General features: G+C 45.4%; 101 protein-coding genes, 1 tRNA gene, 1 pseudogene and 4 riboswitches (2 of these 107 cut by a window edge). Of the genes and pseudogenes, 74 read left to right on the forward strand and 29 right to left on the reverse strand.

What is annotated here, in order from left to right; all coding sequences use genetic code 11:
- From NYE72_RS02315 to NYE72_RS02350, 8 genes are all read left to right on the forward strand, one after another.
- A protein-coding gene (locus tag NYE72_RS02315; protein WP_339211232.1) for a cellobiose phosphorylase crosses the window boundary here: on the forward strand, positions 1 to 1642 show its 3' portion. Its footprint begins 1586 nt before the window's first position; 1642 of the gene's 3228 nt are visible here — the last part of the coding sequence; the start codon falls outside the window, past its left edge; its stop codon occupies positions 1640 to 1642.
- 209 nt (positions 1643 to 1851) lie between these two features.
- Entirely contained in the window at positions 1852 to 2805 is a 954-nt protein-coding gene (locus tag NYE72_RS02320; protein WP_051491255.1) for an ABC transporter permease subunit, read from the forward strand.
- A 17-nt stretch (positions 2806 to 2822) separates the two neighbouring features.
- Positions 2823 to 3713 carry a carbohydrate ABC transporter permease gene (locus tag NYE72_RS02325; protein ID WP_036682603.1) on the forward strand — a complete coding sequence of 297 codons (891 nt, stop codon included), beginning with the start codon at positions 2823 to 2825 and terminating at the stop codon, positions 3711 to 3713.
- Between the two features lie 92 nt (positions 3714 to 3805).
- Positions 3806 to 5500: an extracellular solute-binding protein gene (locus tag NYE72_RS02330; RefSeq protein WP_036682600.1), complete on the forward strand. Its 1695-nt coding sequence runs from the start codon at positions 3806 to 3808 to the stop codon at positions 5498 to 5500.
- Positions 5501 to 5618: 118 nt separating this feature from the next.
- Positions 5619 to 7529: a sensor histidine kinase gene (locus NYE72_RS02335; RefSeq protein WP_081384018.1), complete on the forward strand. Its 1911-nt coding sequence runs from the start codon at positions 5619 to 5621 to the stop codon at positions 7527 to 7529.
- Positions 7526 to 9085 carry a response regulator gene (locus NYE72_RS02340; RefSeq protein ID WP_339211234.1) on the forward strand — a complete coding sequence of 520 codons (1560 nt, stop codon included), beginning with the start codon at positions 7526 to 7528 and terminating at the stop codon, positions 9083 to 9085. The genes NYE72_RS02335 and NYE72_RS02340 overlap by 4 nt, the downstream gene beginning before the upstream one ends.
- A 73-nt stretch (positions 9086 to 9158) precedes the next feature.
- Positions 9159 to 9962 (forward strand): AAC(3) family N-acetyltransferase, encoded by an 804-nt coding sequence (locus NYE72_RS02345; protein ID WP_036682594.1) that lies wholly within the window; start codon positions 9159 to 9161, stop codon positions 9960 to 9962.
- A gap of 37 nt (positions 9963 to 9999) precedes the next feature.
- Positions 10000 to 10638: a histidine phosphatase family protein gene (locus tag NYE72_RS02350; protein ID WP_076103855.1), complete on the forward strand. Its 639-nt coding sequence runs from the start codon at positions 10000 to 10002 to the stop codon at positions 10636 to 10638.
- 104 nt (positions 10639 to 10742) lie between these two features.
- On the opposite strand, the gene NYE72_RS02355 is transcribed toward NYE72_RS02350, so the two are convergent.
- Both NYE72_RS02355 and serS read right to left on the reverse strand, forming a co-directional pair.
- Positions 10743 to 17033 carry a 5'-nucleotidase C-terminal domain-containing protein gene (locus NYE72_RS02355; RefSeq protein ID WP_339211237.1) on the reverse strand — a complete coding sequence of 2097 codons (6291 nt, stop codon included), beginning with the start codon at positions 17031 to 17033 and terminating at the stop codon, positions 10743 to 10745.
- 418 nt (positions 17034 to 17451) lie between these two features.
- Complete coding sequence (gene serS, locus NYE72_RS02360) at positions 17452 to 18738, reverse strand: serine--tRNA ligase (RefSeq protein ID WP_036682588.1); 1287 nt, start codon at positions 18736 to 18738, stop codon at positions 17452 to 17454.
- A 401-nt stretch (positions 18739 to 19139) separates the two neighbouring features.
- Here serS and ssuE point away from each other — a divergent pair, with 401 nt between their 5' ends.
- Entirely contained in the window at positions 19140 to 19688 is a 549-nt protein-coding gene (gene ssuE / locus NYE72_RS02365; RefSeq protein WP_036682586.1) for an NADPH-dependent FMN reductase, read from the forward strand.
- Between the two features lie 179 nt (positions 19689 to 19867).
- Here the strand turns inward: ssuE and NYE72_RS02370 are convergent, their stop codons facing one another.
- The 4 genes from NYE72_RS02370 to NYE72_RS02385 all read right to left on the reverse strand — a co-directional run bounded on the left by NYE72_RS02370 (position 19868) and on the right by NYE72_RS02385 (position 26071).
- The gene (locus NYE72_RS02370) at positions 19868 to 20899 is read right to left on the reverse strand and encodes a ribonucleotide-diphosphate reductase subunit beta (protein WP_036682584.1); all 1032 of its coding nucleotides are present in this window, start codon (positions 20897 to 20899) and stop codon (positions 19868 to 19870) included.
- A gap of 285 nt (positions 20900 to 21184) precedes the next feature.
- Positions 21185 to 23518 carry a ribonucleoside-diphosphate reductase subunit alpha gene (locus NYE72_RS02375; RefSeq protein ID WP_036682582.1) on the reverse strand — a complete coding sequence of 778 codons (2334 nt, stop codon included), beginning with the start codon at positions 23516 to 23518 and terminating at the stop codon, positions 21185 to 21187.
- Positions 23519 to 23573: 55 nt separating this feature from the next.
- On the reverse strand, positions 23574 to 24089 hold the full coding sequence (gene nrdG, locus NYE72_RS02380; RefSeq protein WP_036682580.1) for an anaerobic ribonucleoside-triphosphate reductase activating protein: 516 nt from the start codon (positions 24087 to 24089) through the stop codon (positions 23574 to 23576).
- Positions 24086 to 26071, reverse strand: coding sequence for an anaerobic ribonucleoside triphosphate reductase (locus tag NYE72_RS02385; RefSeq protein WP_036682578.1), 1986 nt, complete (start codon positions 26069 to 26071; stop codon positions 24086 to 24088). The genes nrdG and NYE72_RS02385 overlap by 4 nt, the downstream gene beginning before the upstream one ends.
- A gap of 241 nt (positions 26072 to 26312) precedes the next feature.
- Positions 26313 to 26548: riboswitch (cobalamin riboswitch) on the reverse strand.
- A gap of 378 nt (positions 26549 to 26926) precedes the next feature.
- On the opposite strand from NYE72_RS02385, the gene NYE72_RS02390 reads away from it, so the two are divergent.
- From NYE72_RS02390 to NYE72_RS02400, 3 genes are all read left to right on the forward strand, one after another.
- Positions 26927 to 27235: an MTH1187 family thiamine-binding protein gene (locus NYE72_RS02390; RefSeq protein WP_036682575.1), complete on the forward strand. Its 309-nt coding sequence runs from the start codon at positions 26927 to 26929 to the stop codon at positions 27233 to 27235.
- Between the two features lie 94 nt (positions 27236 to 27329).
- Positions 27330 to 27401, forward strand: a tRNA-Thr gene (locus NYE72_RS02395).
- Positions 27402 to 28124: 723 nt separating this feature from the next.
- The gene (locus NYE72_RS02400) at positions 28125 to 28928 is read left to right on the forward strand and encodes an undecaprenyl-diphosphate phosphatase (RefSeq protein WP_038568497.1); all 804 of its coding nucleotides are present in this window, start codon (positions 28125 to 28127) and stop codon (positions 28926 to 28928) included.
- A 277-nt stretch (positions 28929 to 29205) separates the two neighbouring features.
- Here NYE72_RS02400 and NYE72_RS02405 read toward each other — a convergent pair whose 3' ends face one another.
- The 4 genes from NYE72_RS02405 to NYE72_RS02420 form a co-directional block, all read right to left on the reverse strand.
- The gene (locus NYE72_RS02405) at positions 29206 to 29421 is read right to left on the reverse strand and encodes a hypothetical protein (protein WP_036682571.1); all 216 of its coding nucleotides are present in this window, start codon (positions 29419 to 29421) and stop codon (positions 29206 to 29208) included.
- A gap of 316 nt (positions 29422 to 29737) precedes the next feature.
- Positions 29738 to 30082 (reverse strand): DUF3221 domain-containing protein, encoded by a 345-nt coding sequence (locus NYE72_RS02410; RefSeq protein WP_076147388.1) that lies wholly within the window; start codon positions 30080 to 30082, stop codon positions 29738 to 29740.
- Between the two features lie 191 nt (positions 30083 to 30273).
- The gene (locus NYE72_RS02415) at positions 30274 to 31095 is read right to left on the reverse strand and encodes an SDR family oxidoreductase (RefSeq protein WP_036682566.1); all 822 of its coding nucleotides are present in this window, start codon (positions 31093 to 31095) and stop codon (positions 30274 to 30276) included.
- A gap of 13 nt (positions 31096 to 31108) precedes the next feature.
- On the reverse strand, positions 31109 to 31522 hold the full coding sequence (locus NYE72_RS02420) for a MarR family transcriptional regulator (RefSeq protein WP_036682564.1): 414 nt from the start codon (positions 31520 to 31522) through the stop codon (positions 31109 to 31111).
- A 327-nt stretch (positions 31523 to 31849) separates the two neighbouring features.
- Here NYE72_RS02420 and NYE72_RS02425 point away from each other — a divergent pair, with 327 nt between their 5' ends.
- Positions 31850 to 32263: an ASCH domain-containing protein gene (locus NYE72_RS02425; protein WP_076101343.1), complete on the forward strand. Its 414-nt coding sequence runs from the start codon at positions 31850 to 31852 to the stop codon at positions 32261 to 32263.
- Between the two features lie 197 nt (positions 32264 to 32460).
- Here NYE72_RS02425 and NYE72_RS02430 read toward each other — a convergent pair whose 3' ends face one another.
- Positions 32461 to 32853 carry a hypothetical protein gene (locus tag NYE72_RS02430; RefSeq protein ID WP_051491249.1) on the reverse strand — a complete coding sequence of 131 codons (393 nt, stop codon included), beginning with the start codon at positions 32851 to 32853 and terminating at the stop codon, positions 32461 to 32463.
- 495 nt (positions 32854 to 33348) lie between these two features.
- A riboswitch (cyclic di-GMP riboswitch) is annotated at positions 33349 to 33439 on the forward strand.
- A 108-nt stretch (positions 33440 to 33547) separates the two neighbouring features.
- Here NYE72_RS02430 and NYE72_RS02435 point away from each other — a divergent pair.
- The 10 genes from NYE72_RS02435 (at position 33548) to NYE72_RS02480 (ending at position 45469) form a co-directional block, all read left to right on the forward strand.
- The gene (locus NYE72_RS02435; protein ID WP_339211240.1) at positions 33548 to 35797 is read left to right on the forward strand and encodes a choice-of-anchor A family protein; all 2250 of its coding nucleotides are present in this window, start codon (positions 33548 to 33550) and stop codon (positions 35795 to 35797) included.
- A 149-nt stretch (positions 35798 to 35946) separates the two neighbouring features.
- On the forward strand, positions 35947 to 36882 hold the full coding sequence (locus NYE72_RS02440; protein ID WP_339211242.1) for an alpha/beta hydrolase: 936 nt from the start codon (positions 35947 to 35949) through the stop codon (positions 36880 to 36882).
- 819 nt (positions 36883 to 37701) lie between these two features.
- On the forward strand, positions 37702 to 38091 hold the full coding sequence (locus NYE72_RS02445; protein WP_036681022.1) for a NusG domain II-containing protein: 390 nt from the start codon (positions 37702 to 37704) through the stop codon (positions 38089 to 38091).
- Positions 38075 to 38632 carry a Gx transporter family protein gene (locus tag NYE72_RS02450; protein ID WP_036681020.1) on the forward strand — a complete coding sequence of 186 codons (558 nt, stop codon included), beginning with the start codon at positions 38075 to 38077 and terminating at the stop codon, positions 38630 to 38632. The genes NYE72_RS02445 and NYE72_RS02450 overlap by 17 nt, the downstream gene beginning before the upstream one ends.
- Before the next feature lie 29 nt (positions 38633 to 38661).
- Positions 38662 to 39516: an ATP-binding cassette domain-containing protein gene (locus tag NYE72_RS02455; protein WP_051491165.1), complete on the forward strand. Its 855-nt coding sequence runs from the start codon at positions 38662 to 38664 to the stop codon at positions 39514 to 39516.
- Positions 39507 to 40409: an ATP-binding cassette domain-containing protein gene (locus NYE72_RS02460; RefSeq protein ID WP_076215095.1), complete on the forward strand. Its 903-nt coding sequence runs from the start codon at positions 39507 to 39509 to the stop codon at positions 40407 to 40409. The genes NYE72_RS02455 and NYE72_RS02460 overlap by 10 nt, the downstream gene beginning before the upstream one ends.
- Positions 40402 to 41193 carry an energy-coupling factor transporter transmembrane component T gene (locus NYE72_RS02465; protein ID WP_036681014.1) on the forward strand — a complete coding sequence of 264 codons (792 nt, stop codon included), beginning with the start codon at positions 40402 to 40404 and terminating at the stop codon, positions 41191 to 41193. The genes NYE72_RS02460 and NYE72_RS02465 overlap by 8 nt, the downstream gene beginning before the upstream one ends.
- A gap of 43 nt (positions 41194 to 41236) precedes the next feature.
- Positions 41237 to 43162 (forward strand): U32 family peptidase, encoded by a 1926-nt coding sequence (locus NYE72_RS02470; RefSeq protein ID WP_038568508.1) that lies wholly within the window; start codon positions 41237 to 41239, stop codon positions 43160 to 43162.
- 97 nt (positions 43163 to 43259) lie between these two features.
- A complete protein-coding gene (locus NYE72_RS02475; RefSeq protein ID WP_076101346.1) occupies positions 43260 to 44546 on the forward strand; it encodes an aspartate aminotransferase family protein in 1287 nt (428 codons plus the stop codon).
- 38 nt (positions 44547 to 44584) lie between these two features.
- Entirely contained in the window at positions 44585 to 45469 is an 885-nt protein-coding gene (locus tag NYE72_RS02480; protein WP_036681005.1) for a UbiA-like polyprenyltransferase, read from the forward strand.
- Positions 45470 to 46031: 562 nt separating this feature from the next.
- Here NYE72_RS02480 and NYE72_RS02485 read toward each other — a convergent pair.
- The 4 genes from NYE72_RS02485 to NYE72_RS02500 form a co-directional block, all read right to left on the reverse strand.
- A complete protein-coding gene (locus NYE72_RS02485; protein ID WP_036682537.1) occupies positions 46032 to 47012 on the reverse strand; it encodes a polyprenyl synthetase family protein in 981 nt (326 codons plus the stop codon).
- A 16-nt stretch (positions 47013 to 47028) separates the two neighbouring features.
- The gene (locus NYE72_RS02490; protein ID WP_339211244.1) at positions 47029 to 47547 is read right to left on the reverse strand and encodes a hypothetical protein; all 519 of its coding nucleotides are present in this window, start codon (positions 47545 to 47547) and stop codon (positions 47029 to 47031) included.
- Positions 47548 to 47722: 175 nt separating this feature from the next.
- Complete coding sequence (locus NYE72_RS02495; RefSeq protein WP_036682533.1) at positions 47723 to 49603, reverse strand: FAD-dependent oxidoreductase; 1881 nt, start codon at positions 49601 to 49603, stop codon at positions 47723 to 47725.
- A 48-nt stretch (positions 49604 to 49651) separates the two neighbouring features.
- The gene (locus tag NYE72_RS02500; protein WP_036682532.1) at positions 49652 to 50545 is read right to left on the reverse strand and encodes a hypothetical protein; all 894 of its coding nucleotides are present in this window, start codon (positions 50543 to 50545) and stop codon (positions 49652 to 49654) included.
- A 460-nt stretch (positions 50546 to 51005) separates the two neighbouring features.
- On the opposite strand from NYE72_RS02500, the gene NYE72_RS02505 reads away from it, so the two are divergent.
- From NYE72_RS02505 to NYE72_RS02525, 5 genes are all read left to right on the forward strand, one after another.
- Entirely contained in the window at positions 51006 to 51209 is a 204-nt protein-coding gene (locus NYE72_RS02505) for a CsbD family protein (RefSeq protein ID WP_036682530.1), read from the forward strand.
- 167 nt (positions 51210 to 51376) lie between these two features.
- Complete coding sequence (locus tag NYE72_RS02510) at positions 51377 to 52789, forward strand: ATP-binding protein (protein WP_038568513.1); 1413 nt, start codon at positions 51377 to 51379, stop codon at positions 52787 to 52789.
- 104 nt (positions 52790 to 52893) lie between these two features.
- Positions 52894 to 54159, forward strand: a complete 1266-nt coding sequence (locus NYE72_RS02515; protein ID WP_036682545.1) for an MFS transporter — start codon at positions 52894 to 52896, stop codon at positions 54157 to 54159.
- A gap of 19 nt (positions 54160 to 54178) precedes the next feature.
- Positions 54179 to 54844, forward strand: coding sequence for an oxidoreductase (locus tag NYE72_RS02520; RefSeq protein WP_038568515.1), 666 nt, complete (start codon positions 54179 to 54181; stop codon positions 54842 to 54844).
- Between the two features lie 93 nt (positions 54845 to 54937).
- The gene (locus NYE72_RS02525) at positions 54938 to 55318 is read left to right on the forward strand and encodes a RidA family protein (protein WP_036682524.1); all 381 of its coding nucleotides are present in this window, start codon (positions 54938 to 54940) and stop codon (positions 55316 to 55318) included.
- A gap of 93 nt (positions 55319 to 55411) precedes the next feature.
- Here NYE72_RS02525 and NYE72_RS02530 read toward each other — a convergent pair whose 3' ends face one another.
- The gene (locus tag NYE72_RS02530) at positions 55412 to 56176 is read right to left on the reverse strand and encodes a TspO/MBR family protein (protein WP_076146867.1); all 765 of its coding nucleotides are present in this window, start codon (positions 56174 to 56176) and stop codon (positions 55412 to 55414) included.
- Positions 56177 to 56639: 463 nt separating this feature from the next.
- Here NYE72_RS02530 and NYE72_RS02535 point away from each other — a divergent pair, with 463 nt between their 5' ends.
- The 3 genes from NYE72_RS02535 to NYE72_RS02545 all read left to right on the forward strand — a co-directional run bounded on the left by NYE72_RS02535 (position 56640) and on the right by NYE72_RS02545 (position 61841).
- Complete coding sequence (locus tag NYE72_RS02535; RefSeq protein ID WP_036682521.1) at positions 56640 to 59726, forward strand: DEAD/DEAH box helicase; 3087 nt, start codon at positions 56640 to 56642, stop codon at positions 59724 to 59726.
- Between the two features lie 33 nt (positions 59727 to 59759).
- Positions 59760 to 60551 (forward strand): hypothetical protein, encoded by a 792-nt coding sequence (locus tag NYE72_RS02540; RefSeq protein ID WP_076101349.1) that lies wholly within the window; start codon positions 59760 to 59762, stop codon positions 60549 to 60551.
- 138 nt (positions 60552 to 60689) lie between these two features.
- Positions 60690 to 61841: a YCF48-related protein gene (locus tag NYE72_RS02545; RefSeq protein ID WP_076141851.1), complete on the forward strand. Its 1152-nt coding sequence runs from the start codon at positions 60690 to 60692 to the stop codon at positions 61839 to 61841.
- Positions 61842 to 62203: 362 nt separating this feature from the next.
- On the opposite strand, the gene NYE72_RS02550 is transcribed toward NYE72_RS02545, so the two are convergent.
- A complete protein-coding gene (locus tag NYE72_RS02550) occupies positions 62204 to 62932 on the reverse strand; it encodes a GTP pyrophosphokinase family protein (RefSeq protein ID WP_076218890.1) in 729 nt (242 codons plus the stop codon).
- A 204-nt stretch (positions 62933 to 63136) separates the two neighbouring features.
- On the opposite strand from NYE72_RS02550, the gene NYE72_RS02555 reads away from it, so the two are divergent.
- From NYE72_RS02555 to NYE72_RS02570, 4 genes are read left to right on the forward strand one after another with little or no spacing between them, the layout of a single operon-like run.
- On the forward strand, positions 63137 to 63928 hold the full coding sequence (locus tag NYE72_RS02555; RefSeq protein WP_036682517.1) for a zinc ribbon domain-containing protein: 792 nt from the start codon (positions 63137 to 63139) through the stop codon (positions 63926 to 63928).
- A 40-nt stretch (positions 63929 to 63968) separates the two neighbouring features.
- Positions 63969 to 64787: a TrmB family transcriptional regulator gene (locus NYE72_RS02560; RefSeq protein WP_036682516.1), complete on the forward strand. Its 819-nt coding sequence runs from the start codon at positions 63969 to 63971 to the stop codon at positions 64785 to 64787.
- 25 nt (positions 64788 to 64812) lie between these two features.
- Positions 64813 to 65115 carry a hypothetical protein gene (locus NYE72_RS02565; RefSeq protein ID WP_038568522.1) on the forward strand — a complete coding sequence of 101 codons (303 nt, stop codon included), beginning with the start codon at positions 64813 to 64815 and terminating at the stop codon, positions 65113 to 65115.
- A 42-nt stretch (positions 65116 to 65157) separates the two neighbouring features.
- Positions 65158 to 65751: a xanthine phosphoribosyltransferase gene (locus NYE72_RS02570; RefSeq protein ID WP_076101352.1), complete on the forward strand. Its 594-nt coding sequence runs from the start codon at positions 65158 to 65160 to the stop codon at positions 65749 to 65751.
- Between the two features lie 113 nt (positions 65752 to 65864).
- On the opposite strand, the gene NYE72_RS02575 is transcribed toward NYE72_RS02570, so the two are convergent.
- From NYE72_RS02575 to NYE72_RS02585, 3 genes are all read right to left on the reverse strand, one after another.
- Positions 65865 to 66821, reverse strand: a complete 957-nt coding sequence (locus tag NYE72_RS02575) for a diacylglycerol kinase family protein (protein WP_052096739.1) — start codon at positions 66819 to 66821, stop codon at positions 65865 to 65867.
- A gap of 113 nt (positions 66822 to 66934) precedes the next feature.
- Positions 66935 to 67273 carry a membrane protein gene (locus NYE72_RS02580; RefSeq protein WP_036682511.1) on the reverse strand — a complete coding sequence of 113 codons (339 nt, stop codon included), beginning with the start codon at positions 67271 to 67273 and terminating at the stop codon, positions 66935 to 66937.
- 93 nt (positions 67274 to 67366) lie between these two features.
- On the reverse strand, positions 67367 to 68356 hold the full coding sequence (locus tag NYE72_RS02585; RefSeq protein WP_076101354.1) for a serine hydrolase: 990 nt from the start codon (positions 68354 to 68356) through the stop codon (positions 67367 to 67369).
- A gap of 470 nt (positions 68357 to 68826) precedes the next feature.
- On the opposite strand from NYE72_RS02585, the gene NYE72_RS02590 reads away from it, so the two are divergent.
- The 7 genes from NYE72_RS02590 (at position 68827) to NYE72_RS02620 (ending at position 74891) form a co-directional block, all read left to right on the forward strand.
- The gene (locus NYE72_RS02590; RefSeq protein WP_019913840.1) at positions 68827 to 69015 is read left to right on the forward strand and encodes a hypothetical protein; all 189 of its coding nucleotides are present in this window, start codon (positions 68827 to 68829) and stop codon (positions 69013 to 69015) included.
- Between the two features lie 403 nt (positions 69016 to 69418).
- Positions 69419 to 70465 (forward strand): cytochrome c oxidase subunit II, encoded by a 1047-nt coding sequence (gene coxB / locus NYE72_RS02595; RefSeq protein WP_076101356.1) that lies wholly within the window; start codon positions 69419 to 69421, stop codon positions 70463 to 70465.
- Positions 70466 to 70591: 126 nt separating this feature from the next.
- Entirely contained in the window at positions 70592 to 72439 is a 1848-nt protein-coding gene (ctaD, locus tag NYE72_RS02600) for a cytochrome c oxidase subunit I (RefSeq protein ID WP_051491246.1), read from the forward strand.
- Positions 72436 to 73062, forward strand: coding sequence for a cytochrome (ubi)quinol oxidase subunit III (locus NYE72_RS02605; protein WP_076101357.1), 627 nt, complete (start codon positions 72436 to 72438; stop codon positions 73060 to 73062). Before ctaD ends, NYE72_RS02605 begins: the two co-directional genes overlap by 4 nt.
- Positions 73063 to 73067: 5 nt before the next feature.
- Positions 73068 to 73394: a cytochrome C oxidase subunit IV family protein gene (locus tag NYE72_RS02610; protein WP_036682505.1), complete on the forward strand. Its 327-nt coding sequence runs from the start codon at positions 73068 to 73070 to the stop codon at positions 73392 to 73394.
- A gap of 85 nt (positions 73395 to 73479) precedes the next feature.
- Complete coding sequence (gene ctaG / locus NYE72_RS02615; RefSeq protein WP_076101359.1) at positions 73480 to 74400, forward strand: cytochrome c oxidase assembly factor CtaG; 921 nt, start codon at positions 73480 to 73482, stop codon at positions 74398 to 74400.
- Between the two features lie 26 nt (positions 74401 to 74426).
- Positions 74427 to 74891: a DUF420 domain-containing protein gene (locus NYE72_RS02620; RefSeq protein ID WP_036682502.1), complete on the forward strand. Its 465-nt coding sequence runs from the start codon at positions 74427 to 74429 to the stop codon at positions 74889 to 74891.
- A 434-nt stretch (positions 74892 to 75325) separates the two neighbouring features.
- Here the strand turns inward: NYE72_RS02620 and NYE72_RS02625 are convergent, their stop codons facing one another.
- The gene (locus tag NYE72_RS02625) at positions 75326 to 75502 is read right to left on the reverse strand and encodes a hypothetical protein (protein ID WP_218642183.1); all 177 of its coding nucleotides are present in this window, start codon (positions 75500 to 75502) and stop codon (positions 75326 to 75328) included.
- Positions 75503 to 75967: 465 nt separating this feature from the next.
- On the opposite strand from NYE72_RS02625, the gene NYE72_RS02630 reads away from it, so the two are divergent.
- The 6 genes from NYE72_RS02630 (at position 75968) to NYE72_RS02655 (ending at position 80523) form a co-directional block, all read left to right on the forward strand.
- Positions 75968 to 76696 (forward strand): hypothetical protein, encoded by a 729-nt coding sequence (locus NYE72_RS02630; RefSeq protein ID WP_051490929.1) that lies wholly within the window; start codon positions 75968 to 75970, stop codon positions 76694 to 76696.
- A 61-nt stretch (positions 76697 to 76757) separates the two neighbouring features.
- Complete coding sequence (locus NYE72_RS02635) at positions 76758 to 77153, forward strand: GntR family transcriptional regulator (protein WP_036676688.1); 396 nt, start codon at positions 76758 to 76760, stop codon at positions 77151 to 77153.
- A gap of 19 nt (positions 77154 to 77172) precedes the next feature.
- A complete protein-coding gene (locus NYE72_RS02640; protein WP_036676691.1) occupies positions 77173 to 78102 on the forward strand; it encodes an ABC transporter ATP-binding protein in 930 nt (309 codons plus the stop codon).
- A gap of 4 nt (positions 78103 to 78106) precedes the next feature.
- Positions 78107 to 79009, forward strand: a complete 903-nt coding sequence (locus NYE72_RS02645; protein ID WP_036676693.1) for an ATP-binding cassette domain-containing protein — start codon at positions 78107 to 78109, stop codon at positions 79007 to 79009.
- The gene (locus NYE72_RS02650; RefSeq protein WP_076101360.1) at positions 79002 to 80282 is read left to right on the forward strand and encodes an ABC transporter permease; all 1281 of its coding nucleotides are present in this window, start codon (positions 79002 to 79004) and stop codon (positions 80280 to 80282) included. The genes NYE72_RS02645 and NYE72_RS02650 overlap by 8 nt, the downstream gene beginning before the upstream one ends.
- Before the next feature lie 31 nt (positions 80283 to 80313).
- Complete coding sequence (locus NYE72_RS02655) at positions 80314 to 80523, forward strand: hypothetical protein (protein WP_143758699.1); 210 nt, start codon at positions 80314 to 80316, stop codon at positions 80521 to 80523.
- A 462-nt stretch (positions 80524 to 80985) separates the two neighbouring features.
- Here NYE72_RS02655 and NYE72_RS02660 read toward each other — a convergent pair whose 3' ends face one another.
- The 3 genes from NYE72_RS02660 to NYE72_RS02670 are packed head-to-tail and all read right to left on the reverse strand — an operon-like array spanning position 80986 to position 82569.
- Positions 80986 to 81438, reverse strand: coding sequence for a hypothetical protein (locus tag NYE72_RS02660; RefSeq protein WP_038568543.1), 453 nt, complete (start codon positions 81436 to 81438; stop codon positions 80986 to 80988).
- Positions 81439 to 81478: 40 nt separating this feature from the next.
- Positions 81479 to 82000, reverse strand: a complete 522-nt coding sequence (locus tag NYE72_RS02665; RefSeq protein ID WP_052096743.1) for a hypothetical protein — start codon at positions 81998 to 82000, stop codon at positions 81479 to 81481.
- A gap of 14 nt (positions 82001 to 82014) precedes the next feature.
- Positions 82015 to 82569, reverse strand: coding sequence for a hypothetical protein (locus NYE72_RS02670; RefSeq protein ID WP_036676704.1), 555 nt, complete (start codon positions 82567 to 82569; stop codon positions 82015 to 82017).
- Between the two features lie 68 nt (positions 82570 to 82637).
- Positions 82638 to 82802: riboswitch (cyclic di-AMP (ydaO/yuaA leader) on the reverse strand.
- A gap of 418 nt (positions 82803 to 83220) precedes the next feature.
- A riboswitch (cyclic di-AMP (ydaO/yuaA leader) is annotated at positions 83221 to 83410 on the forward strand.
- A 252-nt stretch (positions 83411 to 83662) separates the two neighbouring features.
- Here NYE72_RS02670 and NYE72_RS02675 point away from each other — a divergent pair.
- From NYE72_RS02675 to NYE72_RS02695, 5 genes and pseudogenes are all read left to right on the forward strand, one after another.
- The gene (locus NYE72_RS02675; protein ID WP_036676842.1) at positions 83663 to 84079 is read left to right on the forward strand and encodes a hypothetical protein; all 417 of its coding nucleotides are present in this window, start codon (positions 83663 to 83665) and stop codon (positions 84077 to 84079) included.
- Positions 84080 to 84295: 216 nt separating this feature from the next.
- Positions 84296 to 85971: pseudogene (kdpA, locus tag NYE72_RS02680) on the forward strand (potassium-transporting ATPase subunit KdpA).
- A 16-nt stretch (positions 85972 to 85987) separates the two neighbouring features.
- On the forward strand, positions 85988 to 88021 hold the full coding sequence (gene kdpB, locus NYE72_RS02685; RefSeq protein WP_076101365.1) for a potassium-transporting ATPase subunit KdpB: 2034 nt from the start codon (positions 85988 to 85990) through the stop codon (positions 88019 to 88021).
- 55 nt (positions 88022 to 88076) lie between these two features.
- On the forward strand, positions 88077 to 88685 hold the full coding sequence (kdpC, locus tag NYE72_RS02690; protein ID WP_339212045.1) for a potassium-transporting ATPase subunit KdpC: 609 nt from the start codon (positions 88077 to 88079) through the stop codon (positions 88683 to 88685).
- A gap of 103 nt (positions 88686 to 88788) precedes the next feature.
- A complete protein-coding gene (locus NYE72_RS02695; RefSeq protein ID WP_038568549.1) occupies positions 88789 to 91113 on the forward strand; it encodes a histidine kinase in 2325 nt (774 codons plus the stop codon).
- Between the two features lie 100 nt (positions 91114 to 91213).
- Here the strand turns inward: NYE72_RS02695 and NYE72_RS02700 are convergent, their stop codons facing one another.
- Positions 91214 to 91453 (reverse strand): glutaredoxin family protein, encoded by a 240-nt coding sequence (locus NYE72_RS02700; protein WP_036676715.1) that lies wholly within the window; start codon positions 91451 to 91453, stop codon positions 91214 to 91216.
- Positions 91450 to 91776, reverse strand: a complete 327-nt coding sequence (gene ytxJ, locus NYE72_RS02705; protein WP_038568551.1) for a bacillithiol system redox-active protein YtxJ — start codon at positions 91774 to 91776, stop codon at positions 91450 to 91452. The genes NYE72_RS02700 and ytxJ overlap by 4 nt, the downstream gene beginning before the upstream one ends.
- Before the next feature lie 228 nt (positions 91777 to 92004).
- Here ytxJ and NYE72_RS02710 point away from each other — a divergent pair, with 228 nt between their 5' ends.
- The 7 genes from NYE72_RS02710 (at position 92005) to NYE72_RS02740 (ending at position 98498) form a co-directional block, all read left to right on the forward strand.
- Positions 92005 to 92727, forward strand: a complete 723-nt coding sequence (locus NYE72_RS02710) for an SDR family NAD(P)-dependent oxidoreductase (RefSeq protein ID WP_036676722.1) — start codon at positions 92005 to 92007, stop codon at positions 92725 to 92727.
- A gap of 49 nt (positions 92728 to 92776) precedes the next feature.
- Positions 92777 to 93412, forward strand: a complete 636-nt coding sequence (locus NYE72_RS02715; protein WP_038568553.1) for a ThuA domain-containing protein — start codon at positions 92777 to 92779, stop codon at positions 93410 to 93412.
- A gap of 144 nt (positions 93413 to 93556) precedes the next feature.
- Positions 93557 to 93949: a MerR family transcriptional regulator gene (locus NYE72_RS02720; RefSeq protein WP_036676727.1), complete on the forward strand. Its 393-nt coding sequence runs from the start codon at positions 93557 to 93559 to the stop codon at positions 93947 to 93949.
- 38 nt (positions 93950 to 93987) lie between these two features.
- A complete protein-coding gene (locus NYE72_RS02725) occupies positions 93988 to 94314 on the forward strand; it encodes a thioredoxin domain-containing protein (protein ID WP_038568555.1) in 327 nt (108 codons plus the stop codon).
- A gap of 111 nt (positions 94315 to 94425) precedes the next feature.
- Positions 94426 to 96171, forward strand: coding sequence for a spore germination protein (locus NYE72_RS02730; RefSeq protein ID WP_076103897.1), 1746 nt, complete (start codon positions 94426 to 94428; stop codon positions 96169 to 96171).
- 27 nt (positions 96172 to 96198) lie between these two features.
- Positions 96199 to 97290, forward strand: a complete 1092-nt coding sequence (locus NYE72_RS02735) for a GerAB/ArcD/ProY family transporter (RefSeq protein ID WP_038568559.1) — start codon at positions 96199 to 96201, stop codon at positions 97288 to 97290.
- Entirely contained in the window at positions 97287 to 98498 is a 1212-nt protein-coding gene (locus tag NYE72_RS02740; protein WP_036676729.1) for a Ger(x)C family spore germination protein, read from the forward strand. The genes NYE72_RS02735 and NYE72_RS02740 overlap by 4 nt, the downstream gene beginning before the upstream one ends.
- A 28-nt stretch (positions 98499 to 98526) precedes the next feature.
- Here the strand turns inward: NYE72_RS02740 and NYE72_RS02745 are convergent, their stop codons facing one another.
- Positions 98527 to 99414, reverse strand: coding sequence for a CHAD domain-containing protein (locus tag NYE72_RS02745; protein WP_036676731.1), 888 nt, complete (start codon positions 99412 to 99414; stop codon positions 98527 to 98529).
- Between the two features lie 239 nt (positions 99415 to 99653).
- Here NYE72_RS02745 and NYE72_RS02750 point away from each other — a divergent pair, with 239 nt between their 5' ends.
- Positions 99654 to 100547 (forward strand): hypothetical protein, encoded by an 894-nt coding sequence (locus NYE72_RS02750; protein WP_051490931.1) that lies wholly within the window; start codon positions 99654 to 99656, stop codon positions 100545 to 100547.
- Positions 100548 to 100647: 100 nt separating this feature from the next.
- Here the strand turns inward: NYE72_RS02750 and NYE72_RS02755 are convergent, their stop codons facing one another.
- On the reverse strand, positions 100648 to 101433 hold the full coding sequence (locus tag NYE72_RS02755) for a carbon-nitrogen family hydrolase (RefSeq protein WP_036676852.1): 786 nt from the start codon (positions 101431 to 101433) through the stop codon (positions 100648 to 100650).
- Positions 101434 to 101591: 158 nt separating this feature from the next.
- Between NYE72_RS02755 and NYE72_RS02760 the strand changes: the two genes are divergently transcribed.
- The 8 genes from NYE72_RS02760 (at position 101592) to NYE72_RS02795 (ending at position 108347) form a co-directional block, all read left to right on the forward strand.
- Positions 101592 to 102020, forward strand: coding sequence for a MarR family winged helix-turn-helix transcriptional regulator (locus NYE72_RS02760; RefSeq protein WP_036676732.1), 429 nt, complete (start codon positions 101592 to 101594; stop codon positions 102018 to 102020).
- Positions 102021 to 102055: 35 nt separating this feature from the next.
- Positions 102056 to 102691: a nitroreductase family protein gene (locus NYE72_RS02765; RefSeq protein WP_038568561.1), complete on the forward strand. Its 636-nt coding sequence runs from the start codon at positions 102056 to 102058 to the stop codon at positions 102689 to 102691.
- Between the two features lie 58 nt (positions 102692 to 102749).
- A complete protein-coding gene (locus NYE72_RS02770; protein ID WP_036676736.1) occupies positions 102750 to 103043 on the forward strand; it encodes a putative quinol monooxygenase in 294 nt (97 codons plus the stop codon).
- Positions 103044 to 103217: 174 nt separating this feature from the next.
- Complete coding sequence (locus NYE72_RS02775) at positions 103218 to 104786, forward strand: phosphatidylserine/phosphatidylglycerophosphate/cardiolipin synthase family protein (protein WP_076316507.1); 1569 nt, start codon at positions 103218 to 103220, stop codon at positions 104784 to 104786.
- 62 nt (positions 104787 to 104848) lie between these two features.
- Positions 104849 to 105226, forward strand: coding sequence for a hypothetical protein (locus NYE72_RS02780; protein WP_036676739.1), 378 nt, complete (start codon positions 104849 to 104851; stop codon positions 105224 to 105226).
- A 74-nt stretch (positions 105227 to 105300) separates the two neighbouring features.
- Complete coding sequence (locus NYE72_RS02785; RefSeq protein ID WP_076316506.1) at positions 105301 to 105642, forward strand: metalloregulator ArsR/SmtB family transcription factor; 342 nt, start codon at positions 105301 to 105303, stop codon at positions 105640 to 105642.
- Positions 105643 to 105733: 91 nt separating this feature from the next.
- Positions 105734 to 107497: a SulP family inorganic anion transporter gene (locus NYE72_RS02790; protein ID WP_076185164.1), complete on the forward strand. Its 1764-nt coding sequence runs from the start codon at positions 105734 to 105736 to the stop codon at positions 107495 to 107497.
- A 154-nt stretch (positions 107498 to 107651) separates the two neighbouring features.
- Positions 107652 to 108347, forward strand: coding sequence for a DUF1361 domain-containing protein (locus NYE72_RS02795; protein WP_036676745.1), 696 nt, complete (start codon positions 107652 to 107654; stop codon positions 108345 to 108347).
- Here the strand turns inward: NYE72_RS02795 and NYE72_RS02800 are convergent.
- Positions 108344 to 108661, reverse strand: coding sequence for an MGMT family protein (locus tag NYE72_RS02800; RefSeq protein ID WP_036676747.1), 318 nt, complete (start codon positions 108659 to 108661; stop codon positions 108344 to 108346). The genes NYE72_RS02795 and NYE72_RS02800 overlap by 4 nt on opposite strands.
- A gap of 217 nt (positions 108662 to 108878) precedes the next feature.
- Here NYE72_RS02800 and NYE72_RS02805 point away from each other — a divergent pair, with 217 nt between their 5' ends.
- The 5 genes from NYE72_RS02805 to NYE72_RS02825 form a co-directional block, all read left to right on the forward strand.
- Positions 108879 to 109931, forward strand: a complete 1053-nt coding sequence (locus NYE72_RS02805; RefSeq protein WP_038568571.1) for a LacI family DNA-binding transcriptional regulator — start codon at positions 108879 to 108881, stop codon at positions 109929 to 109931.
- A gap of 67 nt (positions 109932 to 109998) precedes the next feature.
- Positions 109999 to 112410 (forward strand): hypothetical protein, encoded by a 2412-nt coding sequence (locus NYE72_RS02810; RefSeq protein ID WP_038568573.1) that lies wholly within the window; start codon positions 109999 to 110001, stop codon positions 112408 to 112410.
- A 92-nt stretch (positions 112411 to 112502) separates the two neighbouring features.
- A complete protein-coding gene (locus NYE72_RS02815) occupies positions 112503 to 113903 on the forward strand; it encodes an extracellular solute-binding protein (protein WP_076138269.1) in 1401 nt (466 codons plus the stop codon).
- 34 nt (positions 113904 to 113937) lie between these two features.
- Complete coding sequence (locus NYE72_RS02820) at positions 113938 to 114915, forward strand: sugar ABC transporter permease (protein ID WP_051490934.1); 978 nt, start codon at positions 113938 to 113940, stop codon at positions 114913 to 114915.
- Positions 114915 to 115343 carry the 5' end (the start) of a carbohydrate ABC transporter permease gene (locus NYE72_RS02825; protein ID WP_081382617.1) on the forward strand. It continues 450 nt past the right edge of the window, so 429 of the gene's 879 nt are visible here — the first part of the coding sequence; its start codon is at positions 114915 to 114917; its stop codon lies off the right edge, out of view. Before NYE72_RS02820 ends, NYE72_RS02825 begins: the two co-directional genes overlap by 1 nt.

Consider the following 115343-nt stretch of genomic DNA (forward strand, 5'->3'; position numbering starts at 1 on the left):
CTGGACATATAATTTGGATCTCGTAGTAGGTTATTTGGACATCTTCCCTGACAAGAAGCAGGAGCTTTTATTTGGGGATAACACTTATGCGTTCTATGACAGCCCAGCATATGTGCTGCCACGTAGTGAGAAGTATGTAATTAGTGACGGAAAAGCCCGGCAATATGGCGCCCTCCTGGAGGATGAGGAGAAGCTGCATAAGCTGAAATGGAAAGCAGGAGATACCCATTGGCTGCGTGCCGAAGGTGGGCAAGGTGCTATTTACCACACCAATCTGTTCGTGAAGATGTTGTCTCTTGCTTTGAATAAATTTGCTACGCTTGACCCTTACGGCATGGGTGTGGAGATGGAAGGCAACAAGCCGGGCTGGAACGATGCCATGAACGGTCTGCCAGGATTGTTTGGCTCCGGAATGAGTGAGACTTTTGAGCTGAAGCGTACTGTAGTCTTTTTGCTGGATGTGCTGAACGGTGCTGAGAATGTACAGGGAGCTGTAAAGCTGCCAGAAGAAATCGCGGAGCTGCTTGAAGTGGTATATCACGCGGTAACTGCTGTCCTAGCAGGAGAAGTGGAACAATTCAACTATTGGGATACAGTAGCTTCAGCCCGTGAAGCTTATAGAGCAAGTATCCGGTTTGGCATTACTGGTGTTGAGTCCGCAGTAACGCTGGAGCACATCCGCGAAGCCCTTTCCAAGTTCCTAGTTAAAATTGATGAGGGGATCAACAAGGCGGTAGAAATGGGCAATGGACTTACCCCCACCTATTTCCGTTTTGAAGCGGAGAAATTCCATCAGGTAACAGATGCTGAGGGTCAGCCAGTAATTAGCGGATACGGACTGCCAAAAGCTGTGGTAGAGGAGTTTAAGGCTTATGCCTTGCCTTATTTCCTGGAAGGACCTACCCGCTGGTTGAAGACGATGAAGAACCCGGTGCAGGCAAAAGAAATCTATAATCTGATTAAGCAAACAGAGCTGTATGATCGGGCAACATCTATGTATCAGACCTCTGTTAGTCTAGAAGGTGAATCGCATGAAATCGGACGAATGAGAGCCTTTACACCAGGCTGGCTAGAACGGGAGTCTAACTTCCTGCACATGTCCTATAAGTATCTGCTTGAGCTGCTGAAGGGCGGGCTGTACGAGGAATTCTACGGTGAGCTGAAGACGTCGCTGGTGCCATTCCTTGATCCTGCTGTTTATGGACGCAGTACACTGGAGAATTCATCTTTTATCGCAACTGGAGGCAATCCTGATCCAAATAACCACGGTAGAGGGTTCGTAGCGAGACTTAGTGGATCGACCGCGGAATTCTTAAGCATGTGGAGAACAATGATGGCTGGAAGCCATGTTTTCAGATTGGAGGATGGAGCGCTTACGCTGTCTCTTGATCCGGTATTGCCAGGATGGCTATTTGATGAAGAGGGCAATCTGTCCTTCACTTTCCTTGGGAATACGGAGGTAATCTATTCTAACCCAAAACGTGAAAATACCTTTGGCGAGAAGAAGGTTAGCATTCAATCTTTGATGCTTGTATACCGTAATGGAACTATGACTAAAATATCTGGAGCGTTCGTGCGCGGTGAAGAGGCAGAGGCTCTGCGGCGTGGAGAAATCGCGCAAATTCAAGCAGTATTAGCATAAAAATAGAGGGGCGAGCTGCGGCTCGCCCTTAAATTTTCAATGAATCCGAAAAATGGAACCTATAATCCGAAATTCAAAGCCTTACGGAGACAGGCAAAAGCAAATACAATGGATACATAAACATTGTAAGCGCTTTAGATTAAATACAGATATAGAGCCTGGAGGTCCAAAGGATGGAGAACAAAAAAAGCATGGAAGTAAGCTCAGCGATGAAGCCGTTAATTCCTGGCAATTTCGAAACCGGTAAAGTAAATCGCAGTCCGCTTTGGAAGAGGTTCATTGCCCAGCGTCATTTGCAGACAATGGCTCTACTCGGCATTGCATGGATGATAATCTTTAACTACATTCCCATGTATGGAATTATCATTGCTTTCAAAGATTACAACATCGTTAAAACGATTGCAGAAGCCCCATGGGTGGGACTTACACATTTCAAAGAGTTCATGGATGATGACAATCTCTCGAATGTAATTAAAAATACACTCGGCATTAGCTTGTTTAAGCTAATTATCGGATTTCCCTTGCCGATAATCTTCGCTCTATTTCTGAACGAAGTTCGTTCAATGAAATTCAAGAAGACTATACAGACGATTTCGTATTTGCCCCACTTTCTCTCATGGGTGGTACTCGGAGGGATTTTGGCTACATGGCTTGCTGATGTAGGAATTATCAATAACATTTTGCTAGCGCTTCATCTTATTGATCAGCCAATTACATACTTGGCTGAGCCGGGTTACTTCTGGACAATTATTATCTCCTCTGATATCTGGAAAGAACTTGGATGGTCAGCGATTATCTATTTAGCAGCAATTTCCGGTGTATCTCCTGAAATGTACGAGGCGGCGACAATCGACGGCGCGGGCAGATTTCAGAAGATGTGGTATGTTACCTTGCCGGCGATTAAATCGACAATCAGCATTCTCTTCATTCTCGCGGTCAGCGGAGTGCTGAACTCCAACTTTGATCAGATTCTGGTCCTGCGCAACTCACTGAATGATAGTGCAAGTAATGTAATTGATTACTATGTGTACTATACAGGGATTCTCTCAGGCCGCTTCTCTTACTCAACTGCAGTTGGATTGTTAAAATCGGTTATCGCTCTAATCTTGCTGCTGATTGCCAACCAAGTATCTAAAAAAATCAACGATACATCGTTGTTCTAGGATAAGGAGGACCATATATGTTTGCACTTAAGCGTAAAACGAAGGGCGAGGCCCTGTTCGATATCATCAATAACCTCATCATGTTATGTATCTGCTTCATAACGCTTTACCCGATCTGGTACGTATTGGTTAACGCCTTCAATAACGGTAATGACGCCATGCGGGGAGGAATCTACTGGTGGCCGCGGATGTTCAGCTTTGAGAATTTCGAGGCCGTGTTTGCCAGCCCCGGCATCATGCAGGCGATGTGGGTTACTGTCGCCAAAACACTTTTGGGTACTGTACTGCATGTATTTTTCACAGCGATGGTAGCTTATGCATTCTCCAGAAAAAACCTCATTGGCGGTAAGTTCTACATGCTTATGGGTACAGTGACTCTCTTTTTTGGCGGGGGACTCATTCCTACCTTCCTGCTGATGAAGGACCTTCACCTATTGGAGAATTTCCTAGTCTATATTATTCCGGTTATGTTTAGCTTCTTTGATCTTATTATCTTCATGACCTTTTTCCGGGAGATTCCCGATGGGCTGGAAGAAGCGGCACGGATTGACGGTGCTAATGATTGGTCCATCTTTTTAAGAATCGTACTTCCAGTATCCATGCCTGTAATTGCTACCATTGCGCTGTTCCATGGCGTGTATCAGTGGAATGATTACTTCACGGGTATGATCTATATCAATAATACTGATCTGCAGCCGATTCAGACGTATTTGTTCCGGGTCGTCGCACAATCGAGCTCTAGTCAAATGATGGTCGCTGTACAAGGCAGCAGCGTTACGAGAAGCGTAACGTCACAGTCCATTAAGCTGGCGACGATGGTAGTGACCACCCTGCCGATAGTATTCGTGTATCCGTTCCTGCAGCGTTATTTCGTTAAAGGGATGATGATCGGCTCCATTAAGGGCTGATGTCTAGCAGTGATAACTCCTCCGGTTGCCTACAGCTGTAGGCACTGGGGTTGAGCTTATAATTAACATTCATAGAAAAGGGGTAAACAAGCATGGGCATGAAACGTAAGCCAAAAGCAATGGGAGTTCTGCTTCTCGCAATAATGATGTCATTGTCAGCCGCAGGCTGCTCCAGCGGAAATAATGCTGGCAAGAATGCCGAAGGTAATGCTAACAGCGCTAAAGCTACTAATACGGAGGCAAGTGCTGAACCGACTGCTGCTGCATTATCAGCAGATGAACCGGGATGGAAGATTGATACTTCACCCATTACATTTGACTGGTACCTGAACTTCTCATGGTTCCCTAATAAATGGGGCGTGGACCCAACCTCCCAATATGTAACTAAGAAGACCGGAGTTGATATTAATTTTATCGTTCCGGCTGGTAACGAGAATGAGAAGCTTAATACGCTGATTGCATCCGGTAAATTGCCTGATTTCATCACTTTGGGTTTCTGGGAAGATGCGATTAAGAAAATGGTCGAAGGTGAACTTGTTCTTCCATTGAACAAACTTGCTGATGAATATGATCCGTACTTCTTTAAAGTATCCGATGCTGATAAGCTGGGCTGGTATACACAAGAAGACGGCAATGTGTATGGCTATCCTAACTCTTCTTCCTCTCCTGCCGACTATGAGAAGTATGGAGAAAATTACGTATCCAACCAAGTATTCGCTGTCCGCAAGGATATGTATGAAGCTATTGGAAGTCCAGATATGCGCACACCAGAAGGTTTCTTGAATGCGCTTAAATTAGCGAAAGAGAAATTCCCTGACGTAAATGGACAGCCGCTTATTCCACTTGGTTTGCATGAATTTACCGAGAACGGTAACGATTCTTTGGAAGGTTACCTGCAGAACTTCTTGGCAATCCCAAGAGAAAAAGATGGCAAGGTATATGCTCGTGAAACCGATCCTGAATATATCCGCTGGATGAAGGCACTTCGTCAAGCGAATCAAGACGGTCTGCTGGCTAAAGATATCTTTATCGACAAACGCCCACAAATGGAAGAAAAAATTGCCCAAGGCCGTTATTTCGCAATGCTGTATCAACGTACAGACTTTGCAGCACAGCTAGGAACGATTTACCAACAGGATCCAACCAAAACGTATATTGCTGTTGACGGACCTTCCAATACGAACTTGGATAAACCAACCCTTGATGGCCCTGGTATCTCCGGTTGGACGGTAACGCTGATCTCCAAAGATGTTAAGGATAAAGCACGTGCTATCCGCTTCCTCAGCTACTTGAACAGTGAAGAAGGCAACAAAGACTTGTTCTTAGGCGAAAAAGGTGTCAGCTACGATACGATTGATGGAAAAGATCAATTTAAACCAGAAGTGTTTGATTTGATGAATAAAGACCGTTCGACGTTTGATAAGCAAATTGGATCTTCCTTTACATTCTGGATGCTGCAAAATACGAACATCACAGACCAATGGGCTCCTAAATCGGTAGAACCATTTAAGCAATTGGAAGATTGGACTAGAGGTAAATCCATAGGCTCCTCTGAGTTCCAACAAATCGAACCAACAGGAAACTCTCCTGAAGGCATCATCGCTTCGAAGCTGAAACAGTTGCGCGGTAAAACTATGCCGAAATTGCTCATGGCTTCTTCCGATGCGGAATTCGATAAGATTTGGAATGAGTATTTAGAGAAGAGAAAGAAGGAAGGCGAAGATGTATTTGATGCCTACCAACAAAAGAAATATGAAGAGAATAAAGTGAAGCTGTCCATAAAATAAAAAGCATGACCCAAAATGCCCGCTAACTGCGGGCTTTTGGGTTATTTTCGAATTATAATAAGGAATAGTTATTAAGTATTTGAATATTCACTATTTTAGCGAGGTGGACAGGACAGAAGTGTATAAAGTGAATAGGCGAGATCGAATCAGAGCATTATGGCATTCTTTTAGTTATTGGTGGGGGCGGAGATCTCTTCAGAGCCGTTTAATTGCAGCTTATGTTTTTATTGTTTTAGGCCCGTGTATGCTGGTTTCTGTCTATTCCTATAAAGCCATTAATAATACCTATCTCCGCGATGCCGTCGAGAAAAATGATTATTTGTCGCAAATGGAGAAGCTGCACATTCATAATCAGATTGAGGCGATGGAACGGGCGGCACAAATGGCTTATTCTGATGCTGAAGTAGAAAAATTCTTAGCGAATGAAACCGAGCCGCAGCTAGTAGATTTGGTTGATTTTAATACAAATGCCTATGTGAATATGACTCGTATTCAATTTAATAATCCGAATATTGAGCATTTACGGCTGTATTCGAGAAGCAATAAGGTGCATGAAATTTGGCCGATTATCTTTCGCGAAGAGCGAGTTTCTTCCACCCCATGGTTTCAGAAAGCGCTTCAATTGAAAGGGCAGGAATACTGGTCTTTTCAGAAAAGTGATCCGGATTTGATGCAGAGATACTTGGGAGCACCGACGGAGAGTCTGCCAAAGGTTTCTTTGCTGCGTGAGAAGAGTCGGCCAGCAGACAATCATATCGGCATGGTGCAGGTGGATATGCTGCTGAGTCGGTTTACACCCAAGACGTATACAGATGTACGGGATAATCAGACCCAGATGTTCCTTGTGGATAGTGAGCTGCAGCTTTTCACCAGGCCGGACAACTCTTTTTTGCAGGATAATCTAGAGATGGCTGATATGATTGCAGAACGGTATAAGCAGTTCCGGGAAACTGGCGAATGGGACAGTAATTACTCGGAGAATGGTAAATCGTTTTTGTTAATTAACACTCCGCTAGAACGAATTGATGCTTATTTGCTAAATGTAGTGTCAATGGAGGGAGTGATGAAGGATATCTCCCGCACGCGCAACTTAATCATTGGAGCCAATGTTGGTTTTATTACTTTACTAACGCTGATCGCTTATGTGACAAATGCCTTTATTCTAAAAAATCTACGTAGATTGACCGAAACGATGAAAAAAGTGCGCAGAGGTGAAGCGTACACTGGAATAATGATTCGTGGTGGAGGGGAAGTCGGGGAGCTTGCCCATCATTTCTCCAAGCTGATGAACACCATCAATACGTTGGTGGCTCAGGCAGTGAGCAAGCAGGCGTTGTCTAAAGAGGCAGAGCTGCGTACGCTGCATAACCAGATTGACGCACATTTTTTATATAATACGCTGGAAAATATAAAAATGCTGGCTGAAATTGAGAACCAGCGAACGATCTCGGACGCACTGACTTCGCTGGGTGGGATGATGCGCTATAATTTTAAATGGTCCGGAGAGTATGTGAAGCTGCGGGATGAAGTCCGCCATATCGAAAATTACATTGAAGTGATGAATATTCGTTTTGAATATCCGGTTAAGTTAGTGCTTCATATTGAACCTCGATATTTGGAGCTGGAGGTGCTGAAAATGTCACTGCAGCCTATTGTAGAGAACAGTGTTAAGCATGCTTGGTGCGACGGGAAAGAGAATTTACAGGACCCGAACATTCATATTCATATTTCGGAAACGGAAGGTGATATTTGCATAGAGCTTCGTGATAATGGCATCGGCTTAACTCCAGAGCGTTTGGTTGCTTTGAACGAGGCGATTTATGCGAAAGATGAGCGCTGTGAGAGTGCTTCAGAACAGAGGGATGTTGACCGCCGAACAGGTGGTATTGGACTGAGGAATGTACATCAGCGACTGCAAATCTTTTATGGTGATGAATATGGGCTTGTAGTACAGAGTGAAGCAGGGAGTTGGACGATGGTACGTCTGACCTTGCCGAAAGTTCTTTTGACAGGAGAAAAACAACTATGAAGAAGCTACTGATCATTGATGATGAAAAGAATATCCGTTACGGTCTCAAGACTATGATAGAAAGAGAATTTCCGTCCGTGTATACCATCACAATGGCGAGTAATGGCGCAGAGGGTTTCGATATATTTAAGATCGAAGGTGCAGATATTATTATTACAGATATACGTATGCCAGTGATGGATGGAATTACGCTGTTGGAGCAGATATCTAAGGTAACAAGTGGTGAGAAAAGCCCAGCAGTGCTGATCTTAAGCGGGTATGATGATTTCGAATATGCCAAAAGCGCGATTCGTTATCGCGTAAAGGATTACTTGCTGAAGCCGATTCGCCGAGATGAGTTGTTCGCAATTTTGAAGAATATCGATAAGGAACAGGAAGAACAGGATCTCAGCGCAAGGCAGCTGGAACAGGAAACGGAACACTTCCGCAGGGAACTGCGGTCTAGTCGTTTACGGGGACTGCTTATGCAGCAGGAGGTTCAGCTGGAGCGTGAGCAGCAAGAGTGGCTAAGTGATCTGCAAGCACCTTTTACAGTTGGTGTGTTGAATTACTATTACAATGACGGAACAAGAATGAAGTCGGGGGATGTTCAGGGACTGGCGGAACGATTGATCGGACCGCTTGAAAAGTTTTTCTCGGAAATCACAACGGATTGGGATGGCAAATTAGTCTTGATCGGGAGTAGAAAACAGGATTTTATGGAGCTGTCCAGACAAGCTGAAGCTAAGGAAATAAAGGGATTATCGATTGGGATTAGCAGCGAAGGAGGAAGTCTTGAGGACCTCCGTTCCTGTTATAAGGAAGCATGCCGGGCACTGCAATATACTTTTTTATATCCGCAAGTGAGTTTATTGGATTATGGGGATGTTGGCCAGGGACGGTCTAACTTTCCGTTACCTAAGGAGGAGCTTCGCAAGCTGCTCAATATGCTGGGAACAGAACGCGAGAAGGAGATGAAGCATCTTCTATCTGTGATTTTTCAAACTGAGCATTTGAAGGAACTGGACCTAGCTTATCTGGAGTCCGTGGGACAGAATGTAAACGAGCTGGTGTTGGATGAAGTGTTTCGGGTGCATGGCGAAGCCTCGGTAGAGGTATTGAAGCTGTATCGTACGGTAGGCAATATGTACAACTATCGTCATTTCCACGAATATTATCGTGCGCTGGAGAACTTACTCTTGAGTGTGAATGAATACATTGTAGGCGTAAGGTCCGCGCATACCGAGCATGCGGATATGGAAGAGGCACTGAGCTATATTGAAGCCAACTACGCCCGTCCACTGAATATGGCTATGGTCAGCAATCATGTATCCTTGAATTATTCTTATTTTAGCGAAGCCTTTAAGGCATATACCGGTGAGAATTTTGTTATCTATTTAAAAAAGGTCCGCATCCGTCATGCTAAAGAGCTATTGGCAAAAGGCTGCGGTAAGCTCGCAACAGTCTCAGAAGAGGTAGGCTTCGAGAACAGTAAACAATTTGCCCGTGTTTTTAAAGAGCTGGAGGGGATTTCCCCAGGTGATTATAGAGCGAAAATAGTATCCGAAGAGTGTTGAGGCTTTTGAAGATGCATTTAGAAGCGGCCCTCCTATATAATGGATTTGAGAAGATTCATTGGAGGAATGAAGGGTGGAAGAAATACAAGGCAATTTGATTACGGTTCAGACATTAGCAGCGGATTTTCGTCGACTGGGCGTTAAGGCGGGCATGACGATTTTATTGCATTCTTCTTTTAAATCGTTAGGCCAATGGGTAGCCGGGGGCCCGGTCGCTGTTATTTTGGCATTGGAGGAGGTCCTCGGAGAATCTGGCACGCTAGTAATGCCCACACATTCCAGTGACCTGACTGATCCCGCAGGCTGGAGCAACCCACCGGTGCCGGAGGCGTGGTGGCAGAGTATCCGCGAGCAGATGCCGGCTTATGATCCAGATCTGACCCAGCTTAGAGGAATGGGGGTTATTCCGGACTGCTTCCGTAAACAAAAAGGAGTAAAACGTAGTGACCATCCGATACATTCGTTTGCCGCTTGGGGCAAGCATAGAGATGAAATTATGTATGGTCATTCGCTTGAAATGGGCCTGGGGGAAGATTCTCCGCTGGCTCGTATTTACGATCTGGGCGGACATGTACTGTTGCTGGGTGTAGGCAATCTTAATAATACTTCCCTGCATCTTGCCGAATGCCGCGCATCTTATGCTGGCAAGAAGGAAACCCTTGGCGGGGCGCCCATTATGGTGGATGGAGTTAGACAGTGGGTTGAATTTAAGGAGCTGGATTGGGATTCTGACGATTTCGTTCAGCTGGCAGATCAGTTTGGACAAGAGACGGGACTTATTACATATGGACAGGTTGCTTCGGCAACCGCTCAATTGATTCCGCAACGGGAAATCGTTGATTATGCAGTGAACTGGATGGAACAGAACAGGAAGTAAAACTCATTGGATAGGGGAAACGGAAGGAGAAGCTGGCATGAGTACAACAACGATATTTTTAACCCGGCATGGTCAAACGGAATGGAACGTGCAGCATCGGATGCAGGGACATATGGATTCTGAACTGACGGCTCTTGGTGTGCAACAGGCAGAATGGCTGAGCCGGGGAATGCGCACTGAACAGCTGGATGTCATCTATGCAAGCCCCAGCCCAAGGGCGCTGCGCACAGCTGAGATTATTCGTGGAGAGCGGAGTACTCCGCTTAAGACCTCTGAGGCGTTCAAAGAGATTGGCATGGGTGTGTGGGAAGGCCGTGATTCTACTGAGCTGGAGAGCGAGTATTCGGAGCAGCATCGCAATTTCTGGCAAGACCCTGAGCAGTTTAAAGTGGAGGGCAGTGAGACCTTCGCAGAGGTGCAGGCACGGGCGCTGGGTAAGCTTCAGGAAATTCTCGTTAACCATCAAGGTGAGACCATTCTTATTGTCACACATACAGTAGTGATTAAGCTGTTAATGGCCTATTTTGAGGGCAGAGCGCTGCCTAAGCTCTGGGATCTGCCTTACATTTATCCGACCTGCTTATGCAGGGTTGATTTTACGGATGGTGTGCCGGAAATCCTGCTGCATGGGGATACGAGCCATTACGAAGAGAGTGAAGCTGGGATGGAATCATAACACTTCCTACAGATCAGGTTGGTTTATTAAAAAGGCGGTTCCTCGGGTGCATTACGCACTCGGGAAACCGCCTTTTTGTCTTCAGAGCTGGAGATCAGCTTTTGCTAGTTGATAAACTGGAGAGATTTCAATGTCTTCTCCAGCATCGTAACCGCTTCGGCACGAGTTGCCAGCTTCTGTGGAGCAAAGGAACCGTCTGTTGCTCCTTGGATAATTCCCTCAGCAGCGATTTCTGCTACTGCTGCTTGAGACCAAGCAGGAATGCTTGCTGCGTCACTGAATTTAGCCAGTGCCGCAGGATCGGCATTTAAGGTTTTACCTGTGTACTTGATGGCTTTCGCTAATACCGAGGCCATTTCCTGGCGAGTGATTGGGCTACCCGGCTTAAAGCTGCCATCGGTATAACCGGAAATCAAACCGGCTTCTGCTGCGGTGCGTATAGCATCAGCATACCAAGCACTTGAGTTTACATCTTTAAATGTGGTCTCACCATTACCTGTCGCAAGTCCCAGAGAACGCGTAATTAATGTGGCGAACTCAGCACGTGTGATCGACTGTGAAGGAGAGAACGTATCGTTGCTTGTTCCGCTGACAATTAGTTTGGTAGCTAATAGATCAATGGATGATTTAGCCCAGTGTCCGTTAATATCTGCGAACGTTTTGGAAGACTTAACAACGGTGTAGTAGCTGTTGCTGTTCCGTTTAATCGTAACGTCCGTTGTTCCATCTGTTTTAGGAACAAAGATAGCAGGCACGAAGGAGATCTTACCTGAAGCAGGATCGAAGACCACTGCCGTTGCGTTATTTGAATTTAAAGAAGTAGGTACATTGATCGTCCGATTAACATAAGTACTGCCGAAATTGTTCAGCGGCACACTCTTACTTCCGGCTTGCGCTGAAACGCTGAATTCGATTACTGGAGCAGCTAAAGTAGCATTACCTAGCTGTGATGCGATAGCTTGGTTTGTGCTGCTTAGTGTTCCCGAATTCGCTAGTAGAATAGATACCGTAATTGTAAAGTCGCTGGTGCCTAATTGAGCGGCAAGTGCTGCGCTGTTTACAACACGGAGTGGCAAGGAATAAGAAGCGCCATCAGTAGTAAAGGTGAGAACTGTGTTAGGCTGTGCTGCTGCTTGTTTTACAAGCACACTGCCTGGAAGTACTACTTGAGCGCCGCCTGTAGTAGCTTTAACCGGAATAACCAGCTCTTGACTACCCGCTGGCAGTTCAGCAAGTTGTTTGGTTAGATCAGCAGCATCAATTGTTGTTACTTGTGCTGAAGCAATTGGTGCTGCAGTTGGAGCAACAGTTGGTGATGGTGTAGCTGTAGCGGTAGGTACTGTTGGAGCCGATGTTGGTACTGATGTAGGCACTGAAGTTGGATCTGGTGTTGGTACTGGTGTTGGGTCTGGTGTCGGAGTTGGATTTGTCTCCGGCAGCGGTGCACCTTTTAGATCAACAATCCGGCCCTCAACGGCGGAAGTGTTCGCAGTGACCGTTCCAACCTTCTGCAGATACTTCGTAAATACATCAAAGTCCGGTAGGTACAGCAGATTCACGCGACCTTCTTTATAGGCCTTTTCAAGTGAAGTATAGAAATCTCCACCCTTAGCTGTGAAAGCATTCGTAGCTACTTCGTAGGATGCGTTCAGATCCAGAGGGACGTATTTATCCCCGTTTTTCACTTCAATACGCAGTACACGTTCGTTCACAGGTTTCGTAGAGTCGTAATAGAATTTCAACCCTGCAACGTGTGGGAAACGTCCGTCTGCTGCCGGCGTTTTGGAAACCCCGTTCTCCATGGCATCCTTAATTTCTTGTCCAGTCAAAGTGATCGTAACCAGATCGTTGTTGAATGGAAGTACGCCGAGTACTTCGCCTTGTGTGATCGGTCCTTCGTTGATGGATTCGCGAATACCGCCACCGTTTTGCAGGGCGATTACGGCATTAGTGCCCGCTTTTTGAGCTGCATAAAGCATGCCATCGGCAATCAGGTTACCAAGATTAGTTTCCTTTGTGCGCACATTATCGCGAACGCCGTTTAGAACAACCTCTGAATTTCCTACTACCTCATTGGTTAGTTCTTGAATACCCGGCTTATACTCCGTATCCAGGATCTTTTTGGCTTCTGGGTCCTCGGCGATAACGTAGTTAGTGCCGTTTTTAGCATCGATGGAGATTAATTGATCTTTCCAATCGGTCAGTACGCCATCTTGGTTAAATTTAACTTCAAGTTGTCCAAGGAAAAGACCTTTTTCACCGGTCTGTACAATAAGCTTCGGTGCGTTAGGATCGCTGTTATCAACAACGGCTTGATTCAGTTGCGTGTGGCTGTGCCCCCCAACGATAATATCAATGCCGTTAACAGCTTTGGCTAACTTGAGATCTTCTTCGTAGCCAAGGTGTGAGAGAACAATGATCTTGTTAACATTCTCTTTTTCAAGCATAGCGACCGTTGCTTCCGCTTTAGCGAAGGCATTCTCAAAGGTCACTTTACCTGGTGAAGCAATGTTCGCCGTGTCTTCTGTCGTCAGACCCATGATGCCGACCTGTTGGCCGTCTACTTCTTTGATCAGCGCAGGGTAGATGGTTCCAGCATTACCTGACCGGCCGATTTCATTGGTGAACATTTTGCTAAGAATATCATCCGCTGAGAAGTTCACGTTGGAGGAGACGAATGGGAACTTAGCGTTGCCGATGAATTTGGACAGTACATCTGAATCTTTATCAAACTCATGATTACCGAAAGTCATAGCATCATATTTGACCAGATTCATAAAGGCCAGATCTGCTTGACCCAGATACTTATTGAAGTAAAGCGTTCCGGAGAACACATCACCTGCGTCTACAAGAATAGGATTCTCTGTAGTCGCCTTGGCATCTTGGATTGCTGTTACACGGCGTAAGATGTTGTTTGGCGAGCTGACAGTATCTAATCCTGCATGTGTATCATTGGTGTGCAGAATGGTTAGTGGGAAGTCTTCAGCAGTATTAAAATCAATCTGTGCCAAAACCGCATCATGATCGGATACCCGGCCATTCGATGGTGAGAAGTCGGCATTTAGATGAACGACATCTACTTTAGAAGAAGCCGTTAGATTTTTACTGACAAGAATATGATCTAGCACTTGAGAGTTTCCGTCATAGGTGTACGTATACTGCTCATTTAAAGGCAATGTATCGATCAAATTGTCTAGTTCTGTACCTTTTAAGAGGGTTGCAGTTTTAGTGAATTGGAAGTCATTCAAATCACCAAGAGCTACGATGTTGGCTTTAGGATTTGCAGTCAGAACCTCTTTGACAAATCCGTTTACGACCGCCGCGATTTTATGGCGTTGTGTTTCACTGGACAATACAGGGGGCTGAACGTTTCCGAAAGGACCGGTATCGCCGCCTTTTGAATTGAAATGGTTAGCGATCACAATTACTGTTTCGCCACCGAATACGAACTGTGCAGCAAGGGGTTTACGTGAACTTGCAAAGGCAGAGTTTGTTGGATCAATTCGGCCCGGATTGTAGGTCAATTGATCTGCCGCTGCATTATATCCAACGGGTTGTGTAGCTGTACCTTTTTGTCCGCTCACACTGTCTGCAAGCTGTACTCTTGCTGGATTGTACAGGAATCCTACGCGAATGTTTCCGCCTGGGGCACCGCCATCCATATTGTTCTCCGGAGCGATGTCTGTGTATTTATATACGGGACCGCCAGCGGTTTCAATGGCTTTAATCAGTTCGGCTGCACTTGCTTCAGTGATTCCATTATTGGTTTCACCATTGCTGTCCTGCATTTCGACAACGCCGATAATGTCAGGTTTTTTCATATTGTTTGTGATGGAGTCGGCTAGTTTCTGGATTTTTGTTGCTCCGACACCGGGGTAGAAGTTTTCAATGTTATACGATGCAATCAACAACTTACTATCATTGACTTCAAGAGTAGTTGTTTCTTGCTTAAAGGTACTTGGAGTGATGGCTGGAAGCTTACCGTTTTCCGGAATCACTTTGAAGTTACCGTTGTTGTATCCGATGACACCAGTAACATCTCCAGCGAACTTATCTCCGGTGATGACTTCTTGCCCCGGATTTCCGTAAGCGATGATGAGGCGCTGAGGATTGTATTGGTTGTATTCTTTGAGAACTAATCCACCAGCTGGTGTGATGACATCAGGTGTATCATTTTCTACTCTTGTAGGGATGTTATAGAGCATAGAATTTCCGCTACCACTTGTCCAATAAGGACTGATAATCGTAGGGGTAGGGAGCTTGACTAGCATACCTTCTAACGATTCGTAGAAATCAATTGCATCTTCATTAGGCTCAAAATTAGCCATGCCGTCATTGTCAATTATGGTAGACGGAATTGCTCTCCCGCCTTTACCAAGTACAACAGGCACCGGCACAGTATAACTTGAAGAGGAGTCCACTTTTATTGAAGTCATAGTAATTTGAGTAGAGGTTAAATTACTTGCGTTACCTTCGTTGTATTCGGAAATAGCTCCACTAACTTGGACTAAATCTCCAATTTGAGGTTTAAGGGATGAATTAGTGCTGTATACAAAAATACCTTCCGAAGTGTTTACATTATCGTCTGGCTGAGGATCTTGCATAAAGAAACCTCTATAAGCGCCAGTTGCAAAGGTGTACCCGTATTGGGTAACGATGCCTTCTACATCAGAAACGTTCTGACCTGTATACTCAGAAGCATGAGATTCTCCTTGAATATCATGTATACGAGGGAGTTCAGACGCTTTATAAGCAAAGGTATAAACCTTACTTGTCTTGCCATCTGCTACGACAATTGCATTGACGGTAAGATCTTGATTAACTGTAATCGGATCTGAATAAAGTTTACTTGCTGTTGTTGGTTCAGTTCCGTTGGTCGTGTAGTAAATCTGTGCTCCAAGAGTAGGGCTGGAAAGGGTCACAGAACTTCCTTTGATGATGCGACCTGCGCCAGGGCTGGCCATAACGGAAAAAGTTTCTTCCACCAAAGCATTTTCGTTAAGTGGAATGAATTGATAAGTCGTATTATATTGCTCGATAACCCCAGTGATATTGTCAAAGGTTTTACCCTTAACTAGTTTAGGCAGGGTTGAAAAAATTGTGAATTGTTGTCCACCTTGGCTAGCAGTCACCGTGCTGCCATTTACATTGTCTATGGTCACATTATTCATAGTTACCAGCTGAGCTTCGTGGCTTTCGCCGTTCGCGGCAGACAAGTCAGTTGCGGCGATCAATTTTGGTGCAGGCACCCCAACATTTTGTGCAGCTACATTGTATTGAAGTCCACTTTGGAATTTGATTTCTTGCAGATTGCTGTAGATATCCATTGTGCCGCTTACTTCAACACGATCTCCAACGTTTGCGAACTCTGGAAATCCATAAAGTACGATCCCGCCAGATTCATCCTGAATATACATTTTTGCTGCATTAATGTGAGTTACGATACCTTCTGTTAAAATATTCTGACCTTTACTAGCAAGGCGTGCTGTTGCAACATCTGTTTTGGCCAGAATGGTGTAATCAAAAGTCGATACAGGGCTGTCTGGCATATTTGGTTCTGAAGCATACGCTTTAATCGTAGTGTCCTCAGTTAAGGTAATAGGCCCTGTGTAAGGTTGAAAATTAGTTGAACCACCTGATCCATAAACAGCTGCATAGACGGATGCTCCAACCGTTGGAGAATTTAAAGATATTTCTGTGCCTACCGGCCAGGCATTAGAGGCTGGTGAAGCTAATACGGAACTAGCAGTCTCCGGTAATTCAGGTAATGTACCGTAGCTGCTGTTTCGTGGACTTGGTGCTTGGACAACAAAATCCGTAGAGTTGTTATCCGTATCTAGACCGCGGCTGTCTACCGGTGCATCAGCCGCAGCTTTACGGATAGCGGCTGTCGTATTGGAGAGAGCAGCGGTCGCAATTCCCTCGACATTTGTGGCTGTTCCGTAGCCAACTAAATCAATCGTTGTACCTGATTTATCAACGAGGTCGACTTTGCCATTTGTACCACTCATAGCAAGGATTCCCTTGCTAACATCAGGAGCAGGCAAGTCGCTAGTTCCTCCAGCTCCAGCGGCCTCCTCAATAAGGAAGTATCCATTTGCCGGGATAGTTCCATTTAAGTCTGTTCCACTACTAAAGGTTCCGGCCGCTGAGGTATACCGAACTTTCCATCCAGTCAAATCTACTGGATGATTCGTAGGATTGTATAATTCAATAAAATCATTTTTAAACTCCGCTCCGCCGTTTCCACCACCACCATAGACCTGCGAGATAACAATGTTGCTATTATCCGGTGCTGCCTCGGCAGTCTGGACAGCTGGTAACACACTGCCGGCAACCATTAACATTGCCAGTCCAGTAGCGAACCATTTTCTTACTCTTGAAGAAATAATCATTTGGATAAGTCATTCTCCCCTCGAATCTTTTATTTACAACCTATTAAATCTTAGCATTCAAATGTAAAATGAAAGGTTGTCTTACATGAATATAAATTAAAGTTTGCATCAATTAAATCTAAAAATTGAAATGTTGTGATTTTAGTATAAAAACAGTGCTTAAATACAATATTAATAATAAATCTAGTATTTTTATGGTTAATAGAGCACCAACATGTTAATTGCATGTTATGTATATTGTTGAATTCAGTATGGATTACGACAAATTTATTCTAGAGTTTTGTTAATTTTTACATAGGGAAAACAATAGAGATTAAAATTATATTGAATGTATCGGAACAAAAATAATGCCCCTCCAGCTTCTTATCGAGAAGTGGAAGGGCATTATTAATTTAAAATCTATTTGGACAACACAGTATTACTGGTGCGGAAGCTCAAGCCGTTCAATTCCATCCATATATTTACGCAGTGCCTGCGGAATGTAAATGGATCCATCCTCCAGTTGATGATTCTCCAGCAGCGGAATTAGGATCCTTGGTGTAGCCACTGCGGTGTTATTTAAGGTGTGGCAGTATTGCAGCTTACCGTCTGTATCCCGGTAACGAATGCCCGAGCGACGAGCCTGGAAATCGAGCAGGTTGGAAGCCGAGTGTGTCTCTCCGTAGGCATCTCTGCTTGGCATCCAAGTCTCGATGTCATACTGCTTATGTGTCTTCAGGGACATATCTCCTGTGCAGACAGCCATGATCCGATAGGGGAGTTCCAAGAGCTGTAGAATATGCTCTGCATTCGCAAGAATTTCCTGCAGCATGCCCTCCGATACGCCCTCATCATTCCGACATACGATAACTTGTTCAATTTTTGAGAATTGATGAACACGGTACAGGCCACGCACGTCCCGTCCCGCCGATCCTACCTCACGGCGGAAGCAGGCCGACATTCCGGCGAGCCGCATTGGCGAATCCAGTTCGACAATCTCATCGCTATACAGCGAAACAAGCGACACCTCCGATGTGCCTACCAGCCAGCGATTGTCTCCATTTAGCTCATAGGTCTGATCCATCCCGCCGGGGAAGAAGCCCGTACGTTCCAGCGCTTCCGGACGGACAATCACGGGAACATCCATCACCGTGAAGCCGCGGGCAGTCAGTACATCAATGGCCAGCCGCTGTACAGCGAGATGTAACAACAAGCCTGCACCCTTCAGCACATAGCTGCGTGGGCCGCCTGCTTTGACACCACGGGGGATATCGATGATATCGTGGAGCTCGCCTAGCTCCACATGATCACGCGGTGTAAAGCCGAATTCCGGCAACGTTCCGGTTCGTCGTAGTTCTACATTATCTTTATCATCATGACCGATCGGTGTATCCTGCGATACAGGGTTTGGTGCGAGCAGCATGAGTTCTCCACAGCGCCGGTCTGCTTCAGTTAGATCTGCCTCATAGAGATTCAGGCGGTTGTTCAGTTCTCTTACTTGTTCTTTAACTGCTTCTCCTGCCACGCTGTCACCCTGTCGTAAAAGTCGTTCAACCTCTTTGGTCAGGCCGTTACGCTGGGCTCTCAACTGTTCCGTATCTTGGCGCAATTCGCGCCGTTTCTCATCCCATTCCAGCAGTTCATCCAGTGGGAAGTCGACTCTTTTCCAAGCCGTAATGTTTCTTACAAGTTCCTGATTGTCTTTGATCCAGTTCATATCCAGCATACCGTTTCGCTCCTTTTTGGTTAAAAAAACGCAAAAAACGCCCTCATCCATGGGACGAGGAGCGTCAGCTCGCGGTGCCACCCAGGTTGATCGAATCTCCTTAACTGCAGGAACAATCCGACCCTCTTTGGTCTTCGCGGTAACGGGCGAAACCCGGTGAACTTAGGGAGTTGTTGTAGACTCCGGTCGCAGACGCCTCACGGTTGGATGCCGATCATTGGCCTGATTGTTGGATTTAATATTGTTGCTTAGTATAACTTAAGAGCGGGAGGAGCGCAAGTGGTTATGGTTTGACAAAAATATCAATTCTACGTTAGGATTAGTATTAATTTAAAGTAATTTTGTCGGGATAATAAATAAAGCAGTGTGAGCTGCTTAAGTGGGATGGAAGAGGTGGAAAAGTGGCTAAAATTGTTGTGATTAACGGAACGCCTTCCCTGGTATCGCGTATCAATGCAGCTATAGAATATGCGGAGGCCAGCTTAACCAATCAGGGCTTCGAGGTTGAGCGTATTAACGTAGCAGAACTACCCGCGGAGGATTTGATTCACACTAAGTTTGAAAGTGAGTCTATCGTCAAAGCCAATGGCCTTGTAGCGGAAGCTGATGCGGTAATCGTGGTTAGCCCGGTTTATAAAGCTTCTTATACAGGTGTGCTGAAGACCTTTTTAGATCTGGTTCCACAAAAGGGATTGGCCGGAAAAGTTGTACTCCCGCTGTTCATGGGCGGCAGTCTTGCACATCTGCTCACAATTGATTACGCATTGAAACCTGTGTTGTCCGTACTGGGCGCACGTTACATTCTTGGCGGCGTTTATGCCGTGGATTCTCAAGTGGTTCGTAATGATCACGGAGTGGTAGAGCTTGCTGAGGAGCTGAAGCTGCGCCTGAACGATGCATTAGATGAGCTTGCTGAAGAAACTACACATCGTGTGGAACGCAAGGCATAAGACTAAGTAGCAAGCCTTCTGTGCTTAGTGCTAATAACAAATGTATAAGCGTCTCTTTCATACCTGATACCAGGGGAGAGGGGCGCTTTTTGCATTATATAAGCTATAGCAAAAAGGCCATCTCACTAAGAAAGTAGAGAATGGCCTCTTTTTTATATAGGGATTGTATATATCCGGTCTTACAAATCGTCGAATCCGTTATCGTCGCCAACCTTACCATAGTTGCGGGACTTGGCTTCGAAGAAGTCAGTTTTGGTAGCATTAAGCGCATCATCGGAGAATGGTTTGATCCAAGGCATACAGTTAACGTCAACACCTTGGTAAGCTTTTTCCATACCCATCAAAGTCAGACGTTTGTTCGCTGTATATTTGATGTAGTCGCTAAGCTCGTTAAGATCAATGCCACGCACGTTAGTAAGTGTGTAGTAAGCCCAGTTGGTTTCGAGCTCTACCGCGCGGTCGATGGTACGGTATACGTAATCCATGTTTTCTTTGGTGTTTAGCTCAGGGAAGTCTACGAGCAGCTGCTTAAATACTTCTGCGAAGAAGTAGCAGTGCTGATTCTCGTCACGTTGAATATAAGAGATCATTTGGCTGGTCGCCATCATCTTCTGGTCACGGGCCAGATTGTAGAAGAAGGCGAAAGTGCTGTAGAAGAAAATCCCTTCCAAGATGAGATCTGCTACCAGCGCATGGAAAAAGGTCTGTCTCGTAGGGTTATCACGGAACTCTTGATAAATATCAGAGATAAACTGATTGCGTTCCAGCAGGACAGGGTCTTTTTTCCAATATTCAAAAATTTCCTTCTGCTCACTCTCCGACACGATAGAGGATAGAACATAGGAATAGGATTGGTTATGCACCACTTCTTGCTGCCCGATAATAGCGGAGATAGCTTCCAAAGAGGAATCGGTGAAATAACGCTTCACGTCGCTCACGAACATCGTCTGCATCGAATCCAGCACAGCGAGTAAGGAGATATTAATCTTAAATACGCGTTGTTCCTCGGCATCCAGCATCGGGAATTGTTGCGCATCCTTGGACATTGGAATTTCATCCGCGATCCAGTGGTTAAGAAGCAACACCTTATACAGCTTGTACATATGAGGCATGCGAATATCGTTCCAGTTCAGAATACCTGAGCATTCACCGTCGATAATGCGTGTGGATTGGTTAGGTGCTTCAGTATTAAAAATCTTTTGTAGTTGCATTTATTTTCCCTCCATTTTTTGCGCGGGTAATCTTTCTTTGGTGTCTTGTTCATAGAAAGACGGTGATGGAGTAACGGAGAGGAAGTTTGGAGCTGTAGGAGCGTCAGCGTTCGCCCGAAAGCTTTCCGTAGGAAAGCTCGCATCGAAAGCATATGCTGTCATCGGATGTCATCCGCTAATAGCGGTAAAGATCAAGACATCTGATGACAACAGCGGCCGGAAGCCCAAACATTCCTCGCAGTTACGAAATTCATCATCGTTTTTCTATTCAGGGCACTAAGATAATTAGCTAGCGCAAGATTCACACTCTTCTATAGTCAAAGCACGGCTACGCACATAATAAGTTGATTTCAAGCCGCCCTTCCAGGCATTCAGATGCAGTTCCAGGAACTCGGTAGCCTTGATGTCAGGACGAACATACAGGTTAAAGCTTTGGCCTTGATCGACGTGACGCTGGCGAGCAGAAGCCATGCGGATCGACCAGTTTTGGTCAATTGTAAATGCTGTCTTATAGTACCAGATCGTTTTGTCGGACAGATCCGGTGCTGGGTTAGCGATCTTATAAGTTGTTTTCTCTTCATAGGATAGCAGTTCATACAGCGGATCAATGCTGGCGGTGGAGCCGGCAATAATCGATGTAGATCCATTTGGCGCAATGGCGAACATCCAAGCGTTACGCACGCCGTCCTTAGCTACTTCTTCTTGCAGCTCGCGCCATTGCTCAGTCGTTACATATTTACCTTCTTGCTCACCGCTAACATACCCGCGGGAAGTGAAGTATGCGCCAGTCTCCCAATCGGAGCCAGCAAATTTCGGATAACGGCCTTTTTCACGGGCGAGCTCCATGCTCGAACGAACCAACAGGTAGTTGATATGTTCATATAAATGATTGTTATATTCTACGGCTTCATCGGATTCCCAACGAATGCCCTTGAGTGCCAATAGATGATGCAGGCCGAATGTGCCAAGACCTACTGCGCGGTACTGGCTGTTCGTGTATTGTGCCTGCAGAACTTCAATATTATTAATGTCGATTACGTTATCAAGCATACGGACTTGGATCGGAACAAGTCTTTCTAATACGCCAGCTGGAATCGCCCGTGCCAAGTGAATCGAATTCAGGTTACAGACTACGAAGTCGCCAGGGATTTTGGAAATAACGATCCGGGTCTGGCCATCTTTAGTTACTAATTCTTCTTGTTCAATTACTGTTGCAGACTGATTCTGCATAATTTCTGTGCACAGGTTGGAGGAGAAAACCATACCTTGATGACGGTTTGGGTTGGTCCGGTTCACGGTATCACGGTAGAACATGTACGGTGTACCCGTCTCTAGCTGTGATTTCATAATCCGTTTCATGATGTCGATCGCAGGAACAGTGATCCGGGATAATTCCAGGTTCGCTGTAGCTTCAGCATATTTTTCACGGAAAGTACCTTTGCCAAGCTCTTCATCGTAGAAATCTTCCAATCCTAGTGGACGGCCATTTTTATCAGTCCAGCCCATGACCTTTTTCACTTCATGAGGGCAGAAGAGGTTCCAGTGGCTGCGCGATTCTACAGCTTCCATGAACAGGTCAGGCAGGGAGACCCCGTGGAACACGTCATGTGCACGCATACGCTCGTCACCGTTGTTCAGCTTAAGATCAAGGAAAGCGAGAATATCTTTATGGAATACATCAAGATAAACAGCTACAGCACCCTTACGTGTGCCCAGCTGGTCTACGCTGACTGCTGTATTGTTCAACTGGCGAATCCAAGGGATTACGCCGGAGCTTGTGTTCTTGTGGCCACGGATATCCGAACCACGTGCCCGTACTTTTCCAAGGTAAACGCCGATGCCGCCACCCATTTTGCTTAGACGTGCTACGTCTGTATTGGAGTCAAAGATACCCTCTAGGGAATCGTCTACAGTATCAATAAAGCAGCTGGATAGCTGTCCAGCGACCTTTTTGCCGGCATTAGACATTGTAGGTGTAGCAGCAGTCATGTAGATGTTGCTCATAGCCCAATAAGCTTCTTTTACAAGCTCAAGACGTTTCTCAGCTGGCTCACGGTGCATCAGGTACATGGCAATAATCATATAACGTTCTTGTGGAAGCTCCATCACACGGCCGTCAAAATCATGCGCCAAATAACGGTCGGATAGCGTAAGCAGACCGATATAGTCAAACAAAAGGTCGCGTGTATAATCGATACACCCACCTAGTTCGATAATTTGTTCTTTGGTGTAATGACTTAGAAGTTCTTCGCGATAGATTCCTTTTTTCACGAGATCCGTAATTAGTGGATACAATTCACCGTAAGGCTCTTCTGGATAAGCTTTGTAGCGGCGATGAACAGCAGCTTTTTTATAAAGGGTTGTCAGAAGGGCGCGGGCAGCTGCGAACTTCCAGGTAGGCTCTTCTTTTGTTACAAGCTCTAGAGCGCTCATGGTGAAGGCGTTGCTGATTTCTTCTCCGCTTACCGAGTCACGACGCAGTTTGGAATTCACTCCACGCAGCAAAGTTTCTTTATTTAGTTGATCGAGACCTTCCAGAATACGGTCAGCGTAGACGGAAAGACGGTTCTCATCAAAAGCCAGTTGGCGATTATCCGGTTTTACTACGAATTGCGGCATGGTTAGTTCATCCCTTCTTATTTCAAATTAATTTTCAATATCAAAAATTGATATATTATAGCGCAGCAGGCTGCCACAGAAAGACCTCCGAGCCGTTCATGCTGGCCGGAATGTCGATAATGCGTTGGTTGGAGCTTCCCCGGTAGAGAAGCGTAGTATCTTTCAGTTCTTCTACAAATCTTCCATCTATTAACACCTGACACTGCTTAAGTAGATCCCATTCCGGCGTACCGGGAAGGGCTGTAAGTTCTTCGTACGTATAACCACTGTAAATCCAGATTGAGAAGCCTGGCAGTACAGCGCGAAGCTCATGAATGAACCCCAGCAACTCTTCTGCTGAGAAAAAAGGATCGCCGCCTGCCAGTGTCAGACCATCCAGCAAAGGGTTAGCGGCGATTTCTGCAATAATTTCATGTTGTCGTTCTAAGGTGAAGACTTCTCCATATTTAAAGTTCCATGTCTCGGGATTAAAACATCCCGGGCAACGATGGCGGCAGCCGCTGAGAAAGAGGACGGCCCGCATGCCCTCTCCCTCGTTAATCGACTCCGGATAGTAACCGCAAATATTCATAGATGCTTAACGCGATCCCGTACTTCAGCTTGTTTGGCGGCATTAAAGCGGGTCTGATAGTCGCCGGTTAAATAACCTGTAACTCTGCGCAAACGGCGGATGTGCACGTCATTCTCATGTGCGTTGCAGGAAGGACAGTTTGTCCCAATTACGCCTTCGTATCCACAGCTGGAGCAGCGGTCAATCGGATGGTTAATGCTGAAATAGCTGACCTGTTGTTCGAGCGCATATTTAATGATTTTGATAAAAGCCGATGGGTTGTTGCGGGCATTGCCGTTTAATTCGACATAAGAAATAGCCCCGGCATTGCAATATTCATGGAAAGGAGCTTCCAAGCTGATCTTCTGAGCAGCACCCAGATCGAAGTATACAGGGATGTGAAAAGAGTTCGTATAATATTCACGGTCGGTTACGCCCGGAATGGAACCCAGTACCTTGCGATCAACTTTTGTGAATTTACCGGACAAACCTTCTGCTGGAGTTGCGAACAGAGTGATGTTGAGATCCAGTTCCTCACTTTTCCGATCGCAATAGTCCCGCATATGACGCACAATAGCCAGCGCCTTGGCATGAACTTCCATATCCTCGCCATGGTGTTTGCCGTACATAGCTTTCATACATTCCGCCATACCGATGAAGCCAAGAGACAGACTGCCATGCTTTAGCAGATCGCCTACAGTGTCATCAGGTGCAAGATGCTCGCCGCCTTCCCAGACGCCTTCTCGCATCATGAAATCGGAAGCTTTAGCTTTTTGTGCGGTTTGAATGTGGAACCGATGAAGAAGTCCTTCCAGCGCAATATCCATATAATGATTTAGATCTTCATAGAAGCCAGCTTCGTCTGCGATGGTACGTCTGCCTGTTACTGTGCCGTGTGCCAGACCTAGCCGAACCAGATTCAGTGTATTAAAGGAAAGGTTGCCCTTTCCAGAGCAATGATTACGACCAAAACGGTCACCGAGCACTCGGGTTCGGCAGCCCATTGTAGCGAACTCCGTATCAGGATCACTTGGATCATAATACTGCAAGTTGAGCGGAGCGTCCAGATTAGCGAAGTTTGGATATAGTCTGCGCGCAGAACATTCAGCCGCTTTTAGGAACAGTTCATAGTTAGGATCGCCTTGTTGTTGATTGATTCCTTGCTTGCATTTGAAGATTTGAATCGGGAACACTGGTGTTTCTCCGCTGCCAAGTCCGTTCATAGTTGCTGTTAGCAGAGAACTGATCACAAGCTGACCTTCTGGTGAAGTACAAGTACCGTAGTTGATGCTGGTAAACGGTATTTGTCCACCGGATCGGCTGGACATGGTATTCAGATTATGTACCATACTTTCAGCCGCTTGCAGGGTTTCGATTTCGGTTTCCTTTAGTGCAAAACGGAACGCTCTTGGATATAACTCCGCCAGATCGGTCCGGCTCATCGTAATCTCGCCCAAAGATTCATCAGCTTGTCCTTCTTCAAAATAATCCAGACCCTTGCGGAACAGCTTGGCGAAGGATTTGGTTACATAAGGTGCCAGATCATAGTCGAGTTTATTGGCGGATACACCACCATATTGAGCATTTTGCTGGGATTGGAAAATAATCGCTACCAGAGACATAGCAGTCATTATTGAGTTCGGAGGACGAACGCTGCCGTTGCCGGTATTGAAACCTTCACGGAGAAGTTTATCAAACGGGATAAAAATACAGTTCGTCGTTCCAATCGCGTATTGATCCAGATCATGCACATAGACGACATTGTCATCAATAGCCTGCACTAGCTGCGGCGGCATCGTAAAATTGCGGGCGTACCATTTTGAATATTCACTGCCGAACTTGCTCATTTTACCGGAGAAACTCTCTCCATTCAAATTGGCATTCTCGCGCAATAGGTCCATATCCCGACTGTCGATAATATCCCGGCCTAAATCAATGAGCTCTTCTAAAAGAACTTCCCGTGCATTTTCTACTCCATTAAATTGTCTCTCCAACAACGTCATTGTACAGCTCTCCTCTCAGTATAAAAGAAAAACATCTATCATCAAATCCATATATCCATAGGAAGTTGGACTGCCATAAGCAGTCGTATATTTGTTCTGATTACATAAAAAAAGCATCCCCTACCCGAGGATGGCAGAAAATGCCCGATGCGTTATGTAAATATCCACACGGATATTTGCAGAGGTCTCTACGTAGATGACCGCATGCGGACACCATCCCTGTTCCTCGCAGGCATCAATAGTTGGTGTCGTCGAAACAGGTAGGTCTCCTGGCTTCCGTGGGATCTCTCGGCGCCTTCCCAAGGGTGTTCCTAACCCTCAGTGGCATCTGCCGGGAGATGTGGATTCTCAAGCTTCCCAGAAGCTTAAGAAGGCCATCCGGTTACAGTGGCGGGACCGCAGCGGATTCTCACCGCGCTTCCCTATTAAGCTCTAAATCCGGTTAAGGATCAAAGCGCCTGTCTCCACTATATTTTGTTGTCGTTAGATAAAAATAACCCAAGATGTTGTGTTTGTAAACAGTTTTTTAGAAAACCCGCGCGGGGAGCGGGTTCTTTAAAAGTACTCCACAAATGATCCACAGGCTGTCCATAAGTAATCCACAATTGATCCACAGGGAGATGCGAAATGATTCATAAATTGTCCGAAAAGATGCCACAAAGAGTCCATAAATATAGTGCAGATGACCCTAGAATTTGCGCATGAGAAAATACTCTTAGCCCAAAGTCATATTTTGGAGTAATCAGAAGAAATAGAAGAGATAAGGGAGGATAATCTTGCTTAGTTTGTGACAGAGCGGTGGAATTGTTACAATGGAAGAAGATAGGTACTATAAAATTTCGAGGAGGTATTCTCATGCCTATTGCTGAAGTTACAGTTATTCCAATTGGAACAGGCAGTACCAGTCTTAGCAGCTATGTTGCGGATATGCAGCGGGTGCTGAAGACAGTAGAAGGGATTACATATGAACTTACGTCCATGGGGACGATCATCGAAGGGCCTCTGCAACGCATTTTTGCCGCGGTAGAAGCTTTGCATGAGTCTCCTTTTGCCGCAGGTGCAGAACGTGTCTCTACCTCACTTAAAATAGACGACCGCCGCGATAAACCCTCCACTAGCCGTGGAAAGTTAGAGTCTGTGGAGCGTAAGCTACAGGTGGATTAGCAGTTTAGGAGGGCGGAAAACAGGGAGAAATAGGCTTGCGTTTCTGGCTGAAAGTTGTATAATATTTTTTGTTTGACAGAAAAATCAGCTTTAAGCTGGTGTAGCTCAGGGGTAGAGCAACGCACTCGTAATGCGTAGGCCGGGGGTTCAATTCCCTTCACCAGCATCCCAAAAAACCATACGTGGCGCGGATTTCCGAGGTTTCGGGACCGCGTCATTTTTCATTAAATCCCCTGGCTTCTAACATTCTTCTAAAAGATAAGACATGGCGAAATCGCTAATGAAAACGGTATGACTAGTGGTCACTGTCGAGCAGATGGAAGGCGTGTCGCAAGCTGACAGCAGTCAGAATGAAGGATGGTGGAGGAGGAGCAGCATAAGCTGCTTTTCTCTTGCGGGGGCAGATTGGTTAGATGGTAATTACTATAAAAATAAAAAAAGACACCACAAGGTGTCTTAGTACAGATACTTTTCGCTCGAATTTCACGAGCTCGTCAGTGAACTGAGTTCATAAGCAAGACTGGCTACGGCTAACAGATGAAGAGATAAAGTAATATCAATGTTAAAATGTGCGGTAATATTAATTTTCATAGATAACCACGCTCCTAAAGTATAAATACACATAAAGAAAACTTTATAAAGCGCTTGGCCTGCCATCATCAGTGCCAGGTAGCCATCCTGTACAGACGCCTTAGCGTTTCGACAGTAACATTATACTTAATATTTTGTGTTTTGCAAACCAAAGCCCCCTTAAGACTGAAATAATGAGCAATGTGACAATTATGTCATTCTGAATTGAATATTGTTAGGTTAATCGATGGGGAAGTTTACGTGTCTCCCTTATACTGGAAATTAAATGATTTTATTTCCGAAAGGGGACAATCCACTGATGACTGACGTAATTAAAGCAATAATACTTGGCATAATAGAGGGCTTAACTGAATTTTTACCAGTATCATCTACTGGACACCTTATTTTAGCAGGCGATTTGCTTAGCTTTGAGGGAGATGCTGCAATAACTTTTAAAATTGTTATTCAGTTGGGTGCAGTGATGGCAGTTCTAATTCTTTATTGGAAAAGGTATTTGGAAATTGGGGTTAATATGATTAGAATGGATTTTTCCAAAAGCAAAGGATTAAATGTCATTCATATGATTTTGGCTATGTTACCAGCATTAATCCTATATCTTCTCTTCAAGGACACAATAAAAAGCCAATTATTTGGTCCAACCCCTGTTTTGATCGGTCTAGTTGTTGGTGGGGTGTTGATGATCATTGCAGCGCGGAATAGGCGGACTGAAACCGCTGATACTATCGATGGGATTAATTATAAACAGGCTTTCGGAATTGGTCTGTTCCAATGCTTGGCGTTATGGCCGGGATTTTCGAGATCAGGTTCGACAATTTCAGGTGGCCTGTTGCTTGGCACTAGCCAAAAAGCCGCCGCAGATTTTACATTCCTTATTTCCGTGCCAGTTATGTTTGGTGCAAGCTTGTTGGATTTGTACGATAGTCGTGATTTGCTGAGTTCTGACGATTTACTTCTAATGTTAATTGGCTTTGCGACATCCTTTCTTGTGGCAATGATTGCAGTAGTGACGTTCATCAAACTGATTAAGCGACTTCGATTGGAGTGGTTTGCTCTATACCGGTTTGTTTTAGCAGCTCTCTTCTATTTAATTGTCATACAGTAATTGGATTAGTCAATATGAACATCATGGGAAAGAAGCTTTTAAAAAGGGCTATACATCATATCCTGCACAGATTAAACTAGAGGTTCAAAACAAGGGGAAATCACCAAACAAGACAAAGCTCAAGTAGTCTATGAACTAAGGAATGAATTTTCGGTGAAAGCACTTCTACAGCTAGCCATTATCCCTCGTTTGTTTCTTCTACCATTAATATCACAAAGTGATTTTACAAGTGTTTGGGAATATGAAAAACCCCACCAGTTTAAGGTGGGGCTTTTGCTTACCAAGTATTATAGTTCGACTGATACTTAACTTGTTTATTCTCATAGCTCTCATTGGGGTAATCACGTCTGACAGACTGCAAGTAGCCTGAAATTGCAAATGCTGCAATAAGCCCTCCTATAATTCCTGTGATTAAGCTGAATGTTGAAAATCCGAATGTGGCAACTACTCCAATGGAAGACAATGCTACAAGCAATAGACTGAATATTTTCATCTTTATACACACCTCCATTTTGTATATGTAGTAATTTGAAAATTAAGATTGATACGTTACTATATTTGATCGGTTTCGATAAAAATAATAATATTTCAGCAAATCTTTAGACGGGCTTCATACTTATTTAAGCTAAGAGGATTATAGTAATCACATAACCCCCTTATAAAATAGATCTAGACCCTGCCGAAAGTGGTGGGGTCACTTTTTTGCACAGAGTGCATTTATAAATATGGATTTCTCCTTAAATCTACACAAAGAAGCGCCGCCCCTTTTGGAGACGCCGCTTCTTTATAGTAGATTCTATTCTTTTTGCTCAATTCTTGATTTTGGTGATTTTTTTGGCGGTAACTTGTGCAGGGAATGAATCATCACTTACTTCAAAAAATACTTTAATCTCATCGCTTTTTTTATATTTAGAAGGTGCAACTTTATTTACCCAAATGGCTTGAGAGTACTCATTAGATTCGAGAACCTCCTTGTATTCCTTGTTCAAGTCTTCTTCTTTTAATTCGGAAATTACTAAAATTCTTTTATTTTCTACATCTATTGTATGTACAATTCCTTTCAAAACTTCATCATTCTTACTACAGGCGGTGACTAATAACAAAAAAACAAAAATAAGAGTCCATTTAATAGTAGTACGTGGTTTTTGAATCATGGACCTTCCCCTCTAGTGGTTACGACATTAGTTTAAAATCGGTTGCACAGGCATAGCATTTTGTACATTACCAATATAAGAATAAACAGCAGCATATCCATTATGACGACCTTTATTGATTCCCCTCGCACGCGGCAGTAACAATGTATCCTGAAATGCTTCCTGATGGTTTAGCCAAAAAACCACCATGATTAAACTAATTCGTACTTATAGTCATGTGCAAATTCTTTGAATGTAATGGGTCTTTTACCAAGTAATATTTGTAAATCGGGCGTGATTTTTTTGGCTAATCCAATTTTTGCAGTGAAGTAAATTCCAATCATAACAGTCACAAATTCTTTTTGAATTCCTTTTGTTAACATTTTATCTCTAAACTGAAGAACTGATGGATTAACATATTTGATTGTTTCTCCTAGCTCTTCAGATAAAATTTCAGCTACTTCATAGTAATCTAGCGCTTCAGTTCCCGTTAACGAGTAACCTTTATTTTCATGACCATTCTCAGTTAGGATTCTAGCTGTTACAGTACCGATATCACGAACATCGATAAAGCTAGTCTTGCCTTTTCCTGCGGGTACATAGATCTCCTTTTCTTTACGTAGCTCTTCCCCATGTTGAGAAATTAAGTTTTGCATGAAGAAACTTGGGCGTAAAAAAGTATATGGAATTCCTGATTTTTTAATGATTTTTTCAATTTTATGGTGTGGAACAATTGGGTTTTTCTCTACGCCCAATAGAGATAGAAACACAATGTGTTCAACTCCGACTTCCTTTGCGATATCTATGAGGGGTTGGAAATATTTTTTTGCGTCAGCTATATGAGGAGGGCGCAGTAAAAATAATTTTTTCACTCCTGTTAACGCTGGACGAAAAGAATCAGCATTTTCAAAATCAAAATAAACATACTCACTGTCTTTTCGATGGGAGGCAATTTTAAAAGGTGTTTCACTTTTCCTTAGTTCGTTAACCACTTCACGTCCTACATTACCGGTTGCCCCTGTGATTAGAATCATAAGTCTCACTTCCCTAACTAATATTTAAATAGATTGTTTTAAGCACGTTCATAAACGTGGACATTTCTTGTTCAGAAATATTTTTAAGTGCGTTATCCATGATTTCGTCACTAAGAACTTCTATTTGACTCTTAATTATCATTCCCGAATCTGTAATGAATACAAGATTTGATCGTTTATCATTTGGATTATCTCTAATGTCCAGAAGTCCTTTTGCTTTAAGTCGCTCGAGTATACCCGTTATTGTAGGGCGATCCGAGTAAGTTCGCTCTGCAATCATAGCTGGAGTTGTTCCTTCTAAATGAATAGATATATCTTTTAATACTGCCCATTGAGGAGCTGTTACATTATAAAGTAAAAGTTTTTTTGTTAAGCTTTTTTTCATTTCAAGACTTACTCTTATTAATAACTGTCCTGGGTTGTCCATAAATTAATTCCCCTCTTTATATAGTTTGCACACTAACTACTTGATTAGTATACAAACTATATTCTCCTTTATCAATTTTAATTATTTTATTTGTTTAAATTGTGGGGAGTTACAGGTGAATGTCAATAATATTGATATTTAGAACTTTTGTTTGTATATAATAAAAATGAATGTTCTTATTTTTAGAGGCGATCAATCATGGAAATGAGTATCGACCAAACGGTTGGGATTATTTATCAAGTCAAGGAGAGCAAGATTACACAACGCGAGATCGAGATCCGTGGCATCCGTGACAAACGTCCAACATAAACAAAGGGGATAAATATCATGCGGTGTATAACAATACGGCAGCCTTGGGCGACCTTAATTGCTCTTGGTGAAAAAGAGTTTGAAACTCGTTCATGGAGAACAGCCTACCGCGGCGAGTTAGGCATCCATGCCGGAATGAGGATTGACAAAAAGATTTGTGAACAGGAACCGTACAAATCAGTATTGGCGAAACATGGCTATACAGCGAATAATTTGCCGACAGGAGCTATTATTGCTACAGGTCAGCTCGCGGGATGTTATGTGGTTACTCCAGAGGTGGATTTAAGGGAATGGATCAATGGGAACGAATATGATTTTGGCGACTATAGCGAAGGACGTTTTGCCTGGAAGCTTGAAGAGGTTCACTCACTGCGCCATCCAATTCCAGCCAAAGGTCGGCTAAGCTTGTGGGAGCATTCGGATCACTTCTGAACGGCGAATGATATTTTTAATGTAATTTTTATGTGCCTATCAGCTTTTTTTCAGGTTCGAGGTATATATTGAAGACACCAAACACCCCCCAGTGTTTTGTGGTATATCTCTCTCAGGTCTTGCCAACTCCCATGGTAAGGCCTATTTTTTTGTTCACTAATTGATTGGGGGGAGAGTAGAGCGGCTTCTATACAGCTTTATTTAATCTGATACTGTTCTTCGTAACTCTTAAAAGAGGAAATATCCAGCCCTAGGTATCTGCGCATATGGATGGCAGCCTGAGCCGCAACAATGTCATTCAACAGCAGCATTCGTTCGTGATAGCCACGACATATATACTTGGCTTCAATTCCCGTATTAAGTCTGTTTTGCTCATACACCTTGATTCCCCGTCTTCTCATTTCTGCACGAACATCCCTTAGATCTGTTGTAGCTACTGCAGCAGCTGTTCCAAGCACCTCCAGATAAGGGGCGGGTGTTCGTAAGTGTGTAGATAAAATGGCGGAGTCCCGTTCGAAAGCTGATAAAATCATCGGAAGCAATAAATAAGATTTCACCAGCATGTTGTCCCTGCTTTCTGCTCTATGCATGAATCTCATCACCTCTAATAGGAACGTATATTCGTATTCTACCCCGATATTCCAAAAATAATCAATGGTATTTCTAAACAGCTTATCAAATGTGATTAAATTCACAAGTAAATAACGAAGAATAAATTATATTAAAATTGTAATAATAAAAAATAATGTATCGGACGCACATAAAGGAGAATTATGATGGAAAAAGAGGGCAGCCTCCAGCGTGGATTGTTTTTTGGTTTAATTCTGAGTGTTCCCTTATGGATATCCATATTGGGCTATATACAGTTACTTTAAAATTTAATGAAAAACCTTATGCGAAGCGCCTTTAGGCGCTTTTTTTGTATGGTAATAATGAGGGGGATCATCGAAAGGAATTGATTGACAATTGTGGGTGTCGGGCGCTAAACTGTTATTAATTCAAAAAGTATTAAAAGTCATAGACGGTTATTGGAGAGAATGCTTCGGCTACCAGTTCTGGACTTGCAGTGTAATACATATATATAGTCATGATAATAGCAAACCGTCTGAAAGGGCGGGACGCAAAGTCCAGGAGTCTAAAGTGTCTTAAAGGCACAATGACCGTCCGACTGCCATGAGAAGGGAATTCCACTTCTTTTTGGCGGTCTTTTTTGTTGTTAGGTCCTTTAGAGTTTCTGGTAATTATTCTGATTAATATAAATCATAGTTTTAGGAGGTGTGCCATTTGAAAAGAAGAATAAGACCGTTACTCTCGCTTGTATTAGCTGGGATTTTGACGGTAGGTAGTGGGCTTTCCTCATTAGGAGCTGGAGTTGCTGGAGCTAGTAGTTCTTCTACATTGGGAATTGCAGGGGTCTACAACGTGTTTATTCTAGGGGATATAACAACGGTTTCGGATACGGAAGGAAGGTTTGCTGCTGGAGGTAACGTTAACTTAACCAACTATAGTGTTGGAGATAGGTTGACCGCTGCTGAGGTTTCCTTGACTGACACACTTGTTGTTGGAGGGAATCTTACTTTCAACGGAGGTACTGTTTATGGGAATATCGTGCACGGGGGAGATTTTTCAGGGAATGTAACGCTCCTCAAGGGAGGTACAAAAAGACAGGGGAGTACGATTGACTTTTCAGCCGTAGGTCAGTCTTTGAAGGACAAATCAGCAGAACTTGCAGCATTGCCGGCGAATGGAACAACAGTGTACCAATATGGCAGTCTTACCCTGACAGGTACAGATCCTGCGGTCAATGTTTTTAATGTTCCAGGAGATAACGTCTCTAATACCTATGGAATTACAATAAATGTTCCTTCAGGATCTACAGCAATTATTAATATTGATGGTTCTAACGTAAAAATGAAAAACTTCGGATTTCTACCTAATAACGTGTTGAATAGCAAGAAAATTTTGCTTAACTTTAGCCAAGCTGCGTATCTGGATATGGCAGGCATAGGTGTAATGGGAAGCATACTTGCCCCCTATGCTCATGTTGATTTTATTAATGGTCAGATTAACGGTACTTTAGTGGCGGCTTCACTCAAAGGGACTGGTGGTGGTGAATTTCACCACTATCCATACGATGGTGATGAACCTGGACCAACGCCGACACCAACGCCAACAGTGACACCAACGCCAACGCCAACAGTGACGCCAACGCCAACGCCGACAGTGACACCAACGCCAACGCCGACAGTGACACCAACACCGACGCCGACAGTGACACCAACGCCGACGCCAACACCAACACCAACACCAACGCCGACGCCAACAGTGACGCCGACGCCGACACCGACACCAACACCGACGCCAATACCAACGCCGACGCCAACAGTGACACCGACGCCGACAGTGACACCAACACCGACGCCAACACCAACGCCGACGCCAACAGTGACACCGACGCCGACACCGACACCAACACCGACGCCAATACCAACGCCGACGCCAACAGTGACACCGACGCCGACAGTGACACCAACGCCGACGCCAACAGTGACGCCGACACCAACACCAACGCCGACGCCAACAGTGACGCCGACGCCGACACCGACACCAACACCGACGCCAACAGTGACACCGACGCCGACAGTGACACCAACACCGACGCCGACAGTGACACCAACGCCGACAGTGACACCAACACCGACGCCGACAGTGACACCAACGCCGACGCCAACGCCAACAGTGACACCAACGCCGACGCCGACGCCAACGCCGACAGTGACGCCAACGCCGACACCAACACCGACGCCGACGCCAACAGTGACGCCGACGCCAACACCAATACCGACGCCGACGCCAACAGTGACACCGACGCTAACACCGACGCCAACGCCGACAGTGACACCAACGCCGACGCCAACGCCAACACCAACGCCGACGCCAACAGTGACGCCGACACCAACGCCAACGCCTGAAGCAACACCGACACCGACAGTAACACCAGAAGCAACACCGACACCGACGGTAACGCCAGAGGTAACACCGACACCGACGGTAACGCCTGAAGCAACACCGACACCGACAGTAACACCAGAAGCAACACCGACACCGACGGTAACGCCAGAGGTAACACCAACTCCAGAGGTAACACCAACGTCGACACCAGAGACTTCGGTGTTCCCGACACCAACGCCATCATCCGTAATTGGCACTATAGTTCTTGCAGAAGATCCTGTGCCGCTTGGGCCTGTAGCTTCGCCGACACCAGCGCCAGTACCAACACCGTCGAATAGCACAGAAGTACTTGTTGATGATGATGAGATCCCATTAGGTCCGGTACCGGCAGTGACACCAACGCCAACGCCAACACCTGATGAAATCATCGTAGTGGACGATACGATCCCATTAGGTAAGCCACCTGTGAAGGAATTGCCAAAAACGGGTGAATCAAGTCCTGCACCTTACTATGTAGCAGGTTTAGGTTTTGCACTTATCGGATTATTAATGAGAACCAAGTTCTCCAAAAAGAATAAATAATAAACGGTAGAGCACAACATAGAGTCGCTTTCGGGGGGTGTCCCGATGGCGGCTCTATTTGTATGTCATGATTGCGATAGTTTGGTGCATTCTAAGTAGATGGTATACTCTTGTTGCAAAAGAAATGAAGAGGGGATGGCGAAGGCGAATTGATATGGTTCATTATTAGCGCTGTAATCATCATAGGGATTCTAATCTATGTGGGATTTTTCTTCTATGGTATTGCTATTAAACGAGCACCAAAGGTATTTCTAAGTAATAATCCTAATCTGAAGGCTGATCCTCCGGTTGCCGGAGCTTCTTGGGGGGAGGGGAAAGATTGGGTCTCTCGCCAGAGCTTCGAGAATATTGAGATCATATCTGCAGATGGACTTAAACTAAGAGGTTTCTTACTCCAATCTAATCGTGCTGCGGGACGCACAGCCATTCTAGCCCACGGTTATTCAGGTAAAGCAAAGGATATGGGGGCGTACGCCAAAATCTACTACGAGAACTTAGGCTTTAACATCCTAATTCCCGATGCAAGGGGGCATGGAGATAGCGCAGGGGATTACATTGGTTTTGGTTGGCCGGAACGAAAAGATTATTTGCAATGGATTGAATACATGATTAAAAAGACTGGGTCTAGTGCTCAAATTGTGCTTCACGGTGTTTCTATGGGCGGTGCTACAGTGCTAATGACCTCAGGGGAAGATCTTCCGCCGCAGGTAAAAGCTATTGTTGCGGACTGCGCTTATACCTCAGTAAAAGCACAATTATCTTACCAACTACGACGCATGTATCGTTTGCCAAGTTTCCCTTTCGTTCAAAGTGCAAGTCTAATCACCCGCTTGAAGGCGGGGTATGGTTTTGGTGAAGCCTCTACATTAAAACAAGTGCGGAAAGCGAAGGTTCCGATTCTTTTTATTCATGGGGATGCGGATAACTTTGTACCTTTTGCTATGATGAATGAATTGTATGAGGCATGCCAGAGTCCAAAAGAGAGGCTCATAGTGCCGCAAGCGGGGCATGGATTGTCTTATGATACGGATAAGGCGGGGTATATAGATGTAGTAACAGCTTTTGTAAGCCGATATGTAAAATAAGTCCTGAACGTAGACAGCGCCCGATATCCGCTAGGTAGCGGTTATCGGGCGCCTATATTTTTCCACACATGACGTAGTCCTTGAATAAGGATCGTACCGTCATGCTTTCTCGTTATATTCATCCCCCGCCGTTCGTGAATAACGGGTGTCTTGATTCCTTGTTATTTCCAGCAGCCGTGTGGCGAGAATAATCCTTCCAATACGACAAAAGCCCTACCTCTCTTTTGCCCTTGCGGCTCCATTGACCGCGCCAGTGTGAATCGGAATGCTATATTTCGAATTTAATCTCATAAAAAGGAAGAGTACTGCAAGAAAACATAAAGCCTCTTTGTCCAAAATGCCGATGTGTATAATAGTCGGCCTGACATCTTCTTGGTGGGGATATTCAATATATCGAAAAACAAATACCATATAAATATAACACACTATTGTTTAAAAGGCAAATATAATAATGAATTCCAAGATAAGGTTTATTTGATTCTAGAGAGAAACAAACCTCGATAGGGAGCGCTTAGATTTCGAAAGTAACTTAAATTGGGTTAATTGTGAATTATTCCGGAAAAGCTAGTAAACCAGAGGAGATGGGCGATCTCGGTGCAAATGGGCTAAAATGTAAGTTGGATATTTTTGCAAACGCTACAAACTACAACTGAAAATGCCAGAGACGAAGGGCTTGTGTCTGCTGGGGTTATTTTGCGTGCCTATTTTGTGAACAGCTCTCTAAAACTGACAATAAACTCCAACATTGATTGAAGGATTGAGGGTAGACCGTTATAATTAATAAGTCTGGATTTTAATTAAAAAATAAGGGAGATTTTTATGAAACGCGCAGATGTGTGGCTGATTTCCATCGTATTGATTGCTGCGCTCGCTTTTCTCGTACCGAGATGGTTTTCGGACAATGATGACAAAGGTGGGGCCGGTAAAAATCTCATAGCCAATGTAACGGTGGACGGTGAGTTATTTAAAACGGTAAAGCTTACAAAAGAAGAACAAACCATTGAGGTCCGCACGGAACGCGGCTATAACATTTTGAAGGTGCATGATTACGGGATTGAAATGTACGATGCCGATTGCGCTGATAAAGTTTGCCTAGGTTTTGGTTTTATTACCCTGCCCAAACAGACGATTGTCTGTCTACCGCATAGAGTATTAGTCGAAATCACCAGTGCGTCGGGGGAGGATGATATAGATGCCTATGTCCAGTAGTGAATCTGCAACAGCTTTAAAAAGAACAGTGATTATTGCGATTTTCGCCGCAGTGGCAGTAGTGTTAAGTTTAATAGAGGCACAGATTCCGTTATCCGGGATGGGACTGGTGCCGGGTGCTAAGCTCGGACTGGCCAACATTATGATTTTGACTTGTATTTACTTTTTACGTGGACGGGATGCTTTCCTGCTTGTCATCCTCAAAACACTGCTTACTGCATTTCTGCTAGGTACCTTCTCAAGCTTGCTGTTTAGTTTATTTGGTTCACTTTTTAGCTTTGTTGTTATGTTTGTGCTGATGCTGATTAGTGGCAAAGGTAAGAGTATAAGCTTGATCGGAATTAGTATAGCTGGTGGGATTGCACATAATATCGGTCAGCTGCTGGCAGCTTCTATGGTATTTGCATCACTTAGTATTTTTTATTATCTTCCCATGCTGCTGATCACTGGGGTAGTAACAGGAATTGCCGTGGGCTATGCAGTCCGTTATTTGGTGGCGTCATTGTCAAAAATATCGCTGTTTGAAGAATTTTTGGACTGATTAGTCACATCAGCGGAAGGATGACTAACATGAATGAATCATACGAAGGTCAAGACTTAGAGGGAGAAGGACAAGCAGTCATCTCTCTGGATGGGGTATCGTTTGGCTATGATCCCGAGCATCCGATTCTTCAAAATATAACGTTATCTATCTCACAAGGACAATGGGTCAGCTTGGTTGGTCCTAATGGCTGCGGGAAGTCTACGTTGGTCAAGCTGCTTAATGCTCTGCTGCCTAAGGGGGCTGGTGAGATTGAGGTTAGTGGCATGCTGCTTAGTGAGGAAACGATCGGAAGCATTCGGCAATGTATCGGAATGGTGTTCCAAAATCCAGATAATCAGTTTATTGGAGCCACTGTAGAGGAAGATATCCTATTCGGCCTGGAAGGGCTTTGTTTGCCGTACGAAGAGATGGCTGAACGTTTGCACTCCTATACGACAAGACTAGGAATAAATCATCTGTTGTCCAAGCATCCGGGTGAGCTGTCGGGAGGCCAAAAGCAGCGTGTTGCTATCGCTTCCATTCTTGCTATGGAACCAGGCATCGTCATTTTTGACGAGGCCTCTTCTATGTTGGATGAAGGAAGCAGAAATGACCTTCTCGGCATTCTGCAGGATATGCGGGCAGAAGGGAAGTACACGATCCTCATGATTACGCATGATGCAGATGAGATTTTGGCATCGGATCGGGTGCTTGCGCTGCATGGAGGTAGTTTGGCTGCAGATGTTACACCGGCGGAGTTGTTCCGGAACGAGGAGCTTCTGGAAAAATGCCATCTGCGTGAACCTTATCCTTGGCGCCTTGCACGCGAGCTGCAGAACCAGGGTATTCATGTGGATGTTCCGATCAGTGAAAAGGAGCTTATAGACACGTTATGGCCATAGAATTACAGCAAGTAAGTTACACCTACGCTGACCGAAGCCTCTGGAAGCTGACGGCGCTCCGGGACATTAACCTCAGTGTACCCATTGGCTCGATGGTTGGTATTGCGGGGGCGACGGGCTCAGGTAAATCGACGCTGCTGCAAATGTTTAACGGGATACTGAAACCAACCGAGGGTACGGTAAAAGTGCTTGATGTAACCATTCAGGCTGGTGAGAAGTCACCTAAGCTAATGCCACTGCGCCGCCGAGTCGGATTGGTATTTCAATTTCCGGAGCAGCAGATGTTCGAAGATACGGTCGAAAAGGATCTCATTTTCGGTCCCCTTAATTTCGGTATGAGTCTCGATGAGGCAAAGTCACGTGCACGTCAGGCCATGTCAGATATGGGGCTGGATCTCGCGTTGCTGGAGCGGAATCCTTTTCAATTGAGCGGTGGACAAATGCGTAAGGCGGCTATCGCTTCCGTGCTAGCTATGGACCCGGAGGTCATCGTTCTGGATGAGCCCACGGCAACGCTTGATCCCATTAGCCGTGCAGAGCTAATCAGCTTGCTGGAGCGATTATGCCGTGAGCAGGGCAGAACGATCATTATCGTTACGCATCGGATGGATGAGTTATTGCCCTATGCGGACAGCTGGGTTGTACTTAAAGAGGGCAGCACGGCGTTTCAGGGCAGTGTAAAGGCACTTGCAGATGATCCTTCGATTCTGGAACAGTGTGGTTTGACGGTTCCGCAGTCCCTTCGTTACTGGCGTGCAGTTGCTGATCATTTAGGTCTTGTGGATGAAGTCCCCCGCTTGACGGCTGAGAGTCTGGCAGAGCTTATAGCTTCGCTGCCAGCGGAATCAATAAGCACTGGTAAGCCCGATGGAAAGAGGGATGACCATGAATGAGAAACTGATCTTAGGTCGGAGTATTGAGACCGGCTCGTGGGTGCACAAGCTGGATGCTCGTGCCAAAATCACTGGCATGCTATTATACGTAGCTGTTATCCTGCTCTCACGTTCGTGGATGGCCATGGCTGTGTTGGCTATTTTTTCGATAGCCGTTATGGCTTCCACGCGGATTCCGCTTAAATACTTCCTGAAAGCAGCTAAGCCTTTACGTTATTTAATGTTATTTATCTTTATTGTGCAGGTGGTGTCTGTGAAGACAGGGGAGGTAGTGCTGACTCTTGGTTCCTGGTCTATCTATGAGGGAGGGCTAAGATTAGGGGCATTTTCGGTCATCCGCATGTTCTTTCTTATCACCTTTACAGCGCTTCTGACCTTCACAACAACGCCGGGGAAGCTGAATCAAGGGTTGGAGGGGATCTTGACACCCTTCAAAAAGCTTGGCTTATCCCCTGACCGTATCACGCTGATGATCAGCATTTCACTTCGTTTCATTCCTACGATTCTAGATGAATCGCAGATCATAATGAAAGCGCAGGCCTCAAGGGGAGCCGATCTAAAAGAGCTGCCTTTGAAGGAAAAGGGACGGATGTTAGTCTCCCTGCTGGTCCCGATTATCGCCAGTGCTTTTAGGCGTGCTCAGGATCTGGTGTATTCCATGGAAGCCCGCGGTTTTCGCATGGATGCTCCCCGCAGTCGGTATCACCGCCTAAGGTGGGGCAAATTCGATACTGTTTTTATTGGGATGTTTGTGGTCATGGGAATTGCAGTAGCTTTGTTATAATACTCATTCCCTATTAGTAGTATCAACTTGGGAGGGAACTTGAATGGCACGTTATTTTAACGGTAGAGAAGTTGAATTACTCGCACCCGCAGGAACGTTTGAGATTTTCAAGGAAGTGATCCAATCACGGTGTGATGCAGTTTATTTTGGTGGACCTGTATTGAATATGAGAATGATGCGTAAAGGTTATAATCTTACTCATGAAGAGATTGTAGAGGCACTTGATATCGCTCACCGTCTAGACAAAAAAGTGTATATCACTGTGAATAATCTTTTTAGTGAGGAAGATGTGGAAGAAGCTAGAGAATACCTGCGTTTTCTTGATAGTGCTCGGCCGGATGCCTTGATTGTTCAGGATATGGCAGTGTTGGAGCTTATTCGGGAGATGGAGCTTAACCTTCCTATTCACTCTTCAGTAATGATGAATGTTCACAACCTGGAGATGATCTATGCGCTGCGTGATCTGGGTGTAACTCGTGTAGTTACCTCGCGGGAAATGGACCTGCAGACAGCTAAGCTGCTTGGTCAGCGGAGTGGCATGGAGCTGGAATATTTTATTCATGGAGATATGTGCTCTGTGCATGGTGCAAATTGTTACTTTAGTTCCCATGTTTTTGGTATGAGCAGCAACCGGGGGAAATGTATGAAGCCTTGCCGCTGGGATTATCGGGTTAAAAAAGACGGATATGTATATCCTGCTGAATATCCACTGGCTGTCAAAGATATGTTTATGTATGAGCATCTTCCGGAATTGATTGAATCAGGCATTACTTCTTTTAAAATTGAGGGCCGTATGCGTGATAAGGAATTTATGGTGATGCTGGCGAATAGCTACGGCGAAGCCATTGACCGATATATCGATGATCCGATTGGTTTTGATCGTACGGTTGATACCAAAGAACTGTACAACAACCGCAAGCGCGACTTTTCGACAGCCTATGCTTTTGGTAAACCAGGGTTAGCTAATATCAACCGTCGTTATGAAGGTACGGGCAAATTCTATAGCACTGGAAAAGTATTTAGCACACCAACCGCAGAACGTGAGCTATCTGAAAAACGTGTAGAGGAATTGCGGGAACGTTTGGCGCAAGAAAAGAAGCCTAAGACAACAAAAGCGAAGCTGGCTGTACGTGTGAATAATATGGAACAGGCGCGCGTAGTATTGGAACTGGGTGTGGATAGTCTGTATTTGCCGGGCGATGTATTTGAACCGGACAGACCTTTTACAAAACGTGATATTAAGGAACTTGGTGAATTAAAAGGCGATAGCAAAATATATTTAGGGTTGCCACGCATGATGACCGAGCTGCATTTCGATCAATATGATCAATTGCTTGGTGGAGAACGCTTGCCGATCGACGGTATAATCGTTACTAATTTGGGAGCGATTCGCAGATACAGCTCTACAGGTTATCCGTTAATTGGAGATGGTAGTTTAAATGTCTACAATCATCTTTCCGCCCAATTATATGCAAAATTAGGTTTGACTCAGCTTTCGGTTTCACCGGAAATGACGCTGGAGCACTTTGCTACCTTTGCCTCACGTTGTGACACGCCTTTGGAAGTTGTTGTACATGGTACACCTGCACTAATGTATATGGAGCACGACCTTTATGAGAATACTGAAGTAATGGAACCTATCGCTGAAGAGGATAATCAATATGTGCACAATAATGTATTGGTTCTAAAAACAGACAAAGGTGAGAATCCGGTATATCGTGATCAGCACGGCCGTTGCCATCTTTTGTTCGCAAAAGAGCTCTGCTATTTACCGTTACTTGGTGAGATGATTGATCTAGGCATATCTAGCTTCCGTATTGAAGGAGCGACGTATAGTGCTCAGCAGTTGCGTGAAATTATAATTTCTTATCAACAAGCTATGAATCGTACTGAAGTGAAAGATGACATGCTAGGTGGTCTTGAACCCATTTATGCGGGTTATACTCTAGGTTCGCTGCAATTTAACTAATTCTATTTTTTGGGACAAAATATCGTCTGCTAGTAAGAAGAATGCACAGTACTCTATCAATAAGTTACTATTTTCACAAGAAGAGAGGGAATTAATCATGGAACAGCAAGAATTCATCGGAAGAGAAGCCGTAGTGGCGAAGCGTAAGCAATATTTCTATCCGTGTACACAGCATTTTTACCGCGATGCGCCTCAGCTTGTGCGAGGTTCGATGCAGTTTGTGTATGATGAAAATGGCAAACAATATACAGATTTCTTCGCAGGTGTATCTGTAGTCGCTTGTGGGCACTGCAATCCAGCCATAACTGGACGTACGATTGAGCAATTGCAGCAGCTGCAGCATACGTCTACGATCTATTTAACTCAGCCAAATGTGGATTTGGCTGAACGTCTGGAAGAGGTTATGCCAGGCGGTCTACGCCGAACCTTCTTCGTGAACAGCGGCTCAGAGGCTAATGAAGGTGCATTGCTGCTCGCCCGGATGTATACAGGACGTAAGGGGTTCATTGCATTGGAGAGTGGTCTACACGGCCGTACCAATCTAACTATGAGTGTGACAGGACTGCCGATGTGGCGTACCGATAAATACTTGGATCATGACGTTGAGTTTATTCCTCGCCCATATCATCCAGAACTATCTCTGGAGGAAGCCGCTGCACTCTCCCTGGAATCTCTGGAGCGAGTGCTTGAGGAGAAGGGGAATACTATCGCTGCGATGATCGTAGAGCCAATCCAAGGCAATGGGGGTATGATTATGCCAACGCCAACCTACTTCAGTGAGGTCAAAATGTTGCTGGAGAGATACGGCGTACTTCTGATCGCTGATGAAATTCAAACTGGATTTGGTCGTACAGGCAAAATATTCGCTATGGAGCATTTTGACGTAGTGCCCGATATTATAAGTATGGCTAAGGCACTGGGGAATGGAATTCCGGTTGCGGCTTTTGCGACAACGGATGAGATTGCACTTGCGCTGGACCGTCCGTCGGCTTCAACCTTTGGAGGCAATCCGGTATCTGCTGCAACAGCACTGGCTGTGCTTGATTATATTCGCTATGAACGGCTTCCTGAACGCTCAGTGCTGCTCGGAGAACAATTGAAAGCAGGGCTAAAGACCCTTCAAGAGCGTTATCCTTCGCTTATTGTGGATGTCCGGGGAATTGGGCTTATGTTGGGAGCGGAGCTTGCTGGTGAGAATGCTGAAGGCTCTGCGGCGCTTACAGATCAAGTGCTGGAAGCGATGAAAGACAGAGGATACCTGATCGGCAAAAATGGTATAGGACGCAACGTACTAGCCTTTCAACCGCCGATGATTATTACGGAAGAGGATATCGACGGGCTGCTTAACAACCTGAATGAAGTCCTTGCGGAGCTTAATGTCTAATACAATGAATTTCAAGTAGCGAAGAAAGAGGAAAACGAATGGCTATTCTAAACATTTTTAAAACTGCAGGCCTAAAGCTGAAAATGTTCAGTGAACTGGTGATGTTCTCTCATACACTTTTTTCGCTGCCGTTTGCCATTATCTCTATGGTGTGGGCCGCTGGGGGCTGGCCATCAGGGCATGTAATGATCTGGGGTCTGATTGCATTGATCGGTGCCCGTAATGGCGCTAATGCATTCAATCGGCTGGCAGACCGTACGTTTGATGAACAGAATCCTCGTACGGCACATCGGCATTTGCCACAACGGTTACTGGCAGAAAAAGAAGTGGTTGTCTTTGTTATTGTCAATTATGCCATCTTTATTGTGGCTTCAGGCATGCTGAACTTGCTCTGCCTGCTCTTATCGCCGGTAGCAATCGTATTGATATCGACTTATTCTTATACAAAACGTTTCACCTTTCTCAGCCATTTATATTTAGGCTTTGTCATTGCTTCCGCGCCGATTGGTGCATGGTTTGCCGTAACTGGAAATATCGCATTTACACCGTTTGTGATCGGAACGGTAGTTATGCTCTGGATTGCCGGATTTGATATTATCTACGGCACTCAGGACATTGAATTTGACCGGCGGCATGGGTTATGGTCTATTCCGAGCTTCTTTGGATTAGAGAATGCGCTGCGTATCGCCAAAGGTCTACATTTCATTATGATTATGCTGCTATTATTCCTATACGTATGGCAGGATCTCGGCTGGATGTATCTGGTTGGGATTGGCATCGCTACATTGCTCCTGATGACCGAGCATAAGATAATAAAACCTTCGAATCGTAAGCTGATGAAGGTGGCTTCTTATAATCTAAATCAGGTAATCAGCATAGTGATATTATTGTGTACGCTGATTGATTTTTTCTATGTTAGTTAGAGAGCTGGCTTTGGTGAGCCGGCTGGCTGAGCATTGGCGCATTGCCCGCAAACTAACAACAAAAGACAATAGCCTACCCAAAAGGGGTAGGCAAAGGAATCGGAAAGCTGGCTACGCTAGCTTTCCTTTTTTGTGTTGACTCGCTCCCCGCTCTGTAAGGGGGAAGCTAAATGCAAAGATTAGGGAAAACCTCCCTAATCTTATTACGTTTATTATTTTTAAACTCTGTTTTAGGGAATTTCTCCCTGAAATATAGCTGGTTACTCTTAAAAGCATGCTAAAGTGGACTTTATTAGAAAGGTTTTCCCTAATATCGTAGTTTTCGAGCGATTAGTAGCTAATTTTAGGGAGGTTTTCCCTAATTACGTCCGATGGAGTAGAATGACTAAACGAGCTCATGTGCGCTACGCTGCGTTTGCGTGTTTAGCTTGTCTTGTTGAAGCGGAAAAATATCGGTTTGAATTTGCGACAAGATCAATGAAATGATGTGTTTAAATCAAAAAAACGGATACCCCCAAGTGAATGGGAGGTATCCGTTTTTATTTGTATTAGAACGTACGCTTTAGCGATCACGGTCCGCAAAATATTGCAGCAACGTTTCCAGATCAGCATGCGCCGGGTAGGAGGAGAGCTGCTGCACAATAGCTGCAGCTTTATCCAGATAGTTCTGGCTGACCCGTTCAGCGCGAGCGAGGGCATCGCTATTGTTAATTAGGGTGAGCACATGTGCTACTTCAGCGTCGGAAGAATCCGGGCCGATTGCACGGATCACAGGCGAGAGCTTAGGGTCCTGCAAGGCGTACAGCACTGGCAGGGTGACCTGACCATGTCGCAGGTCGCTACCGGCAGGTTTGCCTAGGACATCGGCGGACTGTGTGAAATCTAGCAAGTCATCTTGTATCTGAAAGGACATCCCTAAGGCTTCTCCAAAATTATAAAGGAGATTGGCAACTTCTTCGGTGCTTTCAGTGGACAAAGCACCAACCCGTAAGCAGGTTGCCATAAGAAGAGCGGTTTTGTTTAAGGATTTCTCCAAATACTGATCCATTGTAATTTCATAATCAAAAGCATGTTCCATTTGCTGATATTCACCCAGGCACAGCTGAGCGGTGGCTACAGAGGATAAGTCATGAACGTATCTGTTTTTATCTCCTGTATATTTGCTCAGCAGCTCGATGACCCGAGCGGACATGTAATTACCAACATGTACTGCTGACAATGTACCCGTCTTAATATGTAAGGCGGGTACGCCCCGCCGTAACTCTGAACGGTCAATGATATCATCATGAATTAATGAGGCGGCATGAATAAATTCAGCAGCAGCAGCTAATTGAAGCGCTCTGCGGCCGGTATCCTTACGGCCAAACCGACTGCCAACAATGACCATGAGGGGACGAAGGCGTTTACCACCGGAATTTATAAGCTCTAGAACACTTTGCGCGAGCTGAGATTTCTTAGGTACATCTTTATCACGCGCCACAAGGTTTACGATTTCGCGGTTGATTTCATTTATGTCTATATTTAAGGCCTCATGCAGCTTCATTTATGGATCCCACCTGTCAAATGGCTTTGCTTGTGCGATTACGCTGTCTGCACTCTTGGATCAAGAACTCTTCGATTCCAGTAGCTGGATCATGTTCCGCGAAGTCTCCATTTGACCGTCTAATCTGCATTTTTTTGATCGAAGGAGCTAGATAAGCAACTAAGTCGAGCTCACGGCATTTCACCGCAAACTGCAGGTAAAAGCTATACAAATAATCTCCATCCAAAATGTTGCGTGTAAGGTCGGGATGATGTGGGATACATTCCATATGGCGCTCTGCTGCCAAAGTGAGAATAGTGTAAATACCCAGCAAATTGACTTTGCGGCTGTATTCCAGATCATGGCGTTCCAGTACCGAGATTAACTGTTCACATGCAGCCGGAGAGGGCTGAAGCTCAATTCCGGCAATAGGTGACATTTCAGTATGCAACAACCGGAGGGTATCTTCTATGAGTTGTTTGTTCACAAGATTCTCTCCTTCTTGTCGGTTTTGCCGGAAGAAACCATACCCGATCATCCCTACAAAACCATTCATTCAAGAAAAAACCACCATTTCCTAGGATTAGGAAGGTTATTTTCTTCTTGTAAATAAGGAGAGTAATGTGTCCTAGGGACACATTACTCTGAAGTATATCCATATTTAACCCTAATAAAATACAATTTGCACATATGTTCTATATGATAAATTACACTAATTCAGGGTTTTATTATCAGTCGGTGTATAGATACCATCGTCTGACGAGCGGAATTCTCTTCCACTGTTTCTTAAGCCAAGGAAGTACATAATAGTCTAGACCAAGTGTGCTTCCTGATCCGCCGATGCAGGCAATACCAGCAGCAACGTACCATAACATTTCTGTCGATGCCATTTTGGTTGACCAAATCATGACCGACATGGCGACAGTCGCTATAGAAGCGAGTGCAGTGAAGAGACCAACGATGAGCATAATACCGAAGACGATTTCTGCACATACCATACCGATTTGGAACCATTTCGCGAGGAAAGTGTAACTTCCGTCGTTGTTGTAGAACATCAAATCCATGAACCAGTTTGTAATGTTGTATACGAAGTTAGGTACAGGCAACGCTTCAACAGCTTCTTTTGCAGTGGATACTGCTGAAGCTGCAGATTGTGCATCTACGGTGTCTTTAACTGCATCTACTGCAACACTGGCTGCTGATGAAGCATCCGTTGCAAAAGGAGCAGCTGGAATCAAGAAAATCTTATCTGGATCTTTCCAAATCTTTTGGATCTTCTCAATACCTTCGTATAACCACATACCACCAAGTAGAACACGAAGTGGTACGAGCCAGAAATTAGGTGAACGTTTGGAGAAGTGACCACCCAAGAAGCTCTTGCGGTTCTCAACATGGAAGAACTCATGCATCATATATGTCCATACTTTATTGAATCCGACAACCTGAGACAGGTAGAACATATTAATAAAGTGTTTGGATAGCATTGCCATGAATCCAGTAAGCATAAAGAACTTACCTGGCAGACCAACATTTGCTACACCGTAGCGGCTACCAATGGAGACCATTGTACCGTGGAAACCTGGTTTGTAAGCTTTTTTAGCAGTGTTCTGAATGTCAGCGGCAATGTTGCCAGCAACAATCGGAGCTGCTTGTTCAGCGTTCTCAACCATTTGTGGTACAGGACGAGTTTCACCTTCAGGAATGTAGAAAATGTTGTCCCCTACTACGTAAACGTTCTTATGATCTACACTTTCCAGGTTCTCATTCGTAACAATCCGTTTGCGGCCTTGTTGTTGTACTTCAAGTCCACCAACGATTTCGGAGCCTTCAACACCAGCAGTCCAAACAATTGTTTGGGAATCGACAACGTTTTTCTCACCAAGTGCAACACTACCATTGCCTACTTCGGTGATTTTAGCGCCAGTCACGATTTCTACGTTCAGCTTACGAAGGCGAGCTTCAGCTTTTTGAATCAGCTTATCTGGAAGGATAGGCAGAATCTTCGGAGCCATATCAGCCACAATCAGTCTTACTTCGGATGGGTCGATAAAGAACTCCTTGCATAATTCCTCGCGTTGTTCAGCCATTTCACCAACTAGCTCGACACCAGTAAAGCCGGCACCGATAATAACGAAGGTTAGCATAGCACGACGTACAGCTGGATTTTTCTCCATAGCCGCTTTGGTATACATATCGCGGATTTGACGTTTCAATGCTACCGCATCATCGTAAGACCAGAAGGAGAAGGTGTTTTCTTCTGCGCCTGGAATGCCGAAGAAGGTTGGTTTGCTACCTGTGCCGATTACAAGGTAATCGTAAGCGTAGGTAGCTTTATCGGATTTAAGTTTTCTGCTTTTGAAATCGATATTGCTGATCTCATCAAGAACAACATCTACTTTAAGGCCCGCAAAAATCTTCTTAAGATCGATCTTGATTGAATCCTCTGGAGCACGGTTCGCGGCAACCTCATGCAGCTCAGTCAATAGAGTGTGATATGGATTCCGGTCGATCAGTGTAATTTCAACATCTTTGTTTTTCTTAAATTTCTTTGCCAGTTTTTTAGCCGTGAGTACGCCGCCGTAGCCGCCGCCCAAAATGACTATCTTCTTCAAGAGAAATTCACCTCATTCGTCTGATTAGCTGCAGAAGGTCCTGCGAAATTATTTCGCGCCTTCGAGTGCTTTTTCTGCAAGTGTAAAATATTCACCAACATGAATACTCACGCCGGAAATTGCATCAGTTTTGCCTTCAGCATCAAGCGTTGGAGCAACACCTTTGTTTTCAAGGAAGTATTTTTCAGCCAAAGCGATTTCTTCATGCCATTCAGCAGAAGCGCCGCCAGCTTTCATACCATATTTACCATCAACGGAGAATTGCTTCTTGTCATCGCCAGCAGCATTCAAACCACTGAATTTAACAGCTACAACATTACCGTTAGCAACAGTCAGGTCAACAGTGGATTTCCAACCGGATTCAGCGTCCATTTCGCCTTCAGCATGGTAGCCTCCGTCTTTATATTGACCAGCTTCTACTGGACCAGCAGCAAGAGCAGCTTGAGCAGCTTTTACAAAGTCAGATACGTGTACGGATACACCAGAGATGGCATCAGTTTTCCCTTCAGCATCAAAAGTTATAGCTGCTGGATCTTGTTTTTCGATCAGGAATTCTTCAGCTTTAGCTGCTTGCTCGTGCCATTCAGAAGAAGCACCGCCAGCTTTCATGCCATATTTACCATCTTCGGAAACTTTTTTCTTCAGGTCGCCTGCAGTGTTAACGTTAAAGGCATCCCAGTCAGCTTTAGTGATCTTTCCACCTTCTACAGTTAAGAGTGCGAAATATTGCCAGCCAGTTTTAGCATCAACGTCAGCAGTACCGTAGTAAACTCCGTCTTTGTACTGTCCAGCTTCAGTTCCAGCGTTACCGGAATTTGTTGCAGGAGCAGTTGTTTCAGCTGGTGCGTTAGTAGGGGCTGCGGCGTTGTCTGTGTTGTTACCACAACCTGCGAGCAATCCAAGGATAAGTGCGCTCGACAAGATAACAGAAGCTTTTTTCATTTCAAATGACCTCCAAAAATATAGTTTAAAATATATATATTAAAATGTAAAACATTTTAATAGTCGAGCGAAGTGATAAAAATCACTTTATAAATGATATTTGTCACTTTAATCTCATGCGTTATTACCCATTTGTAACAGTATCTTGACTTATATCGGCATACATTAGGAAAAAATTTAATGATGTTGTTTTATCTCCGATGGCATTCTAGCACATGGACTAGGAAAACCATTGTGAAATAAATCACTTAAAAAATTAAATATTTAATTTATATCTGGATTATATCAAATTTTAAAAGATTTGAATACATATATTTAAAAATATATGTGACAGAATACGACTTAATTTGCGAATGTCTTGAAATGTGGAAAGATTCATAGCGAATGGGGAAGGGTAAGTAAAGGTAACACGGGATAACAATCCTACCCTAATTAATTCAGCTAAGGAGATGAGCTTATAATGGACAACAATGTATTTAAAGGAAAATGGAAACAGCTCAAAGGCGAGGCCAAGAAGCAATGGGGCAAGCTTACAGATGATGATCTTGACGTAATTGACGGTGAAAAGGATAAATTAGTAGGTAAACTACAAGAACGTTATGGACATACGAAAGAAGACGCGGAGAAAGAGTACCAAACCTGGGGACGTTCCTACCGCGATTAATTCATTACTAATGACGTTAATATAAAATTCCAGAAGAAGAGCGCAAATCGCATCTGATTTGCGCTCTTCTTCTGCGTCCATGGGCGTTAGTTATCGAATGGGGCTTTAGTATGGTAGTATTATGAGATGAAAGTTGTATTTTATTTTGCCGAGGTGGGAGTGAATCTATGGGTTATCTTAAAATATTTTTTGGAAACACCGCAATGCTAATAGCTGTAGCCTATTTGGCTAATCTTATATATAAAAACACCATTTCAAATGCAAGTGTAGGAATAAAAAAGGTAAGCTGGGTATTACTGGCCATTTTTGCCGGGTGGATTAGTACTCTTTTTGGATATAGGCTGGGTGAGCATGTGATTTTTGATTTACGTTTTGTGCCACTTATTATATCAACGCTGGCTTATCCGCATCCTTTCATTCTTGTTTTGATCGGTATAGGAACAGGTCTTACACGGTTAACTTTTGGAGTAAATGAGGCGGCGATGGCCGGAACCATTAATCTGTCCATTCTAGGATTTGTTTGTGCTGCGCTTAGCTACTGGGTCAGACGATCTAACTTATGTATGGTGAACAAAGGTTTGATCGTGATTCTAGTCATAAATGTAATGAACGCAATCAACATTATGGTGTTTGGTGTGATCCCCGCCCCAGAGTACATAAAAGAGATTATGCCGATTACTTTCCCTGCCGGATTGATTCTAAGTGTTCTATTCTCCTTAATTATCCGTGACTTTCAATTGGGTCTCTTGCGGAATGGACAGATTGAGCGTGCTAATGAACAGCTGTCTGCCCAGACGGAGGAGCTGCATAAGAATAAGATCGAGCTTGAAGAGCGTGCCGATCAGTTAATGATGGCTTCGCAATTTAAATCGGAATTTCTGGCAAATATGTCTCATGAGCTTAGAACGCCACTGAATAGCATTATTAATTTATCGCAATTAATTGAAGACAATGATAATTCTCTTACGGAAGCAGAAATGAGGGAGTATGCAGCTATTATCCGCCGTTCTGGTGAAGAATTATTGATGATTATTGGCGATATATTAGATCTGTCCAAAGTGGAAGCAGGTCGATTAGATATTATTAATGAAGATTTAAGTGTTAGTGAGATTCCAGAGATTCTGGCTATGCAGTTCGCTGTGACAGCGAAACAAAAAGAACTGGAATTTAATATTGATATGGAAAAAAATGTTCCACAAATGATTCATTCCGACCCGCAGCGGATTCAGCAAATCCTGCGCAATTTGCTTTCTAATGCTTTTAAATTTACAAAGTCTGGCCATGTCGCACTCCGTATTCGTCAAGAGGAACGTGGGGAAAGAGCTATTGTGAAGCATTGGATTGTATTTGAGGTAGAAGATAGCGGTATTGGTATTGCACCAGAGAAGCATGCCATGATCTTTGAAGCCTTCCAACAGGCGGATCGAACAATTAGTCGAAAATATGGCGGAACAGGATTAGGGCTTTCTATTAGTAATGATTTGGCCAGACTGCTCGGAGGTTTCATTACTTTAGAAAGTGAGGAAGGTAAAGGGAGCCGTTTTTCGCTTTATTTACCCCTCGAAATCATAGAAGAGTAAGCTCCAATATTATTTGTTAATTTGGCGTATTGACAGTAGATTGATGCGGAGTAGAATGAAGCAAATGCCGCATCAAAGGAGTGTTACCCCTCTCTATGAACAACATGGAAACTAAGCACACAGTTACTAGTTCAAAGCGTGTCCGTAAAACCTCAGTACATCGCAGAAATTTGCGCATTGCTACCTGGGAAGGTGTGCCATCGACCATTTTCCAGGTACTGCTGCAAGGGCAGTTTCTAACAGGATTCCTACTATATTTAGGAGCCACTTCAAGTCAAATTGGATTTGTGCTAGCGCTTACCACCTTGGTTAATGTGATGCAGATCGGGGTAGCTTTTTTGATTCAGAAGCTGCCAAGCCGCAAATGGGCTATGGTTACTTTTATCGGCCTGCATAGGATACTTTGGAGTTCTACGGGGCTAATTCCGTTTATTTTTCCTAAAGAGTATTGGGTCATGGCTTTTATAGCCTTATATACTACTGCATTTATTGCCAATACGGCGGGTGGTGTGCTGTGGAGCTCTGTGATCAGCGATCTTGTTCCAGCACGTGTGCGCGGACGTTATTTTGGGATTCGTAATACGTTCCTGAATGCACTCGGTAGTCTGGTAATGTATGGTGGGGGTATCGTTTTGGATCGTTATCCCGGGAGCCATGGCTTTCTGATTCTTTATATTGTTGTGTGGATCTTCGCGATCTCTAACGTCGTTGTATTCTTTTTTTATCCCGACGTGCCTTTCGAGAAATCGGAAGAACATAAATTTTTGCCGATGTTTAAGAAACCGCTTAAAGATACTTTATTTATGAAGTCTACTTTGTTTCTGGCCGCCTGGTTGCTGCTGCAGAATCTAACTGTTCCGCTATACTCGTATGTCATGTTGCAGTTACTTCATATAAATTATGAAACGTTATCACTGCTTAATGTGTCCCAGACTCTTTTTATGATGGCCAGTTTCTACGTTTGGGGCAATCTAAATGCAAAATATAGCAATAAACGTCTGTTGTTCTTTACGTTGCCGATTATTGCCTTGTCCTCTTTAATGTGGGGACTCTTGTCTGTGCTGCCGATGCTGTTGGTGTTGTTTGCCGCTCATATTGTTTTTGGTGTAGGTGTAGGCGGTTTCAACCAGCTGGCCTTTAATTTTATTATTGGGGACACGCCGAAAAAAGAACGGCCTATGTATATGGCGACCTATGCGGCGCTTACGGGTTTATCATCCTTTTTTGGCCCGCTTATCGGGGGACAGTTGTATGAAAAAATTGCCCACTGGCCGCAATGGACCCAAGTATACGGTATGCAGTTGGTAGTGGGAACGCTTATGATTGCTCTTGCCTTCCTGCTGGGCCGTCGTATTCTAAAGGACGAATAGAAGTAAAGGGGACTATTCCATGTTAAGGATTGCGTTGGTATTAGGGGCTACTGGGTTAGTAGGGAAAGCGGTTACGGAGGAATTGCTGAATCGTGAAGGTTGGGGTGAGGTGAGAGTGCTTGTACGGACTCCATTAGCTTTAGAACATCCCAAGCTTAAGCAAATCGTTGTGGATTGGGAGAACCTGGCGGAGTATAGCGATTCGTTCGAAGGCGTTCATTCCATCTTCTGTTGCCTCGGGACTACGATCAAGAAGGCAGGTTCACAAGAGAAGTTCGAACGTGTTGATCTGGATTATCCGCTTGCAGCTGCTACTATTGCGAGAGATCACGGTGTTAAACAGTTTTTGGTTGTTTCATCCATGGGGGCAGATGCCAAATCGCGCAATTTCTACAGTCGGACTAAGGGTAGAGCAGAGGAAGCGTTAAGCAAAATCGGTTTTCAAGGGCTGCATTTGTTTCGGCCATCCTTGCTGCTGGGTCATCGTGAGGAATTCAGACTGGGAGAACGCGTCGCGGCTAGATTGATGAAAGCGCTGGAGTTTGTAATGGTTGGCAAAGCAGCTAAATATCGTGCCATTCCTGGTGTAACTGTGGCGAGAGCTATGGTTAACATTGCCTCTGCTGACACGCATGGTTTGCATATCTACACGAATGAAGTAATACATGTGATTGGAAAACGATAAGTTTTTCGGGCTGCTAATAAATTTGCATTACGGTGAGAACAGGACTTACAATGGACAATAAATGATCAGCGTTTAATGGAGAGGGGTAACAAGATGAGTAAAAAACAAGTAGCTACTACAAAAGCACCTGGAGCCATTGGTCCTTATAGTCAAGCCATTACCACCGGTAGTTGGGTATACACTTCAGGACAGCTGGGCCTTAATCCAGAGACAGGGAATTTGGCTGAAGGCGTTCAGGAACAAGCTCGTCAAGCACTTAGCAATGTACAAGCTATTCTTGAGGAGGCTGGTGCATCACTGGATCATGTAGTGAAGACCACTGTATTCCTAAAGGATATGAATGATTTTGCAGCAGTTAATGAGGTTTACAGCACCTTCTTTAAAGAACCTTATCCTGCCCGCAGTGCCATTGAGGTTGCCCGTCTGCCAAAAGATGGCCTTGTTGAGATCGAAGCGGTAGCGCGTAAAAAATAAATATGATTTCGCACTTCTAAATTAATCTACAAAAAAGGCAGGCTCAGAAGGATCACCTTCTGAGCCTGCCTTTTTATAATATCAAAAGGACAATCAGTATCTGCTGTATCTTCTGCGGGGTGTGAGCAATAGCCAAATGCTGTAGAGCAGCAGAAGACCTGCCGTTATTGTGCCCGTCACAAAGACTGCATTAGCCTCTCTATGTTCCAGGGCAATCGCGATGAAAGCCCATACGAAGACCAGAGGATAGATGCTGTCTCGGTTAGGATAGCTGACTAACACCGCAAGCAGTGTCCCCACGCAGAGCATGATCACAGCCCAGGTTATCCCGCTAAGTCCAAATCCATCCCAATGATTTTTCTCCAGAACAACGCTAACATTCACGATAGTAGCCACAGAGATCCAGCCAAGGTATATACTAAAGGGTAGCTTGATCAACCATTTCTCACCTGAAGTAGGATTTGCGATCTGGCGCGATTTGCGATAGATAACAATGATTGAAATTAACATTAACACCATGGCAATCAATGAAAGCTCGATGTATAGATACTGCCAGAGGAAAAGCCAGCTCATATTAAAAACACAGCTCAGGATAAACCAGAACGAAATAACTCGTACAGAATCCCTAGAGCTTGTATAGGAGCGGAATTGATAAATAACGAAACCGGCTAACAATAAATAAATCAGCGACCAAATGGAGAAGGCATAGCCAGCAGGAGTCATGTAAGTCTTATATTTGTCAGAGATCTCTCCTGTACTGTTTCCGCCCAAAGGCAAGGTTACCGCCAGCACATTTACGATAATTACACCCACAAAGAATACGAGGTTCCACCATTTATAAGGATTATAACGTCTCAAATTATTCACTCCCTAGCTTTTTTAATAGGGTGTTGCTTATTTAGAATATACCCCTTTTTGGCACAATTAAGACTATAAAAAGAAAAGAAGTGACTAGTGAGTCATAACATTCTTGGATAGCAGGGCAGTAGTGCGGGGTATTTTAAATGAATCAAATTACTGGGTGTTTCTATATCCTTCAACTTTATTTCATAAAAATCTACAGAAAATATGCAGAAATGTTTTTAAATCAGCGCTTTTTCGTATAAGATGAAGAGATGAAGATTCAAGAAAATATAAGTTTTGTCCTAGTTCTTTATCCTTATATTTACCGCAGGAGCGCATCCCCTCTCTAAAAGAGGAAGAGGCGGCTTCTACTTGTATAGCTTCAAAATTTATTTCTCGCGGAAAAGGTTGCAGTTACCCTTCCTGATGGTGGGGGGCTGGTTCTTTTTTTGCTTGCTTAAAAGACAGGAGATCACCGATGACTAAGCATCTGTATGCAATATGGTTAGGGGACGTTTTATTTTGCTTCTCTGGCGAAACTTCGGAGCCGAAGGTTGACGCTTGGACTCGCGTAGTGAAGCGGATGGAGCTACAGGGAGGAGTGCGTCCTTTTGCAACTGCTGCTCTGCGTCTGGCAGAAGTGAAATATCCGGCTCCCCCTGTAGAGGGGAAGCCAGCCCGGCGCGGATTGCCCGGACGAACGTTCGAAGGGCTCGCCTTGGTTCCTAGCGATGCATTTCAACTGCTTCTGGCATGGGATGAGACGTTATGCCGAGATCAGGGAGTGGAGCCAGGCGGCGAACTGCGTTACTGGGCAGCAGCGGCACGTTTTGCGCTGGAGCTGATGGGTACAGGCGGGATTACGCCGGGAGCCTTGCCACCACGCCCCGTGGGCTCACGTCGCCGCGGCGGAGAACAGGCGGCGACAGTCTGCTGGTCGCCAGCTTTCCGAAAGCAGGAGGACAAAGAGATCTTTTTGCAGCTGGCAGCATCCATGCCTGTTCTTGCACTAGGAACGCATATCGCAGAGGCAGGGGATCTATCCTCTCGCGATGAGGCTGGAGCTTATGTGCTTTACTCCTTTATGCAGGCTGTAATGACTGCTGAGATAAAAAAGGTAATTGCGGGCATTGAAAGTGAGTTAACCCCTTATAAAGCAAATTATCGCCGGGGTTATTCTCCTTTAACTGAACTGTGGTGGAATAGCCTTCTCACTGGAAGCCGAGATATACCCGTGCAAGGAACTCCAGCAGAGGTGACGGACCTTTTGGTCACTGTGAACGAGACCGCTGGCAGCGATGTGCCACATTCAGAGCCAGAGGAAGCGCGGAGCGGGCAGCTGGGTCTTGGGCTACGGCTGGAGCCGCCAGAAGACAATAATGAAGTCTGGCGGTTAACCTTCTGGGCGGAGAATAAGGAAGAAGGGGAATTCTGGTTTCCCGCCAAATCGATCTGGAGCAGTAAGGAACGAGAGTTTACGTTATGGGGGAAACGCTATCGCAATATCCAGCAGCAGCTGCTTATAGCGCTGGGCCGGGCTGCGAAGATATCGCCGGATATCCAGCGCGCTCTTGCTAAGCCTGCGCCTACGGGGGCAGATTTGGAACCAGAACGTCTTTATTTCTTTTTGAAGGAGACGGTGCAGCAGCTGCGCGATCGGGGAATAACGGTGCAGATGCCTTCGCGCTGGAGCCGTGAAGGACGCCGCCGCATTGGCATGAAGATGAAAATGCAGCCAGGCGTGAACGGGGGCGATAGTCCTGCGCCCGCGGCTCTGGGTATGGAAGAGCTGATCTCGTTCCGTATTGAGGCCTCGCTTGGAGAAAGTGCGATTAGTGAGGAAGAACTAAACGCATTAGTAGAGGCTGGCGTACCTTTTGTACGTTTCCGCGGGGAATGGATCGAGATAGATCCTAAAGAAATCCGCCAGGTTCTTAGATATATGAAACGCCATGAAAACGGAGAAATGACTGCCGCGGATTGGATGCGCCTAGAAGCCGAGGATGGTGAAGATCGGCTCTGGAAAGGAATGTCCGTCACTGGGATGGAGACATCCGGGCTGTTGGCATCGCTTATGCGCGGAGATGTATTACGTAATCTTCCGGTGCGTCCCGTACCTGAAGGTCTGCATGGAACTTTAAGACCTTATCAAGAGCGGGGTTATCAGTGGCTGGCCGAGCTCAGTGGTCTGGGTTTTGGGGTATGTCTCGCCGATGATATGGGTCTAGGTAAAACGGTGCAGGTTATCACCTGCCTGCTGGACCGGGCGTTAAGTGCTCCCCCTGAAGAGAAGCAGGAGCCTGTGCTGATTCTCTGCCCAACTTCGCTTCTTGGCAACTGGCAGCGGGAGCTGCAGCGCTTTGCTCCTTCGCTTAATGTACACATACATCATGGTGGACGCCGTGTTCGGGGAGATAGCTTCTTAGAACTGGCAACCAGTCATGATATCGTACTGACGACCTATCACTTGGCAGGGCGTGACAGCGAGGATTTAGCTAATGTTCAGTGGTCAACAGTGGTGCTGGATGAAGCTCAATATATTAAAAATCACCGTACGAAGCAGGCGCAGAGTGTGATGAAGTTATCAGCGCCGCATCGCATAGCTATGACGGGTACTCCGGTAGAGAACAGACTTGGCGAGTTATGGTCTATTTTCCACTTTTTAAACCCGGGCTATTTAGGAACCTATCATTCCTTCCGGCAGCGTTATGTGTCTGGGGAGGGTGGGGAGCGTCTGCGGGAGCTGCATCGCTTGGTATCACCCTTCCTGTTGCGGCGTCTGAAGAGTGATCCGGATATTTCTAAAGATTTACCGGAGAAGCTGGAGTTGAAGTCTTATTGCCCGCTGACCGAGACCCAAGCTGCCCTGTATCAGGGTGTTGTGGATGAAATGCTCGGCGTGATCGGGGAGAGCAGTGGTATGGCTCGCCGTGGACTGGTGTTATCCTCTCTGACGAAGCTGAAGCAGATTTGCGATCATCCTCAGCTATTCCGGAAAGAAGAAGGTCGGAGTCCGCGTAATGAACATTCCGGTAAAATGGAGGTTATGTTCGAGGTATTGGATAGTATTGCTGAAGTTGGCGAATCTGTGTTGATCTTTACGCAATACGTAGCGATGGGCGAGCTGCTGGTGAGCAAGCTTACTAAGCGTTATGGTACATCGCCATTGTTCCTTCACGGAGGGATTCCAAAACGAGAGCGTGACGAGATGGTGCATGATTTTCAAGAGGGCAAGGGTCCATCCTTCTTCGTGTTATCTCTTAAAGCGGGTGGAGTAGGTTTGAACTTAACCCGGGCCAATCATGTTATTCATTACGATCGCTGGTGGAATCCGGCAGTGGAGAATCAGGCGACAGACCGGGCTTTCCGAATTGGACAGGATAAGAATGTTCAAGTTCATAAGCTGATTTGCCAAGGAACACTGGAGGAACGTATTGACGAATTAATTGAGCGGAAGAAAAGCCTTTCGGAGCAGGTTGTTGGTTCTGGTGAAACATGGTTGACCGAGATGTCTAATCATGAACTGAAGGAGCTTATTGAACTGCAGGATCAGGATTGGATGTAAGGAAAGACATGAGCAATACGGAGGGATCAAACAATGAGTGAACTGTTAGAGATGCGGCTGGAAGTTGTGCCTGGATTAGTAAAAGCAGCATGGACGACTTCGCCCGGGAGAGTGACGGGAGGGTCGCGGGCAAAGGGTGAATGGAATGTCGGTACTTCTGCTGTTCCTCAGGGACAAAGACCGGAGCGACCTCTCTCTCTGAAGGTTCCAGTCTGGCATGCTGCCCGTAGAAAAGAAATATTGCGGCGTCTGGCGCTAAGTCCGGATGAGGTATTTGCATTGTTGCAGGGGAGATTAACGGGTGGGCTGGCGGAACTGGATCTTCTGCCTACAGATACAGAGCTGGAGCAGGCCCTCTTTGAGGGTGAAGGGTTAGAGGATCAGGCGGAGACTCTGCAGCTTATAAAAGAACGACTAGCTGAAGAACCGCTGCTGGCGCTTTCTCTGAGAGGATTTACTAAGGGAGAACTCCTGGATGGAATATTTGCCCTTTGGGCTGAAAGTGATATAGCCGCCGATGATTCTGAGACAGAGGCAGCCCCCGTTAGTGAGCTTGCAACGGAATTAGCACGGCTAGAGCGCAAGGGCCCCGCAATTTCCTCTGGAGAATGGCTTGCAGAAGCGGCTGCTGAAGGTTCGCTTCACCAGCCGGGACCGCAGTTCCATGAGATTACGGCTAGGCCATTTCCTTCATCGCCGGTAGTAGCAGCGGTAACGGAAGACTGGGGAGCTTTGCTGCCTCAGACACCTAAGGCGCTAGAAGGCCTAACTTTGATTATGAATCGAGTAGCAGAAGCTGCTGCCCGTCGAGCAAGTAAGGCGTAATTAAACAGCAGTGGAGTGTAGAGAAGCCGCATCCTATCTGAGGAGGCGGCTTCTTTGTGTAAAGCTTCTGTAACCTTTTACTATTAAACTCTGTCTATGATTATAGAATAGAAGGAAATGGAAAAAGGAGGATTTCATTTGAGACTATATGCCGTTTTTGCCCCGATAATCATTGCCGGGTTATTTCTGCAATCCTGCATGGTAAACGATAAGTTTGGTTTAGATTCGAGTATTGGGACAAATACCGCTGAGCTGAAGACGGATATGAATTCTTTGCAGGGGTATCCTGCTAAATTTAGCATGAATGACATAAAGCATGGGTGGGGAATAGACGAGACTGGATTATGGACTACGAACGATGGAGGGAGTAGTTGGTACCATCCGGACAGCAATATCGTTCCTATTCCACAAGAAACAGGCATCTTTGCCGCAGCAAGCTTTTTCCTGAATGCCACAAATGGCTGGATTATAAGTAGTCATGGTATGGGTCAATCTGTCCTGATCTATCATACCTCTGATCAGGGCCAGACCTGGAAGGAGACAAAACTTCCCGTCACGGAGGATTGGGAGCAAGGATACAGTGGCGGATTTATTCATTTTATCGATGTGAATAACGGGTATGTGCTGCTGGATTCAGAACCTGGTCTCGGGATGATGGAGAAATCCTTGTATCGCACGACAGATGGCGGGAACAGCTGGAAGCGAATCGGAAATCTAACGGGGAGTATTAAAGCCTATCCAACAGGGATGACCTTTCAGGATTCCCGGAATGGCTGGATCACCTCCAGCAACCATGGGCAAGAATACATTTTAACGTTCAGAACTTCGGATGGCGGGAAGAGCTGGAAGCCGGAACAATTAAAGAAGCCGGCTGCTATGGCAGCATTTACTTACAGTAATAGTTATCCACCTAAATTCTCAGGCAAAGACAATATGAAAGGCATCCTGCCGCTGGAGATTGTTGACGATGGGATTCGAAGTATGGTGTTTTACATAAGTGATAACGGAGGTAGGACATGGAAGCCGGGCCCTCAATTACTCGGTACTGAGGCGGTGAGAACAACATGGCTGAACGCTCGGGAAGGTTGGGCCTTGCAGGAGGGTGGTAAACTGGTGGCGACTGTCAACGGGGGTGTAAGCTGGAGGATAATTGCTACTTCGCAGCTATTCACGAAGGCAGAGAATATTCAGTTTGTTACGCCGAAAAACGGTTGGCTGGCGGGTCCTGAATTTCTACAGACCACTACAGATGGTGGCGTTACATGGAAGCCTTTGGTTGGCAAGCCTTGAGGCTGAATACAGCGGAATGCCGGATGTAATGATTAGCCGTTGAGACTTAGGGACCCAGGGGGCGTTATTCACACATTTACCGCCTATCCAGCATGTTTTCGGACTCCAGTGCAGCTATTTCATATAGTAGGGCGCAGATCCGGTGTTTTTTATGCCGTTAGTGACTTTGGGGTCCGTTAGTATGCAAAATGGAGGATTATTCTGTGAATAAGATCGGCTGTGTCTGATAACCCCTTGCTTCGGCGGCGAAGGGTATCGATCAAACGGCCTAATCGATTAAAAAGAAGGGGGTGTCCCAGCAGCCATTGTCATGGCTTATGAGACATCCCCTTATTTTTTGAGAAATGTAGAAATATGAAAGCTTAAACCTGCCCGCCGGCAGGGGATTCCCCTTCTGCAAGTTCCAGAATCTCACGGCGCAGGCGCAGCATTTTTTGATCCAGTTCATCGGCGGCGCGTGCGGCATCCTTCAATTCCTCAGCAACATGCGAAGGGAGCTGTTTATCGAATTTATAATACAGAATATGTTCCATACTTGCCCAGAAGTCCATGGCTAGGGTTCGCAGCTGTATTTCTGCTTTGACCCAGCGTGTTCCTTCCAGCAGGACGAGCGGAATTGCGACGATAAGATGCAGGCTTTGATACCCATTCGGCTTGGGATGGGCTATATAATCTTTGATCTCCAATACGCGAATGTCTTCGCGTGTGCTGAGGTGATCAACCAGACGGTAAATATCTTTAACAAAAGCACATACAATCCGCATACCTGCAATATCGTGAATGTGCTGCTCCATATTTTCCAAGTTGAACTCGAAACCTTTGCGCTCCATCTTTTGCAGGATGCTCTTGGGTTCTTTAATTCGGCATTTAACATGTTCGATGGGACTGAAGCCGTCACGGACCTGCCATTCCGTTTTGATCACATCGATTTTATTCTCAAGATCATTTAGTGCATGGCGATAGAGTGCTGGCAGAGACTTAAACTCATTGATAAGATTTGTGAAATCCTCGTTATCCTGCCAATGTTGCAGATCCTTAACGTGTACCTGCATCTGTTTTAGCGTAAGCTGTGTGCTGTCATGTTCTTCCACTGAAACTCTCCCAATTTCGTTATTTGTGATTAATTCTATTTTAACCGATGTAGAACCCCTGACGCAAAATAACGTCTGAAATCAGTGAAAATAAGAATTTATAGGAACATTCTCCGCTAAATCGCGTATTAAAGCACATTAATGAATCTGTTCGATACATTTGGTATGATAGAATCACGTATCGCTGGAGAGGGAGGAACTGTAATGAGTTTTATGAAACGAATCAAAGATAGTGCGAGCCGGGTTACTGAAAAAGCACAAAGCTCTGTTGAGATTGGCAAGCTGAACGGGCTTATTTCCGATATTGAACGTGAGATGGAAGTGGAATTCACGAAAATGGGCAGGCTTTTTTATGAAGGGTATCGCACTAAGGATATGTCGGTAGCTGAAGGCAAAATGGTAGAGCTGGCACGGACCTGTTCCAAACTTCAGGAAAAAATCGAAGTCCAACGCGCAAGGATTGCTGAACTGAAAAATGAACGGTTATGTTCTTGCGGCAATGTTGTGGCGCTCGATGCAAACTTTTGTCCAAAGTGTGGAAGTAAGCTGGAGGAGCTAACCACTTCAAGAAAGATTCCTTCACCGCCCGTATTCGTCAAAACTGTGGATGAGGACGAAGAGGATGAGGATCAATACTATGGTGCAGATGAGCTAACGGATGAAGAGAAGGAGATTGCAATGAAGCTCCATCCGCAAAGTATGGTGTATTCTGAGATCCTGCCTTCAGAGGATGATGAGCTGCCATTGGAGGAATATGCGGCGAACGAACATGACATTGAACGGGATCGCAGACATGCTGATCAGCTGGAACGGGAAAGACAAAGACAGCTTGAGCTGGATCGTCGCATCCGCGATTGGAATGCGAATGAACATCAGGAGGAGTCCGCAGTCACCCAGGACAGTGGTGTACGTGATATGATTAAGTGTCAAATCTGTCGGAATGAATTGCCAAAGGGCTCCTTATGGTGCCCGCGTTGTGGATCGGAGCAAATATAGTACAGATATCAGTCAGCTTAGGGCTTAGGGGGACAACAAGATGGAACAGCTGCTGCTGCATCTGCGCAATCTGGGCTTCACGGAGATGGAGTCCAAAATCATGGTCGAGCTTGCGACTAAAGGTCAGGCTTCTGGCTATGAGGTTGCCAAACAGCTCGGAGTTTCAAGATCAAATGTGTATGCGGCGCTTCAGCGCCTAACACAGCAGGGATATGTACGATGTGGTGAAGGAGAGCCTGCGCGGTATAGTGTTCTCAATCCAGAGGAGCTGGCGACGATGATCTCGGGAAGAGTTCAAGCTTCGCTGGCTTATATGGAAAGTGAGATGCCTCGCGGGGGGCCTGTTAGTCCTTCTTTTTATAATGTAGAGGGCGACCGCAATGTAATGGGGGCGCTGATTCGCCAGCTTAACATGGCAGAGCAGGAGATTGTAGTGGATATGTGGCGCGAGGAAGCGTCGCTTCTGCGGAGCGAACTTGAACAGGCCGAACTGCGTGGCGTTAGGCTTTTATGGGCTTTTGACGGTGGCAATGCTGCTGCTGCCTCTTACCCGGTATGGCCGTCATTCGGAAAAGATTCGCAGCGGGCGGATGGACGGAAGTTCTCATTTGTGATCGACCGGAGCTGGTGTATGCTGGGGATGCGTTATGATGATGGATCCGCACAAGCAGTGGTAACAGAGCACCCGGTGTTAGTGGAGCTGCTGTTGAATCATTTTACACAGGAAATGGTCTTATTCGAGCTGGAGCAGGATATGGGCGCAGAATTAGTAGAGCGTTATGGAGAACGTTACAGCAAAATTCATAGCAAATATGTTATGTATGATCAAGGCGATGATGGGGAAGAACAGGCGCAGTAGTTATTATCATAGGGAGGTGAGAAGCATGGAATGTATCGTTCATTTTGAAGTGGTGCACAATGATGGTCCTAAGAAATTGCGTGGACTATTGTTTCTGGATAAGGGAGCATCTCCTGGAGAAGCAGAACTGGTCGAAATGTTTAAGGATATGAATTTTAACGTGAGACTGGAAGACCGCGAGAAATTGATTTTTAAACCGGTAAATCCGGGAGATTTCTTGGAGATTCGAATTACGGGTTATGATAACGGTCAGGAAAAGAGCAAGGATGATCATAATTTAAAATCGATCGTTGGAAATTTATTGCCTCAGAAGCCGACAGGCCTGTAATGTGGGGAGAATGGATTTAATGATGGGAGAAGGAGGAGCACTATGGAGCTGTTGAGACAAAAGGTATTGAAAGAAGGTATTGTACTCGGGCAAGGAGTGCTCAAGGTGGATTCTTTTCTGAATCATCAGATGGACCCCTTCCTGATGCGCGAGGTTGGCCGTGAGTTTATCCGCCGGTTCGCTGGCGAAGAAATTACGAAGGTGCTGACTATAGAATCCTCGGGAATCGCTCCGGGGATTATGACAGCATTAGAGCTGGAGGTTCCGTTGATTTTTGCCCGTAAGCAGAAATCGCTGACGCTGACAGAAGACATTTACGTGGAGAAGGTATACTCCTTCACGAAGAAAGAAACGAATGAAATTACCGTTTCGAAGAAATTCATTGCTCCCGGAGAACGGGTGCTGATTGTTGATGATTTCTTGGCGAATGGTGAAGCCGCCTTCGGACTTGCCCGTATTGTTGAGCAGGCGGGCGGAAGTGTGGTTGGAATTGGCATTGTGATCGAAAAAGCGTTCCAGCCAGGGAATCGGCTGCTGCAGGAAGCGGGATATCGCGTAGAATCACTTGTGCGTATTGCTTCACTGGAGGACGGAAGAGTCACTTTCGTGGAAGACGAGGAAGAGCCTCTTGTTTGAGGCTTTAGGAATGAATGCTCAAACAAAAGCTATAGGATATACAAAACAGCAAGCGAACTGGTAATGAACCAGTCGCTTGCTGTTTTTTGTGTGTATGGTATGCACGGGTCAGGTTACCCGTTGCTGCCGCATGCCGCTGCAGTGTCGACGGGCAGCTGTACGCTGTCCGCCGCCAGCGGCGAGAGCACCCGCAGCGCCCCCGGCTCGCAGCGAACGGCCAGCGGCCCTTTGCCGAGGCTCTCGCCGTCGCCGATCGCAGGCCGGGCCTCGGCAAAGCCTACGGCTACGCTACGTCCGCGCAGCATAGACACGAAGGGCAACGCCACATGCTTGCCCTTCAGTACCGTAGGGAACAGCCGCAGCAGCTGCCCGCGGCTGCACCCGTGCACGACGCAGACGTCGAGCTGGCCGTCATCGGCCTTTGCCTGCGGGCAGATCAAAAGCCCGCCGCCGTAGCTGGGCAGGTTGCAGATCGAGACCAGCCATGCCTTCTCGAAGGCATGCTCCGTGCCGTCGCAGACTACGCTTACCCGGCAGGGCTTGAACGTCATCAGCGTATGCAATATGCCGATGATATACGCCAGCTGGCCTGCTCCAATGGCATTGCACAGCCGTTTGTAACGGCTGGCATTCACATTCTCGGCCACCTGAGCATCAAAGCCGTTGGCAACGGCTGTTACGGTCAGTCCGTTTGCTCCTGAAAGCAGGTCTGCTTCGATATACCGCTCACTAAGGGCGGCCTCCAGCGCGGCTTCTATCGAAAGCGGGATGCCGAACCCCCGGGCGGTGTCGTTGCCGGAGCCGGCAGGAATTACGCCCATGGGGATATCTTTACCGCAAAGTGCACCCAAAATGCTATGGAGCGTGCCGTCACCACCGATTACAATCACAGCTTTCCAATCCTCGCGATGCTTTAGTGTATTTAAAACAAGGGCTTCTGCACCCTCTACGCTGTGCGTAAACAAGGACATGAAAGGCAGCGAACGCTCCTTCATGAGCGCCTCTACAGTATGCCAGGTCCGGCCGCCTGCTCCCCCGCCGGAACGTGGGTTTATGATAAATAGATACATATAATTTCCTCCAGCCTGTAGAATTCCATTGATGCCCTTTCTACATTGTAAGGAGTGGATGGGCAAAAGGGAATACTTTTCAGCGATCAGAGGGACTGCTTTTTGGGGGGGGATTACAGATGGCGAATCTGACTTTCTGCGATATCACCTGCCCAAGGGAGTTTGTACCACCTGCCACTTAAGGCATGGTAGATCATTAGCAGCCACACTCCAAAGCTGCAGAGAGAGACGAGTGCACTCATCAAGGGACCGAGGAAAGGGACCAATCCGGTTAGAACGTGGAGGATCATCAGCACTCCGAAGGTAATCAGTGATTGCAGCGAATGGAACAGCACAAAGCGGCTGCGTTTCTCCAATGCGAGAAAGACGACGCCGCCGAGAAAAGGGAAAAAGTAACACAACGCGCCCGCTATATTATCGGGCAATCCGGTAGATGATTTAAAAGGGGACAATAGGCTCACTCTCCTTCTGCTTGGAGAAGAAGGGGCTTGATTGTTCGAATCCTTCTTCCTTACAAGCCTATGACTTGTCAGGAAAAAGTATGTTTAGCTCATTGAAGGGAGAACATACTTTTCAAGCAGCTTGCGTGGGTTCTTCCAGTTGTTTGTCTTGCTCTCTGCTGTAAAGACCACTACAGCATCCAGATTGGGGAAGAGCAGAATCTGCTGCCCGCCATGCCCGTGGGCGAGCTTGTAGGGCTGCCCGCTCATCGTACCGATCCAAAACTGATATCCGTAATCACCAAACGCTGGATATCCCTTAGTTTGAGTGGTAAGTGCATCCTGCAACCAATGTTCTGGGATGATTTGCTGCTCTGCAAACACTCCATTATTCAGCAGGCAAATTCCGAATTTAGCCATATCCCGAGACGTTAGGTGCAAACCGATATGACCCATGCTATGTCCTTCGGGGCTAGGTAACCAAGCGGTATTAGCCATTCGGAGTGGAGTGAATAAATGCTGTGCTGCATAGGAAAATGCATCAAGACCTGTAGATTCACTAATCATCATCGAGATTAGATGTGAGTCGATGCTTCGATATTGGAACTGGCCGATTTGTTCTGGAATAATGTTCAAGCTAAGGCCAAAGGAACCCCAGCGGCGGCTGCGATGGAGGTTCCGAACGAGCGGTTCACCAAGCTTCTTCCCTGTGATCCAGCTAAAACCGGAAGTCATGGTAAGAAGATGACGGAGTGTGATCTTTGAGAGATGTGGGGAGTGAAGGTATGGAATATGCTTGCGAAGAACCTCGGACACAGAAATATGGAGATCAGGCATCTCTCCACGGCCGATAGCGATTCCCGTAAGGACGCTGACAAAACTTTTGGTGGCAGAACGGAGATCATTTAATGCTCCAGCATGATGGTCGTTAAAATAACGTTCGAAGATAAGTTTTCCATGACGCACAATAAGCATGCTATGCATCTTGGGATATTCTTTTAGGATAACTTGATGGGCTTGTTCAAGACCCTCCCGGCGTGTAGCTGTGTCCTCTGGCGTTGCGGTAGTCATTACGGGAATTACAGGCTGGGCCATAACGATCTCCTTCTCATTTGTTGATAAATGCAGTTTCACTTGCTGTATTGGTTATTGTATTTTAACCAGTTTGGAGACATATGACTTACGAAGAGAGTTGTAAAAAAATAATATTTTCCAAATAGTACATTTTACAAGGAAAGGTGGAAGTTAATCCGGAATATGATACAATATAACGATAAGGCCCGAAAGGAGTGATTCAGTAAGTGGCTCTTCGGGTAATAAAAGTGTCAAGGAGCTATCGTTCATCAGGCGTCCTTACTCTCAGCCCAAATCACGACGAACCTGCTTCACCGGCAAGGCGGTGTTTCAAAGGCTAGACATAGCTTTAGATTCCACGTTTTGACGGATAGTGCAAGCCACGTATGTGTAATGGATACTTCACTTGCATTCGAGGTTACGGCGTACTTTTCATCATGCATTCTCTACAACGGAGCATTCATTTTCAATGTTTTGGGAGGGAACTGATCATGGCAAGTAAAGGTCATAACGAAGTCAAGGAAAGTCTACGGGAAATGACACGCATTTTCCGGCCCAAAGATCCCAAGAAATTCGTAAAGGAGTACGTCCGAAAGTATCGGATTACAGGAGGCTATGAAGAGGAACTGACCATGGTCGTGGAACACGAGTTGGTACGGATGAATTCATCCGTCTCCTAGCTAACAGATACGTTTGTCACTTGCTTAACTTTAGACATCATTTTGAGTAATAACATCCACGAGGATTCTTATAAACCGTGCCCGAGCAACTTTTGTTGCTGGAATCGGTTTTTTTTGTATGCCCATTTACGAATAAGGAAAAGTCTTCCTCATAGAATAGTCAAATGAATTAATAGACACATTTTAAAGTGTATGCGCTTTCTTTATTATTTTTTATTTGTTTGCGTTTTCATAAAATGCCATCAAATCCAGATGGGACAAGGGTTTATTGTGTCGAAAATTACAATGTGAACTAGTTGTGAACGATTGACAAAACTTTCCCTTAAACTTATATTAATAGTGATTGTTATAATTGACAGAAAAAAACAGGAATCTACGAAATCGGGAAAAGCGGGGTAGATCAATGATGAAAACGTGGCAGGCTGTAAAGCGACTCCTTCCCATGACCGCTATGTTTGGACTCTTTCTTGCCGGGTGCGGTCGTGAGGACTTGTCAGTACTCAGACCACAGGGACCTGCAGCAGACAGATCTTACGGATTAATGGAGCTGTCGATCAGCATTATGATCGTGGTGCTGCTGATTGTCTTTACGATTGCAGCTTATGTACTGATCCGCTTCCGCAGAAGACCGGGTCAGAATGAAATCCCTGAGCAGGTTGAGGGCAGCATTAAACTTGAGATTCTCTGGACAGTTATTCCGCTTATCCTTGTTGTAGTACTGGCCGTGCCAACGGTGAAAGCAGTGTTTGCCGCTGGAGATGATCATTCCAATGACAAGAATGCGATCAAGGTTAAAGTAACCGGCCACCAATACTGGTGGGAGTTTGAGTATACCGATTATAAGGTAACTACAGCACAGGATCTGATTATTCCGGTGGGCAAAGATATCGCCTTTGAACTGGAAACTAAAGATGTGCTGCACTCCTTCTGGGTCCCTTCTCTTTCCGGTAAAATCGATACCAACCCAGCTGGAACGATTAACCGCTTTAGCTTTAGTGCGCCTAATGAAGGCGTTTACCGTGGGAAATGTGCGGAGCTATGTGGGCCTTCTCATGGATTGATGGAATTTAAGGTGAAATCAGTTAGTGAACAGGAATTTCAGAAGTGGATTGATTCGATGAAAGCGCCTGTCGCTGTGCTGCCGGAGGATCCTGCTTTAGCTGAGAAGTTCAAAGCGGCATGTCTGACTTGCCACGCTGTAGGCGATCAAGGGATTAATAATGCGCCGAACTTGACCGGAATTGGTTCTCGGGAGTCGATTGCTGGAATTCTGCTCAACGACGACACGAGGGAAGATGGTGCGCCGATTGAAGAGAATCTCAAAACCTGGCTGCACGACCCGCAATCCGTAAAACCAGGCAATCTGATGCCTAACCCCAAAGATCTGGGCCTGAGTGATGCTGAGATTGATGGCATTGCAGAGTATCTGGCCAACTATAAGCTGGACTAATGCCTTAGCCTAAAGGCGGGCGGAACTTTCGAAAAGGGGGGACGAACTTTGGCTCAAGCAGCGCATACCTTGAATTCATCCAAGCCTCTGGGGCACGGCCACAGTGTGAAGCGCCATACAGGACTTATGGATTGGCTTACTACCGTCGATCACAAAAAAATCGCGATTTTGTACCTATGGGCCGGAGGATTGTTTTTTGGCATCGGGGGAATTGAAGCGCTTCTGATTCGCTGGCAGCTCATCAAGCCGATGAATAACTTTTTGGATGCACAAACGTTTAATGAACTCATAACCATGCATGGTACGACGATGATCTTCCTCGGCGTCATGCCAGTCATCTTCGCACTCATGAATGCCGTCATTCCGCTACAGATCGGTGCACGTGACGTAGCCTTTCCTTTTCTAAATGCACTTGGTTTCTGGACCTTCCTGTTCGGCGGGATTCTACTGAATCTTAGCTGGGTTATGGGTGGTGCTCCTGATGCCGGGTGGACCGCCTACACCCCACTATCTACGAGTACATACAGCACTACACACGGTGTAGACTTCTATACGATCGGCTTGCAAATTGCCGGATTAGGGACCCTCATCGGGGGGATTAACTTTCTAGCCACGATCATTACGATGCGTGCGCCGGGAATGACCTATATGCGGATGCCGATGTTCGCCTGGACCACATTTATCACTTCCGCCATTATTTTGTTTGCTTTTCCAGCAATAACAGTAGGTTTAGTACTGTTGACATTTGACCGGATTCTCGGAGCCAATTTCTTCGAAGTTGGAGCCGGAGGAAGTCCAGTGCTATGGCAACATATCTTCTGGATATTTGGTCACCCGGAAGTTTACATTCTCATTCTGCCTGCCTTCGGGATTATTTCCGAGGTCATCCCAACCTTTTCGCGTAAAAGACTGTTCGGATATAGCTCCATGGTGTTTGCAACCATCTTGATCGCCTTTTTAGGCTTCATGGTCTGGGCTCACCACATGTTCACAACTGGACTTGGACCTGTAGCTAACGCGTTGTTCTCCGTATCAACGATGTTAATTGCGGTTCCTACCGGGATTAAAATTTTTAACTGGTTGTTCACGATGTGGGGCGGGCAAGTACGTTTCACAACCCCTAACCTGTTCGCTGTTGGATTTATTCCTACCTTCACTATGGGGGGAGTAACTGGAGTGATGCTGGCGTCCGCACCTGCTGACTTTCAGTTCCATGATACGTATTTTGTCGTAGCGCATTTCCACTATGTTATTGTTGGTGGCTTGGTGCTTGGCCTGTTCGCAGGTCTGCACTACTGGTGGCCGAAGATGTTCGGACGGATGCTGAGTGAGAAGCTGGGCAAGTGGACCTTCTGGACGTTTATCATCGGATTCCATCTGACCTTCTTTGTACAGCATTTCCTTGGGCTTATGGGGATGCAGCGCCGCGTATTTACTTATTTACCTAATCAGCAATTTGATTTCCTGAATCTAGTCAGTACCATCGGTGCAGGACTTATGGGTGTCGGTATGATTATTTTCTTGGTGAACATCTTCCTGACTTCCAGAAAACCAGCGGATGCAAGCAATGATCCGTGGGAGGATGGACGTACATTGGAATGGACCATTCCTTCACCGCCGCCAGAATATAACTTCAAGCAAACACCTCTTATTCGGGGGATTGATGCCTTCTGGAAAGAAAAAGTAGCAGGGAATAAAGGCATGACACCAGCAGAGCCGGTGGGCTCAATTCATATGCCGTCGGCAACGATTTTACCGTTTACGATGTCTATCGGAATTTTTATCGCTGGGCTTGGCTTTATGTTTAGCCGTGATGAATTCGGCAATGCTTTTATGAGCTTCCTGTTTAATAATTATATCGTTACAGCCATCGGTCTTATTATTACATTTGGATCCATGCTGATGCGTTCGCTGTATGATGATCACGGATGGCATATTGAACCTGAAGAGCTGGAAGGAAGTGAGCGGACATGACAACGGCACATGCAGAAGCTTCTAAGGATACCTTTCCGCACGAGCCGGAAAAAGCTACGCTCGAAGGACGCAACAAGGTTCTTGCCTTTTGGTTGTTTCTAGGCGGCGAAGCGGTATTGTTCGGCACGTTGTTCGCTACTTTCCTCGCACTGCGTAATCAGACGAATGAGGGGCCTTCGGCGAATGAGCTGTTTCACCTGCCGCTAGTAGCCGCTGCAACATTCATCCTGCTGGTTAGCAGTCTGACAAGTGTATTCGCTATTCAAGCGATGCACAGAAATCGGCCGGCACTGCTACGGAATTGGCTTTTAGTGACTGTAGTCTTAGGTTTAGGTTTCCTGGTTTTGGAGATCTATGAGTTTACTCAATATGTAAGACACGAAGAATTCGGAATGACCACAAGTGCATTCAGCTCGGCATTCTACACACTGGTAGGATTTCATGGTGCGCACGTAGCCTTCGGGATCGCTTGGATCTCCATCTTGATCGGGCAGCTCGCCCGCAAGGGGTTAACGGTAGTTACTGCACCAAAAGTGTATGTGTCAGCCATGTACTGGCATTTTATCGATGTGGTATGGGTCTTCATCTTTACGGTTGTATACCTACTCGGAAAGGTGGGCTAGGCACTATGACGACGGATCAGCATATGCCAGATAGCGGCGGGTATAAGCAACGTCATCGGCATGAAGGACCACAGAAACATATTGTTGTCTTTATTTTCTCCATTGTCTTAACATTGATTGCTTTCGCCGCTGTTGCGGCTGGGGGAGTAAATGCAACCTTTGCGATTATTTTGCTGCTGGTAATGGCTGTTCTTCAGGTGATTGTACAGATGGGCTTCTGGATGCACCTAAAAGATAAAGGGCATCTTCTGCCGATTCTCTTCATGCTGGGCGGCTTCTTTATCGCTGGGACCTGTATTGTTATGTCGCTGTATTGGGTTTGGTGGAACTAACGGACAATAATGAAAGAGGTGGGCTGCGATGCCCCCTCTTTTTGATGTTTAGATATAAGAATTCCTGCGCTAGGAGGTTGGGATTATGCTGGGATTAGAATACTTTAGCTTTGCTGAACTATGGAGTCCGCTTTTTCTAGCGGTAATGCTGCTGCTGACAGCAGGTTATTTTGTGTGGATTGGTCCGATTGCTGGGCGTTATGCCGATTCAGTTACGGTGCCATTTTGGCGTAGAGCGTTATTTGTCTGTGGGATGCTTGCCCTTTATCTGGCACAAGGAGGACCCATTAGCCTTTTAGGGCATATGATGTTTTCCTTCCACATGGTCAGTATGGCCTTGTCTTATCTGGTAGCAGTGCCGCTGATTATGCTTGGAATTCCAGATTTTATCTGGCGCAGGATACTAAAGGTGAATCCGCTTCGGCGGTTATCTTTTTTAGCTCATCCAGTGGTCGCTGCCCTATTGTTTAACGGACTTTTTTCCTTGTACCATATTCCTGTTATTCATGATTATGTGATGTTGCATTTTACTGTTCATCGTATTTATTACATTATTTTGTTCCTGACCTCTGCTTTAATGTGGTGGACGCTGATTAATCCGCTGCCGGAACATCGTATGGCGAGTGGGCTTGGGAAGATTGGGTTTATTTTTCTGAACATGGTATTGCTGACGCCAGCTTGCGGGCTGATTATATTTGCCGATCATCCGCTCTACGCCACTTACAGTGATCCAGAGACTTGGGCGCGTGCTATGGGCTATTGTATCTCGGGTGACCCCACTGTTTTACTTCAGAATTTTGGAGGTCCTGCATTCTTTGAAGTGATGTCGCCGAAGGTGGATCAACAGGTGGGAGGCATCGCGATGAAGTTCATTCAGGAATTTATTTTTGCCTCTATGCTTGCTTATGTGTTCTATCATTGGTATAAAAAAGAGAACGGACAAGACGACGATGAATTGTCGACGCCATCCTCAACACTTCAGGAGAGCAACTTGAACCGTGCATAACTGGTAGACTGCCGAGGGGGAGAATCATGGATATTTTCACAGTGTTCCCGACCATTAGTACGTCATTCATCGTGCTCAGCGCGGTGCTGGTGGCTATAGGTTGGTGGCTCATTATCAAGGGCAAACGCGAGGCGCATAAGAAAACGATGATTGCTGCCGCTATCGCTGCGCTGCTGTTTTTTATTGTTTACGTATCGAGAACGTTGTTTGTGGGGAATACCTCATGGGGCGGTCCGGATGAACTGAAGACGATTTATCAAGTGTTTCTGATCTTCCATATCGTCCTGGCAACCGTAGCTGCGGTATTCGGACTTACTACGTTAACTCTTGGTTTCAAGGCGAAGTATTCCAAGCACCGTAAGTGGGGCAGAGTGACATCGATAATTTGGTTTATCACAGCGATTACAGGCGTTATGGTGTACGTGCTGTTGTATGTTTTGTATCCAGGTGGACACACCAAGCCGGTGTGGGAAGTTATTTTGGGTGCGTAAAATAAGTGCTTGAATAGAGCACAGAGTTTAGTGCGTTGAGCGAATGAACAGCACTAGAGTAGCAGAGTCGTAAATAGTTATGAAATAAGCCTATATATCTGCATGTTCCTGAGTAGGGATTGCGGGTGATGGGCTTATTTTGGTTTGTAGAGCTTCGGGATCTGTCCTGAAATTGAACGAAGCTAGCTCGAAAAAGACGTAATCAGGGAAAACCTCCCTGAAAATGAACGAAATTAGCTAAAAAAGGCCATAATTAGGGAAATCCTCCCTAAAATTGAATGGAATTAACCCAATAACAGAGTAATAGCTGAATTTTTAGGGAGGAATTCCCTAAAAGCTCGTAATCTAAGCTCTATTTGGCTGATTTTAGGGAGTTTTTCCCTAATGTTTCTATTCCGTCCGGCAGTCGCCCATATCCCACACCTGAAACTGCACTAGCAGCCGAAACGGTATCCCGCACCCGAAACCGCACCAGCATCCGAACTAGCATTCCGCACTCCGAAACCTAAACAAGCATCAGCAGCCGAACAGTACCTCGCATCTGAAATTGCACCAGCATCCGAACCAGCACCCCACCCTCGAAACCGGACCATTCGCCGCGCACGCATCATACCCCCGAACTAGCATCCCACATCCGAAACCCCCGCCCTCACTCGAACCCGAACCTGAACCACTATCCGCCCCGATACTCACCACCCGCCTCCTTCAACGCACATCACACCAACACGTTGCATAGAAGCAGAGAGTGAGCTCTTACTACTTCATTTCCTGAAATCAATTATCTAATAAACTCAATTATCCCAGTTACATTCGCCCCGTAGCATTCTGCCTCAATTCCCCCTCATTGTAGTTAATCTCAATTAATAAGCGTTACCTAACGTCTGAGAGTGTCTTCATAAGCTTGAAGTATGAGGTTGCCCAAATCTCCTATTTCTTTTGAATAATTTCCAGTTACAGGATTGACAATGTAAAATTAAGGTCATATACTGTGTATATAGATATATACAGTAAGCACAGGGATATGAACACCTGCTTCTGCTAGACGCTGAAGACATTGTAAAGCGAGGTTAGCATTGATGAGAACATTAAAAGATTCATGGTTTATGTTGCGCTCTGATTTTCGCGGAGACAAATTAAAAATATTAGGGACCCTCGTAATAACAGTTGTTTTTATGAGTTATCTTGGTGGACTGACTAGCCTGATAGCAAATGATGTACTAGGTGAGCAGGATCGGACGATGCTAGCGGATTTCTTATTTCTCTCCTTTATCCCCTTATTGGGATTAACATTCTCTCGCCGCTCCATGAAATATTGGAGTGAAGACTCTTACACAAAAATGTTGGTTTACTTACGGACTTTACCGATTCCAGCTGCAGTAATATTATCGCGGAGGAAACTTCAGGGTGTGGGCTCCTTTACACTAAATGGTACGTTATTCTTCGGTATTATTTACTTGTTAGGAGAGAATTTCCGGACAGAACTGGCGGTTCCTTCGTATATAGCTTTTGCGATTACTTGGCTCGGCTTCGGATTCATGGTCTCGGGTCTATATATTTTTATTGAATATCTTTTTAGCGGCAAAGCTTATCTATGGCTAACATTGCTTATCGTAGTTTTATCGTGGGCAACATCGTTCCTAGTTACACTGGGCGGAGGCAGTTTGTTCTTATACAGTATCTCCTATTCCAAGGAGTGGGGGTTGTTATCTCCGATCATGTGGGGGTCACTTCTGCTGGGGACAATATCTGTGCAATTATTCTCTAAATGGACTATACATCGGCTGAAAAGTCGCAATCTCGTATAAAAAATCGGAAATGGCAAGGACTGCGCTCTAGCACGCTAGAGTGGAAGGCGAGGTGTAAATAATGTGGATACCGGTACAAATCAACGAAAATAGTGCAGAGCCCCTCTATCATCAAATAGAGACTCAGCTTAGATCATTAATCATTAGCGGAGTCATTACAGAAGGTACGCTGCTGCCCTCAATTCGTGAGTTCGCAGGAGATCTGAAATGCAGTGTAATTACCGTGCGGCGGGTATATCAGGATCTGGAGAACGAAGGTTTGCTGCGAACGCGACAAGGAACAGGTACCTTTGTATCCCATGTAGGTGACGGAGCAATGGAAGAATATAAACGGGAAACGGTTGGCAAAGCACTTGAAAGTGCAGTGGATATCGGCCGATCGGTACATTGCAGCAAGGATGAACTTGAACAGATTTTTATGGAGATTGTAGAACGCAAGTATAGAGAAAAGGATTGAGAGGGGGGCGCTTACTCATATGGTACAGATGGCTATAGAATTGCGGAATGTACTTAAACGGCGGCGAAACAAGACGATAGGGCCGCTGACCCTGAATATGCCTAAAGGATATATTACAGCTTTGGTAGGTCAGAATGGTTCCGGCAAAAGCACACTGCTGAATCTGCTGATGCAGCTGACTAATCCAGAGGAAGGCGAGATATATTGGTTCGAGAACAGGTATGATAGCGGGTTGTCTCTGGAGCTTCGCCAGACCATTGCCTATGTTCCTGAAACGTCAATTACTGAGGAGAACCACTGGAATGCAGAGGAGGCAGCTCGATTTCGGAAGTATTGGTATCCAAATTGGGACGATCAATATTTTCAGGAGCTGATGGATCGCTTGGAGGTTCCGTATCATATGAGACTTTCGAAGATGTCTAAAGGGGAGCGCCGGAAATTCGAAATTGCTGCAGCACTTGCGGCGCGGCCAAGTCTGCTGCTATTGGATGAACCTTCATCAGGTCTTGATCCTTTTGCCTGGAAGATTATGATCGAGACACTTCGTAAATATATGGATGAGAACAACGCAACGATCATCATCTCCACACACATTGTGGATGAGGTGCGGCGGCTGGCGGATTATATCGTCCTTATGCATCGGGGAGAACTGCTGGGCATGGCTGAAAAAGACAGTCTGTTCGGTGCTTGGACCGAGGTTTGGGTGAATGCTGCGGATGAAGAGGAGCTTGCGGAGTTATCGGCTGAGTTGCCAGGAGGCTTGCACTTTACAATGGATACACCGGGTGTAGCTTCTTTTATCATAGAACAATTTTCTGAAAACGAGAAACGCATTCATAACTTGGGCGTAAAGGTTATCAAGAGCCGCAGTTTGGAACTGGACGAAATATTAAGTTTATGGACACAGGGTCATCGTCCTATTCTAATTGACCACAAGAGAGGGGACTAGAGAAATGGAAGCCTTAAAGCTGGAAAGTGTAGTTAAGCAATATGGAGAAAAAACCGCAGTAAACGGAATTAACCTAACTGTAGGTAAAGGGGAAATTTACGGATTACTGGGGGCGAACGGCGCGGGAAAAACAACCACGATGCGTATGGTACTCGGCCTAATCTACCCTGATGAGGGCAAAATTTTGTATAACGGGAAGCCTTTCAACAGTGAACTGCAGCAACTTATGGGTTATCTGCCCGAAGAACGCGGGCTATATCCTAAGGTGAAGATCAGCGATCAAATCGTTTACTTAGCCCGCCTGCGTGGGATGTCAGCTAGTGATGCAGATAAGAGCTTGCGCTATTGGCTGGATCGATTTGAGGTTCCGGATTATTACAATAAAAAGATAGAAGAGCTTTCCAAAGGAAATCAGCAAAAAATGGGCTTTATCGCCGCTGTCGTTCATAAACCGCAGATTCTGATTCTAGATGAAGCTTTCAGCGGGCTGGACCCAGTAAACGTGGAGCTGCTGAAAGATACGGTCAAAGAATTGCGTGATTCGGGAACAAGTATCCTTTTCTCTACGCACCGGATGGAGCATGTAGAAGAGCTGTGCCGTAACATTACGATTCTCGATCGTTCCAATACGGTCGTTCAAGGGGATATCCGCACGATTAAGAATGGCTACCCGCGGGAAGAAGTATTGCTGCGTACAGCTAATGAGGTGAAAGGTCTGGAGTCCATCGCAGGCGTTACAGCAGTGAAACGGCTGGAGCGTGGGTATCTGTTATCGATCAGTGAGATCGGTGCAGCACAGCGTATTTTACAGCAGGCGATAGCACAGGGTGAAGTGGAGCATTTTGAAATCAAGGAACCTACGTTAAACCAAATCTTTATCAGAGCGGTGGGTGAATCTAATGAATAAGATGGGGACAATTATCGGCTTTACCTTTAAAAATAAAGTTAGAACGAAATCATTTATGATTACTACTTTGATTCTAGTATTATTGCTCAGCATAGGGATGAATCTTCCCTATATCATCGATCAGTTTAAGGGTGATTCGGCCAAAAGTGAAGTTACTCAAATTGCTGTGATTGCTGAAGAGGGAAATCAGGTTGCAGAATTGTTGAAGGCTTATACTGCGCCAGAGGGCATGCCACAGGCTAAGATAGTACAATATGCTTCTGCGGATGATGCCGAGTTAAAGAAAGCATTAGATGAAGAGACAGTAGAAGGTTATGTTACTTTTGCAGAACCTACTGGTGAAGGGCTTCCACCCGTTACTTATCACAGTAATGATGGAGAACTAAACGGAGATGTTCAAGTTTATCTTCAAAATGCACTTCAGCAAGCAAACACACAATTCATCGTTGGCGACAAGCTGACCTCTGAACAGATTGCTGCAATGTCAACACCAGTGCAGATTACTACACAACAGCTTAACGCAGGCGGTGGCAGTGAAAGCTCTCAGGAGGACACTCCGGCCATTAACTACATTATCGTATATGCCATGCTTATGTTGTTCTTTATGTCCATTATGATGACAGGCAACATGATTGCCGCTGAGATAACCTCTGAGAAAAGCTCGCGGATTATGGAGATTCTCATTACAAGTGCCTCACCTTTAGCGCAAATGTTCGGTAAAGTTATCGGTGTTTTCCTAGTAGGAATATTGCAAATTGGGATCTTTGTCGCAGCGATCGTCGTCAATTTGACGCTCCCGCATAACGCAACCGTATTGGCTGATTTTGATCTCGATTTAGGCCAGCTCAATATTAACTTGCTGCTCTATGGATTTGTCTTGTACGTATTAGGTTACTTCCTCTATGCCTTGATGTATGCGGCTGTAGGTTCGATTGTCAGCCGTACGGAGGATCTCGGTCAGGCGGTAATGCCAATCATGATGTTAGGCTTCGTAGCGTTCTATGTTCCACTGTTCAGTATCTCCAATGCCGATACTCTAGTGGTTAAGATAGCGAGTTATGTACCTTTCACTTCACCATTGACGATGCTGCTCCGAATTGGTGTCGGTGAGGTGGCGATCTGGCAAGTCATTGTATCGCTGCTGATCCTGCTTGTGACTACCTTCATCTTCGGATGGCTGGCAGCCAAGATCTATCGTACCGGCGTACTGATGTACGGCAAACGCCCAAGTATTAAAGAAATCAGAAAAGCGATGAAAGCATACAAGATCTAAGAAGGCCTCATATAACTTTTAAGGAGTGCTAATGATGTCTACAAGCGAACAATATACCATTATGCTTTTAATGAGTTCGGTATCACTGGCTTCGGTTAGTAGAATGCTTCCGGATGGCTCCACTTTTATGGATTTCGTTCAAGGCGTATTGACCGGTGTTGCTATAGTGGGGATGTTGGCAGGATTGTGGATGTACAGTAAGGCGCGTAAGAGTAAGGCGCGTAAGAGTAAGGCACAATAGTAGGTACTGAATTTTCGGGGGGGATCCTAACAGCCATTTATGGTTGCTGGGATATCCCCGTTTTTGCGTTGGCAATCTCTTTGTATACGAGCTGATATAGCTAACGGACCCAGCAACACTTAAATGCAACAATCATCGAGATTTGGCAAGATATCGGACACAATAGTCGCTATTGGCATGAAAAACGGTGAATTAGTAGCTCTTTTAACCAAATAGTTGCACTGGAGTCCGATACTATGCTCAAAAGGCGATAAACGTGCAAATAATGTCATCTGGGTCCGTAAGCCTTGCCTTGGTGGAAGATGATTAGGGCCTGCTTGAAGACGATCCGAGACGCTCATCGCTCGGGATTTCTACTGGAGTCCGAACGCCGGCCAAATTTGAGGAAAAGCTTCAATTAAAGGCTCCTGAGTCCGTTAGATGCTTCATGCGCTTAAAGATCGTCTGAATTCTAGTTAGTGACTAAATTATAGAAAGATTTGCGCTCGTTCGTATATCCGCTTGGTCGGTCATCTGCTCCCGTACAGCTCTAAGCTGTGCTTTCAGTGCAGGAACACTTTTTTGCAGAATAATGCTTATTTGAGAAAGAGGCAGCTTTAAGCCGTACCACAATACCTTCACAAGCTGTTCCTCCCAAGGTAATCCCTTAGCCGATAGAAGAGAGCGCCGGGCAAAAGAATCAGCACACTGGCGAATACAAGTGCGGTAAGCGTGGATAGAGAATAACTGAGGGTCGAAGTTATCCTGACGATATATTTTATGAAGCTCTGTGAAGGTGCGGATAGTAACCTTGTCTGCCTCATTAGATTGTTCTAATAACATGGAACTGAGTACGTAGACTTCATTAGTATACTTTTGAACACACTCTGCAAATTTAGCACTGTAGGTGGACACGGGAGGTAAGGGGTCAGGCATGGTGAACACGATCCTTTCAGAATGAGAGATTTGCTTGAATCTATAATATAGAAAAGTAAGAGATGGATTTATTGATAAGATCGGCGGTGTCTGGTTCCGGGCAACTGTGTTTCTGCTGGGAGGCAGTGGAAAAAGCTTTGGAAGGTTTGTAGTAGAGCCGTTCACTTCTGGAATTGCTCCCCCCAGCTGCAACACTGTACAGACGCCCTTGCTGAATATGCCCAGCCAAGGATTTACCCTGGAGCTTGGCCTTTAAATCCTGCAAAGCACCCTGAACTAGCTCAAGCTTAACCTGCTCCCAATCTGAACCTTCGCGGCGGACCTTATCCAGCGCTTCCTCAAGACGGCAATGACAGATAGCCCGTAAAAAAGAACTCCATTTAATGAGATCGAAATTTTTGGTGTTGGCAGAGATTAGACAAGCCCCCCAACTGCAACCTCCCTTACAGGTGAGCTTCAGAATACCATAACGGCAGCCTTCAGCCCCTTCCATTCCATAGTGAATAGGCTCGGGTTCATCCAATACAAATACTTCAATGCGGGATAGTCTGCGCTGGTCCATAGTAGGGTTCCTCCTTAGATTTCCAAAAGCTTTAAGTCTACATGATGAGTGACACTAGCCTTTTCTACACAGGCGAGCATTTCCATTTTATTCTCACAGACTGCGGTATGCTCTAGCCATAGTCGGAACTTCTCTTTCCGTATAACAGATAGATGTAAGGGAAAGGTGCTGCGGGATCTCAAGACATACCAACCGGCGCTTACATCTTTCCAAGGCTCCTTGAAGGCTGTAAACCACGGGAGTTTTTGATGCGATGACCAATCCTGCTGCTGTTGTTGTTCTCGAATTTTTTTATATATTTCATATACAATCTTAGAGTCTAAACAGTCTTTACAAGAAGAAGGTGTACTGAATTGGCGAAGGGCTTGGATCTGGTTCTGGCCAAATGCATAACCTACAATGTACCTGTGATTATTTTCTTCGAACCACAAGGCCCCGAAACAAACGTAATTTAGACTTATCGGCTCAAGCAGCCCTTGATGTATCCCTAAATAATAGTGCTTCAAAACATTCACCCCATCCAGCGTGCTATCACCTAATAGGCTCAGGTAACGCAAAAACCGCAGCAAGAGGAGGACCTCTGCTGCGGTTTTGGATTACAGGCAGATATACCTGGGCCAAAGCGTGGCGGATCAAGGGTCTCTCTCTTTACGCTTACGAGGTTAGCTGTCGGATTCGGACGGTGAGAGTCGCCCTACCTATTGAGACTTACGCAGTCTCCTTTGGATTCACCCCAAGTAGGCCAGGTGGCCTGATGGTTCCCCCGTTCCCTGCGAATGCAGGAACTCAGCGTTGATTGTTTTTCATGAATTAGATTCAACCCGAATCATACTCTTTTCAAGATTTTCTGTAAAAAACGGAAAATGTTCTTTTAGAGCGATTTTAACCATATCCTGCCGACTACGACTGAAAAACGAGGTAAATAGGTATTTATGGCGTGTTATCGAGCTCTTTCTCGCTCAACCTCAGCTTCTTGCGTTTCAACCTATAAAGGAAATTTGCAGTATTTTCACCCTAAAAAGGTGAATAAAATCACATGGGTTATAGATAGCGATTAAACGCTCGAAACTCGAGTAAACAAGAGATATAGAGAGATTAGATATCAAGTAAGCGCTATCTAATGGGAAAATAGTTTTTAATTTGCATTATTTTGGCATCATTCAGGTTTTACAAGTCTTCGTGCATAAGAGTATGATTACTCCTGTTTCAACGACAATCGAATATTTGATCCGCTTAATTTCCGATAAGGAAAGCGGGGGAACCAACAATCGGCAGCCGATGTGAGAGTCGGAAGCTGATTATGGGGTGAATCCTGTAGAGGGTGCGAGTGAGCTCGCATCTATACAGGTAGGGCGACTCTCACCGCCCGAATCCGACAGCTAACCTCGTAAGCGTATGGAGAGAGGATGAGTGCAATGTGACCGCTAGCGAGCCACAGAGGAGATCCTTTGTGGCTTTTTGCTGTGCTCTTAGAAGCAAAGCATTTATGGAGGCCTCCCCCAAGAGGTCGCTAAATTCATCATTAGCGGTATTTGTTAGGCAGCGTCTAATGACGTGACACAACCGAGCTTTAGGTTGTGCCCGAAAATGACGATAGGTCAACATCCTTTCGGAGATTTTCGTTGCCTCCTTGTTGTAAATGAGCAGGAGGAGAAAAAAGAGATGACGGATCAGAATGAATATGTGCTTGTATGTGCGCCTACAAAGGCGGGAGAACATTTCATTAAACTTCTGAAGTTCAGGGGTATTAAGATGGCGGGATTAACCAACAATCTGGCTGAGAAAGCTTTACTAGAGGAGCTCGGAATCGAGCAGGTTATTCTAGTGGATACCCGCCATCAGAGCACTTGGTTTCGCCCATCGTTCCCGGTAGGCAGGGTATATCTGTTTGAGAGCAGCTTTCCGCTTTGCTGCCGCTATATTCAGATGTGCCGTACCTGGACGACACAGCCAATTTTTGTGATTACAAGTTCTATAAATCCTAGATTGGTCTATAAAAGACTTGGTGCGAGCTATGTAATCTATTCCCATAGTGGTGATGCTGATTTTCTAATCGATAGATCACCTCATCAAGGATAATGGAAGGAGTGCGGAAGATATGAGGGATCTGTATATGGTGGCTTCGTTAGCTGTAATTTACGGGTTATTTTATGGCTTTATGCGCTGGTGCGCAGGTGTAGTTGAGGATACGGGGAGGGATAAGCTGTGATTCTAGTAATCGCTGTTACCCTACTGTTGTTTATATATCTGGTTTACGCGTTGATTCATCCTGAGAAATTTTAAGGAGGGGCATTCATGGGCATTTTGCAAATAGTCGTCGTAATTGTAATTCTCATCTTGTTGGTCAAGCCGATGGGGACGTATTTATATCATGTATTTTCTAACGAACCGAATCGTACGGATCGCTGGTTTGCAGGCACAGAGAAAGGTATTTATAAGCTGATCGGCCTGAAAAAACGGGACGGAATGTCCTGGAAGAAGTATGCACTCAGCTTTGTTTTAACTAATATCGTACTGGTTGCTTTCAGTTATATTTTTCTAAGATTACAGCGGGGATTGCCGCTGAACCCGAATGGAATTGCCGATATGGAACAGACGCTTTCATTAAATACGGTGATCAGCTTTATGACCAATACGAACCTGCAGCATTATAGCGGGGAGACGGGACTATCGTATTTTTCACAAATGGCAGTCATCACGATGATGATGTTCACGTCTGCAGCGAACGGATTTTCTGTTGCGGTTGCTTTTGTCAGAGGGATTACAGGACAGAAATCAGTCGGAAATTTTTTTGAGGACTTCGTAAAAGCACATATTCGTGTATTCATTCCATTAGCTCTGCTAGTTTCATTGGTGCTGGTAGGATTGCATGTGCCACAAACGCTCAAGCCATCGCTTGAGGTCACTACACTCGAAGGGCAGACGCAACAAATCGCTATCGGTCCAGTCGCTTCTTTGGAGTCAATTAAACACTTAGGTACGAATGGTGGCGGCTTCTTCGGAGCCAATTCAGCGCATCCTTTTGAGAACCCTAATCCACTTACGAACGTTCTGGAGATTCTCTCTATGTGGATGTTGCCAGCCTCTTTGCCATATATGTACGGGTTGTTCGCTAAGAACAAACGTCAGGGCTGGGTGATTTTCACAGCAATGATGACCTTGTTCGTTCTGCTGCTGGGGCTGAATTATTATGCGGAAACTAAAGGGAATCCCGCTATTAATGCGCTGGGGATCGAGTCTTCGCAAGGCAGCATGGAAGGTAAAGAGGTACGTTTTGGGATCCCGCAATCTTCTCTGTTCACTTCGGTAACAACGGCAGCTACGACAGGTAGTGTTAACAATATGCATGATACGCTGACACCGCTGGGTGGCATTACCCCTCTGGCCCTAATGATGCTCAATAACGTCTTCGGGGGAAAAGGTGTAGGACTAATCAATATGCTGATGTATGCCATCATGGGCGTCTTCTTATGTGGACTAATGGTTGGCAGAACACCAGAGTTTCTCGGGCGAAAGATAGAAGCCAAGGAGATGAAGCTGATTGCGATTGCTATCCTTGTGCATCCGTTCATTATCCTTGTACCAACAGCAGGTGCGTCTTAACGGACTTGGGCAACGGTTCCATCACGAATCCCGGATTCCATGGACTTAGCCAAGTGTTATATGAATATGTCTCTTCTGCCGCGAACAATGGTTCAGGATTTGAAGGGCTTGCGGACAATACCACCTTTTGGAATGTTACAACCGGGATCGTAATGCTGCTTGGCCGTTATGTCTCTATAATCGCAATGCTGGCAGTTGCAGGTTCACTGATCCAGAAGAAGCCGGTTCCTGAGACGATTGGCACATTCCGCACAGACAATGGTCTGTTCACCGGAATTCTGATTGGTACGGTAGTGATTATCGGTGCGCTGACGTTTCTGCCGGTCATTGTGCTCGGCCCGATTGCAGAATATTTGACCTTACGGTAGGAAGAGGGAGAACAAGATGAGTACTGTAAAAAGAAAAAAGCTGCTGACGGGACCCATACTCCTAAGCGCTGTAAAGGATAGCTTTATTAAGCTTAACCCGGTGACGTTAATCAAAAATCCGGTCATGTTCGTAGTCGAAATCGGCACGATTATTGTATTGCTTATGGTACTGGCCCCCGGATATTTTAATGCAGAGAAATCGGTAGGCTTCAATATCACGGTGTTGTTCATTCTGTTATTCACAGTGCTGTTTGCCAACTTCGCTGAAGCGCTGGCTGAAGGCCGCGGGAAGGCCCAGGCGGATTCGCTTAAGAAAACGAAACAGGATATCACAGCTAATAAGCTCGTTGGAGGGTCTGTGAAGACCGTTTCTTCCTCCGAGCTGCGGAAAGGAGATATCGTGATCGTCAGTCAGGGAGAACTTATCCCTGGCGATGGTGAAGTGATTGAAGGGCTGGCCTCCGTAGATGAATCGGCAATTACAGGTGAATCTGCACCTGTTATTAAGGAAGCCGGCGGAGATTTCGGCTCAGTCACAGGCGGCACCCGGGTAGTTAGTGATGAGATTAAAGTCAAAATTACCAGTGATCCCGGTGAGTCATTCTTGGATCGGATGATCTCCCTCGTTGAAGGGGCGAAACGTCAGAAGACACCCAATGAAATTGCACTAAATACACTCTTGATCAGTCTGACGTTGATTTTCCTGATTGTAGTAGTGACCTTGCGGCCTATTGCGACTTACCTGGGCGTTGATCTAGATATTCCTGTTATGATCGCCTTGCTGGTCTGTCTGATCCCGACCACAATCGGGGGACTGCTCTCCGCTATCGGGATAGCAGGGATGGACCGCGTCACACAGTTTAATGTCCTTGCTATGTCAGGGAAGGCCGTTGAAGCTGCCGGCGACATTAATACAATGATTCTAGATAAGACCGGTACGATTACTTTCGGAAACCGGATGGCGAGTGATTTTGTGCCAGTTGGAGATGAAACGGAAGCTGAGCTTACGGCTTGGGCAGCTATTAGTTCGCTAAAGGATGAGACTCCGGAAGGACGTTCTGTTATTGAGCTGGCTAAGAAGCTGGAACGCAGCTATGACAGCAAACTTGCTGAAGGCGGAGAGCTCGTAGAGTTTAAGGCTGAGACCCGGATGAGTGGTATAGATCTGCGTGATGGACGATCTGTTCGTAAAGGGGCAGTCGATTCCGTGAAGAAATGGGTACAGTCGAAGGGCGGAGTCATTCCCGCGAACCTCGACAGTAATTCCGATGCTATCGCTCGAATGGGGGGGACCCCGCTTGCTGTTGCGGTAGACAACCGGATTTATGGACTTATTTACTTAAAGGATACAGTTAAGCCAGGCATGAAAGAGCGGTTTGATGAGCTGCGAAAAATGGGAATCAAGACTATCATGTGTACAGGGGACAATCCGCTGACCGCAGCTACTATTGCCCGTGAAGCAGGGGTAGATGATTTTATTGCAGAGAGTACACCTGAGGATAAAATAGCGGTTATCCGCCGCGAGCAGAACGAAGGCAAGCTGGTGGCAATGACTGGTGATGGTACGAATGACGCACCTGCCCTCGCCCAAGCTGATGTGGGCTTAGCGATGAACAGCGGGACCACAGCCGCTAAGGAAGCAGCAAATATGGTTGATCTGGACTCCGATCCCTCGAAGATCATTGAGGTTGTAGCTATTGGTAAACAGCTACTGATGACGCGGGGCGCGTTGACAACGTTCAGTATTGCGAATGATATCGCTAAATACTTCGCAATTATTCCGGCAATGTTCATGCTCGCTATTCCTGAAATGGAAGCCCTGAATGTCATGGGATTGGGTTCACCTAGCTCGGCAATTATATCTGCATTAATATTTAATGCGATTATTATTCCGCTGCTGATCCCATTGGCTATGAAAGGTGTCTCGTATAAAGCGATGAGTTCTACGAAGCTGCTGGGACGTAATATTTTTATCTATGGTTTAGGTGGAGTAGTCGTTCCTTTTGCGGGCATCAAACTTATTGATTTGCTCGTAAGTGTATGGATATAACAACGGATTAACTAATCATTGAAAGGGTGAGAGCATCGTGAATAACAGAAAATCGATTGCGGACGCTGAAGAACAGTTGTCACCATCGAAGGGTGCTAATTTCTTTATCATATTACGGCTATGTCTAGTGTTTGTTGTTCTCTGCGGAGTGATTTATCCTCTGACTACTACAGCGATTGCTCAAGTTCTGATGCCATCGCAAGCGAACGGCAGTCAGCTGAAGAATGACGCTGGAGTAGTAGTGGGTTCAGAACTCATCGGGCAGAGCTTTACGGACCCGGCATTATTCCATGGACGTGTATCCAGCATTGATTATAAAGCGGAAGCTTCAGGCTCCAACAACTATGGCCCATCCAACCCCGATATGCTGCAGCGGACGAAGGATTCCATCACACAGTGGCAGCTGGATAATCCGGATGTGCCTGTAAACAAGCTGCCGGTTGATTTAGTAACCAACTCAGGTTCAGGTCTTGATCCGCATATCACTCCTGCATCGGCAATTGTGCAGATTCCCCGGATCAGTAATTTGACCGGGATTCCAGCCACGCAGCTGGAAGAGCTAGTGAATAAGCAGACCGAAGGTCGTGATCTAGGGCTGTTTGGTGAAGAACGGGTAAATGTTCTGAAGCTGAATATGGAGCTCCAGAAATTAACGAACAAATAAATATAGCTAATATCCCTGCCCGATTGTTCAAACTGGGTCAGGGATATCTTGCTTTTGGCATAGAAGAGTGAATGGATGAACGGGTTATTAAGGAGTGGTCTTGATGGGAACATATCGGAGGAAGACGCCGGAGGAACTGCTGCTCTCTATCTATGAGCTGCATCGTGGACGCCTGAAGATCTATATAGGTCCGGTCAGTGGATCAGGCAAGACCTATCAGATGCTGCGTGAGGGGCAGGCGCTGAAAGCACAGGGCATCGATGTTGTAATCTGTGCGGTTTCAACCAACCAGAGTCCAGAAACAAGGGATCAGCTGGGTGACTTGGAACGGATTCCAAGTATTCATTGGTTTCAGAAGGAGATCGAGAAGAAGGATCTGGACGTGGAGGCCATTGTGGCGCGTAATCCAGAGGTTGTACTGACCGATGGATTGGCTCATCATAATCGCGAGGGTGCGGAGAGATCAACTAGGCTGGAGGATATCAAATATTTATTGGGTTGTGGAATTAGTGTCATCACAACTGTAAACGTATACGAGCTGGAGGGCGCAGCAGATCTAGCGCGAAAGTGGACGGGGATTGAGGTGGAGTATTCCTTGCCTGCGGAAGTGCTCACCCTTGCAGATGATATCGTTCTAATTGATGTGACTCCGGAAAAGATACTTCAACGTTTGTCCGAAGGACATTTGGGCAAGAAGCAGCGGACATCGCTTTTTAACAAAGGGAATCTAAGCAAGCTGCGGGAGCTGGCGCTGAGAATGGTAGCGGAGGATGTTAATGGTTCGCTGGAGAAGCATCGGGAGGAGCAAGGGTTGCTGGGAGCTTCGGGGATTGCCGAAAAAGTGTTGGTGTCCGCACAGTATTATTGGAATGGCTCGATTCATATCCGCCGTGGACAGCAAATCGCTAAACGGTTAAACGGAGATCTGGCGGTGGTATCCTTCTGGAAGCAGGGCCTGACGCCCTCTAAGGAAGCAGCAACCTTCAAGCGATCCCTATGGAAGCTGACTGAGAAGATTGGGGCCTCGATGGAGGAGATTTCTTTTCGCTCGAAGAGGGAGATTCCAGGACTACTAGTGAAATACGCCATCCAGCATAATATTACCCGTATCGTTATGGGACACTCCAAGCAAACGGCGTGGCAGGAGCTGTGGAAGGGTTCGATTGCTAACTCATTGTTAAAGCAAATCCGCGGAGTAGATGTGTTTTTCGTGGCTGATCGTGCTGAGCGTGAGGGAGAACGCGTTCTTCCTACCCGGCAGAGCCGAAATGAGCGGAAAGCCGATGCCTATCACAGATTAAGCAGTCAGGAAGTAAAGGATAAAATCGATGCCATTCGTGGGGGCACATTTAAAGTGTACATTGGTGCTGCTCCCGGAGTGGGCAAGACTTATAAGATGCTGCGAGAAGGAAATGATCTCTTAAAGAGAGGGATCGATGTTGTTATTGGATTACTAGAAACGCATGGACGTAAAGAAACCCTTGAACAGATCGGTGAGCTGGAGATCCTTCCGCGACTGAGTATTGACTATCGGGGGACTGTCCTTGAGGAAATGGATACGGCAGCTATCATTAAGCGTAATCCGGAGGTCGTACTGGTAGATGAACTGGCACATACCAATATGCCGGGCAGCAAACATAAGAAGCGGTATATGGATGTTATGGAGTTATTGGATGCAGGGATCTCTGTAATCTCCACAGTGAATGTTCAGCACTTAGAAAGCTTGAATGATGCTGTAGAACAAATTACCGGAGTTAGAGTTAGAGAGACTTTCCCAGACAGCATTCTGCAACGGGCCGACGAGGTTGAACTTATCGATGTATCTCCTAAAACACTGCAAGAGCGGATGAAGGATGGGAAAATATATGCGATGACCAAAGTGGATCAGGCGCTGGGGGCTTTTTTCAAAATCGGCAATCTAATCGCCCTCCGTGAACTGGCGCTGCGGGAAATTGCTGATGATGTGGATGAACGTCTGGAGGCCTGGGAACGTGTCGGGTCGCTGCGGGGACCTTGGCGGCGGCAGGAAGTGATCTATGTGTGCATCACCTTAGGAGATCATGCGGAACGTCTGATTCGGCGAGGTTTTCGGATTGCCTATCGTCTAAAAGCTTGCTGGTATGTTACGTACGTACAGGAATATAAGCAGAGCGGGCCTTCTTACGATAAACGAATTAATGATTTGAAAGAATTGACGGAACGACTGGGTGGAACGTTTAAGATGATTCCTAACGTGCTCCCGGCACGAGTGTCTTCCTTGCTGCTTGAAAGGTCTCAAGCCTTACAGAGCACACAGATTATTATCGGTCAATCTCAACGCTCCTGGGTACGTAAATGGCTGCGTGGGGATGTCACTAAGCAGATTCTGCGTTCGGCCAGAAATGTAGATGTACTGGTCGTGGCAAATCTTATGCGTGAGGAACCTTAAGCTTTAGAACAATGAAAAAAGGGGATTCCTAGCCAAGTGGCTGTTGGAATACCCTTTTTTGGTATGCATATATCAAGTGCTAAATAATTAACCGGATGAATTACTGGGCCGCTTCGATGAGTGCTTTCAGCTCGGGAAGATTGAATCCTTTGGTGGCATGATCCCCTGCTACAGTAACAGGAACACCCATGAAACCAAGCTTTTCGACTTCCTCTTGATAGACTGTGCTAGTCATAACATCTCTTACTTCAAAAGGGATACCTTGCTCCGTAAGATATTGTTTGACCAGATTACAATCGCTGCAGCCTGCTGTTGAATAAACAATCACTTGCTGGCTCATTGGTTCACAGCCTCTTTGATAGCATCTCTTGTGATCTTCCAGTGGGAAGTGTTCCAGCGAACCTCATTATCCTCAAGCAGGAAGAGCTGTGGAGATTCATGCTTAATCCCGAAATCCTCGGCAATTTGATTGGAAACTGGACGATCCTCGATGACTAGAACTACTGCTGCTGCAGTATCCGCATCCTTTAGATAAGCCTGGAATTCTTCATTAGCTTTGGCGCTAATCGGGCAGGTAGTGCTGTGTTTGAACAGCAGTTTTTTGCCAGGTTTAGCCACATACTGCTTAAGATCTTCCAATGTATGAAGTTGTTGAATAGACATAGATATCACCCTCCTGGGATCGTTATTTTACTAACCATTGTGTTGTTAACAACCTGTAATCATGATTGTAACATATATTAAATTTAAAACAAAAAGGATTCTGGAGCAGCTAATCCAAGGATGACCAAACCCTCATTTTAGCGCGTTGAAAAAAAGGGGACGGCATGCTAAGGTGAAAGCAAGACAACTTGCTTCAATAATCCTTACTAGGTAGGAGTGTTGATAAGAATGAACAGAGTCGCATGTGTGACTGGAGCTGATCGGGGTCTTGGATTGTCTCTTGTACACTCTCTTTTAGAGAAACAGTTCTCAGTATTTGCTGGACAATACATGAGAGACGCAGATGAATTGAAAGCGCTTCAAGAAGAGTATCCGGAACAGCTGGAACTTATTCCACTCGATATTGGTAGTAAGGATAGTGTAAAGCAGGCAGCAAGGGCTATCGCCAGCAGAACTGGGCATGTTGATATTCTTATTAATAATGCCGGAATTATTCATTCCGCAGATGATGCTACGATGCTGGTGGATATGGATGATGAGGGCATGGCAGAGATTTATAATGTGAATACGCTAGGCGCGTTGAGAGTCAGCAATGCACTTATGGGCCTATTATTGCAAAGTAAGGATAAATTAATTGTTAATATTTCTTCGGAAGCGGGCAGCATTGGCAGAAATAAGCGTATTAATATGTACGGCTACTGCATGTCTAAAGCGGCACTGAATATGCAGTCCTCCCTGATGCACAATCATCTAAAGACGCTTGGGGGTCAAGTGATGGTGTTTCACCCCGGCTGGATGAAGACTTATATGCATGGCGAAAAAAATGAGCAAGCGGATATTTCACCTGATGTGTCCGCAGATCAGATTATAAGTCAGGTTATGGAGTATAAAAAATATCTAGGGGATGAGCCGGCCTATCTTGATGTGGATGGCAATACATGGCCTTGGTAGAGGGGTTTCCCGTAATCAAAAAAAGTACACGAAGAAAGGCGATGATAGGATGTCTACACTAAAAGCACTGGCACTCGGAAGTTATTCGGAGGTTAAATATCACCCATTTGCGGGAGTAGACCGGGAGATTGAGCAGATATTTGCCAATGATCTACAGGTAATCTCCTCGGAAGATTACGGGCTGCTTAATAAAGAAACATTATCTGACTACAAGCTGGTAATCTCCTATACCGAATTCTCCGATGATAAAATACCGGCGGAACAAAGCAGCGCATTGCTCTCCTATGTGGCTAATGGTGGCGGATTACTAGTGGTACATAACGGAATCTCCTTACAGCGTAATCAGGAGCTAGGCGCCATGCTGGGAGCTCATTTCACTCATCATCCAGAATTCACTTCGCTCCAGATGTCCATACCGGCAGGGGAGCATCCCATTATGCAGGGAATCGAAGAATTTGTGATCGATGATGAGCCTTATTATTTTGAGCAGCATCCCTATTTCGAAACAACTGTGCTTATGGAATATCCTCATGATGGGGCAATGAGGCAGGCGGCTTGGTGCCATGAATTTGGTCTAGGCCGGGTTGTTTATTTAATGCCTGGTCATCATTTGCCGTCATTTTCCGTAGAGCCTTTTCGCCAGATGATTCGTAGAGGTGGACTTTGGGCGGCGGGATTATTGTAGGATATAAGCGGATATACCTGTTGTAACATAAAACACGAGTCCAACTGCGGGTTAACTGCGGTTGGATTTTTTTGTTGACTCTAACATTGGTGTCAGGGTTTATACTGGTGTAGAACAATTCTCATGAACCCCGGGGAGAATGCTATGAAAATAGGTGAGCTTGCTAAACTGACGGGCGTAAGCGTCCGTTCACTTCGTTACTATGAGAGTCAGGGATTAATCTCGCCGATCCGTCAGGCCAATGGATATCGGGAGTACTCTTTACTTGCTGTAGAGACGGTAGAAACGATTAAACTATATTTGAACCTGGGTCTGTCGACAGAGCAGATCGCGGGCTTTCTACATTGTGTGTTGAAGAACAAAGAAGCCTTCTGCGCAGAAGTGATGCCACTATACCGCAGTAAACTGGAGGATATTGAACGTCAGCTTGTAGAGCTAAATCAGATCAAGAGGAATTTGGAAGAACGAATGGCATCTATCTTGCAGGAGCAGGATGAGAGCAAGTTGGGCGCGTGTACACTGGAGAACTTGGAATAGGTACTGCTGGTGCTGGAAAATATGAGGAGGAATGGCAAATGTCAATTATAAATGCCGATAGCGCGGATTGGGTGCGGGAAGAAATACGTGGTGGAGGAACCGTGCTGGTGGATTATGGTGCGCCATGGTGCCCCCCTTGTAAGGTGCTGTTGCCTCTTCTGGAAGATCTTCACCAGGAATATGGAGACGATGTTTCTATTGTAAAGGTGAATTGTGATGAACTTCCGGATCTTGCTGGGGAAGCTGGTGTTATGGGGATGCCTACTGTCATTGTATATAAAGAGGGACAGCCTATAGAAAAGCTGGTCGGTCTGCGTCCGAAAGCAGCCTACCAAGGCATACTGAACAAGGTTCTCCAAGCATAAGGCAATAAATATAAAGATGAAATTAGGGAGACTCCATATTGTGGGGTCTTCTTTTTGTGCATGAATTAACCATCTTCGGTAAAAAATACGAACACAGCTATAAAGGAGGTGATGAGGGTGTGGGGTAGTATTTTAGAGCTAATTCCTAAATGGAGCGTAATTTTCCAAGGTTTTATGATCTTTTTCGTTCCGTTTATTCTAATTCGTACGACGAGTTGGGCTAGGGCAAAGGAAGATACGATAAGTACTAGAGCAAAAAAAGCTGCCGGCAGCATAGGCGGGGGTGTTCCTTACGGAGAAACATCTATAGGGACTAACGGCACGAAAAAGGTTGCTAAGCCAGATGGATCGGCTGATCTAAGTGAAGGTCCTACAGGAGCAAGCTATAGCGGTCAATTTCGGGAGGATTTGCAACGATTTAAAGAGATGAGCACAGATATGCATGATGTGAGTTTTCGGGAGTTGCGTATCGGAGGTATAAAGCTGCAAGCGGCCCTTATATTTGTAGATGGATTGACGGATAAAGATAAAATGGATCGGAATATTCTGAAGCCTTTAATGGATGCTTATCAGGTCTTTAAGGATCCCCATACGATACCGGAAGCAAAGGATCTAAAAGATATTCTCATTCATGAAATTGTGCTTATTTCGGAAGTTGAGTTTACGGATAATGTGAAGCTCTCGCTTCAAAAGGTGTTGTTCGGCTCTGTAGTGCTGCTAGTGGAAGGGATACCGGAGGCTATTGTGCTCAGCACCCCGAAGGGGAACACAAGAGGGATAGAGGAGCCTGAATCAGAGGCAGTCTTGCGGGGATCACGAAGCGGATTTAATGAGACGTTAAGTGACAACACAGCATTACTGCGCAGGCACGGGCAAAGCACAGAGCTAGCGATGATTTCGTTTACTGTAGGAAAGAGAATGAAGAAGGATTTGGTTCTAACTTATATCAAAGATATCGCGAATGATGAACTTGTCGAAGAAGTCAAACGAAGAATTAGGACGATTGATATAGATGATGTGCAAGAATCTGGTTATGTGGAGCAATTAATCGAAGATAATAGCTTCACGCCATTCCAGCAGATTCAGAATACGGAAAGACCTGACCGCGTAATGGCAGCGCTACTGGAAGGGAGAGTAGCTATTTTACTGGATGGCACTCCCTTTGCTCTGATTATGCCAGTTTCCTTCGGGATGCTGCTGCAATCACCTGAGGATTATTACGATCGGTGGATGGTGGGTTCGTTGGTGCGCTTACTGCGTTTTCTCGCGGCATTGATATCAATGTTTGCACCGGCACTATATATTTCCTTCCTCTCCTTTCAGCCAGGATTGATTCCGACAAAGTTGGCTATTTCAATCATCAGCTCCCGCCAAGGTGTACCTTTTTCGGTATTAATCGAAGCATTGATTATGGAGACCTCAATCGAAATATTACGGGAGGCTGGACTCCGGCTGCCTAAACCTATCGGTCCTGCAATGGGGATTGTTGGCGGTCTAATCATCGGTCAAGCCGCGGTAGAAGCCGGAATTGTGAGTCCAATTCTAGTCATCGTTGTTTCAGTTACAGCAATTTCTTCCTTCACCATCCCTATGTATAGTGCTGGAATGACACTTCGCACGCTCCGTTTTGTAGCTATGTTTTCTGCAGCAGTCTTTGGATTATATGGAGTTGTGTTATTTTTCCTTTTCCTGAGTGCCCATTTAATCAAGCTAAGAAGCTTTGGCATGCCTTATCTTGGCATGTTCATACCGTATAAGATTAAGGATTGGAAAGATTTTATATTCCGTATGCCACTGCAATTTCTAACAGGCCGCCCTACGCTGTTGAAGCCGAAGGACCCCCGACGCAAAGGGTGAGGGGTCTAGGTAAAGGAGGAAGAAATTATGAGTACCGAGGTTAAGGACCGAATTACTGCTGTTCAAGCAACGATCATATTAGCCAATTATACTATTGCGGCAGGGATACTTACACTTCCTCGGACGATTGTAGAGGCTAGTGAGACTCCAGACGTATGGATCTCCGTTTTTTTAGGGGGAGTGATTACCCTTTTTACAGGTTTAATTATAGTGAAGCTTAGTCAACGGTTTCCAGGTCAAACCATCTTTCAATTTAGCGGGAAAATCATTGGCAAGCCACTTGGAGTGATTCTCTCTATATTAGTGATTGTTTATTTTCTGTGCATAGCCAGTTTTGAAGCACGTTCCGTGCAGGAAGTGACCTCTTTTTTTCTGCTGGAGGGAACCCCTCCTTGGGCTATTGTTGCCGTGTTTATTTGGATAGCCTTCTATTTGTGCAGAGGAGGGCTTAATGCCATAACTAGCATGTGTAGGTTGATTGTTCCGATTGCATGGACAGTTTTTGTTGGGGTATGTTTGCTTAGTGTTGAAGTTTTTGATATCGATAATCTGCGGCCTTTTCTTGGAGATGGGTTAGGACCGGTATGGAAGGGCATCAGGCCAACCATTCTGACTTTTACTGCTGGTGAAGCGATGCTGTTCATTGTTGCTTTTATGGATAAGCCACAAAAAGCAGTAAAGGTAATTATTGCTGGATCATGTATATCAACGTTCTTTTATCTTTTAGCCGTTGTAATGACTATTGGTGCGTTTTCTATAGATGGAGTGGTCACAAGAACTTGGCCATTTCTTGATCTAGTGAGAAGCTTTGAGGTGAATTATCTTATTTTTGAGAGGTTTGAATCGCTGCTGCTGGTAATCTGGATTATGCAAATTTTCTGCACCTTCTGCATCACTATTTATGCTGCTGCTTTGGGAGTTTCTCAAATATTTCATAAACGATTTAATAGCTGCTTATTGGCTATACTTCCAGTAGCCTATGTAGTTTCCAGAACGCCTCCAAATGTGAATGCTCTGTTTGCATTAGGGACAGTTGTGGGGAATTGGATGATCGTTTTATTTGGATTAATTCCATTGCCGCTGTTAATCATCGCACATTTCCGGAGGGCGGCTTCATGAAAAAGTGGAGAGTGTCGATTACATTTCTTATATTATGTATTCTGTTGACCGGTTGCTGGAGCAGCACACCTGTTGAGGAGTTGAGTATGGAGATTGGTGTTGCCCTGGACAGTGCGGAGGAGACAGGGGATGAGGAGGCAACTCAGCAAGGAGGTGGGGGGAATCCCATGCCTGCCCAAATAATGAGTACCTATCAGTTTACGATTCCTCAAGGCTCAGGAGGGTCAGGTATGAAGTCTGGGGCTTCCCCATCCTCAACCAGAAATTACTATAACATGAGTGAAGTAAGTGATTCGATGTTTGAAGCATTACGGGCACTTTCACTGCGTACTAGACGTACTCCGATCGGACATCACCTTAAGGTCATTGTGATCGGTGAGAAGCTTGCACGCTCTACTAAGTTTTCTGAGTTAATTGATTTCTTTAGCAGGGATAACGATATTCGTCCCAGTGTTCTACTATATGTCAGCAAGGGAAAAGCCAGAGATGTATTGGAAAATGCGCTGCCGGGCCAAACCCCTTCATTTGTATTAGAGGGGATTTTTGTGAATAGAAGTCGGAGCACGAGGATATGGGAGCCAGTTTCAATAGCTAAAGTAGCGGGTCCTTTGCATGGTAAAAGAAGTTTCATGTTGCAGAATGTAATATCTTTAGAAAAAGAGAAGGAGACAAAGCTGGATGGAGCAGGCGTAATTAAAGGGAAAACGGGAAAACTCGTTGGTTTTTTTGATGCATCGGAGCTGGAAGGAATGGTCTGGCTGACTGGAAAGGGAGAGGGGGGTGCTCTCAAAGCATACGACCCGTCTAACAATAAGCTCATTACCTATGAAATCAAATCCCTGGGTAGCAAGTATAAGGCTATTGTGAAGGATGGGAAGATCTCCTTTCATGTGAAAATAGAATCTACGGGGAGATATGGTGAGGCTTTTGCTAAGAGTGCGAAGAAGTTACATGACGGCATTGTAAAGGAGGATAAAGCAGTGCTAGAGAAGCATGTCGTAGACATGCTTCAGGTCACTGTGAAAAAAATGCAGAAGGAGCTGCATACAGAGGTTGCAGGTTTCGGCAACGCTTTGCGTATTCAACATCCAGCCGTATGGCGGAGCGTAGAGGATAACTGGGATGAAACCTTTAGCGAGATTCCGATTACCTATGAAGTGAAACTGAATATTGAAGAGTATGGTGCATCAGATACATCGGCTGAATAGAAAGGGCTATTTGCAATGTTGCATGGAGCTACTTCGTTTGTGTCTGGATAGGAATGACATCATTCTGATGCAGTGCATCGAGCACTTCATCCTTTAATTGAGATGTGAAGGCATTCCATGTTTTTTTACCGATGTCCAGTTCTTCACGTCCAATAGCATTCAGTGTTTCTAGCCACAGACGTTTGTCGTTAATCAGCCCAAGTTGATCTTGAATCTCCTTATAGATCTCCTCATGCGCATGAAATTTCTGATTTAACGCAAAATCGGCTGCACTCGCGGTATAGCGCAGTTCCTTAGCGGCAATTCTTAGCTGGTGCAAAGCGTCGAAGGCTTCTTTAGATTCGGCATTGTCTTCATGAAAAATAGCTTTACAGGTTTTTTTCTTCTGCTCATAAGCGATCTCAAGCTCACGCATAACAACGTTAACATTCTTTTTTGCGACTAGGGCTTCAAGCTGCTCGCTTAGGAAGGTCTTCCACTTTTCCTCGAGGCCTTCATTGATTAGTTCAGGCAGCTCATTAGTGAGCTTCTTGCGGTAAGTTTTGCGCTTGTCCTTTTGGTAAGCAATCACTGCCTTTAACAGGTCTGCAGTTTTAGAATCTCCGTTCTCCTTCGCTTGCTTGCGCTTGTTCTTAAAAGATTCTATTAGAACATCTGCATCTCTCACTTTACCTAATCTCTTTTGCGCTTTTTTGAAAATAGGGTACAGGCCTGAAGTGTGCCGCGGATCAAGAATGGATAATAGACTTAGCAGCTTACGGCAGTTCACTCTTGCCTGGTGGATATCTTCATCAGCGAATTTATTTAATGCGTCATGGCTGTAATCCCAAAAGTTGATATAAAGGTGGTTAAGGGCTTGTTCCCATTGCTTTGTTTTGGTTAGCTGTCGTTCTTTGGTCAGCTTGTCTCCTGTCATGCAGCATCACTCCTTAACGTTTGGGATAGCATGAATTTAGGGCTTCCCCTATTATGCTCTGGGGCAAGTCCATTTACTATAAGAATAGCGTTATCATAACCTCATTTCAATTCTCTACTCACAGCATAGAGACAGATCGGTTACAATATTACTATCATTATTTATACGGATAGGCTTGGATCTTTAGCTGGTAGAGAATAGCAGGTCTCGTGGCTCATATTCGGGAAAGAGGGGCTTTGGTGGATACTCGTGAGTATGATTCAATAATTAGTAAACTTCCTTCAGAAATGGGGCTCTTTCAACATCTGAGTGCAAAGGATGAGAGCAAAGATACAGAAGCAGGGAGCCTAGAAGATATGTTGGTTCCATTCGCTTTTGAGGAAACCTTATGCAGGGATGTTGGAGCGGGCATTATACCTCCTAGCTTACATCTGTGGAGTCATTCTGGTGGTGTGGCGCTTGGACTTCGGGACAGTAAGCTACCGTGTGCAGCTCAGGCGATGCTTATGCTTGAGGAGCAAGGGATTAGAACGGCGGTTAGGCATTCAGGCGGGGCTGCGGTGCCTCTGGATTCAGGGATCGTTAATTTTTCTCTAGTTCTGCCCAAAGGACGTGGAAAGCTGGACTTTCATGATGACTTTAAGCTCTTGGCTGCTTTGATCACGGAAGCGGTTGCTATAAGTCATCCACAGGCTGCGGCGCAAATTGAGGCTGGTGAGATTGTTGGTTCTTACTGCCCGGGTGATTTCGATCTGGCCATTAATGGTCGGAAGTTTTGTGGGATCGCTCAGCGTAGGCAGAATAATGCTTATTTTGTACATGCATTTGTTGTAGTTTCTGGCTCGGGACAAGAACGCGGTGAACAAATCCGCGATTTCTATGCGCAAGCCTCCGGAGGAGACTCCTCATTAGCTTATCCACGGGTTCGTCCAGAGACGATTGCTGGACTTGGTGAACTCGGTGGACCTGAAGTGGCGACAGTGTTTGTGGAGGGAATTATTCAGGCTTTAATTCACCGGGGAGTGTCTCTTAGACCATCCGGGATTTTGCAGCAAGAGACAGGATACAGCTTGGACTATGATGATCCACGTGTGCTCGATGCAACGCGGGTGCTTCGCGAGCGGTATTCCTGAGGGCTAAGCATGGGTTGGAGTCTGTTAAAAAAGGACGTAATGGAAAGCTGGCTAGAGCCAGCCTACGAAACGTCTTTTTTTAATATTCAATCACGCTCTTTTAATTATACAACTCAGGACGTCTGTCCGAAAAAATAGGAATTTGTTTCCTAATCTCACGCACCTGATGTAAATCGATATCTCCAGTTAGAATTTCTTCCTCTTCAGAAGCTTCACACACAATATCTCCCCAAGGATCAATAATCATAGAATGCCCAGCAAAGATATTGGCTGGATCGCTGCCTGCACGGTTGCAGGCTACAACATAACATTGATTCTCGATGGCCCGGCTGATCAACAGCGCCCGCCAGTGGGACAACCTGGGCAGTGGCCATTCAGCGCAGACGAACAGGATTTCCGCCCCTTGTGCGGTATGGGCGCGAACCCACTCCGGAAAACGGATATCGTAACAGATTAGCCCTGCACATAAGATGCCGTCCAATGTGAAGAGTCCTTTAGTTTCTCCCGGTTGGAGATACAAATGCTCCTCCATCAGCTGGAACAAATGCAGCTTGCTGTATTGTCCAACAAGCTCACCTGATCGATTAAATACATACATACGATTGGTGACCCCAGCATCATTACGGCTAGCCACTGAACCGGCGATGATATTGATGCTGTATTGTTTAGCCAAGCTGGAGATGAATTCCTTGGTAATTTCTCCTTCTAGATCGCCAATATCTTCTAAGCGAGTCAGATCATAGCCAGTGGTCCATAGCTCAGGGAGAATCAGACAATCAGGGGCTGCGGAAGCAGCTTCATTTATTTTCTGGGCAACAGCAGCATAATTCATAGCGGGATTGCCAAATGCTATATCCAGCTGAATCAGGGATATTCTCATAGGTATCCTCCTCTTTTGTTCAAGCGTATAGCACCGGATAAGGATAAGCAATGTTGATTTTTTAAAAATGATTTGATATATTAGTTGACGGGTCAATGATTATGCGTTAGTATAATTTTGTACAAAACAATTGCATGCAATTAAATTTAGAAAGGAGGCATATTTTGACGGAGCACTGTCCTGAGGAAGAGCATATATTTGAACTGCTGCAGGCTTTAAACAAAGGAATCTCTCCAAAATTCGAACGTTGTGCCGGGATTAGTCCCACACGGCTTCGCCTCCTGCACGAACTGTTTCGGGTAGACGAAGTCAGCCAAATCAGTCTGCAAAAGGAAATGGAGATTGATGGGGCAGCCGTCACACGTCATCTGAAGGGATTGGAAGAGAGTGGCATGATCGCCCGCCGCAATAACCCAGCCGATAACAGGGTCACATTGGTCTCATTAACCGATCAAGGTCGGGAAAGAATGGTTAAATATAGCGAAGAGAAAAGGCGGTTTATCGCTACTTTGCTAACAGGTTTTAACGATCAGGAGCGAGCAGTGCTCATTGATATGCTTAATCGTCTGCAATCTAATATCATTCTGTTGTAACTTACAAATCACACACTCAAAGGAGAATTACACATATGAACGCTACAAAAACAAATGACTTTCAAGAAATTATTACAGGACGCCGCTCTATCCGCAAATATGATCCATCCGTTAAAATCAGCAAAGAAGAAATGACACAGATCCTTACCGAAGCTACACTTGCTCCATCTTCAGTGAACATGCAGCCTTGGCGTTTTCTGGTCATTGAAAGTGACGAAGCTAAAGCTACTTTAGCGCCTCTCGCTCGTTTTAATAACGTACAAGTAGAGACTTCTGCAGCTATGATTGCCATCTTTGGTGATCTGAACAACTTCGATTATGCTGAAGAAATTTACGGTACTGCTGTTGAACGTGGACTTATGCCTGCTGAAGTAAAAGAAAATCAATTAACCAGATTATCCGCTCATTTCGCTAACCTGCCACGGGAAATTAACAGAGACACCGTGCTTATCGATGGCGCACTTGTTGCTATGCAGCTGATGCTGGTTGCTCGTGCACATGGTTACGATACAAACCCAATTGGTGGATTTGAAAAAGACCAAATCGCTGCAGCGTTTGGTATGGAAAAAGATCGTTATGTTCCTGTAATGCTACTCTCCATTGGTAAAGCTGTTGATGCAGGTTACCCATCTGTTCGTCTGCCTATCGATAAAGTTGCTGAGTGGAAATAATTATAAAGTTAGTAAGCCAACGCGCTACCATAAACACTAATCTTAGGAGGAATATACAATGATCATTATTCATGCTGTACTTAAAGTTAATCCAGAGCGTCGTGAACAGTTTTTGACGGAGTCTAAAGCATTACTGGCTGCTACTCATGCTGAAGAGGGTAACCTTTCTTATGAGCTATATGAGAATGCTGGAGAAGCCAACTCATTTATCATGATTGAGCAATGGCGTGATGCTGAAGCAGTATCCAGCCACAATACGAGCGCTCATTTCACTGCTTTCTCAGCTAAAGCTGGCGAATTCTTGGCTGCTCCTCTAGATGTTAAAGTATTTAGCGCAGAACAGGTAAAATAAGCTGTCTCCATTCTTAGGAATTCTGTTTAAACCTAAACAGGGATGATCCATAGCCATAAAGGCTGTGGGGCATCCCTGTTTTGCATTACACCCCGTTTATAAAAAGGAGATCTAGGGTATCTATCCTTACCTTGATTCAAAGGCATGCAATATAAACGATGGGGGACTTTACATATGAAGACACAGAGAAATATGATTGATTTCTTGAATTATTATCTATCCGGTGGATCGCTTGGCCGTATTATGGGTGTAGCAGGAGAAGAGGTGGAGCGTAAGCTTGAGGGGATAGACCTAGAGGCTGCCAGAGCCTATCGTCAGACGCTTGGCGGAGTCATTACGACAAGTCAGCAGCTATTCCAGCTTCCTGGATTTAGCCCAAGCTTACTGGAACAACTTACTGAAGTATTGGGCAGACTAGACTCAGGCAAGCTAAAGGTTCTGGCTCCACAGACTACTTGGAATAATCAAGTAACACCTTACGTGAATGGTCCAGAGTGTCTAGGAATGATATTAGAGGAGATTAGAAAAGCGCAGCATTATATCCACCTGTCTGTCATGCTTTTCTTTAATGATCGTTCGGGCAATCTGGTTGCAGATGAGCTATTTTATGCTCTTAAGCGTGGCGTTAAGGTAAGGGTTATGGTCAATTACACATTGACGGCATTGGGGTACGGAAATAATCTGGAGTACGGCCAGTTCTCCAAGATTGCTGATCGGCTTGAGAATGCAGGCGCCAAGCTGCTGAATACCTTCAATTCGTATTATACAGCCGTGGAATGGCGGGTGAAACGAAAGGCGCTGGAGCAAGAGGGAGTGCCGGAAAGTATTCTGTTTCTGCAGGATAAAGTGCAAGAGGATGTTGAGGTCACAGGACTAAATGTCATCGATCATCGGAAGTTTATGGTCATAGATGGGGTAACCTCGATTATAGGCAGTGTAAATATTGGTGACCAATATACGTATGAGACCCCAGTTCAGGCGTCCTCTGCAATGAGTATAGACGGACATCCACAGGGGATTCCTAGTAAAGAGGCTGAGTGGCATGATGGCTGCTTCCGGATTCGCGGCGCTGCAGCGCAGCCTTTGAATGCGATGTTCTATTCTCGCTGGCTGCTTCTAGGCGGAGATCATTTTGATGTGAATGAGGTCTTTTATTATCCTGATGTGGATTATCATTTTGGTGAGGAAGAATGTACGCTGTTAGCAAGCTTTCCAGGTAACCCGGTTAACCTGATTCAACAATATTATCTGGATTTAATTACTTACGCGGCTGAAGAGACTATCATCGTGAATCCTTATTTGATTGATCAGGATTTTTGGGATCGGCTCGGGCTGCTTGGTCCGGAATGCTCGTGTAATTTGAACATTTGCAACCCGCTGGAGGTCAATGATCATCCTACAAATCGCGCGGCGGTAAGAGGCAATATGTATATGCCGTTTATTAACGGTGTTTCCTTCTATGACTACAGTGCCACCGGTCGATTTTCCCATTGGAAAATTACCTATGATCATAGATCACAAGCCGTTTTTCATGGTTCATATAATATCAACGAAAGAAGTGCCTGCCACGATTTTGAGCTGGGAATGCTGGTAAAAGGGGAGGCCTTTGCAGAGCAGATAAAGTCTATGATCGATTATGACCTGAGTGTCTCGCGGAAGATTACCAGTAAAAGTGAGTTCTTTAAGCATCCTTGGCTACACCCTAGTACTTATCTGAATAAGGTAACCCAGAATTATACTTGATAAATTGGGCTAATTCTCATGATATAATGATCGTTATAAATCATTAGGGTGGAGTATTGGCTATGCAAATCAAAATTACAAAAAGTGGTTTGAAAAAGGACGAGGTATTCTTTCTCACAGAATTTGGGGAGGGCCGGGGAATCTGGTGTGGTGCTCCTGTGAATCCAGGGGCAGAAATGGATGTGGAATTCGAGCTTTCGGAGCTGCTTATGAGGTGGGTGGATATCCATCCTGTACCTGCAGGTGAGTTCAATATCAGGCTCGAGCAGGATAAGGTTATTTTTACGGGCGTGTTGGAGAATATTGAAGAAGATGGCACAGGATACTTACGAATAGGTGAAGGGTTAGTGATGTTCGAGTGTCTCGGTGAACCTATGGCACTGGGTGTGTTCGTAGAATTGCAGGTCCGTGATGTGCGAATCTATCCCTTCAGTATTTGACGCTTCTCAGGGACTAAGATAACATACAAAGATAACATTAGATTCAGAAAGTTAAGCAAGAGGAGTAGAAAGCTATGAACACCGAAATTCAGCAATTTAAGACCGAATTCTTCAAGGCGCTGGCTCATCCGATGCGTATTCGTATTCTGGAGCTGCTCAGCGAAGGTGAGAAGAATGTGAATGAACTGCAGGCTATTCTCGGCTCGGAAGGTTCTGCTGTATCCCAGCAGCTAGCTGTTTTACGCGCCAAAAATGTAGTAACCAGTGTGAAAGAAGGCACCACAGTCATTTATGCCTTACGTGATCCTCTGATCAAGGACCTTCTGGTCGTGGCCAAACAAATATTTGATAACCATCTCGTGAATACCATTTCATTGCTGGAAGGCATGCGCGCGAGTGAAAATGGCATAGATTAACGTTATTTTGGCGTTGACAACAGTCGCGTCCTAGAGTAATGTTCTTCTTATATTCAAATAATCAGATATTTAAAGAAAAGAAGGTTTGAACATGACAGGGCGGGGTCGTTATAAAGGCTACAACATGAACGCTTTTCGCAAGGATTTGATATCGGGGACAATCGTCGGAGTTATTGCCATTCCTTTAGGGATGGCATTTGCTATTGCTTCTGGTGTAAAGCCGGAATATGGCATTTATACGACAATCGTTGCCGGCATATGTATTTCATTGTTCGGGGGATCAAAATTTCAGATTGGTGGACCGACAGGTGCATTTATTCCTATCTTGTTCGCCATTGGGATGCAGTATGGTTATGAGAACCTGCTGTTAGCAGGGATGATGGCGGGGGTTATTTTAGTCCTCATGGGATTGTTAAGGCTGGGTGTACTGATTAAATTTATTCCGAAGCCGGTCACGATTGGTTTCACAGCAGGAATAGCGGTTATTATCTTCACCGGACAGATTGCTAACTTCCTTGGGTTAAGGGATATTGAACGGCACGAGAGCTTTGTAGATAACATGAAAGAAATTGGACTTCATCTATCGACGATCAATGGATATAGTATCCTGACCGCCGCGATTTGTCTGGCCGTTGTTATCCTAGCGATTCGCTTCGCTCCGAAGGTGCCGGGCTCGTTGGTCGGCCTTCTTTGTGCGACTGTCATAGCAGCGTTATTTTTTAGCGGTAAGGTGACTACGATTGGTTTGGCCTATGGGAATATCCCTAATACACTGCCAAGCTTCCGTTTTCCGACCATTACCTGGGAGCGGATTACACTGCTGATTCGTCCGGCCTTTATCATCGCGATGTTGGGTGCTATTGAATCCTTATTGTCAGCTGTCGTAGCTGATGGGATGACAGGCAGCCGCCATAACAGCAACCGTGAACTGATTGGTCAGGGAATCGCCAATATTGCAGCTCCATTGTTTGGAGGAATTCCAGCTACAGGTGCCATTGCCAGAACCGCCACAAATATCAAAAGCGGTGCAGTTTCTCCGATCTCAGGGATCGTTCATGGGGTAGTGGTATTCCTAATTCTTCTGTTGTTTGCACCCTATGCTTCTAGTATTCCGTTGGCAGCGATGGCTCCTATCTTGATGGTAGTAGCTTGGAATATGAGTGAACGCAAACAATTTCTTCATTTGCTTAAAATCAAAACAGGTGATTCTTTGGTATTATTCATCACCTTCTTGTTGACGATATTTGCAGATTTAACGCTGGCCGTAGAGGTGGGATTAATTCTTGCGGTGATTTTGTTTGTGAAACGGATGGGAGAGGTTCATCTGGTATCCAAAGTATTGCCTGATCCTAATTCCGTCAAGGTAGGGGCACATATGGTAACGGAGAGTCATGATTGTCCGCAGATTGGGATTTATACCGTGGAAGGGCCGCTGTTTTTTGGCGCTGCGTATAGATTTGATGACACCATGCCCGGTTATGGCTCAGACCAGCCGAAAATTATATTAATGCGGATGGGAAAAGTGCCATTCATGGATACTACGGGCGAATCCAATCTGGCGGAGCTGGTGCGGCATTTACATGCTGTTGGAGGGAAACTGATGATCTCCGGTGTTCAGCCGCAGCCGCTTGAGCTACTTAAGAGAACCGGGCTATATGATAAAATAGGAGAAGCACAGTTTTATCACCATACCGGTGAAGCGATCAATGAAGCTCTTAGCAGTATTAATCACAACAAATGTATCGGATGCAGTCATGCGGCGTTTAGGGAGTGTACGGCATTATCCTGTCAGGAGGATGCAGGTGGACTACGAGGTCTGACAGGACGCAAGAAGCCAGCATTGCCTCTGAACTAATCAGCGGTACTTGAGCTTAATAAATAAATAAAGTCGGCCTGGGCGCTATTCTTGCGTCTGGGCTTTTGTATTAAAATTGGACTTCGGAATTCTGAATTTGTACAATTGGGTATAAGTTTAATGTAATCAATATTGATAAGGAGAATATAAGCTCATGAAGGAATTGAATTATCCGAAGGTGTTTATGCTCTTGGCGGGATTGTCTGTCGCTACATTGGGGGTATATCGTGTAGTGTCACTTCAGACGGATTCGTTTTACGGTTTTTTAATTTGGAATTTGTTCTTAGCTTGGATTCCGTTTTTATTCTCCATGGCTGCTTATGAGCTAGACAAAAGGAAGATAGGCGGTTTATTACTTCTTCCTTTGGGTGTCGCGTGGCTGCTGTTCTTTCCAAACGCGCCTTATCTCATGACTGACCTGGTGCATTTAACGGTAAGAAAAAGTAGATATATCGTGGAGGGAGCCATTCAGAATCGCTACTGGTATGACTTGGTCACTCTTTTATTGTTCACCTGGAGTGGATGGTTGACCGGGTTCTTCTCATTGTATCAGTTCCAGACGGTCATTTATCGTAAAAGCAACCTGCTGTGGTCATGGGTATTCGTGCTTGCGGCATGTATGCTCGGGGGATATGGTGTACTGCTTGGCCGAGTCTACAGACTCAATAGCTGGGACGTCCTGACGGACAGGCATCAGTTGTATCAACTTGTTCTGGATAGCCTGAATCTCCAGTCCGTATTTTTCAGCTTGTTCATTGCCTTTGTCCTGCTGGTCATTTACGCGACGATGTATTGTCTACTCAATGCTCTTGGCACCGGAGAAAGACGAAGAGTTACCAGAGGGTACTAATCGGTACACTCCGGCTCAAACTGGAATTGCTTCAGATCTACCACACCTTTTTCATTAAAACTAACTCCCTCTCCCTGTAGATAGAGCCTCTGGAGGGAGTTAGACTCATCCTCAGTTAGTGCGATCATTCCTTTAGCATTAATGACCCGATGCCAGGGCAGCTTATATTTTTTGCTCATGGAGTGAAGGATGCGAACGACCTGCCTCGCTCCTCTTGGGCTACCTGCCGCGCGGGCAACTCCTCCGTAAGTCATCACTTTACCTTCTGGTATAGACTGTATGATATGAATAACTCTCTCAGTAAATGGTGTCATAGCAAGCTCAAGCTCCTATATCTTATTTTTATCCATTGCTCCTCAACAGATAAATCAATTCTAAACGAAACGGGGGACGAACAGGAGGATTTTTTGAGGATAGCAAAAAAAGGGTTGCAAAGCAATAAATACGCGTGGTATATTCTAACTGTAAAAATAATCTAAACGTTTAACAACGTGATTGAAAGAGTTCCATAATAAGATAGGAGAAGGTGTAATGAGGAAAACCAGCATTAAAGACATAGCCGCAAAGGCTAATGTTTCGATTGCTACAGTCTCCTATGTGCTTAATGGTACCCGCAATGTACGTTCTGATACAAGGGAACGAGTTGTTGCCGCCATTGAGGAGTTGAATTATAAGCCGAATGCTATTGCGAAGAGTCTCAAACTCAACCGTACGAATACAATAGGTGTTATTGCAGAAGATGTGACGGTATTTAACACGCCCGATATTATCGATGGAATTAATGATTTTGGAGATCGAAACGATTTGCATATTTTACTGGTGAATCTTCGTTTAGACAAGCGTATCGGCCGTAACTTCTCGAATACGGAAGACTACCGAAAGTATGCCGCTAATGCGGTTGCCGAACTGCTCAGCAATCAAGTGGATGGGATTATTTATATCGGTGTTCATCCCCGTGATTTAACGGGTCTAATCGATACGGAGGGTAAGCCGATTGTGTATACCTACTCTTACACACAGGACGATATCTCTATCCAGTATAACGATGAGCAAGCTGCTTACCAAGCAATGTCCTACTTGGTTAACCAAGGACATAGCAGAATTGCAGTAATCAGTGGTTTGATGGATTCTATCCCTTCCAGATTAAGACTGAACGGTTATTACAAGGCAGTTACTGAATATCAATTACCGTTCGATCCACTGCTAATCAAGATGGGAGACTGGGAGAGGGAATCGGGGTATCGCCTTACCTCAGAGTTGCTCTCTTTGCCGGAGCCCCCAACCGCGATTCTTTCTATGAATGATGTAATGGTTGTAGGTATTTTGCAGGCAGCAGAGGAAAAAGGGGTTAAAATACCGGATGATCTGTCGGTTGTCGGTTTTGATAATCGTGAATTCAGTGATTACTTACGCCCGCGTATAACAACAATGGGACTTCCGCTACATGAGATGGGCTATCAAGCTATTGAGGTTTTGTTCAATTTAATCAAGGGGACGAAGATGGATTCACTGACCATGCCGGAGTGCCGGTTGATCGAACGTGATTCCGTGGCTACGTTAAAAAATGCTGTGAAACAAAAATAAGTTTCACAGCTCCTTTTTCCTCATAAATCTAAACGTTTAACTTAAAATATCGAAGAGGTGCTAGGCAATGACGATTCTAGGCAATGAAAACTTCACGATGGAGCTAAGCGACCGCGGAGCACTTCAGTCTCTGATATTACAGGGCGACCCTAGTGAAATGAATTGGGTAGTTGATCCGTCTTATTTGAAAGAGGCAGGTTATGCGGATACAGATAAGCTATTCGGAGAATGGACAATAGAGCTGGACGGGAATATCATAAAAAGCACTGATCTGTTGCCCAAAATTACGCCAGAAGGAAAACACCGTGTAATTGTGGATTTTGAAGGCGCACCGATTGCAATCAGACTTACATATTCTCTGGAAGATGAGCGACTAAGATGGACTATTGAAGCTACAAACCGCTCACCACAATCTGTAAGAATTAATGGACTTCATGTGTGGCTTTCGCTCGCGTATATCATGTACAGAGATGAAAATGTGCAGCGCAATATGAGCCAGTCCTGTGCAGTGTTCCCCCATCTTGGTGGGGATTTCGCTAAAATCGCTGCTATTCGACGGAGCAACAAAGCACCACATCTGGGTGTTTATGGGGTTCAGGGCAGAACAGTAAGCGTAGGTACTTATTGTAGTTATAAGAATCGTTTTCTTGAGCAGGTCTCCCCTTCTTTGGATGGTCTGCTGTATCATCGGCTATCGTTGGTGGAGGACGGATCATCTATGACCGAATCTGCAGCTGCCGACTGGATATATGGTGGCGCTTACAGTTCGCTGGATCTTGGCGCTGGGGAGACCTACAGCTGGGAATACATATTCCATCCCTGTCAGAATCGAGATGATTTCTATAGGCAGGGCATGGCCTATGGACATCCGCGCTGGAGCTATACGCCTGTATTAACCCGAGGAGGAAGGTTCGAAGCTGTTGTTGATCTGCCGCAGGGCCAGGTTCTACGTGAGCTGCGTTTGTATAGCACTTTACCGGGGACGGAGCTGATCCGCCAGGAGAATATTACGAACGAAGCTGTACGGTTGGAGTCAGGCAGTAGCTATGCTATATCTTTACAGCGTTTGGAGCCGGGAGAACATAAGCTGGAGCTGGTGCTAGAAGATGGACGGAGCGATATCCTGGTCTGGAATGTACTGGAGTCGATTGACTGGATTCTGGAAAAGAGAGCCGAGTGGTTGGTAAATAATAACTTTGGAGGGACAGGGGAGGTCGAAAGGCCATATGCCTTCCGTCCGCTATCGAATCAGGGAGAATCGCTGGGTAAGGTTGCTTTTCTACTGATGAAGAATAGCATGGCCAAGGCTGTCCCAGAACAAGTAGCTAAGGCCGAGATTGCAGCAGTATTGGATGTGAAGGAGCATTGGTTTGAAGGCGGGGATTTTAATCATCCGCGTCCCTTGTACGGAGAATTCTACCGCATTTATGATCTGGATTATATTGGGCATGTCTTTTATCTATTGTCACGAATGGACGGTTCATTACTTAAAATTCATTCTCCTAGAGAATATCTACAATGGGCTGCCGAAATCATGTGCCTTCGCCTAGACCCTGATCGGCACAGTGGCCAGCGTGAGAAGGATGAGAGCCGTCTAAATGGGATATTTGTGCTCTATATTCTTGATTTATTAGAAGCACTGAAGCAGTGCGGTCTTTCAGAAGAGTATAAACGTCTACTTACCTTATGGGAGCGCTTTGGTAGAAATCTGGAGACAGGAATACAGCAGTATGAGGGAGCTATAACGGAGCATTTTTACGATAATGCAGGATTTGGCCCTACCTGTGAAACGTTGTGTCACCTTGGAAATAAAGAGGAGGCCCAGCGTTATGGACAACTAATTCTGGCAAATATCGGATTCAGCAATGATTACAGAGTGCAGAATCCGGATCGCTGGTGGGAAGCTTTGTCTTATATGATTCATTCCCTTTGGGGTGGATTGGTAGCAGGAGCATCCCGGGTTGCCTATGAATTCCTTGGAGACCCTGAATATTTGGAAGCCGCTTACCGTTCTACGATGGCAGTATTCAATTGTTACGATTGGAATGTACGCTCTACTCCACGCCGTTTGTTGCCTGGAGAGGCAGCTTCTACATATAGTGTGGCAGCTCCTAACCTGAATATGCCAGAATTGTCGCGAAACCGTTTTGGGCAATCCGTATTTGTGGGGGCAAGTGATTCCTTGTTTGCTTCGCTGTTCTCGGGTGTGACAGGAGATGATTGGGATATGGGGGAGGAGCTAGTGGCCTATCTAATGGGCTTCGGGACAACCACATATTTGTACAGGGATCCACGCGGAAAGATGCGCTGTATTAACGGTTATATTGAAGAAGACTCGGAGGGCTGGATCGTAACAAGTTACGCTGCATATCCGTCAAGATATGTGCTGCTTGAGGACAAGCTCGAATATCGCACAACTGAGGGGATGCTAGAGCCTCACGTAAGACTGGCAGGCGGAATGTTCAGCCCTTGTCTGTAATCGCTAAGAATGACAAACCATGATGATTTTAGGCTAAAGCTTTAAATGCTTGGCTTGAAATAAATAGATATGAAAAAAGGGAGGCAACAAACATGAAGTTTGGAAAACGTACTCTAGTTCTATCTTTAGCATCAATGATGGTTTTTTCCGCACTGGCAGGTTGTTCGGGCAATTCCAACAATGCGGCTCCAAAGGCATCTGAAGGGTCTGGAGCAGCCAACAAAGAAACTACGTCTGATAAAGACGTAACCTTGGAATTATTGTATTGGGGTGATGATGTGCAGAAAAAGCTGGTAGAAGCGGCAGCAGAAAAATATACAGCCGACACCGGAGTAAAAATCAATGCACAAGTGCTTCCAGCGGATGGCTCCTTTGATACATTTATTCAGACCCGGCTCGAATCCGGCGAACTTCCAGATATCAGTTATATGGGCGAAGGTGATATCCAAAAGTACAATGAAATGGGAATTATCGAAGATATCAGCGATTTATTAGCGGACGGAAGTATTCCTGAAAAACTATCAGCGATAACAATCCATTCACCTGAGCAAAAAGTGATCGGAGTCGGTCTATCCAACCAGCTGGAGCTGCTTTACTATAGCAAGTCCAAATTTGATGCAGCAGGTCTTGAATATCCACCCTCCAAAGTTGAAAATGCGTGGGATTGGGATACATTCGTAACAAACGCGAAAAAGTTAACGACAGATACTAAAGGAAAAACAGCGGCAGATGAAGGCTTTGATGCTGCTCTGACCGAGAACTACGGGCTTGGTATGACAGCGGGACGGGAGTTCCACCATTTCTGGGCAGCTTATGCCAACGGTGGCGGGATTGTTTCCCCGGATGGAAAGGAGTTTCAATGGGATTCTCCCAAAACGGTTGATGCCATCCAGAAGCTAGCTGATCTCGTTAACAAAGATAAGGTTGCATCCGCTTTCAATTACACTTGGAATTCCGGAATTGGTTCTGCGGTAGACGCTTTGAGTGGTGGTTATGCCATGGCGATCAGCGGCTCTTGGGATCTAGCTAATATCAAAGGGAATGAAGATATCGGCGTTGGGGTTCTGCCTAAGATGGAAAAGGCAGTAACGATGAACTGTGGTGCTCCACTTGTTGTGTACAATACATCGAAGCACATTGAGGAAGCCAAGAAATTCTATGCTTACATGGTCAACCCTGAGAACAGTCTGGAGCTGCTGAAGAGTGGTGCGTGGTTGCCAAACCAGGCAGATTGGTATACCGATCCTACCTTGGTTGAAAAGTGGACCTCCGATCTTCCTGAAAGCGCAAAAGAAACTATCCTTAGTTATTCGACAACGAAAGATTCTATCGCACAATGGCCTGCATATTACGTTCCTGCCTACCTCAAGATGAATACTGAATATGAGAAATCTATTGATCAGGCATTGGCAGGTAAGAAAAGTGTTAAAGAAGTCTATGACGCGATCATGCCAGCGATCAAGCAGTTGTTCGAGAGCGGCAAGGTTTCCTAATTAGAGCTTATATTTGAAAAGAGGGCTATTGCTTATGAACCCAGAGAGCAAAACCGAAACGGCTGCGGTCTATGTTAAAAAGCATGCCAGAGGTGTCACCAAAGAGGCGGTGGCTGGATATTTGTTTGCAGCACCGGCCATTATTGGATTTTTGGTATTGACGCTTTATCCGATGTTGGCCAGTTTGTTTTACAGCTTTCATAAAATAACGATTATGAGCGGAAGCCAAGTTATGGAATGGATTGGGCTGGATAATTTCCGGTACATATTCACCAATACCAGCTCCGAATTCAAGAAATCCATAACGGTGACCTTGATTTATGCCTTCATTAACGTGGCGCTTGTAATCACCTTTTGTCTGATTGTTGCACTCTTATTGAACCGTAAATTTATCGGCAGAAACTTGATGCGGGCTATATTCTTTCTGCCGTCTGTAGTTCCGATGCTGGCGACAACGATTGTGTGGCAGATGCTTCTACAGAACCAAGCCAAGGGTGGACTGCTTAACTGGATTTTATTGCAGATAGGAATAGCCCCTGTTGATTTCCTGACTGATCCCATCCGTATTTTTGAGACATTGTTTATCATGAGCTTGTGGACCTGTGGTGGGACGATTGTTGTGTTCATCGCTACGCTGCAGGATGTTCCGGGAGAATTGCTGGAAGCCATCGAGATGGACGGGGGAAATGCTTGGCACAAGTTCCTCAAAGTAACCTATCCGACGATCAAGCCTGTACTCTTTTTCCAATTGATTATGTGCATGATGACCTCTATCCAGATTTATACGCAAAGTGTGGTGTTGTCCAGAAATGGTGCACCCGATCGGATGACTTATTTTATCAACGTTATGATCTATGACCATTCATTTGTTCAGGTAGGGATGCGCGGTTTGGCGTCTGCTGAGGCATGGGTCGTCTTCCTAATCACTATGGCCATTACTGGTGTGCTGTTCTACTTCCAGGGCGCATTTAAAAGGGACGATTCGATGGGCAAAAGAAAGAAGGTGAGATAATGGCGGCAACCGCAATTATGAATTATACAAGTATCCAGAAAAAAAAGAAAAGAGCTAAAGCCATCAATACCGGGCTGATTCTGTTCTCCTGTCTGCTCGCAGTGGTGTTTGCTTTTCCGCTCTATTGGCTGCTGCGAGGTGCCTTCGTGAGCCACACAGAAATACTGGCGCGGCCGCCTGTGTTTTTCCCCGAGTCACTAAATGTCGATAATTTTCGGCTTGGATTGGAACGTATTCAGTTCCTGCGGCAGCTCTGGAATTCAGTTTCGATTGTAGTTCCTTATGTGATTGGGACGGTGCTGACGACAAGCTTTGCCGGGTATGCCTTTGCTAAGCTGAACTTTCCGCTGCGCGGGATGTGGTTCGTGCTGGTCATCAGTACGATGATGCTGCCTAGTGCCGTAACCCTGCTGCCACAATATTCCCTG

Origin of the sequence: Paenibacillus sp. FSL L8-0333 (assembly GCF_037965665.1) — a bacterium.
Classification (GTDB): domain Bacteria; phylum Bacillota; class Bacilli; order Paenibacillales; family Paenibacillaceae; genus Paenibacillus_AQ; species Paenibacillus_AQ odorifer.

What these genes read in the sequence shown, in the direction of transcription:
- NYE72_RS02340 (WP_339211234.1), top strand. Translation starts at nt 7,526, where the DNA reads ATGAAGAAGCTACTGATCATTGATGATGAAAAGAATATCCGTTACGGT.
- NYE72_RS02695 (WP_038568549.1), top strand. Translation starts at nt 88,789, where the DNA reads ATGGGAACATATCGGAGGAAGACGCCGGAGGAACTGCTGCTCTCTATC.
- NYE72_RS02480 (WP_036681005.1), top strand. Translation starts at nt 44,585, where the DNA reads ATGGCTATTCTAAACATTTTTAAAACTGCAGGCCTAAAGCTGAAAATG.
- NYE72_RS02785 (WP_076316506.1), top strand. Translation starts at nt 105,301, where the DNA reads ATGAACACCGAAATTCAGCAATTTAAGACCGAATTCTTCAAGGCGCTG.
- NYE72_RS02765 (WP_038568561.1), top strand. Translation starts at nt 102,056, where the DNA reads ATGAACGCTACAAAAACAAATGACTTTCAAGAAATTATTACAGGACGC.
- NYE72_RS02810 (WP_038568573.1), top strand. Translation starts at nt 109,999, where the DNA reads ATGACGATTCTAGGCAATGAAAACTTCACGATGGAGCTAAGCGACCGC.
- NYE72_RS02490 (WP_339211244.1), bottom strand. Translation starts at nt 47,547, where the DNA reads ATGAATGGTTTTGTAGGGATGATCGGGTATGGTTTCTTCCGGCAAAAC.
- nrdG (WP_036682580.1), bottom strand. Translation starts at nt 24,089, where the DNA reads ATGAATATTTGCGGTTACTATCCGGAGTCGATTAACGAGGGAGAGGGC.
- ctaG (WP_076101359.1), top strand. Translation starts at nt 73,480, where the DNA reads ATGCTGGGATTAGAATACTTTAGCTTTGCTGAACTATGGAGTCCGCTT.
- NYE72_RS02415 (WP_036682566.1), bottom strand. Translation starts at nt 31,095, where the DNA reads ATGATTCTAATCACAGGGGCAACCGGTAATGTAGGACGTGAAGTGGTT.
- NYE72_RS02515 (WP_036682545.1), top strand. Translation starts at nt 52,894, where the DNA reads ATGGAAACTAAGCACACAGTTACTAGTTCAAAGCGTGTCCGTAAAACC.
- NYE72_RS02410 (WP_076147388.1), bottom strand. Translation starts at nt 30,082, where the DNA reads ATGATTCAAAAACCACGTACTACTATTAAATGGACTCTTATTTTTGTT.
- NYE72_RS02485 (WP_036682537.1), bottom strand. Translation starts at nt 47,012, where the DNA reads ATGAAGCTGCATGAGGCCTTAAATATAGACATAAATGAAATCAACCGC.
- NYE72_RS02540 (WP_076101349.1), top strand. Translation starts at nt 59,760, where the DNA reads ATGAGTGAACTGTTAGAGATGCGGCTGGAAGTTGTGCCTGGATTAGTA.
- NYE72_RS02675 (WP_036676842.1), top strand. Translation starts at nt 83,663, where the DNA reads ATGACGGATCAGAATGAATATGTGCTTGTATGTGCGCCTACAAAGGCG.
- NYE72_RS02780 (WP_036676739.1), top strand. Translation starts at nt 104,849, where the DNA reads ATGCAAATCAAAATTACAAAAAGTGGTTTGAAAAAGGACGAGGTATTC.
- NYE72_RS02535 (WP_036682521.1), top strand. Translation starts at nt 56,640, where the DNA reads ATGACTAAGCATCTGTATGCAATATGGTTAGGGGACGTTTTATTTTGC.
- NYE72_RS02445 (WP_036681022.1), top strand. Translation starts at nt 37,702, where the DNA reads ATGAAACGCGCAGATGTGTGGCTGATTTCCATCGTATTGATTGCTGCG.
- ytxJ (WP_038568551.1), bottom strand. Translation starts at nt 91,776, where the DNA reads ATGTCTATTCAACAACTTCATACATTGGAAGATCTTAAGCAGTATGTG.
- NYE72_RS02775 (WP_076316507.1), top strand. Translation starts at nt 103,218, where the DNA reads ATGAAGACACAGAGAAATATGATTGATTTCTTGAATTATTATCTATCC.
- NYE72_RS02460 (WP_076215095.1), top strand. Translation starts at nt 39,507, where the DNA reads ATGGCCATAGAATTACAGCAAGTAAGTTACACCTACGCTGACCGAAGC.
- NYE72_RS02640 (WP_036676691.1), top strand. Translation starts at nt 77,173, where the DNA reads ATGGTACAGATGGCTATAGAATTGCGGAATGTACTTAAACGGCGGCGA.
- NYE72_RS02355 (WP_339211237.1), bottom strand. Translation starts at nt 17,033, where the DNA reads ATGATTATTTCTTCAAGAGTAAGAAAATGGTTCGCTACTGGACTGGCA.
- NYE72_RS02715 (WP_038568553.1), top strand. Translation starts at nt 92,777, where the DNA reads ATGTCTACACTAAAAGCACTGGCACTCGGAAGTTATTCGGAGGTTAAA.
- NYE72_RS02510 (WP_038568513.1), top strand. Translation starts at nt 51,377, where the DNA reads ATGGGTTATCTTAAAATATTTTTTGGAAACACCGCAATGCTAATAGCT.
- NYE72_RS02790 (WP_076185164.1), top strand. Translation starts at nt 105,734, where the DNA reads ATGACAGGGCGGGGTCGTTATAAAGGCTACAACATGAACGCTTTTCGC.
- NYE72_RS02590 (WP_019913840.1), top strand. Translation starts at nt 68,827, where the DNA reads ATGGCAAGTAAAGGTCATAACGAAGTCAAGGAAAGTCTACGGGAAATG.
- NYE72_RS02555 (WP_036682517.1), top strand. Translation starts at nt 63,137, where the DNA reads ATGAGTTTTATGAAACGAATCAAAGATAGTGCGAGCCGGGTTACTGAA.
- NYE72_RS02800 (WP_036676747.1), bottom strand. Translation starts at nt 108,661, where the DNA reads ATGACACCATTTACTGAGAGAGTTATTCATATCATACAGTCTATACCA.
- NYE72_RS02525 (WP_036682524.1), top strand. Translation starts at nt 54,938, where the DNA reads ATGAGTAAAAAACAAGTAGCTACTACAAAAGCACCTGGAGCCATTGGT.
- NYE72_RS02665 (WP_052096743.1), bottom strand. Translation starts at nt 82,000, where the DNA reads ATGGACCAGCGCAGACTATCCCGCATTGAAGTATTTGTATTGGATGAA.
- NYE72_RS02605 (WP_076101357.1), top strand. Translation starts at nt 72,436, where the DNA reads ATGACAACGGCACATGCAGAAGCTTCTAAGGATACCTTTCCGCACGAG.
- NYE72_RS02520 (WP_038568515.1), top strand. Translation starts at nt 54,179, where the DNA reads ATGTTAAGGATTGCGTTGGTATTAGGGGCTACTGGGTTAGTAGGGAAA.
- NYE72_RS02815 (WP_076138269.1), top strand. Translation starts at nt 112,503, where the DNA reads ATGAAGTTTGGAAAACGTACTCTAGTTCTATCTTTAGCATCAATGATG.
- NYE72_RS02635 (WP_036676688.1), top strand. Translation starts at nt 76,758, where the DNA reads ATGTGGATACCGGTACAAATCAACGAAAATAGTGCAGAGCCCCTCTAT.
- NYE72_RS02390 (WP_036682575.1), top strand. Translation starts at nt 26,927, where the DNA reads ATGCCTATTGCTGAAGTTACAGTTATTCCAATTGGAACAGGCAGTACC.
- NYE72_RS02655 (WP_143758699.1), top strand. Translation starts at nt 80,314, where the DNA reads ATGATGTCTACAAGCGAACAATATACCATTATGCTTTTAATGAGTTCG.
- NYE72_RS02585 (WP_076101354.1), bottom strand. Translation starts at nt 68,356, where the DNA reads ATGGCCCAGCCTGTAATTCCCGTAATGACTACCGCAACGCCAGAGGAC.
- NYE72_RS02330 (WP_036682600.1), top strand. Translation starts at nt 3,806, where the DNA reads ATGGGCATGAAACGTAAGCCAAAAGCAATGGGAGTTCTGCTTCTCGCA.
- kdpB (WP_076101365.1), top strand. Translation starts at nt 85,988, where the DNA reads ATGAGTACTGTAAAAAGAAAAAAGCTGCTGACGGGACCCATACTCCTA.
- NYE72_RS02450 (WP_036681020.1), top strand. Translation starts at nt 38,075, where the DNA reads ATGCCTATGTCCAGTAGTGAATCTGCAACAGCTTTAAAAAGAACAGTG.
- NYE72_RS02565 (WP_038568522.1), top strand. Translation starts at nt 64,813, where the DNA reads ATGGAATGTATCGTTCATTTTGAAGTGGTGCACAATGATGGTCCTAAG.
- NYE72_RS02630 (WP_051490929.1), top strand. Translation starts at nt 75,968, where the DNA reads ATGAGAACATTAAAAGATTCATGGTTTATGTTGCGCTCTGATTTTCGC.
- NYE72_RS02370 (WP_036682584.1), bottom strand. Translation starts at nt 20,899, where the DNA reads ATGCAACTACAAAAGATTTTTAATACTGAAGCACCTAACCAATCCACA.
- NYE72_RS02350 (WP_076103855.1), top strand. Translation starts at nt 10,000, where the DNA reads ATGAGTACAACAACGATATTTTTAACCCGGCATGGTCAAACGGAATGG.
- NYE72_RS02725 (WP_038568555.1), top strand. Translation starts at nt 93,988, where the DNA reads ATGTCAATTATAAATGCCGATAGCGCGGATTGGGTGCGGGAAGAAATA.
- NYE72_RS02455 (WP_051491165.1), top strand. Translation starts at nt 38,662, where the DNA reads ATGAATGAATCATACGAAGGTCAAGACTTAGAGGGAGAAGGACAAGCA.
- NYE72_RS02375 (WP_036682582.1), bottom strand. Translation starts at nt 23,518, where the DNA reads ATGCCGCAATTCGTAGTAAAACCGGATAATCGCCAACTGGCTTTTGAT.
- NYE72_RS02400 (WP_038568497.1), top strand. Translation starts at nt 28,125, where the DNA reads ATGACTGACGTAATTAAAGCAATAATACTTGGCATAATAGAGGGCTTA.
- NYE72_RS02720 (WP_036676727.1), top strand. Translation starts at nt 93,557, where the DNA reads ATGAAAATAGGTGAGCTTGCTAAACTGACGGGCGTAAGCGTCCGTTCA.
- NYE72_RS02820 (WP_051490934.1), top strand. Translation starts at nt 113,938, where the DNA reads ATGAACCCAGAGAGCAAAACCGAAACGGCTGCGGTCTATGTTAAAAAG.
- NYE72_RS02570 (WP_076101352.1), top strand. Translation starts at nt 65,158, where the DNA reads ATGGAGCTGTTGAGACAAAAGGTATTGAAAGAAGGTATTGTACTCGGG.
- NYE72_RS02420 (WP_036682564.1), bottom strand. Translation starts at nt 31,522, where the DNA reads ATGGACAACCCAGGACAGTTATTAATAAGAGTAAGTCTTGAAATGAAA.
- NYE72_RS02465 (WP_036681014.1), top strand. Translation starts at nt 40,402, where the DNA reads ATGAATGAGAAACTGATCTTAGGTCGGAGTATTGAGACCGGCTCGTGG.
- NYE72_RS02560 (WP_036682516.1), top strand. Translation starts at nt 63,969, where the DNA reads ATGGAACAGCTGCTGCTGCATCTGCGCAATCTGGGCTTCACGGAGATG.
- serS (WP_036682588.1), bottom strand. Translation starts at nt 18,738, where the DNA reads ATGCTGGATATGAACTGGATCAAAGACAATCAGGAACTTGTAAGAAAC.
- NYE72_RS02385 (WP_036682578.1), bottom strand. Translation starts at nt 26,071, where the DNA reads ATGACGTTGTTGGAGAGACAATTTAATGGAGTAGAAAATGCACGGGAA.
- NYE72_RS02620 (WP_036682502.1), top strand. Translation starts at nt 74,427, where the DNA reads ATGGATATTTTCACAGTGTTCCCGACCATTAGTACGTCATTCATCGTG.
- NYE72_RS02770 (WP_036676736.1), top strand. Translation starts at nt 102,750, where the DNA reads ATGATCATTATTCATGCTGTACTTAAAGTTAATCCAGAGCGTCGTGAA.
- NYE72_RS02425 (WP_076101343.1), top strand. Translation starts at nt 31,850, where the DNA reads ATGCGGTGTATAACAATACGGCAGCCTTGGGCGACCTTAATTGCTCTT.
- NYE72_RS02745 (WP_036676731.1), bottom strand. Translation starts at nt 99,414, where the DNA reads ATGACAGGAGACAAGCTGACCAAAGAACGACAGCTAACCAAAACAAAG.
- ctaD (WP_051491246.1), top strand. Translation starts at nt 70,592, where the DNA reads ATGGATTGGCTTACTACCGTCGATCACAAAAAAATCGCGATTTTGTAC.
- NYE72_RS02795 (WP_036676745.1), top strand. Translation starts at nt 107,652, where the DNA reads ATGAAGGAATTGAATTATCCGAAGGTGTTTATGCTCTTGGCGGGATTG.
- NYE72_RS02710 (WP_036676722.1), top strand. Translation starts at nt 92,005, where the DNA reads ATGAACAGAGTCGCATGTGTGACTGGAGCTGATCGGGGTCTTGGATTG.
- NYE72_RS02740 (WP_036676729.1), top strand. Translation starts at nt 97,287, where the DNA reads ATGAAAAAGTGGAGAGTGTCGATTACATTTCTTATATTATGTATTCTG.
- NYE72_RS02430 (WP_051491249.1), bottom strand. Translation starts at nt 32,853, where the DNA reads ATGCATAGAGCAGAAAGCAGGGACAACATGCTGGTGAAATCTTATTTA.
- coxB (WP_076101356.1), top strand. Translation starts at nt 69,419, where the DNA reads ATGATGAAAACGTGGCAGGCTGTAAAGCGACTCCTTCCCATGACCGCT.
- NYE72_RS02320 (WP_051491255.1), top strand. Translation starts at nt 1,852, where the DNA reads ATGAAGCCGTTAATTCCTGGCAATTTCGAAACCGGTAAAGTAAATCGC.
- NYE72_RS02645 (WP_036676693.1), top strand. Translation starts at nt 78,107, where the DNA reads ATGGAAGCCTTAAAGCTGGAAAGTGTAGTTAAGCAATATGGAGAAAAA.
- NYE72_RS02660 (WP_038568543.1), bottom strand. Translation starts at nt 81,438, where the DNA reads ATGCCTGACCCCTTACCTCCCGTGTCCACCTACAGTGCTAAATTTGCA.
- NYE72_RS02475 (WP_076101346.1), top strand. Translation starts at nt 43,260, where the DNA reads ATGGAACAGCAAGAATTCATCGGAAGAGAAGCCGTAGTGGCGAAGCGT.
- NYE72_RS02650 (WP_076101360.1), top strand. Translation starts at nt 79,002, where the DNA reads ATGAATAAGATGGGGACAATTATCGGCTTTACCTTTAAAAATAAAGTT.
- NYE72_RS02805 (WP_038568571.1), top strand. Translation starts at nt 108,879, where the DNA reads ATGAGGAAAACCAGCATTAAAGACATAGCCGCAAAGGCTAATGTTTCG.
- NYE72_RS02405 (WP_036682571.1), bottom strand. Translation starts at nt 29,421, where the DNA reads ATGAAAATATTCAGTCTATTGCTTGTAGCATTGTCTTCCATTGGAGTA.
- NYE72_RS02575 (WP_052096739.1), bottom strand. Translation starts at nt 66,821, where the DNA reads ATGTATCTATTTATCATAAACCCACGTTCCGGCGGGGGAGCAGGCGGC.
- NYE72_RS02735 (WP_038568559.1), top strand. Translation starts at nt 96,199, where the DNA reads ATGAGTACCGAGGTTAAGGACCGAATTACTGCTGTTCAAGCAACGATC.
- NYE72_RS02730 (WP_076103897.1), top strand. Translation starts at nt 94,426, where the DNA reads ATGAGGGTGTGGGGTAGTATTTTAGAGCTAATTCCTAAATGGAGCGTA.
- NYE72_RS02610 (WP_036682505.1), top strand. Translation starts at nt 73,068, where the DNA reads ATGACGACGGATCAGCATATGCCAGATAGCGGCGGGTATAAGCAACGT.
- NYE72_RS02700 (WP_036676715.1), bottom strand. Translation starts at nt 91,453, where the DNA reads ATGAGCCAGCAAGTGATTGTTTATTCAACAGCAGGCTGCAGCGATTGT.
- NYE72_RS02505 (WP_036682530.1), top strand. Translation starts at nt 51,006, where the DNA reads ATGGACAACAATGTATTTAAAGGAAAATGGAAACAGCTCAAAGGCGAG.
- NYE72_RS02500 (WP_036682532.1), bottom strand. Translation starts at nt 50,545, where the DNA reads ATGAAAAAAGCTTCTGTTATCTTGTCGAGCGCACTTATCCTTGGATTG.
- NYE72_RS02325 (WP_036682603.1), top strand. Translation starts at nt 2,823, where the DNA reads ATGTTTGCACTTAAGCGTAAAACGAAGGGCGAGGCCCTGTTCGATATC.
- NYE72_RS02625 (WP_218642183.1), bottom strand. Translation starts at nt 75,502, where the DNA reads ATGATGCGTGCGCGGCGAATGGTCCGGTTTCGAGGGTGGGGTGCTGGT.
- NYE72_RS02470 (WP_038568508.1), top strand. Translation starts at nt 41,237, where the DNA reads ATGGCACGTTATTTTAACGGTAGAGAAGTTGAATTACTCGCACCCGCA.